This is a genomic window from Collinsella tanakaei YIT 12063 (genome assembly GCF_000225705.1).
In the GTDB taxonomy this organism is placed as follows: domain Bacteria; phylum Actinomycetota; class Coriobacteriia; order Coriobacteriales; family Coriobacteriaceae; genus Collinsella; species Collinsella tanakaei.
Window position 1 is genome coordinate 141,790 of the sequence record NZ_JH126469.1, and the last position, 94,777, is coordinate 236,566.

74 protein-coding genes, 5 tRNA genes and 1 pseudogene are annotated in these 94,777 nt (G+C 60.3%); 61 read left to right on the forward strand and 19 right to left on the reverse strand.

Annotated elements, in window-relative coordinates:
- The 41 genes and pseudogenes from HMPREF9452_RS05735 to mfd all read left to right on the forward strand — a co-directional run.
- Positions 1–464: pseudogene (locus HMPREF9452_RS05735) on the forward strand (hypothetical protein); the annotation flags it as partial.
- 184 nt (positions 465–648) lie between these two features.
- Positions 649–969 carry a YbaB/EbfC family nucleoid-associated protein gene (locus tag HMPREF9452_RS05740; protein ID WP_009141186.1) on the forward strand — a complete coding sequence of 107 codons (321 nt, stop codon included), beginning with the start codon at positions 649–651 and terminating at the stop codon, positions 967–969.
- A gap of 29 nt (positions 970–998) precedes the next feature.
- Positions 999–1,595, forward strand: a complete 597-nt coding sequence (gene recR / locus HMPREF9452_RS05745; protein WP_009141187.1) for a recombination mediator RecR — start codon at positions 999–1,001, stop codon at positions 1,593–1,595.
- Positions 1,596–2,236: 641 nt separating this feature from the next.
- Positions 2,237–5,779: a pyruvate:ferredoxin (flavodoxin) oxidoreductase gene (gene nifJ, locus HMPREF9452_RS05750; protein WP_009141188.1), complete on the forward strand. Its 3,543-nt coding sequence runs from the start codon at positions 2,237–2,239 to the stop codon at positions 5,777–5,779.
- 399 nt (positions 5,780–6,178) lie between these two features.
- Positions 6,179–7,045 carry a BglG family transcription antiterminator gene (locus HMPREF9452_RS05755; RefSeq protein ID WP_187116502.1) on the forward strand — a complete coding sequence of 289 codons (867 nt, stop codon included), beginning with the start codon at positions 6,179–6,181 and terminating at the stop codon, positions 7,043–7,045.
- An 87-nt stretch (positions 7,046–7,132) separates the two neighbouring features.
- Complete coding sequence (locus HMPREF9452_RS05760) at positions 7,133–8,539, forward strand: PTS transporter subunit EIIC (protein WP_009141190.1); 1,407 nt, start codon at positions 7,133–7,135, stop codon at positions 8,537–8,539.
- A 40-nt stretch (positions 8,540–8,579) separates the two neighbouring features.
- A complete protein-coding gene (locus HMPREF9452_RS05765) occupies positions 8,580–9,509 on the forward strand; it encodes a DUF7916 family protein (RefSeq protein ID WP_009141191.1) in 930 nt (309 codons plus the stop codon).
- 48 nt (positions 9,510–9,557) lie between these two features.
- A complete protein-coding gene (locus HMPREF9452_RS05770) occupies positions 9,558–11,021 on the forward strand; it encodes a M81 family metallopeptidase (RefSeq protein ID WP_009141192.1) in 1,464 nt (487 codons plus the stop codon).
- A gap of 227 nt (positions 11,022–11,248) precedes the next feature.
- Positions 11,249–11,986 carry a glutamine amidotransferase gene (locus HMPREF9452_RS05775; protein WP_009141193.1) on the forward strand — a complete coding sequence of 246 codons (738 nt, stop codon included), beginning with the start codon at positions 11,249–11,251 and terminating at the stop codon, positions 11,984–11,986.
- An 83-nt stretch (positions 11,987–12,069) separates the two neighbouring features.
- A complete protein-coding gene (locus HMPREF9452_RS05780) occupies positions 12,070–13,485 on the forward strand; it encodes a MurT ligase domain-containing protein (RefSeq protein ID WP_009141194.1) in 1,416 nt (471 codons plus the stop codon).
- A gap of 574 nt (positions 13,486–14,059) precedes the next feature.
- The gene (gene arcC / locus HMPREF9452_RS05785) at positions 14,060–15,022 is read left to right on the forward strand and encodes a carbamate kinase (protein WP_009141195.1); all 963 of its coding nucleotides are present in this window, start codon (positions 14,060–14,062) and stop codon (positions 15,020–15,022) included.
- Between the two features lie 274 nt (positions 15,023–15,296).
- Positions 15,297–17,294, forward strand: coding sequence for a cation:proton antiporter domain-containing protein (locus HMPREF9452_RS05790; RefSeq protein ID WP_040362473.1), 1,998 nt, complete (start codon positions 15,297–15,299; stop codon positions 17,292–17,294).
- 128 nt (positions 17,295–17,422) lie between these two features.
- The gene (locus tag HMPREF9452_RS05795) at positions 17,423–18,616 is read left to right on the forward strand and encodes an ATP-binding protein (RefSeq protein ID WP_009141197.1); all 1,194 of its coding nucleotides are present in this window, start codon (positions 17,423–17,425) and stop codon (positions 18,614–18,616) included.
- A gap of 440 nt (positions 18,617–19,056) precedes the next feature.
- The gene (locus HMPREF9452_RS05800) at positions 19,057–20,511 is read left to right on the forward strand and encodes an APC family permease (protein WP_009141198.1); all 1,455 of its coding nucleotides are present in this window, start codon (positions 19,057–19,059) and stop codon (positions 20,509–20,511) included.
- A gap of 177 nt (positions 20,512–20,688) precedes the next feature.
- Positions 20,689–21,966 carry a metal-dependent hydrolase family protein gene (locus HMPREF9452_RS05805; protein WP_009141199.1) on the forward strand — a complete coding sequence of 426 codons (1,278 nt, stop codon included), beginning with the start codon at positions 20,689–20,691 and terminating at the stop codon, positions 21,964–21,966.
- Between the two features lie 275 nt (positions 21,967–22,241).
- Positions 22,242–23,156, forward strand: a complete 915-nt coding sequence (locus HMPREF9452_RS05810; RefSeq protein WP_009141200.1) for a zinc dependent phospholipase C family protein — start codon at positions 22,242–22,244, stop codon at positions 23,154–23,156.
- Between the two features lie 249 nt (positions 23,157–23,405).
- The gene (locus tag HMPREF9452_RS05815; RefSeq protein ID WP_009141201.1) at positions 23,406–24,815 is read left to right on the forward strand and encodes a histidine kinase; all 1,410 of its coding nucleotides are present in this window, start codon (positions 23,406–23,408) and stop codon (positions 24,813–24,815) included.
- 44 nt (positions 24,816–24,859) lie between these two features.
- Positions 24,860–25,594: a LytR/AlgR family response regulator transcription factor gene (locus HMPREF9452_RS05820; protein ID WP_009141202.1), complete on the forward strand. Its 735-nt coding sequence runs from the start codon at positions 24,860–24,862 to the stop codon at positions 25,592–25,594.
- Positions 25,595–25,705: 111 nt separating this feature from the next.
- On the forward strand, positions 25,706–26,962 hold the full coding sequence (locus HMPREF9452_RS05825) for an MFS transporter (protein ID WP_009141203.1): 1,257 nt from the start codon (positions 25,706–25,708) through the stop codon (positions 26,960–26,962).
- Positions 26,963–27,055: 93 nt separating this feature from the next.
- Positions 27,056–27,637, forward strand: coding sequence for a QueT transporter family protein (locus HMPREF9452_RS05830; RefSeq protein WP_009141204.1), 582 nt, complete (start codon positions 27,056–27,058; stop codon positions 27,635–27,637).
- Positions 27,638–27,752: 115 nt separating this feature from the next.
- Positions 27,753–28,937, forward strand: a complete 1,185-nt coding sequence (locus tag HMPREF9452_RS05835; RefSeq protein ID WP_009141205.1) for a glycosyltransferase family 2 protein — start codon at positions 27,753–27,755, stop codon at positions 28,935–28,937.
- A complete protein-coding gene (locus HMPREF9452_RS05840; RefSeq protein WP_009141206.1) occupies positions 28,934–30,292 on the forward strand; it encodes a histidine kinase in 1,359 nt (452 codons plus the stop codon). The genes HMPREF9452_RS05835 and HMPREF9452_RS05840 overlap by 4 nt, the downstream gene beginning before the upstream one ends.
- A 101-nt stretch (positions 30,293–30,393) precedes the next feature.
- Entirely contained in the window at positions 30,394–31,113 is a 720-nt protein-coding gene (locus HMPREF9452_RS05845) for a LytR/AlgR family response regulator transcription factor (RefSeq protein WP_009141207.1), read from the forward strand.
- A gap of 34 nt (positions 31,114–31,147) precedes the next feature.
- Positions 31,148–31,621, forward strand: a complete 474-nt coding sequence (locus tag HMPREF9452_RS05850; RefSeq protein WP_009141208.1) for a metallophosphoesterase family protein — start codon at positions 31,148–31,150, stop codon at positions 31,619–31,621.
- Between the two features lie 145 nt (positions 31,622–31,766).
- Positions 31,767–31,843, forward strand: a tRNA-Asp gene (locus HMPREF9452_RS05855).
- A gap of 203 nt (positions 31,844–32,046) precedes the next feature.
- Positions 32,047–32,123: transfer RNA gene (locus HMPREF9452_RS05860), tRNA-Asp, on the forward strand.
- A 383-nt stretch (positions 32,124–32,506) separates the two neighbouring features.
- On the forward strand, positions 32,507–32,995 hold the full coding sequence (locus tag HMPREF9452_RS05865) for an RrF2 family transcriptional regulator (protein ID WP_009141209.1): 489 nt from the start codon (positions 32,507–32,509) through the stop codon (positions 32,993–32,995).
- Positions 32,996–33,044: 49 nt separating this feature from the next.
- Positions 33,045–33,953, forward strand: a complete 909-nt coding sequence (locus tag HMPREF9452_RS05870) for an HhH-GPD family protein (protein ID WP_040362538.1) — start codon at positions 33,045–33,047, stop codon at positions 33,951–33,953.
- A gap of 188 nt (positions 33,954–34,141) precedes the next feature.
- Positions 34,142–34,681, forward strand: coding sequence for a rubrerythrin (gene rbr / locus HMPREF9452_RS05875; RefSeq protein ID WP_009141211.1), 540 nt, complete (start codon positions 34,142–34,144; stop codon positions 34,679–34,681).
- Positions 34,682–34,971: 290 nt separating this feature from the next.
- Positions 34,972–35,832, forward strand: a complete 861-nt coding sequence (locus HMPREF9452_RS05880; RefSeq protein WP_009141212.1) for a glycosyltransferase family 8 protein — start codon at positions 34,972–34,974, stop codon at positions 35,830–35,832.
- On the forward strand, positions 35,822–36,964 hold the full coding sequence (locus HMPREF9452_RS05885) for an AI-2E family transporter (protein ID WP_009141213.1): 1,143 nt from the start codon (positions 35,822–35,824) through the stop codon (positions 36,962–36,964). The genes HMPREF9452_RS05880 and HMPREF9452_RS05885 overlap by 11 nt, the downstream gene beginning before the upstream one ends.
- Before the next feature lie 124 nt (positions 36,965–37,088).
- On the forward strand, positions 37,089–41,204 hold the full coding sequence (locus tag HMPREF9452_RS05890; RefSeq protein ID WP_009141214.1) for a hypothetical protein: 4,116 nt from the start codon (positions 37,089–37,091) through the stop codon (positions 41,202–41,204).
- Positions 41,205–41,642: 438 nt separating this feature from the next.
- Complete coding sequence (locus tag HMPREF9452_RS05895; protein WP_009141215.1) at positions 41,643–43,016, forward strand: hydrogenase small subunit; 1,374 nt, start codon at positions 41,643–41,645, stop codon at positions 43,014–43,016.
- Complete coding sequence (locus tag HMPREF9452_RS05900) at positions 43,016–44,680, forward strand: nickel-dependent hydrogenase large subunit (protein WP_009141216.1); 1,665 nt, start codon at positions 43,016–43,018, stop codon at positions 44,678–44,680. The genes HMPREF9452_RS05895 and HMPREF9452_RS05900 overlap by 1 nt, the downstream gene beginning before the upstream one ends.
- Positions 44,681–45,484 (forward strand): cytochrome b/b6 domain-containing protein, encoded by an 804-nt coding sequence (locus tag HMPREF9452_RS05905; protein ID WP_009141217.1) that lies wholly within the window; start codon positions 44,681–44,683, stop codon positions 45,482–45,484.
- A 121-nt stretch (positions 45,485–45,605) separates the two neighbouring features.
- A complete protein-coding gene (locus tag HMPREF9452_RS11320) occupies positions 45,606–46,382 on the forward strand; it encodes a hydrogenase maturation protease (RefSeq protein WP_232205035.1) in 777 nt (258 codons plus the stop codon).
- A 75-nt stretch (positions 46,383–46,457) separates the two neighbouring features.
- Positions 46,458–46,934 (forward strand): hypothetical protein, encoded by a 477-nt coding sequence (locus HMPREF9452_RS05915; RefSeq protein ID WP_009141219.1) that lies wholly within the window; start codon positions 46,458–46,460, stop codon positions 46,932–46,934.
- 68 nt (positions 46,935–47,002) lie between these two features.
- A complete protein-coding gene (locus tag HMPREF9452_RS05920) occupies positions 47,003–47,611 on the forward strand; it encodes a hypothetical protein (protein ID WP_040362475.1) in 609 nt (202 codons plus the stop codon).
- 24 nt (positions 47,612–47,635) lie between these two features.
- Positions 47,636–48,985 (forward strand): DNA recombination protein RmuC, encoded by a 1,350-nt coding sequence (locus HMPREF9452_RS05925; protein ID WP_147568243.1) that lies wholly within the window; start codon positions 47,636–47,638, stop codon positions 48,983–48,985.
- 47 nt (positions 48,986–49,032) lie between these two features.
- On the forward strand, positions 49,033–49,701 hold the full coding sequence (gene nth / locus HMPREF9452_RS05930; protein WP_009141222.1) for an endonuclease III: 669 nt from the start codon (positions 49,033–49,035) through the stop codon (positions 49,699–49,701).
- Positions 49,702–50,000: 299 nt separating this feature from the next.
- Positions 50,001–53,594 carry a transcription-repair coupling factor gene (gene mfd / locus HMPREF9452_RS05935; protein WP_040362476.1) on the forward strand — a complete coding sequence of 1,198 codons (3,594 nt, stop codon included), beginning with the start codon at positions 50,001–50,003 and terminating at the stop codon, positions 53,592–53,594.
- A gap of 201 nt (positions 53,595–53,795) precedes the next feature.
- Here mfd and HMPREF9452_RS11960 read toward each other — a convergent pair whose 3' ends face one another.
- Positions 53,796–53,966 (reverse strand): DUF6724 family protein, encoded by a 171-nt coding sequence (locus HMPREF9452_RS11960; protein WP_009141224.1) that lies wholly within the window; start codon positions 53,964–53,966, stop codon positions 53,796–53,798.
- A 118-nt stretch (positions 53,967–54,084) separates the two neighbouring features.
- On the opposite strand from HMPREF9452_RS11960, the gene serS reads away from it, so the two are divergent.
- From serS to HMPREF9452_RS05960, 5 genes are all read left to right on the forward strand, one after another.
- Positions 54,085–55,377, forward strand: a complete 1,293-nt coding sequence (gene serS, locus HMPREF9452_RS05940; RefSeq protein ID WP_009141225.1) for a serine--tRNA ligase — start codon at positions 54,085–54,087, stop codon at positions 55,375–55,377.
- Positions 55,378–55,612: 235 nt separating this feature from the next.
- A complete protein-coding gene (locus tag HMPREF9452_RS05945) occupies positions 55,613–56,470 on the forward strand; it encodes a MurR/RpiR family transcriptional regulator (protein WP_009141226.1) in 858 nt (285 codons plus the stop codon).
- Positions 56,471–56,514: 44 nt separating this feature from the next.
- Complete coding sequence (gene murQ / locus HMPREF9452_RS05950) at positions 56,515–57,408, forward strand: N-acetylmuramic acid 6-phosphate etherase (protein WP_009141227.1); 894 nt, start codon at positions 56,515–56,517, stop codon at positions 57,406–57,408.
- Between the two features lie 75 nt (positions 57,409–57,483).
- Positions 57,484–58,914 carry a PTS transporter subunit EIIC gene (locus tag HMPREF9452_RS05955; protein WP_009141228.1) on the forward strand — a complete coding sequence of 477 codons (1,431 nt, stop codon included), beginning with the start codon at positions 57,484–57,486 and terminating at the stop codon, positions 58,912–58,914.
- A gap of 92 nt (positions 58,915–59,006) precedes the next feature.
- A complete protein-coding gene (locus tag HMPREF9452_RS05960; protein ID WP_009141229.1) occupies positions 59,007–60,062 on the forward strand; it encodes a MupG family TIM beta-alpha barrel fold protein in 1,056 nt (351 codons plus the stop codon).
- Here the strand turns inward: HMPREF9452_RS05960 and HMPREF9452_RS05965 are convergent.
- From HMPREF9452_RS05965 to HMPREF9452_RS05975, 3 genes are all read right to left on the reverse strand, one after another.
- Complete coding sequence (locus HMPREF9452_RS05965) at positions 60,052–61,059, reverse strand: dipeptidase (RefSeq protein ID WP_009141230.1); 1,008 nt, start codon at positions 61,057–61,059, stop codon at positions 60,052–60,054. The two genes, HMPREF9452_RS05960 and HMPREF9452_RS05965, sit on opposite strands and share 11 nt — an antisense overlap.
- Before the next feature lie 15 nt (positions 61,060–61,074).
- Complete coding sequence (locus tag HMPREF9452_RS05970; RefSeq protein WP_198003584.1) at positions 61,075–61,728, reverse strand: TetR/AcrR family transcriptional regulator; 654 nt, start codon at positions 61,726–61,728, stop codon at positions 61,075–61,077.
- Positions 61,729–61,873: 145 nt separating this feature from the next.
- Positions 61,874–62,836, reverse strand: a complete 963-nt coding sequence (locus tag HMPREF9452_RS05975) for a DUF5692 family protein (RefSeq protein ID WP_009141232.1) — start codon at positions 62,834–62,836, stop codon at positions 61,874–61,876.
- Positions 62,837–63,182: 346 nt separating this feature from the next.
- Here HMPREF9452_RS05975 and HMPREF9452_RS05980 point away from each other — a divergent pair, with 346 nt between their 5' ends.
- The 3 genes from HMPREF9452_RS05980 to HMPREF9452_RS05990 all read left to right on the forward strand — a co-directional run bounded on the left by HMPREF9452_RS05980 (position 63,183) and on the right by HMPREF9452_RS05990 (position 65,287).
- Positions 63,183–63,437, forward strand: a complete 255-nt coding sequence (locus tag HMPREF9452_RS05980) for a hypothetical protein (RefSeq protein ID WP_232205030.1) — start codon at positions 63,183–63,185, stop codon at positions 63,435–63,437.
- A 54-nt stretch (positions 63,438–63,491) separates the two neighbouring features.
- The gene (locus HMPREF9452_RS05985; protein ID WP_009141234.1) at positions 63,492–64,649 is read left to right on the forward strand and encodes an FAD-dependent monooxygenase; all 1,158 of its coding nucleotides are present in this window, start codon (positions 63,492–63,494) and stop codon (positions 64,647–64,649) included.
- Between the two features lie 155 nt (positions 64,650–64,804).
- Entirely contained in the window at positions 64,805–65,287 is a 483-nt protein-coding gene (locus HMPREF9452_RS05990) for a universal stress protein (RefSeq protein WP_009141235.1), read from the forward strand.
- Between the two features lie 66 nt (positions 65,288–65,353).
- Here the strand turns inward: HMPREF9452_RS05990 and HMPREF9452_RS05995 are convergent.
- Positions 65,354–65,444, reverse strand: a tRNA-Ser gene (locus tag HMPREF9452_RS05995).
- A 104-nt stretch (positions 65,445–65,548) separates the two neighbouring features.
- Positions 65,549–67,519 (reverse strand): tetratricopeptide repeat protein, encoded by a 1,971-nt coding sequence (locus HMPREF9452_RS06000; RefSeq protein WP_009141236.1) that lies wholly within the window; start codon positions 67,517–67,519, stop codon positions 65,549–65,551.
- 222 nt (positions 67,520–67,741) lie between these two features.
- On the opposite strand from HMPREF9452_RS06000, the gene HMPREF9452_RS06005 reads away from it, so the two are divergent.
- Positions 67,742–67,818 (forward strand) — tRNA-Arg (locus HMPREF9452_RS06005).
- A 234-nt stretch (positions 67,819–68,052) separates the two neighbouring features.
- Positions 68,053–68,129 (forward strand) — tRNA-Arg (locus tag HMPREF9452_RS06010).
- A gap of 125 nt (positions 68,130–68,254) precedes the next feature.
- Here HMPREF9452_RS06010 and gluQRS read toward each other — a convergent pair.
- Positions 68,255–69,238 (reverse strand): tRNA glutamyl-Q(34) synthetase GluQRS, encoded by a 984-nt coding sequence (gene gluQRS / locus HMPREF9452_RS06015; RefSeq protein ID WP_009141237.1) that lies wholly within the window; start codon positions 69,236–69,238, stop codon positions 68,255–68,257.
- A gap of 119 nt (positions 69,239–69,357) precedes the next feature.
- Positions 69,358–69,876 carry a ferritin gene (locus tag HMPREF9452_RS06020; protein ID WP_009141238.1) on the reverse strand — a complete coding sequence of 173 codons (519 nt, stop codon included), beginning with the start codon at positions 69,874–69,876 and terminating at the stop codon, positions 69,358–69,360.
- A 198-nt stretch (positions 69,877–70,074) separates the two neighbouring features.
- Here HMPREF9452_RS06020 and HMPREF9452_RS06025 point away from each other — a divergent pair, with 198 nt between their 5' ends.
- Positions 70,075–72,033, forward strand: coding sequence for a DUF2207 domain-containing protein (locus HMPREF9452_RS06025; RefSeq protein WP_009141239.1), 1,959 nt, complete (start codon positions 70,075–70,077; stop codon positions 72,031–72,033).
- A gap of 194 nt (positions 72,034–72,227) precedes the next feature.
- On the opposite strand, the gene HMPREF9452_RS06030 is transcribed toward HMPREF9452_RS06025, so the two are convergent.
- The gene (locus tag HMPREF9452_RS06030) at positions 72,228–72,863 is read right to left on the reverse strand and encodes a GNAT family N-acetyltransferase (RefSeq protein ID WP_009141240.1); all 636 of its coding nucleotides are present in this window, start codon (positions 72,861–72,863) and stop codon (positions 72,228–72,230) included.
- A gap of 243 nt (positions 72,864–73,106) precedes the next feature.
- Here HMPREF9452_RS06030 and purH point away from each other — a divergent pair, with 243 nt between their 5' ends.
- From purH to HMPREF9452_RS06055, 5 genes are all read left to right on the forward strand, one after another.
- A complete protein-coding gene (gene purH / locus HMPREF9452_RS06035; RefSeq protein ID WP_009141241.1) occupies positions 73,107–74,747 on the forward strand; it encodes a bifunctional phosphoribosylaminoimidazolecarboxamide formyltransferase/IMP cyclohydrolase in 1,641 nt (546 codons plus the stop codon).
- 102 nt (positions 74,748–74,849) lie between these two features.
- Complete coding sequence (locus HMPREF9452_RS06040; RefSeq protein ID WP_009141242.1) at positions 74,850–75,572, forward strand: hypothetical protein; 723 nt, start codon at positions 74,850–74,852, stop codon at positions 75,570–75,572.
- 84 nt (positions 75,573–75,656) lie between these two features.
- Positions 75,657–76,322, forward strand: coding sequence for a response regulator transcription factor (locus tag HMPREF9452_RS06045; protein WP_009141243.1), 666 nt, complete (start codon positions 75,657–75,659; stop codon positions 76,320–76,322).
- An 8-nt stretch (positions 76,323–76,330) separates the two neighbouring features.
- Entirely contained in the window at positions 76,331–77,407 is a 1,077-nt protein-coding gene (locus HMPREF9452_RS06050; protein WP_009141244.1) for a sensor histidine kinase, read from the forward strand.
- Positions 77,408–77,533: 126 nt separating this feature from the next.
- Positions 77,534–78,640 carry an ATP-binding protein gene (locus tag HMPREF9452_RS06055; protein WP_009141245.1) on the forward strand — a complete coding sequence of 369 codons (1,107 nt, stop codon included), beginning with the start codon at positions 77,534–77,536 and terminating at the stop codon, positions 78,638–78,640.
- A gap of 128 nt (positions 78,641–78,768) precedes the next feature.
- Here the strand turns inward: HMPREF9452_RS06055 and HMPREF9452_RS06060 are convergent, their stop codons facing one another.
- Positions 78,769–79,206 (reverse strand): universal stress protein, encoded by a 438-nt coding sequence (locus tag HMPREF9452_RS06060; RefSeq protein ID WP_009141246.1) that lies wholly within the window; start codon positions 79,204–79,206, stop codon positions 78,769–78,771.
- A 181-nt stretch (positions 79,207–79,387) separates the two neighbouring features.
- Between HMPREF9452_RS06060 and HMPREF9452_RS06065 the strand changes: the two genes are divergently transcribed.
- The 3 genes from HMPREF9452_RS06065 (at position 79,388) to HMPREF9452_RS06075 (ending at position 82,527) form a co-directional block, all read left to right on the forward strand.
- Positions 79,388–80,371, forward strand: a complete 984-nt coding sequence (locus HMPREF9452_RS06065; protein ID WP_009141247.1) for an undecaprenyl-diphosphate phosphatase — start codon at positions 79,388–79,390, stop codon at positions 80,369–80,371.
- A gap of 338 nt (positions 80,372–80,709) precedes the next feature.
- On the forward strand, positions 80,710–82,026 hold the full coding sequence (locus tag HMPREF9452_RS06070) for an NCS2 family permease (RefSeq protein ID WP_009141248.1): 1,317 nt from the start codon (positions 80,710–80,712) through the stop codon (positions 82,024–82,026).
- A 159-nt stretch (positions 82,027–82,185) separates the two neighbouring features.
- Positions 82,186–82,527 (forward strand): arsenate reductase family protein, encoded by a 342-nt coding sequence (locus HMPREF9452_RS06075; protein ID WP_009141249.1) that lies wholly within the window; start codon positions 82,186–82,188, stop codon positions 82,525–82,527.
- Positions 82,528–82,849: 322 nt separating this feature from the next.
- Here HMPREF9452_RS06075 and HMPREF9452_RS06080 read toward each other — a convergent pair whose 3' ends face one another.
- From HMPREF9452_RS06080 to deoD, 9 genes are all read right to left on the reverse strand, one after another.
- Complete coding sequence (locus HMPREF9452_RS06080) at positions 82,850–84,094, reverse strand: phosphopentomutase (protein WP_009141250.1); 1,245 nt, start codon at positions 84,092–84,094, stop codon at positions 82,850–82,852.
- 3 nt (positions 84,095–84,097) lie between these two features.
- Positions 84,098–84,769, reverse strand: a complete 672-nt coding sequence (deoC, locus tag HMPREF9452_RS06085; protein ID WP_009141251.1) for a deoxyribose-phosphate aldolase — start codon at positions 84,767–84,769, stop codon at positions 84,098–84,100.
- Between the two features lie 67 nt (positions 84,770–84,836).
- Positions 84,837–86,186, reverse strand: a complete 1,350-nt coding sequence (locus tag HMPREF9452_RS06090) for a thymidine phosphorylase (RefSeq protein ID WP_009141252.1) — start codon at positions 86,184–86,186, stop codon at positions 84,837–84,839.
- Between the two features lie 6 nt (positions 86,187–86,192).
- Positions 86,193–86,609, reverse strand: coding sequence for a cytidine deaminase (locus HMPREF9452_RS06095; RefSeq protein WP_009141253.1), 417 nt, complete (start codon positions 86,607–86,609; stop codon positions 86,193–86,195).
- Between the two features lie 199 nt (positions 86,610–86,808).
- Positions 86,809–87,732: an ABC transporter permease gene (locus tag HMPREF9452_RS06100; protein ID WP_009141254.1), complete on the reverse strand. Its 924-nt coding sequence runs from the start codon at positions 87,730–87,732 to the stop codon at positions 86,809–86,811.
- Positions 87,725–88,849, reverse strand: coding sequence for an ABC transporter permease (locus HMPREF9452_RS06105; protein WP_009141255.1), 1,125 nt, complete (start codon positions 88,847–88,849; stop codon positions 87,725–87,727). Before HMPREF9452_RS06105 ends, HMPREF9452_RS06100 begins: the two co-directional genes overlap by 8 nt.
- Positions 88,849–90,375 carry an ABC transporter ATP-binding protein gene (locus HMPREF9452_RS06110; RefSeq protein WP_009141256.1) on the reverse strand — a complete coding sequence of 509 codons (1,527 nt, stop codon included), beginning with the start codon at positions 90,373–90,375 and terminating at the stop codon, positions 88,849–88,851. Before HMPREF9452_RS06110 ends, HMPREF9452_RS06105 begins: the two co-directional genes overlap by 1 nt.
- A 205-nt stretch (positions 90,376–90,580) precedes the next feature.
- Complete coding sequence (locus HMPREF9452_RS06115; RefSeq protein ID WP_009141257.1) at positions 90,581–91,648, reverse strand: BMP family ABC transporter substrate-binding protein; 1,068 nt, start codon at positions 91,646–91,648, stop codon at positions 90,581–90,583.
- Positions 91,649–91,741: 93 nt separating this feature from the next.
- Positions 91,742–92,461, reverse strand: coding sequence for a purine-nucleoside phosphorylase (gene deoD / locus HMPREF9452_RS06120; RefSeq protein WP_009141258.1), 720 nt, complete (start codon positions 92,459–92,461; stop codon positions 91,742–91,744).
- A gap of 656 nt (positions 92,462–93,117) precedes the next feature.
- On the opposite strand from deoD, the gene HMPREF9452_RS06125 reads away from it, so the two are divergent.
- A partial coding sequence (locus tag HMPREF9452_RS06125; RefSeq protein ID WP_147568247.1) for an ATP-dependent helicase occupies positions 93,118–94,777 on the forward strand: 1,660 nt, incomplete at its 3' end.

Sequence of the window (94,777 nt, forward strand, 5' to 3'; positions counted from 1 at the left end):
CCCCCGCGAGCTCCCCGGCTCCCGTTCCGCAACAGCCAGCTCCGGCACCGGCCCCCGTGCCCGCGGCAGCTCCCCAGGCTGACCATACAAGCGGTCCCACCGTTGTTGCCGAGCGCGATATCGAGGTGGATCGCAAGGCATGGGAGGATGAGCAGGTTCCCTATGACGACGCCGCGATTGCCGCCTATGAGGGCGACGCGGACGTTCCGCCCGTGGACCTGCCCGCAGACGCGCCCGCGACGCCGTCCGTGCCCGCGCCGACGGCGGCCCCGTCCGTGGCTCCAAATTCCGCGCTGCCCGCATCTGCCCCCGTCGCCCCGTCTGCCCCCGCGGCTGCGCCCGGAGCCCTGCCGTGGGCGACTCATCCCGGTGCCGAGGACCAGATTCCAAAGAACGAGGAAGAGGCCAAGTCCATGCTGGGCGACATCTTTGGCCCCGGCATCGTGTTCAAGCCTGGCGAGTAGCCCCGCCTTGTCCCCTGCTGCCGCCTTCCATCGCAAGCCGCTTGCCGCGGTCCGGCGGTTTCCGTCGCGGACGCGCCTACGGGGGGCGTGGCGCTACGGCGCCCTCGCGCGCGTGGTACCATGCCAAACGTAAAAGAAGCGAAAGCCGGGGCCACCCGCGCCCCTCGACCAGACAGGAGTCCCCATGGCCGGAATGAACATGCAGGAAATGATGAAGCAGGCCCGCAAGATGCAGGAGCAGCTTGCCCAGGCGCAGGAGAGCATGAAGGACGTCACCATCGATGCTTCCGCTGGCGGCGGCATGGTCAAGGCGACCGTCAACGGCGATCTCGAGCTGGTCTCCATCCAGATCGACCCGGATGCGCTCGATCCCGAGGACGTCGACCTGCTGCAGGACATGATCGTCGCCGCCGTCAACGAGGCTATCCGTGGCGTCAGTGAGGTCGCCAGCAAGCAGATGAGCTCCATCACCGGTGGACTCAATATCCCCGGCATGCCCTTCTAGTTTCCGCGCGATTGGACGAGTAGACGGAGATGTCAGCAGACCGCAGCTTGCAAATACTCCTCGATGAGCTGGGGCGGCTTCCGGGCATTGGCCCTAAGTCCGCCCAGCGCATCGCGTATCACCTTCTGGAGGCGGACGCCGAGGAGGCGCGCCGGCTGGCCCATGCGATTTTGCAGGTGAAGGAGCAGGTTCATTTTTGCAGTCGATGCTTTAACTACGCTACGGCGGACGAGTGCGATATCTGCACAGATTCCACGCGCGACACCACCCGAATCTGCGTGGTGGGCGAGCCGCGCGACGTGTCCGCCATCGAGCGCACGGGCAGCTATCACGGTCTGTACCACGTGCTGGGCGGCGTCATCAGCCCCATGGACAAGATCGGACCGGACCAGCTGCGCATCCGCGAACTCATAGGACGTTTGGGCGCAGAGGACATCCAAGAGGTCATCATCGCGACCAACCCCAATATCGAGGGGGAGACCACCGCGAGCTATCTCGCCCGCACCATTAAACCCTTGGGCGTGGCGGTGAGCCGTCTGGCGAGTGGGCTGCCCGTGGGCGGCGATCTTGAGTATGCGGACGAGTTGACCCTGGGGCGTGCCATCGAGGCGCGTCGCACGTTGTAGCGACAGCCGGAAAGGGGCGGTGCCTTCGGGGCGGTCGCATTGGTGTTTCAAGGCGCGTCTTACATGCGATTACGTTTTGGTCAGAAGTGATACTTGTATTACTTCTGACCACTTTTAGCTACAGAAATAGTAAATGGTAATACGCAGATGATCCTGGGTATTACCATTTACCATTTTTCTTCGAAATAATGGTCATCCTTAATGCCTATTCCAAAATTGGTATTAAGGATGACCATTTTGAGGCGTCAAAGTGGTTTATTGCAATACCGGTATTACAGCGGGCCATTTCTGGAAAAGGCCGGCATCCTTCCAGGTATTACAAAGAACAATTTTAAAGCGAAAAAAAGTTACTTGTAATACCTGATGATATTTGGACTCGCAAGGTCTCAATATACGGGGTTACCTCGTCTAATCGTGAATCTCAACATCTGAGGTGAGTACGTTCGCAATTAGATAAGGCTAACCGAAATATGGGGGTACAATGAGCCTGCATGCAGATTTTGATCTGAGGGCGTTTCCCGACATCGCCTGGGCACGTCTACATGCGAACGGCAACACCGGAGTTCCGCGCTCGCCGAGGGAGTCCGAACGGGGGTGACGCGCCCCCACACATGTACACCCACACGAGAGGAGAGGGGTATATGGCGCGTAAGTTCAAGTCTATGGACGGCAACGAGGCCGCCGCATACGTTTCGTATGCGTTCACCGAGGTGGCGGGTATCTATCCCATCACGCCGTCCAGCCCTATGGCCGATCACGTCGACCAGTGGGCAGCCCAGGGCAAGAAGAACATCTTCGGAACGCCCGTTAACGTCGTCGAGATGGAGTCCGAGGCAGGCGCTGCTGGTACCGTTCACGGTTCCCTTGGCGCTGGCGCTCTGACCACCACCTACACGGCGTCTCAGGGCCTGCTGCTCATGATTCCGAACATGTACAAGATCGCTGGCGAGGGCCTGCCGGGCGTGTTCCACGTCTCCGCGCGCTGCGTCGCTTCCCACGCGCTCAACATCTTCGGCGACCACTCCGACGTCATGGCCTGCCGCCAGACCGGCTTCGCCATGCTCGCCGAGGGCAACGTCCAGGAAGTCATGGATCTTTCTCCGGTCGCCCACCTCGCGGCCATCGAGGGCAAGGTTCCGTTCCTCAACTTCTTCGACGGTTTCCGCACCTCCCATGAGATCCAGAAGGTCGCCGTTTGGGATTACGACGATCTGGCCGAGATGTGCGACATGGACGCTGTCCAGGCGTTCCGCGATCACGCTCTCAACCCCGAGCATCCGCACACCCGCGGCAGCCATGAGAACGGCGACATCTTCTTCCAGCACCGCGAGGCCTGCAACTCCGCCTACGACGCGCTTCCCGCCGTCGTCGAGGAGTACATGGGCAAGATCAACGCCAAGCTGGGCACCGATTACGGCCTGTTCAACTACTATGGCGCTCCCGACGCCGACCGCGTCGTCGTCTGCATGGGTTCCTTCTGCGACGTCCTCGAGGAAGTCATCGACTACCTCAACGCCAAGGGCGAGAAGGTCGGTCTGGTGAAGGTTCGCCTGTTCCGTCCGTTCTCCATCAAGCACTTCGTTGACGTTCTCCCCGAGACCGTCAAGAAGATCGCCGTCATGGACCGCACCAAGGAGCCGGGTTCCATCGGCGAGCCTCTGTATCAGGACGTCGTCTCCGCTCTCTACGAGGCCGGCAAGAGCGACATCACCGTCATCGGCGGCCGCTACGGTCTGGGTTCCAAGGACACCACCCCTGCCTCCGCATTCGCGATCTACGAGGAGCTCAAGGCTGACGCTCCCAAGTGCGAGTTCACCGTGGGCATCGTGGACGATGTCACCAACCTGTCCCTGGCTGAGGATCCGGACGCTCCCAACACCGCTGCCCCCGGCACCATCGAGTGCAAGTTCTGGGGCCTCGGTGGCGACGGCACCGTTGGCGCCAACAAGAACTCCATCAAGATCATCGGCGACCACACGGACAAGTACGTCCAGGCCTACTTCCAGTACGACTCCAAGAAGACCGGCGGCGTGACCGTGTCCCACCTGCGCTTTGGCGATTCGCCCATCCGTAGCCCCTACTACGTCACCAAGGCCGACTTCGTTGCGTGCCACAACCCCAGCTACATCGTCAAGGGCTTCAAGATGGTCCGCGACGTCAAGCCCGGCGGCACCTTCCTGGTCAACTGCCAGTGGACGCCCGAGGAGTTCGCCTCCCACATGCCGGCGACCGCTAAGCGCTACATCGCCAAGAACGACATCCAGGTTTACCTGATCGACGCTATCGACCTGGCCGAGCAGGTCGGCATGGGCAAGCGCACCAACACCGTTCTGCAGTCCGCGTTCTTCGCGCTGGCAAAGGTTCTGCCCGCCGAGGAGGCGCTGCAGTACATGAAGGACGCCGCTACCAAGTCCTACATGAAGAAGGGCCAGGCCATCGTCGACGCCAACCACAAGGCCATCGACGCCGGCGCTACCGCCTTCAAGAAGTTCGACGTCCCCGCTGACTGGGCTGACGCCACGGACGAGGCTCCCGCTGAGATCCTCACCGACGATCAGAAGAGCGCCATCGCCAAACAGGTCAAGGAGCTCATGGAGCCCATCGCCCGCATGGACGGCGACTCCCTGCCCGTTTCCGCCTTTAAGGATTGCGCCGACGGCCAGTTCGAGCTGGGCGCCTCTGCCTATGAGAAGCGCGGCGTCGCCGTTATGGTTCCGCATTGGGACGAGACCAAGTGCATCCAGTGCAACCAGTGCGCGTATGTCTGCCCGCATGCCACCATCCGTCCGTTCGGCCTGACCGAGGACGAGGTCGCCGCCGGCCCCGATACCATGCGCACCCTCGACGTCAAGATTCCCAAGGACACCGGCCTCAAGTTCGCTATCGCGATCAGCCCGCTCGACTGCATGGGCTGCACCAACTGCGCCAAGGTCTGCCCCAAGGAAGCTCTCACCATGGTTCCCGCCGAGGGCGAGCTCGTCGAGCAGAAGACCTTCGACTACTGCGTCGCCAACGTCTCCGAGAAGCCCGTTCTCATCAACAAGAACCTCAAGGGCAGCCAGTTCAAGCAGCCGCTGCTTGAGTTCTCCGGCTCCTGCGCAGGCTGCGCCGAGACCGCTTACGCTCGCCTGGTCACCCAGATCTGCGGCGACCGCATGTTCATCTCCAACGCCACCGGCTGCTCCTCCATTTGGGGCAACCCCGCTGCCACCGCTCCTTATTGCACCAACAAGGACGGTCACGGCCCGGCATGGAACAACTCCCTGTTCGAGGACAACGCCGAGCACGGCCTGGGTATGGAGCTTGGCTACAAGGCCGTCCAGGGCAAGCTCGTCGCCGAGACCGAGGAGCTCATGGCCAGCGATTGCGCTACCGACGAGCTGAAGGCCGCTGCTCAGGCATGGCTGGACGCCCGCAACGACGCCGAGGCCTCCAAGACCGCCGCTGCCGCCTACATCGAGCAGCTCGAGGCCTGCGGTTGCGACAAGGCCAAGGCTATCCTGGCCGATAAGGCATACCTCACCAAGAAGTCCTTCTGGATCTTCGGCGGCGACGGTTGGGCTTACGACATCGGCTTCGGCGGCCTGGACCACGTCCTGGCTTCCGGCAACGACGTCAACGTCTTCGTCTTCGATACCGAGGTCTACTCCAACACCGGCGGCCAGGCCTCCAAGGCTTCCAACCTGGGTCAGGTTGCCCAGTTCGCAGCTTCCGGTAAGGCCATCAAGAAGAAGAGCCTCGCCGAGATCGCTATGAGCTACGGCTATGTCTATGTCGCCCAGATCGCTATGGGCGCCAACCCGGCTCAGACCCTCAAGGCCATCCAGGAGGCCGAGGCTTACGACGGCCCGTCCCTCATCATCGGCTACAGCCCCTGCGAGATGCACTCCATCAAGAAGGGCGGCATGCAGAACTGCCAGGCCGAGATGAAGAAGGCTGTCGAGTGCGGTTACTGGAACCTCTTCCGCTTCAACCCGGCTGCCGACGAGGGCAAGAAGTTCTCGCTCGACTCCAAGGAGCCCGCAGGCGGCTATCAGGACTTCCTGATGAACGAGGCCCGTTACGCCTCCCTCACCCGTTCCTTCCCGGAGCGTGCCGAGGAGCTCTTCGCTGCTAATGAGAAGGCGGCTATGGAGCGCTACCAGCACCTGCTGAAGCTCAAGACCCTCTATAACGAGGCCTAAAGCTTTTTCGGACTGCTTTTTTAGGGCATGCGTTTAACGCTTGACCGGTAGAACAAGGGACCAACTCGTCTTCGCGGGCGAGCTGGTCCCTTTTGTTTGAGAACTATTCTCGTAGGCTGGGCGGTGGATGGGCGTATCGATGTCTATCTGTCGTTCTTTTGAGTTGGCTTCGTATTTGAATCGCTTGTTTCACCCCAACTTGATTCGCTTGCGGAATCCGCTTGCGGAAAGAGGCTTGCCGTTCACCGGAGGACATATAGGGCGGTTTAATGCCGGTGTATAAATTTAATTGGAACGTTATTTGGGACTCCCGAAGCGCTATCCAATGTGAGATTCGCATGGATACTGCTCCGGGAGTTTTTTTGTTAGAGATGCACAGGGAGGGAGGACGAGATGCGCGTGACCGCAAAGATTAATAACAGCGCTGTGCTATGTATAGACGACAACGGTGAGGAACTTGTTGCCTTTGGCAAAGGAATAGGTTTTTGCGAGTTGGGTTCCGAGGTGGATTTGCGGCGCGTACAGAGGACGTTCTACGACCTTGACCCCCAGAGTTCCCTGTTGTTGGAAGAAATTGATCCGCGGGTCCTATCCCTTGCTAGCCAGACTGTAGACTTGGTTCGAGATCGTTTTGCCTATCGATTGAGCTCGAACTTTACCTTCGTATTGGCAGACCATTTGAGTTTTGCCCTCAAGCGCATTAGGGAAGGAATTGCCGTTCACATGCCGCTTGTCTTCGATGTGGAGCAGCAATATCCAGCTGAGTACGAGGTTGGCTTGCATCTCTGTAAGCGGATGAGTCGCGAGTTTGGCTTGTCCATTCCGCAGCGAGAAGCGGCGGGTATTGCATTGTGCTTCGTTAACAATATGGATCGTGGTGCGGAGGGTGACGGGGACTCAGCTGACGATTCCCAGTTGTCATTCGATGAGCTTCTCGAACGTTCCGTTTGCGTAATAGAGAAGGGCTTTGGAATCGATCTCGACCGATCGAGTTTCAATTTCAGCCGTTTCGCAACACATTTGCAGTATCTCTATATGCGTGCTTCTGGGGGCAAGTCGCTTACAAGTGGGAATGCTTCTATGTATCCCATGCTTGCCCGAGAGTATCCCGATGCATCCGATATCGCCGATTCTATTGCCGCGATCTTTCTTGATGGTATGTCGCGCGAGCTATCGGACGAGGAGCTGTTGTATCTCATCATGCATATAAACCGATTGTGCGAGAAGGCTCAGATTGAGCGCTGTGATGTTGATTGTGAGGCCTAGGGTCTCATGAGATACCAGCTTTTCAAGGCTCATAGCGCGCGGGGCCGAGAAGAGCTGATTGGTACGGCAACGTAACAAGGAGGAACGATGTCGAAGTATTCGGATATCGGAGAGAAAGTCCTAGCGTGCGTGGGAGGTAAGGACAACGTAAGTTCCTTTACCCATTGTGTCACGCGTCTGCGTTTTATCTTGAAGGATAAGAGCGCGTACGACGAGGCCGCTATGAAGGGGATCGCGGGCGTTCTGGGAACGCAGTGGGCTGGCGAGCAACTGCAGGTCGTTGTTGGGCAGACGGTCGAAGAGGTCTATGATGCTATGTGTGAGCTAGGAGGCTTCAAGCGCATGGCGGGAATAGATGAGAATCTGGATGCCGATCTTGAGAAGAAGCCGTTTTCCATCAAGGATATTCCCGGCAATATGCTTCATGCACTATCCGGATGCATTTTCCCTCTCATTCCCATCCTTATCCCTGCTGGTCTTATGCTTCTTCTTGGGTCCGTGTTGGGTCCAAACCTTCTTAATCTCCTACCTGCCGATCATGATCTAATTGTTCTGTTCAATTTCGTAGGCAATGCCGGAATGTACTTTATGCCCGTGTTTGCCGCCTGGTCAGCAGCGAAGTACTTCAATACAAGCGCTCCGGTCGCTATGTTTTTGGGCGCGGTGCTGATTCATCCAACGCTGATGCAGATTGTGGCCGACCAGACTCCGTTTACGGTGTATGGCATTCCGATGACGCCCGTTACATACTCAAGCCAGTTCCTGCCCAGCATCGTATCCGTGTGGATTATGTCCTACGTGTACGGTTTCCTGCGTAAGCATATGCCGGAGTCATTGCGTTACGCGTTTCTTCCCCTGTTCACGATTATGATCATGCTCCCCATCAGCCTGTGCGTGATCGGACCTCTGGGTAGCTGGATGGGCAATCTGATCGGCGCCTTCGCTGCATGGCTCGCCGAGGTTGCAGGTCCTATTGCTATTGGTCTCATCGGTGGACTGTGGTATTTCCTCGTTGCTCTCGGTATGGACAAGGCTATTGTTCCTATTGTTCTGCAGCAGTTTGCACAGCATGGATTTGATAATCTGTTTTGGTGCAGCGCCGTGTTTGGCACTTATGCGCTTCTTGGTGTTGCCGTGGCAAGCGTGTTTACCCAGCGCGGCGAGAAGCGCTCGATGGCGGTTTCAAATGCCGTGACGCTTGGTGTTGGTGGTGTAAGCGAGCCGACGATTTATACAAGCTTACTTCCCAACAAGCTCAATTGGGCTGCGTTGTTCTCTGGTGGTTTTGTTGGAGGAGTAATCGGTGGTCTCTTTAGCTGCAAGGCATGGGTGCTGGGAACGGGTAACGCTTTGTTTGCAACCGTGTTCGCTGGAGGCGATGGAACATCGTTGATGCCCGGAATAATCGCCTCCGCCGTGGCGTTTGGTCTATCGTTTGCGATTTCGCTCATCGGCTCTCGTATTTCTCAGAAGAAAGTCATTCAGAAAGATTGATCGCGCCTTTTGAAAAAGTTGAACGAGAGGAGTGGACGATATGAAGCGACTGCTTGATTGTGTTGCGAGCGATTTTGCTGCAATGGGTAAGGATGAGTTACTAAAGGCGATTGCGGCAAGTGAAGGCCGGACGCTTGTTTCCGAGAGTATTGTCAATTTGCCATGCCCTATCACCGGTGCGTGCAACTCTGAGGTTTGCGCGGCAATGGGAGCTGATATCCTTTTGCTCAACTTCTTTGACGTGGCAAATCCTTCGATCGTTGGGCTGCCCCCGTGTCCTCCGGCAGAAACGATACGAATGCTCAAGAAGATGACGGGACGTCCTGTTGGAATCAACTTGGAGCCCGGTAACCTTGGTAGCAGCGTCGACGAGGGCGGGCCTGGTGCTTGGAACGAGATGTTGCCCGGCTTGGCAGCAACTGCGGATAATGCGAGGCGCGCTGCCGATTTGGGGATAGACATCATTCTCGTCACGGGCAATCCCGGCCACGGCGTGAGCAACGAGCGCGTGCATGCGGCCGTGAAAGAGCTGAGCGATGCTGTTGGCGATCGAGTGATTATTGCTGCTGGGCGCATGCATTGTTCCGGTGTTGCCTCAGAATCTTCAGAGCGCCTGATCACCGTGGAAGATGTTGCTTCGTTTGCTCGCGATGGTGCTGATATCATTCTTATGCCTGCTCCGGGGACGGTCCCTGGAATCACACTCGAATTGGTTCGCTCTCTTGTGGGTGCTGTTCATCGTGAGGGCAAGTTGGCTATGACATCGATTGGAACCTCTCAAGAGGGGGCGGACACTTCGACAATTCGTGCCATTGCTCTTATGGCGAAGCAAGCGGGGACGGATATCCATCATATTGGTGACACCGGTTTTATCGGTATCGCCTTGCCGGAGAACATAATGGCTTATAGCATCGCGATTCGAGGCATTCAACACACCTATCGGCGCATGGCGCTATCGGTGTGCAGGTAGAAGGGAGGGACGTCGCGTCGCGGCGCCCCTCTAGATGGGAGAACAAGCATGAAGGTATTTGTTGCTCATATGACGTCGGAGTGCAACGAGCATGTTCGCAAAGATGCGACGCTCGATGACTTTTTGCTGCTCTATGGCGATGAATGCATAGATGCGATGCATGTGCGCGATATATTCGAGGGGCATGGCATCCAGATTGTGCCTTCGATCTTCGCTTCGTTGCACCCAAGTGGCATGATTGAGAAGGCTGCGTTCGATTACATTTGCGATACCATTCTCGATACTCTCAAAAGTAATATAGACGAGATAGATGCGATCTATTTGCAGTTTCACGGGGCAAGCGGCATTCGCGATCTTGAAGAGGTATCTGCAGAGCACGTTTTGCTTAAACGAATACGCGAAATAGCAGGCAGGTATATTCCTGTCGCGCTGGTCATGGATCCTCATGGCAACGTGACGCAAGATCTTGTTTCACGCGTCAATATTGTTCGGTGCTATCGTCAGTCACCACATTCCGATTCTGTCGATACCGAGCGGGTCGTTGCAGAAAAGCTCGTCGATCTTATGGAGCATCGGCGTCCCATGAGGCCCGTTATGCGGAAGATTCCCATTATGGTCGGCGGCGAGCGAAGCGTTTCTGCTATGGAACCGATGTGTTCTATAAACCGTCTGCTTGATGAGGCGGAAGAGGATCAACGCGTGTTCTCATGTTCATACCACATTGGATATATTCGTCACGATGACGACAAGTTGGGCGCTGCTGTGGTTGTCGTTCCTAATGATCCAGGCGATACGGAGTATTGCGCTCAGGTGGCTGAACGTATCTCGCGATATGCGTGGGACCATCGTTTCGAGTTTAAGTTCACGGGTAATTACGGTGAACTTGATGAAGCGGTGCGTGCGGCTATTGAATTTGACGGGAAGACCGCTGTCATCACAGACTCGGGCGACAACTGTGGTGCGGGTGGTGCCGGTGAAAGCACACTTGTTTTGCGCGAGCTGCTTACTCAGAGCGTTGGCAAGAAGCGTGTTCTTGTCGCAGGCATTAACGATGCGGGAGCATGCGAAGAACTGTCTTCTGTTACAGTGGGAAGCCATGTGAGCTTTGAACTCGGTACGGGGTTTGACGATCTGAGCGCTCCCGTTGCCATTGAAGGAACGCTAGCGCATATTGGCGAAGCGGCGATGGGTCTCGGTAAGATTCACGTGGTGGGTCCATGCTACGTGGTATCAATTGACAGGGCTCCCATCGATGTTCTTGTCGTCAACCGCAACGTGCAATATGGAACGATGGAGCAGTTTGCGTACGCAGGGGTCGACTTCCATGACTACGATATCGTGGTGGTGAAAATGGGCTATCTGGATACCTATCTCATCCCGGAGACCGCATTCCATGTCATGGCGTTGACTGACGGACCAACCATTCAGCGCTCCGAGAACATTCCGTTCAAGCGCGTCTATCGTCCGATGTGGCCAATTGATGATGTGGACGAATTAACGTTTATCAAATAGGGAATCTGAATTTACTTTTAGGGGTCTGTGGCTGGTCGTTGCAGGCCCCTATTTGCGTGCAGCGCCAGCGCGTGCGGATTTGCCTTTGCATCACGTTGGGTTTCTACCGGGTTTTGCTGCTTCTCGCGTCGCCTTCCTGCACGCTCTGCTCTTTATATGGTTGCGCCGTCCTCATGCGCACGCATGTTGGATAATTGCATGCGGATGGATTGAACGGGAGGAATTGAATGGCGCAAACAACAGTTGAGATACTCTATCCCGAATTTGGCAACCAGGCGGGGGACAACGGCAACGCGATGTACCTTCGCGCCTGCCTGCCTCATGCCACCTTTATAGAAACCGCGTTTGGCGAGGTCCCCGCGTTTGCCACGCGCGATGACCTGTCGTTGGTCCTGCTATGCGGCATGACCGAGCGCCAGCAGGAGCGTGTGCTCGAGGCGCTCATGCCGTATCGCGACCGCCTGGCGGAACTCGCAGACGCCGGCGTCCCCATGCTCTTTACCGGTAACGCGGTCGAGCTTCTGGGCAACATGATCATTACGCCGGAGGGCCGCGGCATCACCGGCCTGGGACTGTTTGATATCGTGACGCACCAACTGACGCCCCAGCGATTCACCGGCGTTGGCCTGGGCACCTTTGAGCCCGCGCCGGGGGCGGACCCCATCGATATCGTCGGTTTCAAAATGCAATTCACGCAGGCCGAGGGCAAAAATGAAAAATGTCCCTTCTGCGTGCTCAAACAGGGTTTTGGCATCAACAAGAAAAGTGCTTACGAGGGCGTGCGTCGCAAGAACCTCATCGGCACTTGGTTTTTGGGCCCGCTTCTCACCATCAATCCGCCTTTCACCCGCTGGTTGCTCGATACCATGGGCGAGGCGGATGCGCCCCTGGCGTTCGAAGGCGTTTCGATGAGGTCCTATAGCCAGCGCGTCAAGGATTTCGCGACCCCGGGTATGGATGTCTAGGCGCTAGGCTGGGTTTAGGCCCGCGACCTGTCCTCGTCCACAAACATGCACTACACGCCCTCCTAGCCAAGGAGTTCATAATAGTGAGTACTTCCACCAGCAAAACGCCTCGCTTCTACCTCGCGCTCGCCGCGGGTAAGGCAACGGCCACCGCGCTTAAGCTTGCCCGCAGAAACGGCGGCCAGCTTCCCGGTTCCGTTGCCGAGGCCATCTGCCCCGATTTTCTCGCCCGCTGCCCCAAGCCGCGCCGCGTTGTATTTGTAACGGGTACCAACGGCAAAACAACCACGTCCAATTTGCTGGACGATATTCTGCTTGCGTGCGGGTTCGATCTGGTGACCAACCGCGCCGGCGGCAACATCATCACGGGTATCGAGAGCTCTCTCATAAAGAACGCGCGTATGAGCGGCTCCCCGCGTTGCCAGGTAGCATGCATGGAGCTGGACGAGTTGTCCTCGCGCCGCGTGCTGCCCCATATGGTTCCCGAGGTGATGCTGGTCGCTAACCTGTATCGCGACAACTTTACCCGTAACGCTAACCCTGACTATATCTTTAGCGTGATCGATGCGAACATCCCGGCCTCGACGCATTTGGTACTCAACGCGGATGACTTGATCTCCTGCCGCCTTGCGCCGCAGGCGACCAATCGCACCTACTTTTCCATCGACCATCTTGAGGACGATCTTGAGGGGCCGGAGGGTATTGTCTGCGATCTTACCGCGTGCCCGGAGTGCGGCGGCGCGCTTGAGTATGACTGGTGCCACCTGCGCCATCTGGGTCGCGCACACTGCACGTCGTGCGGTTTCAAGAATCCCGAGCCCGACTATCTGGTGACCCGCGTTGATAAAGAGGCGCATGAGTTTACGGTGCGCGAGCTGTGCCATGCGAAAGACGGCGTGGCGCCGGAGTATACCTATCACATCGGCACGTACTCAATCACCAATCTGTATAACTTGGTTTCCGCGTTGGTGACGGCTCGCGAACTTGGTGTCTCGGCCAAGGACCTGCAGCGCACATTGGCGGACGGCAAAGTCAACGTCACCGCGGCGCGCTTTAGCGAGGAGACGGTGAAGGGCATGCGCCTGGTCAACACCGCTTCCAAGGGCGAGAACAGCACCGCCACCTCGACCGCCCTGGCGACTATTTGCCGCGAGGCGGGCGACAAGGCCGTGGTGCTGATGCTGGCGGATTACTACCTCGCAACCAATCCCAAGAAGACCGAGTACACCGGTTGGTATTATCAGGCTGATTTTGAATACCTGGCAGACCCAGCCATCAAGCAGGTTATTGTCCAGGGTGCGAATTCGGACGATTTGCTGCTGCGTTTGCTGATGGCGGGTATCGATAAGGACAACATTTATCTGGCTGAGACCGAGCAGGAGGCTGCGGATATGGTCGAGCTGGACGGTATCGATGGCGTGTTCTGCGCGTATGACATCTTTAACGGCGAGCAGGCCGATGCGTTTCGCACGCGCGTGGCGGAGCGCCTGCGCGGGTAGGAATCGCGCGCCGGCGGCATCTGCGTGCATGATGCGCGGCGAGCCGTCTGTATAACGATGATGGGGGGGGAGGTGCCTGAGGGCGCCTCTCTTTTTGTGTGCATCTATGTTGTTTAGGCCCGCTATGCCATTGTGTGGGCTCGCGGTTGCATGGGGGCAGTGTGGGCGTCGGGCGGCGCGTTGCGGGGACCGTCCGGCAAACCGATGAATAAAACCAAGAACAACCTGTATCGTATGCTGAGCGCCGTTTACTCATTTCGTAAGCGCTCAGAGGGCTGAATATGCATAAGATGTATAAAGTGCAGCAAGCGCTATAGTCATATAGAGTGCCCAACAGGGAAGATATGCATGAGCGACTATGATGAAATATGTAGGATTAGCAGGTATCTTTCAAAATAAGCGTCCAAGATTACGCTGAGGGGCAAAAGAGTACCGTTCACCCGTCCTTATTGCTAGAAATGAATAAAAACAAGCATATTGAGAATATACTCCTAGACAAGCGCACAGGCGTCGCTTAGGCGTTTGTGGTAAGAGGCACAAGAAGCAATGTTCCTCTGTGAGAAAGGAAACCACCATGTCCAAGCCGCTCGGCAAGCCCGATCGCATCGTCGTCGCCCTCGGCGGCAACGCGCTCGGCAACACCCCTGAGGAGCAGATCGAGAAGGTCGGCCACGCCGCCCACGCCCTCCTGGGCCTCATCGAGCAGGGCAACGAGATCATCATCACCCACGGCAACGGCCCGCAGGTCGGCATGATCCAGAACGCCTTCGCCGCCGCCCACGACGCCATCGGCACCCCCGCCATGGACCTGCCCGAGTGCGGCGCCATGAGCCAGGGCTACATCGGCTACCACCTGCAGCAGGGCATCGGCCGCGAGATGCACCGCCGCTACAAGCGCTGGCACGCCGCCACCGTCGTCACCCAGATCGAGTGCGACCCGGACGACCCCGCGTTCGCCAACCCCACCAAGCCCATCGGCCCGTTCTACACCGAGGAGCAGGCCAAGGAGATTATGGCCGAGAATCCCGAGATGGTCTTCGTCGAGGACTCCGGCCGCGGCTGGCGCCGCGTCGTCGCCTCCCCCGAGCCCAAGAAGATCGTCGAGGCCGACTCCATCCTGAACCTGCTCGACAACGAGTTCATCGTCATCGCCTGCGGCGGCGGCGGAATCCCCGTGGTCCGCGACTACGGCAACAAGGGCTGCTACAAGGGCGTGGCCGCCGTCATCGACAAGGATATGGGCGGCGAGCTGCTCGCAGAGGACTGCGGCGCGGACGTCCTGTTCCTGCTGACCGCCGTCGAGCACGTCGCCATCAACTTCGGCAAGCCCGACCAGCAGGAGCTCGAGGAGCTCACCGCCGACGAGGCCGAGCGCCTCGCCGACGAGGGCCAGTTCGGCAAGGGCTCCATGGAGCCCAAGGTCCGCGCCGCCATCAAGTTCGCCCGCTCCCGCAAGGGCCGCACCTGCATCATCGGAGCCCTCGACAAGGCCGCCGAGACCATGGCCGGCCTCTCCGGCACCCGCATCTGCGGCTAACCCCGTCTCCCTTCAGCAGGGCAACCTGCAAGCTAACCTCTCTCCTCGACGCCCCCGCTCCCCCTGCGGGGGCGTCCTCGTTTAAATGACATCTTCATCTATGCTTCGGGTCCGTCATCGCGGCTCGTTACATTTTATGAACCGAGATATTGCCTGTCGCAAAGCGGGAAATTTGCCCGCTAGCTGGGTAGGATAAAAAGACGTGTGCGCGGGGTGCATGGATGCGCCTCGTGCCCGTTCGCTGCCCATCTATATATCTCGAAAGGTGCCGCCCATGCATGGAGACACCATTTTGCTCATGACGTTCGTCCTTGCCCTGGTCGCCGCGTTTGCCGGCGGTTTGGTCGCTCGTGCCCTGCGCTTGCCCCCGTTGGTGGGTTATCTGTTGGGCGGCTTGGCGGTGGGCCCGTTTACGCCCGGCTTCATTGGTGATTCGCAGGCCATGAACCAGCTCTCAGAAGTGGGCGTTATGTTCATGATGTTTGGCACGGGCTTGCATTTCTCACTTAAAGACCTGGCCCAGGTCAAAGGTATCGCCGTGCCGGGCGCCATCATCCAGATTGCGCTGGGCACGTTGGCGGGCTATGGCTTGGCCCAAGCTTTTGGGTGGTCTGCCCAGGCGGGTATCATGCTGGGCCTCTCCGTGTCCATTGCATCGACCGTGGTCCTTATCAAGAACCTTACGGATGAGGGCTTGTATCAAACGCGCGGCGGACGCATCGCCACGGGATGGCTGATTGTAGAGGACCTTGCCACCGTCTTGATCTTGGTGGTGCTGCCGGTGGTGTTTGGTCCGGGCGAGGTGGAGCCCGCGCAGCTTGCGGGGCAGATTGGAGTCGCCCTGGCTAAGACCGCGGCGTTTGTGCTGCTTATGCTGGTTGTTGGATCTAAGGCGCTGCCGTGGCTCCTCGACCATATAGAGCGCTCCTGTCCGCGCGAGCTATTTCAGCTTGCCGTGGTGGTAGTGGCGCTGGGAACGGCCATGCTGGCGTCGGCGGCGTTTGACCTGTCGGTTGCGCTGGGCGCGTTTTTAGCGGGCGTGGTGGTGTCCGGCGATAAGTTGTCGCACCGCATCGCCGCAGAGGCAATTCCGTTCCAGGACCTGTTCTCGATCATCTTTTTCGCATCGGTGGGCATGATGGTCAATCCGGCAATTTTGGCGGCGCACCTGCCGGAGCTTCTCGCCCTGGTCGCCTTGATCATGGTGGGCAAGTGGCTCATCAACATGATGCTGGGCATGGCGTTTTCCGCGGGCGTCGAGACATCGCTTACCATCGCGTCCGGCCTGTCGCAGATTGGCGAGTTCTCGTTCATCATCGGGCAGACCGGTATGGCGCTGGGGATTTTGTCTGCGGATCAATACAGCCTTATTTTGGGCGGCGCCGTGGTTTCGATTGCACTGAACACCTTTGTGTTCAAGATTGCGGGGCCGGCGGCGCACGCGATCCACAGCCGTCCGGGTCTGGCGAGGTTCTACGAGCGCCATGCCAAAGCACCCGAGCCGGTAGCGTGCGATATGTGCGGCCACGTGGTAGTTGTTGGTTACGGTAGCGCCGGTGAAAGCGTGGTCGATGCGTTGACGCGCCTGGACGTGTCCTGCCTGGTGGTCGAGCGCGATTTGGAGACGGCGGAGGCGGCGCAGGCGGCGGGCGCGCACATTCTTGTGGGCGATGCGGCGAACTCCGAAGTGCTGCGCCATGCGCACCTGGACCAGGCCCGCGTACTTGCAATCGCCATGAGTCACGAGCATTCCGCCGAGAAGATCGCAAGCGAGGCGCGCGCGGCGAACCCCGACATCAAGATCGTGACGCGCGCCGATACCGCCGCCGGCGTCGCCGCGCTGGTGGAAGCCGGCGCGGACGAGGTTGTTCGTCCCGAGCTTGAAGGCGGCATAGAGCTGCTTCGCCATACGCTGATCGACCTGGGGTATCGCCCCAAGCAGATCTCCGGTTGCGTGGAGCGCCTGCGCGAGAGCGGCTACGAGGCGCTGGGCGAGACGTCGCGCACCAAGCGTATCCAGGCGTTTGAGCGCATGGTATCTACTATGTCGGACATCGACATCCAATGGGCGAGCGTGGGCGAGGGCGCTGCCGGCAAGTCGCTGGCGCAGCTCGATGTGCGCGGTCGCACCGGCGCCCAGGCGGTCGCGCTGCGTCGTGCGGGGTCTGTGCAGCCGTATGTCGACCCCGCTGCCCCCTTGCAGGCGGGCGATGTCTTGGGACTTATGGGCACCGTTGAGCAGACCGAGGCGGCCGAGCATCTGTTGGCGTAGGGCGCATGCGGGCGAGGTAGAGGTGGGCGTAAACCCATGAACCTGCCAATTCTCGTCCAAAAATACTAGTTATAACTAGTAAAAATACGAGTTGTAATTAGTAAAGCTATGTATGCAGAGGTGAGAGCATGTATCAAAGGAATCAGGTTTCCACCCTTGTTCAGCGCCTTGTCGAAGATACTGTCTGGACGATGCAGATCATCGTTGTTCCCAGGCAAACAGGAAAAAGCACGATGATCGCTCAGGCGCTTAGCGCTGCCGACGTCATTTCGCATTATGTTAGTGCTGATGACGCTGCCAACCCAAACGAGTCGTGGATTGAGCGCGAGTGGCAAGTTGCGAGGGGAATGACGCGCAACGGTTCGAGGAAGGTGGTTCTGTGCATTGACGAGGTCCAGAAGGTCTCGGGTTGGGCTCGACAGGTGAAATCTCTTTTCGATCGCGACAGGATGAACGGAACGCCTGTCCGCGCCGTTCTAAGCGGCTCATCGTCCCTGCTTCTTCATAAGGGCTTGGAAGATTCCCTTATGGGTAGATTCGAGCTTATCCATTCTCCGCATTGGAGCTATGCGGAATGCAGGGATGCCTTTGGATTTTCGCTTGATCAGTTTCTGTACTTTGGTGGCTATCTGGGTGCGGCGGCGCTTGTCGCGGACAAGCAGCGTTGGAAGGCGTACGTTCGCGATGCGATAGCGGAGCCTACAATTTCCAAGGATGTTCTGGAGATGGAGGACGTGCGCAAGCCCGCCCTTATGCGCGCGTTGTTTAGGCTTGGCTGTGCGTATTCGGGCCAAGAGCTTTCGTACACAAAAATACTGGGTCAGCTTCAGGATCGGGGCAACACCATAACAGTGGCGCATTGCCTGGACTTGCTGGGAAAAGCGGGTATGCTCTCCGCCCTTCCTAAGTTTTCGGATAAGGAAGTGGCAAAACGCCGTAGCTCCCCTCGACTTATGGTGCATAACACGTTCCTCATGACGGCGATGTCCGATAGGGGTCCTGAGGAATTCCTTGCACGAGGGGACCTTCGCGGTCATTTGGTTGAGTCTGCTGTCGGTGCTTATCTCATTGCGCGCTCTGAATGCGAGGGCTTTGAGGTTATGTGGTGGCGCGAGGGCAATAAAGAAGTCGACTTTGTTATTCGCAGCGAATCCGCTCTTACCGCTATTGAGGTCAAGGGCGGTGCGGAGTCTGGGCAGAGTGGCATGGCGTCGTTTCTCGATGAGCATCCAGAAGCAAAAAGACTGGTTGTGGGAGGTGCGGACGCTGGCGCGTGTACGGTCGAAGAATCTCTCGCGGGCGATGTGGAGCTGTTCTACTAGAGTCGTTTCATTTGTTTGGCATCCTTGTGTTTTGCTAGACAGATCCACCCGTATGCGAATAGGCATACGGGTGGATCTGTTTTTGAGTCGCCTGCGCGCACGGTAGAGGTTCCTCGTCCAAAAACTGCACGGGGGACGCGTGCGACAGTGGGAACAAATCTGCAGGTAAAAATGGCACCCAAGCAGGAGCTTTATTCAAATGCAGCGCCGTTGGTCGGTGAATTGCATCCGTTCATTTTAGCGGCGTTTCCTCCAATCGGTTTGCCCCGCGCCGCCCGTCCGGCTCCCCGTATTGTTCAACTCAACGAGCGCGCACGGTCGCGCGAGAGGGGAGGGGCAAGCCGGTACGGGCTCGCTCCCCGCGAAGGGGGAGGCCATACGGCGGCCCCAAAGGCTAGGGACGAAGGTACACGTCCCAAAACTACGAAAGGAGGAGTGATATGGCGGATACGACTGCAGACCAGGGCGGAATGAAGAAAACACTGTCGCTCTGGAACTTCTTCACCATCGGCTTCGGCGCGATCATCGGCACCGGTTGGGTGCTTCAGGTCGGCGACTGGATGGTCGTCGGTGGCGGCCCCGTTCCCGCAATGATCGCGTTCCTCATCGGAGCCATCTTCCTGGTTCCCATCGGAGCAGTGTTCGGCGAGCTCACGGCTGCCATTCCCATCTCGGGCGGCATCGTTGAGTACGTTGACCGCACCTTTGGCCGCGTTCCTTCCTATATCACCGGTTGGTTCCTGGCTCTGGGTAACGGCATCCTGTGCCCGTGGGAGGCTATCGCCATCTCCACCCTGCTGTCCGATATGTTCGGCACCATCCCCGGCCTCGAGTGGCTTCGCGCTTTCGAGCTCTATGAGATCCTGGGTGCCAAGGTCTACCTGTTCCCCACGATCATCTCTCTGGGATTTGCTGCCTACGTTATCTTCTTGAACTTCCGCGGCGCATCCTCTGCTGCTAAGCTCCAGGCCTTCCTTACCAAGGCGCTGCTGTGCGGCATGCTGCTGGCTATGGGCATCTCCATCTTTACCGGCTCCCCGGCGAACGCCCTTTCCGATGGCCAGGTCTTCTCCCAGGTCACCGGCGCCGGCGGCGGCGTAGCGGCGACGGGTGCCGACAACATCTTTGGCGGTATCCTCTCCGTCCTGCTGCTGACCCCCTTCTTCTACGCTGGCTTCGATACCATTCCCCAGCAGGCAGAAGAGGCGGCCGAGGGCCTCAACTGGAACAAGTTTGGCAAGATCATCTCCCTCGCCCTGCTTGCTTCCGGCGGCTTCTACATGGTCTGCATCTACTCTTTCGGCACCATCCTGCCCTGGCACACCTTCGTCGAGTCTCCTGTGCCCGCGCTGGCCTGCCTCAAGGACATCAACTTCATCTTCTACATCATCATGCTCTGCATCGCGACGCTTGGCCCCATGGGCCCCATGAACTCCTTCTACGGAGCCACGAGCCGCATCATGCTCGCCATGGGTCGCAAGGGCCAGCTGCCCGAGAAGTTCGCTGAGGTTGATCCCAAGTCCGGCGCTCCCAAGCTTGCTTGCATCGTCCTCGCTGCCATCACCCTGGTTGGTCCTTTCATGGGCAAGAACATGCTCATCCCGCTGACCAAGGTCTCCGCTCTGGCGTTCATCTTCTCCTGCACCATGGTTGCCCTTGCGTGCCTCAAGATGCGCTTCACCGAGCCCGACCTGCCCCGTCCCTACAAGGTCCCCGGTGGCAAGTTCGGTATCGGCCTGGCTATCGCCGCTGGTCTGATCATCATCGCCCTGATCGTCCTTCCCATCACCGCCGAGTCCCTCGACCTCACCGGTTGGATCATCGTTCTCGGTTGGCTCGCCCTTGGCATGGTGCTCATGTTCATCACCAACGCCCGTGCCAAGGCGAAGGCATAGCAACTGTCTAGCTGGTAGCTATGCTGCGCGGTCGCCGGCTTATCGCCGCAGCGCCGCACCCTGCCCGCGTCCATACGCATGCGCTCGGACGCATCTGTAGGCTATCTTGCGAAGGGCCGCTCTTACCCAACATATGCGGCCCCTCGCTTCCGTGATTTGGATCCATAAGGAGGAACCATGTCCACTAAGTTTGCAATCGTTGGCGGTAAGCTCATCGACGGCACCGGTGCCGATCCGGTCGAGAACTCCCTCGTCCTCGTTGACGAGAACGGTAAGATCGAGTACGCCGGCGCTATGCAGGACGTGCCCGAGGGCGCCCAGGTTATCGACGCCGCCGGCAAGACCGTTATGCCCGGCCTGATCGACACCCATCTGCACTTCTCCGGCAACCTCACCGACGATGACACCGACTGGGTCATGCAGCCGCTGCTCGAGAAGCAGGCCGTCGCCGTCAAGCAGGCTTACGACTGCCTCACCCACGGCCTCACCACCGTCTGCGAGATCGGCCGCTTCGGCATCCAGGTTCGCGACTGCATCGAGAAGGGCGTCTTCAAGGGCCCGCGCGTTCTTGCTACCGGCCTGGGCTTCTGCCGCGTCGCCGGCCATGGTGACTCCCATCACTGCAGCCAGCTCGAGAACAAGAACTCCCACCCCTGGGGCGACCAGGTCGACGGTCCGTGGGATCTGCGCAAGGCCGTTCGCCGTCGCCTGCGCGAGAACCCCGACGCCATCAAGATCTGGGCTACCGGCGGCGGCATCTGGCGCTGGGACTCCGGTCGCGACCAGCACTACTGCGCTGAGGAGATCAAGGCCGTCATCGACGAGGCCAAGATGGTGGGCATCCCGGTGTGGAGCCACTGCTACAACAACCACGCCGCCGCTTACGATTCCGTCCGCTTTGGCTGCGAGCAGCTGATCCACGGCTTCGATATCGACGAGCGCACCATGGACCTCATGGCAGAGCAGGGCACCTTCTTCACCCCGACGATCGCCTTCCTGCCCACCTGGTACTCCACCTATCCGCCCGTCTACGTCCCCGAGCTGCATGACAAGTACGAGGGCACCCTGGTCGAGAAGGAGCTGCAGCGCAACTACGACTGCCTGCGCGAGGCCAAGAAGCGCGGCGTCGTGATGACCATCGGTTCCGACTCCTTCTCCTTCGTCACCCCGTACGGCACCTGCTCCATCGAGGAGATGTACGAGTTCGTCGACAAGATCGGCTTCACCCCTGTTGAGACCATCACCTGCGCCACCCTCAACGGCGCCAAGATGTGCCACATCGAGGACGAGACCGGCTCCCTCGAGGTTGGCAAGTGCGCCGACCTGCTGGTTGTCAACGGCGACGTCGCTGCCGACATCCACACCCTCAACGTTGACAACATGGACGTCATCATGAAGGACGGCTGGATCGTCGATCCCGGCACCTTCGGCGAGGGCAACAAGTACTCCGAGTAGCACCTCCTCCAAGCTACGCTAACCTTACCAACTCCCTCATCGGGACCCCGGCGGAACTCCAGCCCGCCGGGGTCCTTTTTGATGGAGCTCAAGGGGGTTCGCGGTTGGCCCCCGGGGGTTGCATGGCCGCACGGTTCACCGATGGGTAGGCGCGCGGTCCGGCAACCTTTTCAGGTGGAGCCGCCGAGCGGCGGAAGCCGTCTCATTTCACGCGTTAGCCTCCAGCGGGGAGGGGCATAATCAAAGACAGCTGTCACCTTCTAGAAAGGTTCTCTATGCCCGCTTTGATTACCCACCATCTCTTCGGCGAAGAGAGCATCGATCGTCTGCCCGCCGGCATTATCAACACGGACGAGGAGCGCTGTGCGTTCCTGCTGGCCAACCAAGGACCGGATCCGTTCTTCTTCCGCGTCCGCACCCTTAAGATGCGCGACTGCATGGGCCTGGCCCAGCGCATGCACCGTTGCCGCATGTCCCGTCAGTTCACGGCGCTTCGCGACGGTGTAAGCCGCCTCAACAAGCATGACGCCGCCCTGGGCCGCGCCTTCGTGCTGGGCCTGCTGTCCCACTACGCGCTCGACCGCAACGCGCATCCCTTTGTCTACGATCAGCAGTGGGGCATCATGGAGGCGGACCCCACCCTGGCGGATCAGGGAAACCACGTCCACGCCGTCATAGAGAGCGACCTGGACATCCTCATGCTGCAGCTCAAGCGCGACCACGCCACGGTCCTCGATTACCCGCCGGAGAGCGAGATCGTCACCACTGAGCGCATCAACAAGGTCGCCGGCGTGCTGATGAGCCACATGGCACGCACCGTCTACGATCTGGAGATAGGGGCGAACGAGTACGGCGGCGCCGTCGCGGACATGAAGCTTGCCTACCGTGCTATCGAGCCCGCTGGCTCGCCCATCTCGCAGGTGCACGCTATGTTTACCAGTCTGGCGCACCCCGTCACGGTGGAGCTTCCGCGCCGCGCCGGCAACCTGGACCACCTCATGTGGACCAATCCCTTCAGCCAGGCGCAGTCTGACGAGTCCTTCCCGGATATCTTCAACCGCGCGCTGGACGACTACTCCATCGCCGCCGCCCGCTTTATCGAGGGCGTCGCCATGGACGATGTCACCGGTCACGTCAACTACTCCGGCCGTCCCTTGGACGTGGACGAGGAGTTCGACCGCGAGGAATAAGCTTTTTGGACTTCTGACTGAATGCTTCTGTCATTGGTTTGCGCAAGCGGCTCGGGCTTATTCTCGGGCCGCTTCATTTATGCTGAACCCACGGGCTATACCGTTCATTTTATGCATGCAAAATCGGTAAACCTCGTCCCGCCCATCGAAGATGTGGCATCGCCTGTCGGATGGGTGCCCGGTGATCAAGCGCCCTTTTGTACAATGGGGGAGCAAGCATAAAGGAGAAGAGAGAGAAAGCAGGGCCGAGTGGATAACCAGCCTCGCGTGTTCCATAAATCGGCGTCGCGCAACATGACCAGGACATTGCGAAATGCCCAGCGCGTCGCAACAATTCTCTTGGGACTGTGCGTCCCCTTTTTATTGATTCTCCTGGTTTGGGACCTTATGGCAAACCCCAGCCCGGTACCCGCGGTTGTCACCATCGCTGGCCTGGTTATGCTGTGCTTCTTCTTTAGCTACGTGTTCGTGGTTCCCGATGACCTTACCTCTAGCGCAACGGACCGCACGCTTAGCATCGCGTCCAAGATCTTTGTGCACACGCGCAAGGGCATGACGCCGGACGCCGCCATGGGCGCCTGCCAGATCATCTTGCCGGAGACGCTGGCGTCCGCCATGTGCATCACCGACGGCAAGCAGGTGCTGGCAAGCTGGGGCGAGGGGTGCGAGCGCTATCCCACCGGCCAGCCCGTGGTGCTGGATACCACGCTCAACGTGGTCTCGTCCAAGGTGATGAGCGTGTTCTCACGCGACGCCAACGACACGCGGGAGCGCGAGTTCTTCCCCCGTCTACGCGCGGGCATCGTGGCGCCGCTTACGGTGCGCGACCGCTGCGTGGGCACGCTGGAGCTTTACTACCCGCGCTTCAGCAACATCGACATGCGCCAGACCGCGCTGGCAACGGGCTTTGCGGACCTTATCTCTACGCAGCTGGCAAGTTTTGAGCTCGAGCGCCAGTCCGAGGTCTCGGCCCGCGTGGAGCTGCGAGCGCTGCAGTCGCAGGTGGATCCGCATTTCCTCTTCAACACCATCGGCACCATCGTGTCGCTGGTGCGCACCGAGCCCGAGAAAGCGCGCTCGCTGCTTATCGACTTTTCCAACTACTACCGCCAAACGCTGTCTGATTCCGAGAGCCTCACCACGCTTGAGCGCGAGGTGGAGCAGGGCATTCGCTACATCAACCTCATGCAGGCGCGCTATGGCGAGGGGCGCCTTAAGGTGGAGACGCGCATCGATCCGGATACGGTGGAGTGCAAGGTGCCGCCCTTCATCTTGCAGCCGCTGCTAGAGAACTGCGTCAAGCACGCCATGCGCGAGGTCGAGCCGCTGTCGATCTTTGTTTTGTCGCGCACAACCGCCCGGGGCCTGGAGATAGTGGTCGCAGACGACGGCATAGGTATGAGCGAGAAGGTTCAGCAGCACCTGTTTGACCCACCGGAGGCTCCTCGTCCAGATGAGCCGGAGACCGTGACGGCAGATGGCTCCATCAAGCGCGGGTGCGGCCTTGCGCTCTGCAACGTCTTGATGCGCATCCACTTCTTCTTTGGTGAGGAATCGGGCATTAAGGTCGAGTCGAAAGAGGGCGAGGGCACCGCGATCACGGTTGCGCTTATTGGCGAGCCGCACGAGCCCGCGCCCGCGCAAAGCCTGCTGCCCTAGGCAATCAACACGTTCGAGCCCAGCACGTTCGAGAGGGGATAGACATGAGTGATCAGTGGAGCGTTCTGGTGGTCGATGATGAACCGCCCATACGCGCAGAGCTTCGCTATTTGCTTGAGCAAGACGAGCGCATTGGCAGAGTGGATGAGGCGGGCGGCGCCACGCAGGCGGTCGAGAAGATCCTGGGCAGCCGTCCGGACGTGCTGTTTCTAGACATACAGATGCCGGGTACCAGCGGTATCAAGCTGGCAGAGACGCTATCGAACCTCAAGACGCCCCCGGTGGTGGTGTTTGTAACCGCGTTTGCCGAGTACGCCGCTACGGCCTTTGAGCTCGATGCCGTCGACTACGTGCTCAAGCCGGTGGAGACCAAGCGCCTGGAGAAGGCGTTGGACAAGGTGGCTACCGCTATGTCGGCCCGCACGCCCGCGCCCGTGGCGGAGCGCGTTATGCGCCTGTCGGTCGAGCGCGGCGGCAAGCGCGCGTTCATCCCCGTGAGCGACATTGTCTATATAGAGGCCAAGGCGGACTACTCCAGCGTGATCACCGCCGCTGGCAGCTATTTGGTGAACGAGTCTATCTCGTCTCTCGAACGTCGCCTGGCGCCGCAGGGCTTTATGCGCGTGCACCGCAGCTTTTTGGTGAATCTGGACGATGTACATGATGTCGAGGTGTCGCGTTCCGGCCTGATGGACCTCAAGGTCGAGCGGGTGGATGCTTCGGTGCCCGTGTCGCGCCGCCGCGCGTCTGAGGTCAAGGTTCGCCTTGGTCTGGCGTAGACGTTGCACCGCCTTTACAGGACGCTGAGCGAAAGCTGATAGTCAGGGACGCGGATGTGCCCTACCATGTCTCGTTATGAATGCGCAGCGTCGCCAAGAGGGGAGCCATAGATGAAATTCACCAAGATGGAGCGCAACTGGGTCATGTATGACGTGGGCAACTCCGCCCTTGTCCTGCTCAACACCTCGATTGTGCCTATCTATTTCAACGCTATCAACACCGGTGCGTCTTCTGCCGAGCTGGTGACCGCGTGGGCCAACGCCCAGACCGTGGCCTCCCTGATCGTCGCTTTGCTCATGCCTATCCTGGGTTCGCTGGCAGACTATGCGGGCAACAAGATCAAGTTCTTCACCGGGTTCTTCCTAACAGGCGTGGTGCTGTGCCTGGCGCAGGCCATCCCCATGTCCGCTATGGCGTTTCTGGTGGTCTACGTGCTGTGCACCATCAGCCTTAACTCGTCCATGACGTTTTACGACGCCATGTTGCCAGATGTCACCACGGACGAACGCATGGACCGGGTGAGCTCTTCCGGTTTTGCCTGGGGGTACGTGGGCTCCACCATTCCCTTCATCCTGTGCATCGCCCTCATCTTCGGCGGCCCCAGCATCCTGGGCCTGGATACCCTTACCTGCACGCGTCTGACGTTTATCATCACCGGCGCATGGTGGCTGGCGTTCACCGTTCCGCTGCTTCGTACCTACCAGCAGCGCTACGGCAAGGAGCGCGAGCACGGGGCGCAGGGCGTCTTGCACAACATCGCCAAGACCTTCACCGGGCTTTTGGACACGTGCTGCCGCATCGCGCACGATCGCGTGCTGCTGGTCTTCATGATCGCGTTTTTCTTCTACATCGACGGCGTCCACACCGTCATCTCCATGGCTACCAGCTACGGTGCCGCATTAGGTATCGATTCCACGCAGCTGGTGTTGGCGCTTCTGGTCACGCAGTTTGTCGCCTTCCCGTCCGCCATCATCTACGGCAAGGCAGCCGGCAAGTTTGGCACCCTGCGCATGATCATCGTGGCGGTTGCCGCTTACGTGGGCATCGTCTTGTTTGCGGCGTTCTTCTTGAAGTCCGCTACGGAGTTTTGGATCCTCGCCATTCTAGTGGGCATGTTCCAAGGCGGCGTGCAGGCGCTTTCGCGCAGCTACTTTGGCAAGATCATCCCCAAGGAGCATTCAAACGAGTACTACGGCTTCTTTGATATTTTTGGACGATACGCTTCGGTCATGGGCACTCTGCTAGTATCTGTTGTGACATCGCTCACGCACGATCCTTCTTTAGGAGTGCTTTCCATCGGGATCTTGCTGGTTGTGGGCTTTGTCATGCTAGTAAAGCTCTCCAGCATGCAGAAGGCGGCAGCCTAAAGCTCGCATGCCGCAACGAGTGCGCTTCTCTATGGACGGAGGGCTTGCTGGCAACAGTAAAGCCCTCCGTTTTTTAGTAGAAGGTGACCTTATTTGAAATCTCAATACATCGCCCGCGTTGGTGTTATCGCGGCCGCGTACGCTGCGTGCACCCTGGTGACCATGCTCTTTTTGGGCAGCCTTGCATGGGGCCCCATCCAGTTCCGCGTCTCAGAGGCGCTATGCGTGCTGGCGCTCTTCACCCCCGCGGCCGTCCCCGGCCTTACGCTGGGCTGCGTGATCGCCAACGTTGCCAACATCGTGCTTTCCGGCACCGGTATGCTGGGCATGCTCGACGTGGTCTTTGGTTCGCTGGCAACCTTTTTGGGCGCGCTGTTCACGTGGAAGATGCGCTCCTGTCCGCTAATCGCGCTGGCTGGACCCGTGCTTGCCAACGCGCTCATCGTTCCGGCGTACCTGCCCCTGCTGCTGCAGGGCATTGGTTTTTACACCATTCCCTTCACGTCGATTTCCCTGGATGGCTCCTGGGGCCTTATGTACCTCTTTGGTCTTGTGACCACGGGCGCGGGCGAAGCGGTTATCATGTATGTGCTGGGCTACCCGCTGCAGCGCTCGCTGGCAAATACGCCGTTTATGAAGCGCGAGCTCGCTCAGATGGGTACAACAGCTAAGTAGTTGGCTCTCGGGCACATTTAGCCCCGCGCCAACGCGTACGCACTCCAACACGTTGGCGCGGCGGCTTTTGCTTGCCGCCCCTTTCGATAGCTGCAATGGAAAGGGATGAGTGGCTATGAAACCTGCGATCGTGATTCCCACCTACTGGGCGGGCAATCATGAGGACACGCTGGCCCCCGGTGCCTACGACCACTCCACAAGCCTTACCGCGGAACGGCCCGAGCTCGAGCGCTGTCTTGCGTCTCTCGAGCAGGTTCGCGGGCTACCACGCATCATCTTGCTTGTCATATGCCCCTTGTCTGCCACGCGGGACGTCACGCTGCGTATCGAGCACATTCTCTACCATCATCCCAACCTCAACGTCACGCTTCTCACCAACATCGAGGCCTCGCGCATCATGGACCGCGTGAACGAGCTTGCGCCCAAGATCAAGGGCGAGGCCGTATCGCTGCGCGGGTACGGCGCCATTCGCAACATGGGTCTGGCAGCCGCCGCCATCTTGGGCCATGACGCGGTGGTGTTTTTGGACGATGACGAGGTGGTCCTCGCCCCGGATTTCATGGAGAAGGCCCTCTATGCGCTTGGTGCGGAGACGCGCCAGCGCCTGCCCATCCTTGCCAAGAGCGGTTACTTTTACGATCGCGAGGGGTCTCCGCTGGCGGATACCTCGCGTGCCGGCATCACCCAGCGCTGGTGGACCAAGCGCATCGAGTTCAACCGTTGGATGAAAAAGGCCCTCTCTGCCACGAGGATCTCGCGGTCCAACTACGTGTGCGGTGGCTGCATGGCCCTGCATGCCCGGGCGTTTACGCGCGTGGCGTTCGACCCCTTTATCACCCGTGGCGAGGATCTTGATTATCTGTTCAACATGCGTCTGTTTGGCTATGACGTGTGGTTTGATAACGCATGGGTGGTCAAGCACCTGCCGCCGGAGAGCCATGAGAGCGCGCCGCGCTTTATGCAAAACGTCTACCGCTGGTATTATGAACGGGCAAAACTGACGTATGCCAGCAGGCAGAAGGAATACAACCAGGTAACGCCGGCGTCGCTCATGCCGTATCCGGGTCCGTGGATCTCGCCGGGATTGGATGAGCGCGTTCGCAAGACGTCCCTCGCCCGCGCCGTGTTCACTCGCGAGCGCCGCGCGTATTGGAACATCTGGCGCCACGGTCGCGAAGATGCGGAACGCTATGCCGCGGACAACGCTGACCAATACCTGAAATTCCAAAGCTTCTGGCCGAGTATCATGGACGGCTTGTGGGGAGATATCTCGCTTGCCGCCATGCTGGAGCGCCGATGAACGATAAAAACAAGTCTATTCGGGGGGCTGCGCGTTCAGCGCTGCTGGCGAGCATTCCGTTGCTGCGCGTCGCCGCCGCGGTGTGCGCGCTTGCGCTCGCCGTCTATCTTGTCTACTCCATTATCGAGGGGACGGAATCCATTCTCACGCTGGTGGCGTGCGCGCTTATGTGCGTCTTCCTGCTCATCTTCGCCCACCTGTGCCTCAACCCGGATACCCTGCGCTCCCAGTACGCCGAGCAAACGCTTTCCATCGCGTCGGAGATGCTTGAGGATATTCGCGATGGCCTTACGCCCGAGAGCGCCGAGGCCATTTGCCGGCGCCTGCTGCCCGAGACCCGCGCGATGACCATCGCCGTGACCGACCGCGAGCGCGTGCTCGCCTGCGTGGGCACGCTTGCAGAGCAGTTTCCACCTGGGTCTCCCATCCATACGCCCGCGACGCGTTATGCCTTGGACCACGGCTTGGTGCAGTCGTTTACCAACGCCACGCCCACGTTTAACGACTCCCTTACGGCGCCGCCGATCCCGGCGGGCATCATCGCCCCGCTCAAGGTTCGCGGCAAATCCGTGGGAACGCTCAAGTTCTATTTCAGCAGCCCGCACGCGGTCAATCGCACGCAGTACGCTTTGGTGTCTGGTTTTGCGGAGCTGATCTCTACCCAGCTGGCCACGCATGAGCTGGAGCGCCAGGACGAGTTGACGGCGCGCGCCGAGCTTCGCGCCCTGCAAGCGCAGATCAACCCGCATTTTCTGTTCAACACGCTCAACACCATCGCCGCGCTTACGCGCACGGAGCCCGCTCGCGCTCGCGAGCTGCTTCGAGACTTCGCGGCGTTTTACCGCTCTACGCTCGATAACTCCGGTTCGCTGATCCCCGTGTCGCGTGAGCTCACGCAGACCAGTCGCTACCTTACGTTTGAACGCGCTCGCTTTGGCGATGACCGCGTCATCGCGACCATGGATGTCGAAGAGGGGGTCGAGGACGCCCCGGTGCCCGCTTTCATCATCCAGCCATTGGTGGAGAACGCCGTGCGCCACGCTATGAAGGACGAGGGCGCGCTGCATATCACGGTGAGGGTGCGCTCAGAGGGCGGCGAGGGGATTTGCATCGAGGTGAGCGACGACGGCGCCGGCATGGATCGCGACACCGCTGCGCGCCTGTTCAACGCGTCGCTTCCCATGCCCGATTCCCAGTCGCCCCAGGGCGGCGGCGCGGGCGTGGCGACGCGCAACATCTCAGAGCGCATCAAGCGCTTCTACGGCCCCCGCTCCAGCGCGGAGGTTTCGTCCACCCCCGGTGAGGGCACCACCATTACGCTGCACCTTGATTTGCAAGAAAGTATGTTCGCGTAAGGGTTCTTACTTCGGGGTAGAATGGTATAACGCCGTCTCATCGCTCGTGCTTGGATGAGAGGCGTGACGCACGGGATATTGTTGTTGGAAGGAATGTACGTATGCTGCGTGCAATGATCGTTGATGATGAGGCGCCAGCCCGTTCCGAGCTTCGGTTCCTGCTTGAGCAGACGGGGAAGATCGGTTCGATCAACGAGGCGTCGAGCGTTCGCTCGGCAATAGAAATGCTGATGGAGAATCGGGTGGACGTTGTGTTCCTGGATATCTCCATGCCGGGCGCATCGGGCATTCAGCTCGCTGAGGCGCTGCACAAGCTCAAGAACCCGCCCGCCGTGGTCTTTGTGACCGCCTATAGCGACCATGCCGTTGAGGCGTTTGATGTCGATGCCACCGATTACCTGATGAAGCCGGTTGAGGAAGCCCGTTTGGATCAGGCGATCAACAAGGTGCTCGCGCGCGTCAAGCCCACATCGGACAGTAGCAAGAGCTCTATCGAGCGCATCCCCGTCGAGAAGGGTGGCCGCAAGGTCCTTATTCCCGTCGACCAGATTCGCTACATCATGGCCAAGGACGATTATTCCTGCATCTTCACGGAGGACGATCGATACCTGTCCACCACCTCGTTGGCACAGTTTGAATCGAAGCTGGGCGACTTTGGGTTCTTTCGCGTGCACCGTCGCTACATTGTTAACCTCGCCAACGTCGAGGACGTCGAGACGGTGCCCTCTGGCGCTATTCAGCTGGGCGTGTCGGGTCTAGATGACCGTATCCCGGTTTCTCGTCGCAGGGTGGTTCCCCTCAAGAAGGCGCTCAATCTGTAGCGAGGAATTGAAAGAGCATAGAAAAGAGGCTTCCATGCAGATTCAGGAAGGGCATGCCAAGCGCATCGATATTGTTTCTGATACGCACGGACACCTCTCAGCGGAGCTCCTTGAGCAGATCGCCGGTGCGGACCTTATTGTCCATGCCGGCGATCTTACGTCTGAGATGGATTACGAGCACCTGTGCTGCATCGCCCCGGTGCGCGCGGTGCTGGGCAACAACGACTACTATCGCGACTACGGTCCGGATGTAGCGCGCCTGTGCGAGTTCGACTACGAGGGGCTGCGTTTCGCCGTCGCTCACTATCAAGAGGATTTGCCCGTTACCGGCGTGGACGTTGCCGTGTGCGGCCACACGCATCGTTCCAAGATCGAGAGATCTTGCGGACGCCTGCTGATCAATCCAGGTTCCGCCACGCTGCCGCGAGGGACAAGGACGCCGAGTATCGCGCGTCTCTATGTAGGTGATGGCGCTGTTATGTCGGCAGAGATCATTCCGTTGAAGTAGGGGTGGGCGCGCCGGCTTTTACGGCGAAACCGTTGCGTTACGGCTGGTTGTGGACGTCTTGTGCATGGCCGCAAACTTTTTCTAAAAAAGTTCTTGCGTGCAAAACGCACCTCTGTATATAATAGTTCCCGCAGCAATTCGCTGAGGGGAGTTAGCTCAGTTGGTTAGAGCGCCGGCCTGTCACGTCGGAGGTCGCGGGTTCGAGTCCCGTACTTCCCGCCATTTGAAATGGTAAGCCTCACTTCGGTGGGGCTTTTTTCATATTAAGTCTCGCTCGCCTGCTTCTCGTCCAAATTAATCTTCATCTAAGGGAATGCGTTGGGACCATGGGGGAGCTCCAAGCGGGCATCGTCCAAAGATTTAAAAAAAGTTGTTGCATCCAATCCAAGGTTCTGTGTATACTAATCCACGCAGCAATTCGCTGAGGGGAGTTAGCTCAGTTGGTTAGAGCGCCGGCCTGTCACGTCGGAGGTCGCGGGTTCGAGTCCCGTACTTCCCGCCATTTGAAATGGTAAGCCTCACTTCGGTGGGGCTTTTTCTTTTTTTAGTGCATCTTAAGTCAATGCTTTTCTGGCGGCGCGACATCGTGATATAGATTTGCTGGTGTTATTTGATGAATATACGAGCATCGTTTTGCATGTTGCCGACGCTTGGGTATATCAGCTGCATCATTACGGTATCCTCTAGCGCGTGAATTATTCTTTTGGAAGGTTAATCCTGCGTGTTATGTGGGGCGATTGAGTATTGAATACTTAATCTCCGTTATGGTAAGGTCAAATCCATTGGTTTTCAGGTACCTGTTTGCATAGTCCGACCCGATCTGTGCGCGTGGTCTCTCCGCGCGCGCAAACTAAGGGTTGGTCGAGCAAGAAGGATAGGGGAGAGATGGACATTTCAAGGAAGACGGACTACGCCCTGCGCATGTTGGCGATGCTGGCAGAGGACAGGGAGAGTCTCCTTTCTGTGAGAACGGCGGCCGAGAAGGTTGACGTTCCGTATTCTTTTGCGCGCTCGATCCAGCATGGGCTGGTGCTTGCAGGCATTGTCGAGAGCCTTCGCGGCGTGCATGGCGGCATGCGCCTTAAGGTCGATCCCGCCCAGATCACCATTCGCCAGGTTGTCGAGGCAATTCAGGGCCCGTTGGTTATGAACGAGTGCACCGCTCCCACCGCTGACTGCGCCCGTATGGGCGGTTGCTGCTATCATCCCCTGTGGGTTGGTACGCAGGCCCTGGTTCACGACTATCTTGATTCCGTCACATTGGATGACGTGGTGAACCGTCGCCTGAGCCCCGCGGTCGATCCCAAGTTTGCCGATCGCGACCGTTTTTACGAGTATGTAAGCTGTGGCGAGGGCTGCCGCGCTGCCGAATAGGCCGCATGTGCGATCCTTGCCGCAAGGGACAAGGAGCTTCGCCATCATGATGAATCGTGACCCCTTCCGCACCCTGGTTCGCGCGGAGGGGGTTCGTTTGTATAGGGACCTTCCGTGGAGAAACACGCGCGACCCCTATGGCATTTGGATTTCAGAGGTCATGCTGCAGCAGACGCAGGTTCCGCGCGTGCTGACGCGCTGGGGAGCATGGTTGGATAGATTTCCCAGCGTGCAAGCCCTTGCCCAGGCGCCCGTGGCAGACGTGCTCGAGGAGTGGCAGGGAATGGGGTATAACCGCCGCGCGTTGGCGCTTAAGGGCGCGGCGGAGGCAATTGTTGCCGAATACGATGGCGAGATCCCGCAAGATGCCCGCCGGCTTTGCGCACTTCCCGGTATAGGTCCGGCGACGGCGCAGGGCATTCGGTCGTTTGCATTCGATCTTCCCGGAGTGTACCTAGAGACCAACGTGAGAACCGTCTTCCTGCATCATTTCTTTCCCGACGTGCCCGGCGTGCCCGATCGCGAGCTTGTTCCACTTGTTCAGGCGGCATGCCCCGCATGCGAGGATGCGGCGGGCGATTTGTTTGCCATCGCTCAAGATGAGAACGATACGCCGCGATCTTGGTATTACGCGCTTCTGGACTACGGTGCGCATCTTAAAAAGACCGTCCCCAATCCTTCACGGCGCTCCAGCTCCTATACGCGCCAGTCTGCGTTTGAGGGTTCGCGCAGGCAAAAGCGCGCTCATATTGTGCGCATGCTGCTTGACGCCTCCAAGTGCGGGGAGCTGTTGGGCATTGATGAGATCGCGGCGGGGGTTAATGATATGGAGCTCAAGGCTGGCCGTCCGCACGTCGAGCGCGAGCTGGTTGCATCCATTCTTGACGACCTCGAGCGCGAAGGCTTTTGCGTGCGCGGGGAGAGCGGGGGCTTGGACGTGTGGGCCATCTGCTCGTGAGTAACGCGGCTATGATATTTGATAGGAATGAATCCTAATTATTTGGACAATGGCGTGCTTGGAGCGACTCTGCTGGGGGTATAACTCAAAGACGGGCACGGCAAAAGCGTGTCCGCACGGTGCCGGATACTATTCGCCATATCCGGCAAGCGTAGTGCGCGGTGGTCCGCGCAGAGAGGAAGTACACCATGGATTTTGAGAACTCCCAGACAAAGAAGAATCTTGAGACCGCTTTCGCGGGCGAGTCCCAGGCCCATACCAAGTATCGTTACTACTCCTCCAAGGCTAAGAAGGAGGGCTACGTTCAGATCTCCAACATCTTTATGGAGACCGCGTTGAATGAGTCCGAGCATGCCAAGCTGTGGTTCAAGTACCTGCATGAGGGCGAGGTGCCCGATACCCTGACCAACCTCAAGGATGCCGCCGCCGGCGAGAACTACGAGTGGACCACCATGTATGATGAGTTCGCCAAGACCGCTGACGAGGAGGGCTTCAAGGAGATCGCGGCCAAGTTCCGCGGCGTCGGCGCCGTCGAGAAGGCTCACGAAGAGCGTTATCTCAAGCTTGCCGAGCGCGTTGAGAAGGGCGAGGTCTTTACCCGCGAGGGCGTTAAGGTGTGGAAGTGCCTCAACTGCGGCCACCTGCATGTTGGTCCCGTGGCGCCCGAGCTCTGCCCCGTCTGCGCCCATCCCAAGGCCTACTTTGAGGAGCAGGTTGTTAACTACTAGGGATTCTCGTCCCCACGCTCTATAGCGCGTTATGGAGGACAGCCTTCCTCGTCCATGTTATCTGCATGCATCGCATAACTTTATGGGGGCCGCCCCGCCTGAGACGTCGTGTCAGGTGGGGCGGCCTTATTGTGCGGGTTGGCCAAGCGTGTGCGGCGAATGCCGTCTTGGCATCCAGCGATGGCGCGGCAGCGTGAGGTATATGTTGGACGCCCCGGGGTATGAGTGTGGAGCAGGGCGCGAGCGCGGCCGTGCAGTAGCCGCAGGCGTCCACAGGGGGGGTATTGTTGATGCACAAACCTATCGAGCTCATTGCAACATGCGATGGGGCGTACCTGGCGCCGCTGCGAAGCGCCATGGCTTCTTGCGTGATCAATAACCCGGGCGAGAGCTTCTGCCTGCACCTGCTGCACAGCACGGTGGACGAGAAGAGCCTGCTGCATATGGATGCCTATTGTCGCTACCTTGGCGTCGACTTTTGCGCCCACGGCATAGACCGCTCTTTGTTTGATGGCGCCTACGCAAGCAAGCGCTATCCGCAAGAGGTGTATTACCGTCTTCTTGCGCCCCATGTGCTTGCGGGGGTTGAGGGGAGGGCCTTGTACCTTGACCCGGACGTGCTGGTAATCAATCCCTTGCGGCCTCTTGTGGAGGCCGATCTTAAGGGGCGCGCGTTCGCCGCGGCGTCGCATTTGGATGCGGCGCACCCCGTTACGGGCATCAACAAGATTCGCCTGGATACCACGGGGGCATATTTCAACACGGGCGTAATCTTGATGGACATGTCCGTCGCTCGCCGCGCGATCGACCCTGCGGGCATGATGGCATATGCTCGCGACCATGAGGCGGAGATGCTCTTTCCCGATCAAGACCTGTTTTGCGCGCTCTACGGCGCATCCACCCTTGAGGTTCCGGACAAGCTGTGGAACTACGATGCCCGCAAATACACGGACTACCTGGTGAGAACGGGTGGAGAGAGCACCATGGCGTGGGTGATGGAGAACACCTCGATCCTGCACTTCTGCGGCAGGGATAAGCCATGGAACGTTGGCTATCATGGTCGATTCGACGCGCTGTATAAGAACTATATGATGATTGCCGCCCGCGCTGCAGAGCGCGCTTGGGCAGAGGGAGAAGAACGTGGACGATAAAAAGTTGAAGGATGCGCTGTTTCTTATTGCATTTGGCGTGGTGCTCTACGTTGGCATGACGCATCTTTCAACGGTGCTCGCCGCGGTCTCCTCCGTGGTCGACCTGCTGCTGCCCGTGCTGATAGGTGCAATCTTCGCATTTGTCCTCAACGTGCCCATGTCTGGTCTTGAGCGCATGTTCCACCAGGCTGGAAAGTCCCTTGGCAGGGAGCTTCCGGTCATTCCGGTGCGTGTGGCGAGCCTGCTGATTACGCTTGCGGGCATTGTGCTTGCGTTTGTGGGTGCGGTTGCCCTGGTGATTCCCGAGTTGATCGAGTCTGCGCGCAGCATCATTCCTCTAGCGCAAGAGAAGATTCCCGAGTGGATCGCTTTTGCAGAGGCGAATGGCATCGACCTGTCTGGATTGGTTCAGCAGATGAGCGAGCTGAGTCAGAAGGTGTCCGCCGATGGCGCCTCTTCGCTTGTGGGGTCTGCTGCCGTTATCGCTAGGTCGACTATCTTGACCGCCGGAAACACCATGCTTGGCATGGTGATTGCGATCTACTTGCTGCTTGGCAAGCACAACTTCTCACGTCAGGCCCTTATGATCGCGCGGGCAAACCTGCCGGCGGGCGTAGTCCAGAAGATTCGCTTTGTGGGCAATCTCGCGTGCGAGACCTATGCAAAGTTCTTGTCCGGCCAGTTTGTTGAGGCGATCATTTTGGGCTGCCTCATGTACACCACGTTTAAGATCTTCGGTCTGCCCTATGCGGGCATCACCGCCTACCTCACCGGCTTGTGCGCGTTCGTTCCGTATGTGGGCGCATTTTTGTCCGGTGCTTCCGGCGTGGTGCTCACCTTGCTGGCGGATCCCGTGAAGGCGCCCATTTGCCTGGTGGTCTACCTGGCGACCCAGTTTATCGAGAACCAATTTATCTATCCACGCGTAGTTGGCGGGTCCGTTGGCCTGGCTCCCATGTGGGCGCTGCTGGCGGCGATTGTGGGCGGCAAGCTCTTTGGCGTGGTGGGCATCGTCTTCTTCATCCCGCTTGCTAGCGTTATCTACACCTTGGTGCGCGATGACACGCTGGCGAAGCTGGCACGCAAACGGGGGCAGGACGCTTTGGGCCAGGGCACGGCCATCGAGGAATAGAGTCTTCGGCGCTACCCGGCGGTACCGTTTGAAATGGACGAGTAAAGAACAAATTGAACAGATGTAACTTTATGTATAATCGATCGCCGTACTTTAAACGCGCTACAACATAAAGGAACGCATTATGACCACCCCCGACTTGCACGAGGGCAAAGGCCTTGTTCTGCCTTCTTCCGAACCCGGTTTCCGTACATCGGTGGGCGTTGTTAAGGCAACGCTTATAGCTGCAAGCATAGCGACGGCGGCTGTTGCAGTGCCCGTGTTGCTCATGCCTTCTCATGCGCATGCCGCCGCTTCCAATGCCATCCAGTCGCTCGATAGCCTCGATGCTGCAATCAGGGCGCTTGGGGATGCATCCCAGCTTTCCGCTGCGGCGTCCGCGGGTGCGCTTTCTCCTGAAGCCGAGCGTTTGGTTTTGCAGCGAGAGCTTGTCCGCCGCGCCGGCTTCGATGGTCTTACCGAGTACAGCGATCGTTCCGATGCGCACAAAGAGTTTCTCACGTGGTTTATGGGAGACCTGCCGGCGCTGCGCTACTACATAACCGGCGGCACGGTGTGGACCAATAGCAGCAAGGGCCCCGTCTCTTCTGACTACATTACGTCGCTGGACATATTGCGAAGGCTTCGCGAGGAGAATCATGACGATCTTGAGCGCGCGGACGCCGACGTGCATCTGCGCATGATGGTTGCGGCCTCGCTTGATGTTTCGGGTCGCTCCCGCCTCTGGACCGGCGACCCGGGCTTTGTGTCCGATCCTTTGGTGCGTTATCGCACGCTGAGAATCTTCCGCGATGACTCCAGGTACCGCTTCAAGCGCGATCTTTTCGACAACCTTCCGGTCGAGACCATGCGCTACGTGTTTGAAAACCAGATCACCGACGCCGAACTGCCCTGGCTTGCCAGCTATTCTCTGCATCGATTCTCGGCGGACGATGCAAAGTCAGAGGATAGTCGCTTGAACGCGTATTCCTATATCTGGTATACGGGCGATTACTCCGCCAATAACGGTTACAGCAACGCGGCGTTCTACGACGACGCGCTGTTCTCGGGCCCCGTGACCGAGATGAAGCCAACGGACGGTGCGGGAAAGCCGCCTCGCACGTGGGCGGGCGGGTGGAAAGAGAAGTACCGTTTGGAGTATGACGACGCGAACTTCCCAAACGCTTTGGGTCAACAATTCCATATTGGATGCGGAGATACCTCATTGGTTCCCGGCGCTACGCAAGATAAAACGAAGTACCACCGTTTATGGATGGTGTTTGAGAAGGGCGGCGTGTGCGGCGCCCTTGCCAAGACCTTCGCGAATCTCAACGGTATGGTTGGCGTTCCGTCTTTTGTGGTGGGCCAGCCCGGTCACGCCGCAACGCTCACCTATGAGCTTCGCGCCAATTCCTCTGGAAAGATGGTCCCCACCTATCGCATCCAAAACGATGTGTCGGGATGGGGAAGGAGCAAAGCGCCGTCCGCAGCGCATTGGCAGTGCGGGTGGGGCGCCTCGTCCACATCTTCCGATTCCGGTAACTACATCCTTTATTCGCAGGACGCCCTCTCTGACTGGGACGGCTATGTGCGCAGTCTTGAAACGCGTTTGCTGGCCGGTACCTTTGAGGGTGCGGCGGAACGCGCTGCTATCGCACGTGCGTCTCGCGGGGCTCAGGAGATCAACTTCGATGCCATTCGCATGCAGATTGACGTTATGGCAAAAAACGGCACCAGCGCTACCGACTGGGAGGTGTTTGCCCAGGGAGTCGCTGAAGACCTGGCGTATTACCCGCTTGCCATGCACGACTTGATAAAGGAGATGGAGAAGCGCGCCGGAGAGGAATCGAAGGTTTGCCTTGAGGCGGTACGACTCGCCGGTCTGCAGCGCTCCTCGACCGTGACTTCGTCCCAAACGGTGAATTCTGATGCGTGCGTTCGCGTTGCCAAGCAGCTTATGGGCGAGAAAGATGGATCCGTCGCGACGTTTTCCTTCGATGGCGAGGACGCGCTGAAGATCAAGCTTGGCGAACACTTGCGCGGCGGCGGGGTTCCTTGGAAGTTCAGCCTTGACGGCGGCAAGACGTGGACGGAGCTTACCGATGGGTCGTATGAGTATCAGCTTACGGAGGAGCAGGCCGAGCTTATCACGGCGGAAAACAACATCATGATTCAGTTGATCGGAGTGAATACGGTCAACTGCATCGATATCCTTGAGGGCGCTAAGGCAACCTTGAAGTGCGAGGCGAACGATCGCGCCAACCGCATCTACTTCTTTGATGGACAGGTTCCCAAGAGCGGCTACCAGATGAAGGTGGACGACGGCAAGTGGGAGCCCCTGGATGTCACCCGTACGTTTGAGGGCGATCGAGTGGTGAAGATTCGCACTGCCCCGTCCGGCGCGACTATGGGCCGGGTGCAGTGCGAGCTCAGCTTTACCGCCAACGAGGGAGAGGCGAGCCTTGTCCCTTACGAGGAGATGCGCGTGAACTCGTACTCCTCGTCCCGCGACGGGGCAGCCATGGCGAATCGCGTCATCGATGGTTATTACGGTCCCGGAAACGAATTTTGGATCACAGCCAAAGAGCCAACGGCCAATGCGTGGATTGTTATCGATCTTGGGCGCGAGCGCTCCATCAGCTCGATCGACTACTGGCGCCCTAAAAACTTGAACACCAACGGCATCCCCCGTTGGGGAAGGATGACCGTGACGGTCTCCGCGGCGCCCGATACGGGCCTTCCCGCCGGGAGCGCCATTGACTCCAGCTCATTTGTGGAAGTTGGTCGCTATGGCAGCAACGGCACCTCGATGGCTGGATGGAACGATGCGGACTTAAGCCGTGCGTTGCAATTCCCAAATGGCCCTATAAAGGCGCGCTACTTCAAGATCCATCTCACGGATATCTATTTCAGCGCCACGCTGTTTGATTTCTGGGAGGCTCACGAGCCCGGCTTGGAGGCGCCTTCTATAACGTTCGGCCGCGTCGAGGCTGGCTATGGGTCCATTGCCGCGCAGACGGTCGAGCTTTCAAACACCGGCAAGGCGAAGGCGACTATCGAGTCTGTTTGCCTGGACTCCGACGATGCGTTCGAGATCGTTGAGCAGGGCGCTCAGAGCATCGAGGCGGGGGCTGTTGACCGTTCGTGGAAGGTGGCACCCAAGGCGGGGCTTTCTGCGGGCTCGTACAGGACCACGCTTCGCGTCGCCTATCGTGGCTCTCATGATTCGTCGCGCCGCGAGCTCGAGATCCCTGTGGAGATCGAGGTTGCTGCAAAGCCGGTAAAGGTGAAAGTTGAGTTTGAAAAGGTTGATGCGACATCGGTGAGGCTGCATGCCGCGGTGAGCGGTGCGGAAGGCGTTGATTATCGCATCCAGTACGCTTTGTGTGAGAAGAACGAGAGGCCGTCTTCCGTTCTTGCTCTTGCAGTAGAGGACGAGCAGGTTCAGGGCAACCCGTTGAACGCGTGGACCGATGACCCCCTCTTCAGCGGTCTTACTCCGGGAGCCACGTACTACGCGTTCGCGCGGGTGCTGGGTATTTCCGGTGTGGACGAGGAAGAGTCGACGGGTAGCTCCCAGCTTGTTGTCGAGGACGCCGATGGGGGAGATGCCGATAGCGAACAGGGCAACGGCTCTGGTGGTTCGGGTTCTGGAGGCGGCTCCGACAACGGGTCTGATAACGGATCTGACAATGGCTCAGGTAACGGGTCCGACAACGGGCCTGATAACGGCTCTGGCGATTTGGACAACGGGTCGGGAAACGGCAACGAATCGGGAGATGACAACGACGGGGGTTCGAGCGACGGGTCTAATAGCGGCTCTGATAACGGGTTCGGAGACGGCTCTAACGGCGGTACCGACGGCGGGGCCGAAGACGGCTCCGGCGAAGACTCGGGCGATGACGAAGACGCTCCCGGCATTGACGGGCCGGATGCTCCAGAAGATGAGGGCAGCGGGCAGGAATCCCCCGATACCGGAGCGGGAGACAGCCAGGAGGAAGATCAAGAGGGTCCGGATGACGACGATCGTCCGGGCGGCGGCCAAGCGGGAGAAGCAGCCGAAGATGAGGACGCGGGCAGCACGTCCGAAGAGTTGGAGTCGGCTACGCATCCTGACCTGGGCTCTGCGCACTCCGCGCTCCCCACAACGGGAGATGTCGCGCCTGTCTCCTTGGTCGCCCTTCTAACGGTGGGCGTTGCCAGCATCATTGCGGGGGCGGCTTTGCGTCTTCGTCAGCACGGCGGGGCCTCCAAGCGCTAGGCATCGTCCAAATCTCATACATTCGATTGATCCCGCATCAATATACGAATGAGTCTTATGTCTTAAACGCCTGCGTGGGCTTGCCGTTTGCGGTGCCTGTGCAGGCGTTTGGCGTATATGGGCGCTTACGGAGCCGTGTGCTGGGGATGTTATCGAATGTAGCGATGCCGAGATGGGGGTGACGCTAGGATTGGAGACGGCTTCCCAAATTCGGCAAGGCTATTGGGATGCTACGAACCGAGTAAAAGTTCACACCGGCGAGGGCGGGCAGATGTATAGCACAACCAATTTAAAACCGTCATAATGGGTTGGTCTATGCCCTCGCCATGCGAGGATTTGCGTCCGGGCGGTATCGCCGCCTCCGCGGCGCATGAGGTACAGACAAGGGAGTTATGTGCGCGAAAGTATGCGCACCGCACAGAACAGGGAGGTGTATGGATGGTTACTGATCATCAGATGCAGGACATGACGCTTGCCGAACGTCTGGAGGCGCACGGGTTCACCCGCCGCGATTTCCTCAAGTATTGCGGCAGCCTCGCGGTCCTTCTTGGCATGTCCGCTACGGCGGCGCCCAAGATTGCCCAGGCGCTGGAAACGGGAAAGAAATCCGGAAAGCTTCTGCCCGTGATCTGGATGGAGGGCGGATCGTGCTCGGGGTGCACCGAGGCGCTCGCCCAGACAAACACGCCGGACATTCCGCAGTTGGTGCTGGAGTCTATCTCGCTGAACTATAGCGAGACGCTGTCCGCGGCGGCAGGCCATTCAATGGAGCAGGCTCGTCGCGATACCATCGAGGCGGGTGGATATGTTCTCATCTATGAGGGCGCTGTCCCCACTGCTTTTGATGGCAACGTTTTGATGGTCGGTGGCGAAAAGGGTATCGACTCCCTTATGGAGACCGCCGAGCATGCCGATGCCGTGATCGCGCTTGGCTCGTGCGCTTGCGACGGCGGTTGGATGGCCGCTCGCCCCAACGACGCGCATGCCATGGGCGTTCAGAAATTCCTTTCCGAGCAGGGAATCTCCACCCCGGTGGTCAACATTCCGTGCTGCCCGGCTAACCCCGAGTGGCTGGTCGCCGTCATTGTGGAGTACACGCTGATGGGCCGCCTGCCCAAGCTCAATAGCAAGAACCAGCCCGCCGCGCTGTTCAACCAGACCGTTCATGACAACTGCCCGCGCCGCGGACACTTTGAGAACGGCGAGTTTGTCTATCAGTTTGGCAGCGCGGAGGAGGCTAAGGGCTACTGCCTGTATCCGCTGGGTTGCCGTGGTCCGCAGACCTTTACCGTTTGCCCGGTGACGCGCTGGAACCAGTCGGTTTCCTGGTGCGTGGAGTCCGGCGCCCCGTGCATTGGCTGCGGCGTCATCAATCCCATGCATCCGCAGCGCAACTGGGTGGACGAGAACACGCCGTTCCTCAAGCGCCATCGCAACATTTCGCTGGGAGATTTTCACTTCCAGCCCCCGCTGGCGGCAGCCGCGTGCACGGGTCTTATTGTTGCCGTGCTGGTTGTCCACGGCGTCGGCATGAAGCTGACCGGCCGCGTCGACGGCGGTGCGGACTTCGAGGCGGAGCGCCGCTGGGACGTCAAGCACGGCACCGAGCAGGCGCACCAGGCTGGCGAGCGCGCGGCCAAGCTCTATGACGAGCTGGACGAGCGCGGCCTGGAGCCCAAGAACATCGACCGTTTGAAGAAGAAGCGCGCCGCTAAGAAGGCCGCCCACGAGGCTGCCGAGGCCGCTGAGATCGAAAAGCGCCGCGGATCCTCGTCCGCAGGCGAATCCACCGAGAAGGGAGGCGATGAGTAATGGCTCGCTCTGTTGTCGATCCCATTACCCGTATCGAAGGACACCTCTCTATCGAGATGGAGGTCGAGGACGGCAAGGTCACCGAGGCATGGAGCTGCGGCAACCTGTACCGCGGCCTTGAGAACGCGCTTGTGGGCCGCACACCCTATGATGCCGCGCTTATTTCCGAGCGCATCTGCGGCGTCTGCCCCGTGTCGCATGTGCACGCGTCGTGCTTCGCTGCCGAGGACGCCTACGGCATCAAGATCCCCAGCGCCGCGCGACTGATCCGCAACCTTTCCGAGGGCGGTCAGATCCTGCACTCCACCATCTTGTGGTTCTACAACCTGGCGGGTCTGGATTACATCAATCCGCTGGATGCCGTGAACGCCAACCCTGCCGACGCCTACGAGGTCTGCCGCAAGTACGGTACCGCCGGTGCCGACTTCGAGGGCTTGTCCGCCCGTCTCAAGGCGTTTGCCGAGAACGGCCAGCTGTCGATCTTCTCCGGCAACTGGTTTGATTGCAAGGATGCCGACGGCTCCTCTGCGTTCCACCTTACGCCCGCCGAGAACCTGGTTGGCACCGCCCACTACTTCGAGGGCATCGACTACCAGGCCAAGGCGTCGCAGATCTGCGCCATCATCGGCGGCAAGATGCCCCACGTTATGACATCCATCCCCGGCGGCACCTCCTTTGTGCCCACGCCGGAGAAGCTGGACGAGATCATCTTCCGTATCCGCGAGCTTAAGACGTGGATTCAGGGGACTATGATCCCGGACATGTTCATGATCGTTGAGAAGTATCCCAACCTGGTGGGCATGGGCAAGGGCGAGGGCCGCTTTGTTTCCTTTGGCGTTTTGGACGATGAAAGCCGCGAGCTCAACTGTCGCTACCTGCCCGCCGGCATGGTGACGCTCAACGAGGACGGCACCATGACCATTGCCAACGTGGATGCGAGCCTGATCACCGAGGACGTGACCCATGCGTTCTACGAGAACCATGCGCCCCTCAACCCGGTCGACGGCGTGACGCGCCCCATGTGGCCCAAGGACGGCAAGAACTTTAGCAACAAGTACACCTGGTGCAAGGCGCCTCGCTACGACGGCGAGGCCTATGAGGCAGGCGGCATCTCCCGTATGCTGGCGGCCTACGTGCGCGGCGTTGAGCCCGTGGTGAAGCTGATGGACGATGCCCTGGCAAAGACCGGTCTTACCATGGCGCAGCTGGACTGCGTCGCCGGCCGCCTGCTGGCCCGCGTGCTTGAGGCAGACTACGTCTGCGACGTCATGGAGCAGAATTTCAACGAGCTGGTCCAGCTGATGGCGGACGACAAGGCGGAGTACTACACGCCCGCTGCCCGCACCACCGGCGAGGGCCTGGGTCTGTGGGAGGCTCCGCGCGGCGCCCTGCTGCATACCGAGAAGGTCGAGAACGACGTGGTGACCCATTACCAGGAGATCATCCCGTCTACTTGGAACCTGTCTCCCACCGATGGCAAGGGCAACCCCGGTCCGCTGGAGCACATGCTGCTGGGCACCACGGTCACCGATATCGACAAGCCGCTTGACGCGGTTCGCATCGTCCACAGCGTGGACCCCTGCACCGCGTGCGCCTGCCATGTGACCGAGCCCGCCACGGGCAAGAGCTTCCATACCGTCACGTCTCCCTGGGGGGTGATGTAAATGGCGCATATGGCCCACTACCGCGAGGCGCATCCGCTGCCCTTTGTGGTGACCCACTGGGTCAACCTGGTCGCTATGATCTTCTTGATCTTCACGGGTTTCTACATCCACTACCCGCTCTTTGGCGGCGTGATGACCATGGCTCGCGGCCTGCACATCTTCTGCGGCATCGTTTTGCTTATCAACTGCGTGGTCCGTATGGTGCTGGCGTTCTTCATCAAGAGCGCTCCGGCGCCGGGTACCCGCGAGCTTGTTCCGGACTACAAGACGTGGCTGCCCCAGCGCGATAACAAGCACCAGCTGTGGGCATGGATCAGCTACTATCTGTTCCTGCGCAAGGAGCACCCCATCGCGGCTAAGCTGGGCGTTCCGCAAAAGATCGTCTACCTGCTTATTCCGCTGCTGATCTTCTTTACGGGCTACACGGGATTCTGCCTGTGGGGCACCACCGCCGGCTGGCCCATCTTCGAGGTTGGACTCAACTTCATGGGCGGCGCTATGAAGGTGCGCATCCTGCATTACTTCATGATGTGGTGCTTCCTGGTGTTCATGTGCATCCACGTGTACCTGTCGCTGATCGAGGGCGTATCCCCCGCGACGTTGATCTTCTTCTGGAAAGAGACGCCGGGCCTGGTCTACGATCCCGAGACCATGAACATCGTCGGTTTCGATGGCATGGGCAAGGAGCCGGATTGCGGCGAGACCTTCAAGAGCGAAGAGCGCGCCGCCGTCGACCGAGCTCGCGTGGTCGAGCACGAGGCCATCAGCACGGGCGATGCCCAGCACAACGGCTTTGAGAAATAGCGTGTCTCACCGCGTTTCATGTGGATGAGGACAAATAAGGGCTTCGGCACGTGCGCCGGGGCCCTTTTTCCTGGCGCGGTACGGTAAGCTGGCAGCGTTTGAGAAGAGGTGCGTGGATAAGATGGAGGCTGAAGTGTATGGGGGCGATGCTCCGGAAGAGCCCATGGCGACGGATGCGGAGGCTGTGATGGCGGTGCCGGCGGCGGCGAGCGCGCCCCGCATCGCGATTATTTGCGTGGGGAATGAATATCAGTTGGATGATGGCTTTGGTCCGGCGGTGGCGCGCTATCTGGATGATCGCTATCGGTTTCCCTTGGGCGTGACGGTGCTCGACCGCGCCGTTATGGGCTATGGTATCGTCTCTGATCTCAAGGAGTGCGACGTTGCGGTGGTGGTCGATGCGCTCGACGGCACGGGCGCGGCGCCGGGAACCATCTTTTCCTTTGACCCTGCGGACATGAGAGTGTCTACCGGCAAAACGTCCCTTCATGAGGTGCGCTTTGCAGATGTGCTGGCGGCGGCGACCTTTATGGGCGTTGCGTGCACGGGCCACTGCTTTGGCGTGCAAGTGGTCGACATGGGTACGGGTGCGTTGGAGCGCGGACTGTCCCTGCAGGTGCAGGCGGCCGTTGGCCCGGTGGCGCGCATGGTTGTGCGGTATCTCGAGCGGGCATATGGGATCGAAGCCGTTGATCGCTGGCGCGAGGCGGGAGACACGCGCGCCAAGCTAGCCAACCCTCACGACTATATGAAGGATGCCTTGGAAGCGGCGGGGATTGATGCGGCGGAACGCCCAGACAAGGCGCAGCAGCTTTTGGATCTGGCGTACCCGGGCATGCCAGATTATGAAGCGGACGATGCCATTGGCCGCTGCCTTGCCTCCTTGCCAAGTGAGTGAATGGCTCGGTGTCCCAGGGGGTATACCTAGAGAACCCTCTTTTACCGCGCATGCCTCGTCATAAGGAGGCATCGCATGAATCTGTTTATCGAAACGCCCCAGCGCGCTGCAGAACGCCTTGAGCGCGAGCGGCGCTACGTGCGCGCCGCCGCTCCGGCTCGCGATATCGCTCGCGTGCAGGATAGCGCGGCGTCGACCATGGCCGCTTCGCTTGATTTGGATGAGCCGGACTCCGTTGCCCGGCATCGTCCCGGCAATCGGTCTTATGCCGCCCAGCCGCGCGCCGTGCAGCCGTATTCGGTTGCCCAGGACAGCTATCAGCGCGAGCTCGCGTTTGACAAGCAGCGAGCCCGCAGGCGCAAGGTGACCGGCATGCTCAAGATGGTGCTCTTTGTGCTGCTGCTCCCTGTAGCGCTTGTGGTGGTGTTTATCGCGGCGTACGCGCTGGCGTGCATTGCTAACGGCGCATCGCCCCAAGAACTTCTCGGGCTGCTGGGGGCGCTGCTAGAGCGCATGGGCGGCTTTGTGGCGGGGGCCCTTGCAGCGTCATGACCCGCACGGCCGCGCGCTGCTACACTGGGTTGCACGTATATGGGTCGCGGTATGGGAAAGCGTGGGTTATGGCTAAGCGCGCAAAGAAAACGGGACACAAGGTAAGCAAGGTGGAGCGGATGGAGCAGGGCGCGCCGGCGCCATCGCTCGAGCGTGCTGCTCGCGACACTCCGCGCGCCCGCCCCGGCATGAGGCTGGTTGGGTATTGCAAGGCTTGCCGCTGCTTTGTTGAGCTGGACAAGAGCCTTGCCGATCCCCACGGGCATCGGCGCCGCGACATGGCGATTATCATGGAGCTGCCCGTAGATAAGCCCATCTATCATATTCCCCAGTTCAATTGGGGGGCCTTTTTGATGCCGCCCATTTGGGGCGCTGGCCACGGGCAGGTGTTCGCGGTGGTGGTCTACCCCATGTGGCTCATGGTCGACAACCTGCTGTGGGCGGCGATTCACGGCCAGGCGAGCGTGTTGCTTGTCGCCTTGGCGCTTGCCGGAACGCTGGCGTTCATGTTCTTCTATGCGCGCATGGCGAACTATGTGGGCTACATGCGCGTGCTCACCACCATGTCGCCAGATGAGTATTGCGCCGTGGAGCGCAAATGGACCATTGCCTGCGCCGGCGTCGCCGTGCTCATGGCGGTGTTCGCCACGTGGTATAACCTGGCTGTTCGCGTGTAGGGGAAGAACGGAGAGGGGACGATGATGGATAACGGGTTGCTCCTCGCGGTCGCCCTGCTGGCGCTGGTCGCCGCCGGTGCGAGCTGCGGATGCGTGGTTTTACTGGTTCGCCTTCGCCGCGAGCAGGGGCAGCAGCATCTTCTAGTGCAACGTATGGCCTCGCTTGAGGCATCGATAGAGAAGGCGTCGACGGGCGTGGGGTCTATCGCGCAATGGGCCGCCGCGGAGGGCGCCGCCGCGCAGCAGCGCTACGAGAGCCTCGCGCGCGAGTCCGCCCAGATGGGCCTGCGTGTGGACGGTCTTCGTCGTGACACGGCGGATCGGCTGGATAAGAACCGCGACGTGGTCGATGCTCGCTTGGGCGAGGTCCGCGCCACGGTGGAGCGCCAGCTCGAGGCGATTCGCCAAGACAACGCCACCCAGCTCGACCGCATGCGCCAGACGGTGGATGAAAAACTCTCGCGCACGTTGAATGACCGCCTGTCCGCCTCGTTTCGAGAAGTGAGTAAGCAGCTCGAAGCGGTCTATACCGGCTTGGGCGATATGCGCAGCATCGCCGCGGGCGTGGGCGACCTCAAGCGAGTGCTCTCCAATGTCAAGACGCGCGGTATTTTGGGCGAGGTTCAGCTGGGGGCCATTTTGGCGGATATCCTCACGCCGGAGCAATACGCTCAGAATGTGGCGACCAAGCCGGGCAGCGCCGACCGCGTGGAGTTCGCCGTCAAGCTGCCGCAGGAGGGGGCGGAACCCATCTGGCTGCCCATCGACTCCAAGTTCCCCGGCGACGCCTACGAGCATCTTCGCGATGCCGTGGAGGCGGGGGATGCCGCCGCCGTGGAGTCCGCGCGCCGCGTGCTCGAGCAGCGCATCAAGCTTGAGGCCAAGGATATCTCGTCCAAATACTTAAGCGTGCCCGCTACCACCAATTTCGCCATCCTGTTCTTGCCGTTCGAGGGCCTGTATGCAGAGGTGGTCGATCGCCCCGGCCTTATCGAGACCCTGCAGCGCGACTACCAGGTAAGCGTTGCGGGCCCTTCCACCATGGCGGTTATCCTCAACAGCCTGCAGATGAGCTACCAGACGTTCGCGTTTCAAAAGCGTGCGGACGAGATCCAGCGCGTGCTCGCCGCGGTCAAGGCGGAGTTCCCCAAGTACCAAGCGGAGCTGCGCCGCGCCCTTAAGCAGATCGAGACGGCGGGCAAGACCGTTGACGGCATCATCAACACGCGCACCAACGTGATAGAGCGCAAGCTGCGATCGGTGACCGCGATAGAGGATCAAGATGAGGCGGCGACCCTGCTGGGAATAGAAGAAGACGCCTTTGGCCCCGTTGCGCTTTTGGACCAGGAATCCGCGCGGGGCGAGGAGCGATGATTGGCGTGGAAGCAGCCGCGATAGAGCGACCGCGATAGGAGGAAGACATGCCGCGTGAAACCAATGCAGCAAAGCGCGAGCGCGCCATCGAGACGTGCCGGCGCCTGAACGAGCGCTACGGTCCCGTCGAGTGCTTTTTGGACCATGCGAGTCCGTTCCGCTTGGTTATCTCCGTTCTGTTGTCCGCCCAGACAACGGATGCCCAGGTGAACAAGGTGACGCCTGCACTCTTTGAGCGCTGGCCCACACCTGAGGCCATGGCCGGTGCTACCGCGGCGGAGGTGGCCGAGGTCATCAAGTCGCTGGGGTTCTACAAAACCAAGGCCAAGCACTGCGTGGAGGCGGCGCAGATGATCGTCGCGGATTACGGCGGCGAGGTGCCGGCGGATATGAAAGAGCTGGTCAAGCTTCCGGGTGTGGGTCGCAAGACCGCCAACATCGTCCTTAACGTCGCCTTTGGCATCGTGGACGGCATCGCGGTGGACACGCATGTGAACCGCATCGCCCACCGGCTCAAGCTCTCGCCCAAGACGCATGAGAAAGAGCCGCTTAAGACCGAGCAGGACTTGCTTAAGATCTTGCCGCGCGAGTATTGGAACGACGTCAACCATCAGTGGATCATGCTGGGGCGCGAAATCTGCGATGCGCGCAAGCCCCTGTGCGGCGAGTGCCCGCTGGCGGACATCTGCCCCAGTGCGGGCGCTTTGGCAAAATAGATTGGGTTGTGCTATTGAACTTGGCTTTACCATAGGCCGAAGAAAATAGCCGCACCCGCAGGATAGCGGATACGGTCACTTCTCACGCTGAAAACGTGTATTTGGAGTTGGTCACCCGTGGCCTCGGGTTGCCGTCCGTTCCCTATGGTGGCACGCCGCCTCAATCCGTTTTCGCTGGGGTAGAATGGACGTAGAAAATTCAAGAGCCCTCACCCGCCCGGCATCGCGTTGGGTGGGTTTTGGTATGGACGCCCGCTGCTGGCATGCGTTTCGGCGGGCATGTTGAACGGGGAGAGACCTTGCTCATCCATCGTATTGCCGCACAGCTGTATACCGCTGAAGGCCCCCAGGTTATCGAGGCGGCGCTCGATCGGGGCGAGGACGCCACGCTTGCCGTTTCGCAATCCGGGCGAACGCTTATGGTGGCGGCTCAGTTTGCGCGCCGTCCTCGTCCCACGGTTTACATCGTTTCTGGCGAGGACGCGGCGGACCGCGCCATGCGCTCGCTTGTCGCCTACGTTGGCCTTGAGCATGTCGCGCGTTTTCCGGAGCGCACGGATTACCCCTGGAAAGACACCGCGCCCGATGACTCCGTGGTCGCCGCTCGCTGCGCCGCGCTGGGTCGCATCGCCCGCGGCGAGCACTGTATCATGGTGACCTCTGCGCGCGCTCTGCTGCGCTGCGTGCCGCCGCGCGAGAGCCGGTATTGGGCCTCGACCACGTTTGCGGTGGGGGAGGAGACGCCGTTTGAGGACGTTTCTCGCCGCCTGGTCGGCATGGGCTACACCCCTGCCGAGGCCGCAGACATGCCGGGCCTTTTCCATGTGCACGGCGACACCGTCGACATCTACCCCGCTCAGGCGACCGCGCCGGTGCGCATCGAGTTCTTTGGCGATGAGATCGACCGCATCCGCCGCATGGTGTCTTCCACCGGCCAGACTATCGGTGACGAGGACGCCGTGGAGATCTACCCCGTGCGCGAGCTCGCGCTTACCGATGAGGCGATCAAGCGCATCTCCGCCGCCCTCTACGTTCCCGCGCAAAACGATACCGAGCTCGCCGCCATGCTCGAGATGGTACAGCAGCGCATTGTCACGCCGGAACTCGACCGCTTTATGCCCTTGCTATACGAGAGCACCGATAGCCCGCTGGCGCATGTGAGCCACGATGCGCTGGTGATCCTGTCCGAGCCCCGCTCGCTGTTCGATGACTGCATGCGCGCCTATGAGGACTTGGAGCGCCGTGCCGGCGAGGCGAAGGTTGCCCAGCTGGATGGCCTGTACGTGCGCCCCCAGCAGCTCGACTTTGGCCGCCAGCAGCGTCTTAACTACGTGTCGCTCATCCGCGCCAGCGGCGCGGTGACCGCGGAGCTCAAGCTGGAGCAGCCCGCGCTGGCGGGTTCGGACAATCGCTTTATCTCGCGCGTCAATGAGGTTGTCAGCAACCGTTATGCGGTGGTATTCGCCATTCCGGACCGCGGTGCCCGCGAGTCCATGGAGCTCAGTTTTACGGACGAGAACATTCCCTTTGAAGAGTCGCTGGTAATGGCGGACGAGAACAAGGGCGATATCGAAGACGCCGTGCACGTGGAGTTGCCGGCCGTTTCGCGCCGCCGTGCGGACGCCCTCAACGCCCGCGGTCTGGATGAGGGCGCCGCCGGTCCCGTGGTTCCCACCATCACCCGCGGACGCGTCACTTTTGTCGACATTCCGCTGCCCGCCGGCACCGTGGTGCCAGAGGCGAACCTCGCGGTCTTTTCGCTGGCAGATCTTAACGCGCGCATGGATGCCAAGCGCGGACGTGGGCGCGCGCGTCGCCGCGTCGATATCACGGAGGTCACCTTCCCGTTCAAGCCGGGCGACTACGTGGTCCACGCCACGCACGGTATCGCCCTGTTCTCCGAGATCGTGCGTCAAGAGGTGGGGGGTCGCGAGCGCGATTACTTCTTGCTGGAATACGCTGACGGCGACAAGCTCTACGTTCCGCTTGAGCAGGTAGACCGCATCACCCGCTACGTGGGGCCGGACGGCGCCAATCCGCGCCTTACCCGCCTTAACACCGCGGATTGGACGCGCGCTACCAACAAGGCTCGCAAGAGCGCTAAAAAGCTGGCGTTCGACCTGGTCGATCTCTATACCAGGCGCTCGTCCATCACCGGCTACTCATTTGGGCCCGATACGCCGGATCAAATCGAGATGGAGGAGAGCTTTCCTTACGAGCCCACGCATGACCAGCTGGACGCCATCGCCGATATCAAGGGCGATATGGAGAGCTCCAAGCCCATGGATCGCCTGCTCTGCGGCGACGTGGGCTTTGGAAAGACGGAGGTGGCCCTGCGCGCCGCGTTCAAATGCGTGGACGGCGGGCGCCAGGTTATGGTGCTGTGCCCCACCACCATTCTCGCCCAGCAGCACTACGAGACGTTCTTCGAGCGTTTCGCTCCGTTTGGAGTCGAGGTCGAGGTGCTCAGCCGTTTCCGCACCGCCGCGCAGCAGCGCCGCGCGCTGGCGGCGTTCGCGGAGGGCAAGGTGGACGTGCTGGTGGGTACGCATCGCTTGCTTTCCGCCGACGTCAACCCCAACAACCTGGGCTTGGTGATCATCGACGAGGAACAGCGCTTTGGCGTGCAGCATAAAGAGCAGCTCAAGAACCTGCGCGAGCAGATCGACGTGCTCACGCTTTCGGCAACGCCTATTCCGCGCACCATGCAGATGGCTATTTCGGGCGTGCGCGATATGAGCCTCATCACCACGCCGCCAACGGGCAGGCGCCCGGTTATCGTCCACGTGGGCGAGTACGATCCGGACGTGGTTTCGGCGGCGATTCGCCTGGAGCTCGACCGCGGCGGCCAGGTCTACTACGTATCGAACCGCGTGAAGACCATCGATGATGCGGTGGAGCGCGTGCACGAGGTGGTGCCCGAGGCGCGCGTGGGCGTGGCACACGGCAAAATGAGCCCGCGCGAGGTGGAGGACGTCATGGTCCAGTTCGCCACGGGCAAGATCGACGTGCTGGTGGCGACCACCATCATCGAGAGCGGCATCGACAACCCGCACTCCAACACGCTGATTATCGAGGACTCGCAGCGCTTGGGCTTAGCGCAGCTCTACCAGCTCAAGGGTCGTGTGGGGCGCTCTGCCACGCAGGCCTACGCGTATTTCATGTTCCCGGGCGAGCTGCCACTTACCGAAGAGGCGACCGAGCGCCTGATGGCGCTTTCCGAGTTCCAAGACCTGGGCAGCGGCATGCGCATCGCCATGCGCGACCTGGAGATCCGCGGCGCGGGCTCGCTTGTGGGCGCCGAACAGCATGGCAACCTATCCAGCGTTGGCTTTGACCTGTTCACGCAGATGCTGGGCCAGGCCGTGGCGGAGGCGCGCGGTGAGAGCGGTGCGGACGTGGAGGAATCCGGCGTCACCATCAACCTGCCGGCGGACTTCTTCTTAAGCGAGGAGTACCTGCCTGCGGTGGACCAGCGCGTGCTGGTGTATCGAAGGCTCGCGGCGGCGGATGACCTTGCCAGCGTGGACGCCGTGCAAGAGGATTGCGAGAATTCCCATGGCGAACTGCCTCGGGCGGCGGCGAACCTCTTTGACCGTGCGCGCATCCGTATCCGCGCGGAGCGCTTGGGGCTGGAGAGCATCTCGCTTACGCAGGGCCGTTTGGTGTTCCAGGGGGTGGACGTGCCCAAGAACGTGGCCTTTGATCTAAAGAGCATGCTGGGCGCCATCAACTATCCCAAGAGCCGCAAGCTCACGGTGCCCTACCGTGCCGGCGCGGGCGCCGGTTCTGGCGTTGGACGAGGAATCGATGCGAGCGATGAGAGCATGAGCCCCGTGCAGGCGGCATTGGGTATCTTGCTGCGTCTGGGAGCTTCGGGCGACGACGACTAGCGTGCGGCGCTGCAGCCCTGTCGCGACCGGAGGCTATCCCCCGCGGTGTGTTCGGCGCGGTGGCGCCTCAGAACACCGCGGGGGATAGCCTCCGGTCGGGGGCAGGGAGTCTCGCCGCACCTGAAGGCACATTGAGAAAGAAAGGGAGACCGTTTTGGCCTCCCTTTCATTTTGTGCGACTTGTTGTTGGTGGTGCCGGTGCTAGTCCCAGAAACCGTCCTCGTCCTCTTTCTTAGGACCGCGGTCGACGTAGAGCTTGTGGGTGCGCTTCTCCATCACGAATGCGATGAGGCCAAACAGCGCTACACCGCCGACGAAAAGCACGGCCAAACCCGCGCGGGTGCCGAACAAAAAGGAAAAAATCGCGTCCATATGATGCCTTCTCGCCTTCTCACTTAAGGAAAAACTCTCACAAGTATATACTGGCGAGAGCAACACCATAATGCCAACCTTAATTGCACATCAGCTACGTGTGCGAACCGGAGGAACCATGCTCGATATCAAGTTTGTTCGCGAGAACCCCGACGCCCTCGATGAGGCCATGGCGAACCGCCAGGGATCCTGGGACCGCGAGAAGTTCTTTGAGCTCGATGGCGAGCGCCGTGCCGTCATCACCGAGGTCGAGGAGCTTCAGGCGCAGCGCAACGCCGAGTCTAAGAAGATCGGCATGCTCATGAAGGAGGGCAAGCGCGAGGAGGCCGAGGCAGCCAAGGAGGCCGTCCGTCTGGTCAACGAGAAGATCGAGGGCCTGGCTGCTCGACGCAGCGAGCTTGAGGACGCCCAGTACGACTTCATGGCGCGTATCCCCAACATGCCCTGCGAGGCTACTCCCGTAGGCGTGGACGAGAACGAGAACCCCGAGGTTCGTCGCTGGGGCACCCCGCGTGACTTTGCAGCTGAGGGCTTTGAGGCCAAGGCTCACTGGGACCTTGGTACCGACCTGGGCATTCTGGACTTTGAGCGCGGTGCCAAGCTCTCCGGTGGCCGTTTCACCGTTCTTTCCGGCGATGGCGCGACGCTCGATCGCGCTCTTGAGAATTTTTTCCTCAACACCCACCTGGCCCGCGGCTTCAAGGAGTTCATCCCGCCCGTGGTTGTGAACCGCGAAATCATGTTCGGTACCGGCCAGCTGCCCAAGTTCGAGGACGATGCCTACCACACCGGCGAGGACCAGTTCCTGATTCCCACCGCCGAGGTCGCGCTCACCAACCTGCATGCCGGCGAGACGCTTGATGCCTCGCAGCTGCCGCTTCGCTATACCGCCGGCACCCCGTGCTTCCGCGAGGAAGCCGGTTCCGCCGGCCGCGATACCCGCGGTATCATTCGCCAGCACCAGTTCACCAAGGTCGAGATGGTCAAGTTTGCCCGTCCCGAGGAGTCCGACGACGAGCTTGAGAGCATGGTGGCAGAGGCCGAGTACATTCTGCAGCAGCTTGGTCTGCCGTATCGTGTGATCAGCCTATGCACCGGCGACTTGGGCTTCTCTGCGCGCCAGACCTATGACATCGAGGTGTGGCTCCCCAGCTACAACGCCTACAAGGAGATCTCGTCCTGCTCCAACTGCGGTGACTTCCAGGCTCGCCGTGCCAACATCAAGTACCGCGATCCGGAGAACTTCAAGGGCGCCCGCTTTGTCCACACGCTCAACGGCTCCGGCCTGCCCACCGGCCGCACCATGGCAGCCATCATGGAGAACTACCAGAACGCCGATGGCACCATCACCGTTCCCGAGGTGCTCCGTCCCTACATGGGCGGGCGCGAGCACATCGAGATCCAGGAGTAAGCCGTCCGGGCCTCGCATCGTCTTCCTCTCATTCGCAAGGACCTCCGCAAGGGGGTCCTTTTTTCATGCCTCTCGCCCGTTTCATCCCTGCTCCCGAGCGGTCGATGGCGTTCCGCGAACGGCTCCTTGCCAGGCAATTGCTGTCACAAGATGAAACAGTGTTTCATATATTTGCTAGCTTAATGACAGAGTTGAATCAAAAGTGTCTAATGTCGGCAGGATGAAGGGACGGATGATGAGCGCTAAAGGCCTGTTCATACGGATAAAGGACTATCGGTCCCGTGCCAGCGCGGCGGAGAAGAACATCATCTCTTTCGTGTGGGACAACATGGGCGCCGTCACATCGATGAATGTCCGCGATCTCGCGGAAGCGTCGTTCACCTCGTCATCGACCATCATCCGCTTGTGCAAGAAGCTCGGTTTCAAGGGCTATAGGGAGTTTCAGCGAGAGCTGCTTTACGAGCTGGCCGCTAGCGATGCGCGAGACGAGGTGGTGCTCGAGGACATCGCGAAAGAAGACGGGCTCGAGCAGGTTGTGAGGAAGGTGATGCGAAGCGACATCAGCTCGCTGGAGGCGACGGCCAGACTTGTTTCCTTGGATGTTCTCGAGGTCTGTGCGGCGCGCGTGCTTTCTGCCAGGACTATCAACCTGTTTGGGATAGGGCAGTCCCAGCTTGTCTGCCGTGACTTCGAAGCGAAGCTCATGCGCATCAACAAGCAATGCCATGCGTACGGCGATTGGCATAACCAGCTGTTGAGCGCGAAGAATATGAGCGAGCGCGATTTGGCGGTTGCCATCAGCTATTCGGGCATGACCAGGGAGACGGTGGAGTGCGCTCGCGCCGCGCGCGAGACGGGTGCCTGCGTCATCGCGATGACAAGGGCCCAGCTCGATTCGCCGCTGGCTCGGCAGGCTGATTACGTTCTGAACGTTTCAGCGAGCGAGCCGTTGCTCAGAAGCGGCACCATGGCGTCGCGGATGTCCCAGCTCGTCGTGATAGACATGCTGTACGCCGCATGCGTCACCGAGGACTTCGAGCGATGCTCGGCAATCATCAAGCACAACATCATCAGCAAGGAGCCCCAGGTTTAGGGGCTTGGAAAAACGAATGGATCTAGGAGAAGGGAAGGGAAAGCGTGATAGATCTGACGAAGCTGTCGACCGAGGCTCGCAACGAGCGCACCTGGGCACTCGATAGCATGACCTCTTTGCAGATAGCTACGGCTATGAACGAGGAGGACGGTCGCGTAATCGAGGCGGTTCGTTTGGTGCTGCCCAAGATTGCGGAGGCGATCGACTGGGCGACGGACGCTCTGGAGTCCGGCGCGCGGATCATCTATATGGGCGCCGGGACCAGCGGAAGGCTGGGGGTGCTCGACGCCGTCGAGTGCCCGCCCACCTTTGGCGTCGATCCCTCTCGCGTGGTAGGGTTGATCGCCGGCGGCGAAGGGGCGTTTGTCAAAGCGGTCGAGGGCGCTGAGGACAGCATGGAGCTCGGTGAGGGCGATCTCTCGGGGCTCGACGTGTCCAAGGACGACATCGTGATCGGTCTTGCCGCAAGCGGGCGCACCCCATACGTTATCGGAGGGCTCAGATACGCGCGGTCCGTAGGGTGCAAGACGGTCGCTATTGCGTGTAACGCCGATTCGGCGATAGGGCGCGAGGCGGACTTGGCGATCGAGCCCGTGCCGGGACCGGAGGTTTTGACCGGCTCCACGCGCCTTAAAGCGGGAACCGCCCAGAAGCTCGTCTTGAACATGATTTCCACCGGGAGCATGGTCCGCGTCGGGAAGGCCTACCAAAATCTCATGGTCGATGTGCAAGCGACAAACGAGAAGCTGGTCGCCCGTTCCCGCAACATCGTGGCCGAGGCGTGCGGTTGCACGGTGGAGCAGGCGATGGAGGCGCTCGATCGAGCGGGAGGGCACGTAAAGACCGCTATCGTCTCAATCTTGCTGGATTGCGATGTCGATACCGCTCGCGCTCGCCTCGAGGAGTCTCGAGGACACGTTCGGGACGCCATCTCGTAGAGGGGCGTTGCGGAAGCCGGCTCCAAAGCGGGTCGGGACATGATGACTGTTCAATTTGATCGAGGAGGTTCGAAGATGACTGATAAGGAACTCGCCCAACGGTTGCTGGAGCTGCTGGGGGGCACGGAGAACGTGCTATCAAATGCCGCCTGCATGACAAGGCTCCGCGTGGGCGTCAAGGATGTATCGAAGGTGGACGTGGCGGGAATCAAGGCCACCGACGGGGTTATGGGCTTGGTTGAGGACCAGACCATGCAGGTTGTACTGGGCCCCGGCAAGGTCAACAAGGTGCTCGAGGAATTCTCTAAGCTCACCGGCATTGCTAAGGGGGCTGTCGACAATGATTTGCTGGCGGCGGCTGCGGAGAATAAGGCAAATCAGAAAGCTAAATATAGCGATAAGCCGGTTCAGCGTTTCATGAAGAAGATCGCAAACGTCTTCGTCGCCTTGCTGCCCGGCATCATCGCCGCCGGTCTTATTAACGGCATCTGCAACGTCATCAACGTCTCGAGCGGGAACGCCTTTGCCGATGTCTGGTGGTATCAGGGCATTCGCTCCATGGGCTGGGCGCTGTTCGCGTACCTGCCCATCCTGGTTGGTTATAACGCCGCCAGGGAGTTCGGGGGCTCCGCGTCCCTGGGCGGTATCGCAGGCATGATGTGCATCGCAAACAGCGCCATGCCGCTTCTCGCCTCGGGCGCGGCGGACCCGGCGCAGGCGATTCTGCTCCCGTTGACCAACGCCGCATATAATCCCGCTGCGGGCGGAATGATCGCGGCGCTCATAGCCGGCGCTTTCTTCGCGTATCTCGAGAAGAATATCCGCAAGATCATGCCCGGCGTGCTCGATACCTTCATCACGCCGCTGCTCGTCCTTATCATTGGCGCCTTTGCCATGATGCTGATCATCCAGCCCGTCGGAGCGTGGCTGACCACGGGCATCTTCACCGTGCTGAACTTTGTGTATGAGAAGATGGGTCTTGTTGGCGGCTACATCCTGTCCGCCGGCTTCCTGCCCCTGGTTTCCGTCGGTCTGCATCAGGCCCTTACGCCCATCCACGCCCTTCTGAACGACCCCAATGGCGCTACGCAGGGAGTCAACTACCTTCTTCCCATCCTGATGATGGCGGGCGGTGGCCAGGTGGGCGCTGGCTTGGCTCTGTACCTTAAGACTCGCAATAAGAAGCTTAAGAAGTTCATCGCGGAGTCTATCCCCGTCGGCATCCTCGGCGTTGGCGAGCCCCTTATGTACGCCGTGACCCTGCCTTTGATGCGGCCGTTCGTTACCGCATGCCTTGGTGCGGGCTTCGGCGGTATCCTGGCGGCTCTGTTCCATGTTGGAACGGTCTCCCAGGGCGTATCCGGTTTGTTCGGACTTCTGATCGTCGTGCCGGGGCAGCAGCTCTTCTATGTGCTTGCGATGCTCGCGGCATATGCAGGCGGATTCGTCCTCACATGGTTCTTCGGCGTGGACGAGGATCGAATCAACGAGTTCTACGGTCAGTAGGCGTTTTCCGTCTGCGGTCGTTCGATGTGGGCGGTTCGGGCTTTAGGGCTCGGGCCGCCCCTTTGGGTACGAGGGGAAGGATGGAGAGGTCCATGAAGGCGGGCATCTCTTTGTATTTTGGAAGCGGTGCGGAAGAGAACGAGCGCATCATCGAGCGAGCGGCGGAAGCCGGGGCCACGCATGCGTTCACGTCTCTGCATATTCCCGAGGAGCGCGGAGTGGATTACGCCGGGGACGCGAGGAGGCTCTTGCGTCGCCTTCGCGATGCCGGTATCGGCTTGATCGCGGACGTCGGTCCGGATACGTGCGAGAAGCTTGGTTGCGCGCGCATTGAGGAATTGGAAGACCTGGGCTTCACGCACCTGAGGCTTGATTACGGTTTCACAATCGAGCAGACGGTGGAGCTCTCCAGGCGCTTCCGCATCGTCTTCAACGCATCGACCATCACGAGGGATGAGATAGCGGCGTGGCGCGCCGCGGGCGCCGACCTGTCGCGCTTCAGCGCCTGCCATAACTACTATCCAAAGCGATATACCGGGCTGGATATCCAAGCGGTCCGAGAGGTGAACGGGCTTCTTGCCGCCCAGGGATTCGAGACGATAGCGTTTGTTCCGGGCGACGGTCGCCTCCGGGGGCCTCTTTGCGAGGGGCTGCCGACGGTGGAGGACCATCGCGAGAGGGCTGATAGGCTTGCCTTTAACATGCTCGAGCTGGCGCACATGGCGGGAACCGACATAGTTTTGGTGGGCGACCCCGATTTGACGGAGGGGTCTTGGGGTCGGCTTGGACAGATCTGCGCCGGCTATGTTGACGTGCGCTGCAATGTGAGGCCCGAGTACTCGTTCCTTTTGGGTCAGATCCATCATGATAGACCGGATTCAAGCGGCTTTATCTTCCGGTCGCAGGAATCGCGGACGTCTTTGCGGCCGCCCATGGTGCCTGTGGACGAGACGGCTTCAGCGCCTCGTCCCGCTGGATCCATCGCGATATCCAACGAGCGCTACCTTCGCTATGAGGGGGAGCTCGAGATTGCTCGCGTTGATTTGCCGGGCGATGGGCGAATGAACGTCGTTGGCGAGGTCGATCCCCGAGATCTCGATTACCTCGCTGTTGTGCGCAGCGGGTTTGGGCTGCGTTTTATAGGGTAGCGGGGATTCGGCGCGAGAAGAAGCGAAGGGCGTTGAGCCCGCAGAGCTTGGCGGTGATGGTTTCGCCAAAGCGCGCCCGCAGCAGGTTCTGGAAAGCTGACATGTCCGCTGCAGTCGCTATGCAGCGAGGTGTGTCGCAGCCGTCGAAGTCGCTACCCAGTGCGAGAACGTCCTCGCCGCCGCGCTCCAGCCAGCGGTCGATGTGGCGGGAGATGTCGTCGAAGTCCGCTTCGCCCTCTTCGCGTAGAAAGCCGTTGTAGAAGTTAAGACCAACAAGGCCGCCGCGCTCGCGAATGCAATCGAACTGGGCGTCCGTAAGGTTTCGCGGCGCACTGCAGACGGTGCGGCTGTTTGAGTGGCTTGCGACCAGCGGAGCGTCCGTGGCGGCCGCGACTTCACCGAAGCAGCGATCATTTAGGTGCGAGACATCGATTGCGATGCCTGCCGCCTCCATGCGTCGCAACGCGGCGAACCCTGCCGCGGTAACGCCGTCTGCCGTGTCATGACCGCTGGCAAGGGGGCCGGCGGCGTTCCAGCTGAGCGACGCCATGAGGACGCCGCGCCGCGACGCCTCGTCCACGTATGCGGGGTCGAGCGCGAAGAAGCGGGCGTTCTCGATGGTCCGCACGGCGGCGACGCGTTTGGATTCTAGGATGGTGGCGATGTCTCGCCCACCCGCCGCGATGCCGATGCGGTCGCTGTTGATGGCGACTTGGTTATCCAGATACGACTCCACATGCTCAAAGAACGCCAGCGACTGCGAGGCGGAGAGTTCGTCCGGAATGAAGCAGGCGAAGCACTGAGCCCAGGGCGTGTCGCCGATGCCTTCCAACGAAATGTGGCAGCGGTTGCGCTTCAAGTCGCGACAAAGCTCGGGTGCATTCTCGTCACCCGGGCCGTAGAAGTCCATACCGCTGGCGGTTTTGAGATCGCTGGGCAAGCTTTGCCAGGCAAGGCGGTCTGCGGTGTCGCAGTGCAGGTCGAATACGGTGTACATAATGGGGAGCATCTCCTAGCGGGGTGGTTTGGTGTCTTCCATATCAAGGTGGAGCGTTTGCTCGACCACCTTCATGAGTTCCTCGTCCGTGATAGCCGGATTGAGCTTGACCAAGCCGACCATGCCAAAGATGACCACGCAGAACATCTCGTAGACCATCTCGATTTCAACCTTGTGGAACTGCGCGTATTCACTCGCAACGCACGCGTCCAGGGCGTTGACGGTCTCTCTGACCGCGCGCACGTCAAAGGCGTCGCGAACGCCAAGCTCTTCTATAACGCGAATCATGGGGCGCTCGTTGCCGGCGGCGTCGTAGAGCGAGCGGCGAAACGCCTGCACGCAGGCGCGCAGGGACTGGCGGGTCTTGCCGAATTCCCGGTTCTCATTCCATACCATGGCGCTTTCGACCAGATCCTCGATGTAGTCATCGAGCACGGCGCGAGTGATCTCCTTTTTGCCATGAAAGTAGTAGTAGACCAGCTCGCGCGTTACGCCGGCTTCGGCGGCGATGTCTTTGACGGTGGTTTTTGCCACGCCCTTTTTTTCGTAGAGCGCGCGAGCGGCCTGGGCGATCTGCCCTGCCTGTCCGGTGAGCCGCCGGCTTTCGAGGGAAAGCCTGCTGGTGTGGCCATCGACCCGATGGGTCTTCATGTTCTCGGGCGTATGCATGGCTCTCTTTCGGGACGAGAAAACAACAATGGGCACCCCGCATTCAAACGGGGTGCCCATATTATAAGGACGCTTTCAGCCGATGCGGCTCACGTCTTTTGTACTTGTCGCTGGACGAGCAAGTTGAACAAGCAAGGGGTATACGCTAGCGGTTCTCGTCCACCACGGCCTTGTAGGGGCGAGTATGGGTGTAGATTTCATCGTGCAGGGGGTTAAGGCTCCTGCGCTTGATTTGGAGGAGCTGGTAGACCGCGACGCCCGCGTTGAATGCCAGGGCGACGGCGCTGACGATGAAGAACGCGGTGGGGTTGTGCGTGGTTGGGATGGGGGCGATGCGGTCGGCGAACTGCGGGACCGTCATGATGAACATGATCCACAGGCCAAGGGTTTGGGCGCGGTGCTGCAGCCAGGCACCGCGCTTGATGAAGAACGTGGGAATGGTGCAAGAGAGCAGAAGGGCCAGGCCGCAGTAAGCGGAATGATCGGAGATGCAGTTGTAGGTGTAGGCGAAGTTCCACAGGTCGTAGGCGATGATCCAAGGCCAGATCATATCGGGCCAGATCATGTCACGGGTTTTGTCGCGAGAGACAAAGATGCCAAGCCAGCCGCAGATGGTGATGATGTTGAGGATGCCCGCGATGCCGTTCATGATGTTCCAGGGGCCGGAGATGGTCCACAGGTTCTCGACGGTGCCGCCCTCCCACAGGCCAAAGCTGAAGACCTGGAAATCGCGTAGCACCGCCTCGGCGATGTTGATGGCGAGGATGAGCGGCGGAAAGCATAAGGCCCACTTCTTTTCATAGAGGTGATGGGTCTGGCCGTCCTTACCGGTCCAGCTGACAAAGCGCAGTGCCATGAAGCCCAGGCAGCCCGCGAGCGCGGAGTAGGTCTTGACCCAGTTGAACCAGGTGCCGGTGCCGTATTCGTTGCCGGGGGCGGCGGTGGTGGGCCATACAAAGATGGTCAGCACTAGCGGAACGATGCCAAACAGGGTGATGCCGGCCCAGGGTTTGGAGCGACCGAGCTCATTGAACGCCATGAGGGCAAACAGGATGAAGAGCCAAATGGCCCAATAGGACATATCGCCTGCCGTGTAGAGCAGTCCCATAAATCCTCCTCTGGTAGGGGTGTGGAACATAAGCGAGCCCAGTATACTGAGCCGCTTCTCCACATCCTTTACATATTTAATCCGCCTGTGAAATGGACGACCTGCGGAAAGGGAGCGCTTGCTCAAAAAAGCACTGGATGTAAAAAGATACGAACATACGTTCTGTTTTTTATGTTACTATAACAGCATAGTGAAAGCGGAAGAGAAGGGAGTGGAGATGGGCGATTGCGGGTTTGAATTGATCGAAGGTTGTAAGGATGTGCGGAGCAGGGCGGCGGTTCTTTTTCAAAGTGAGCGGGACGAGGAGGACTTGAGGGTCGAGTGCGCTATTACAGCGGACGGATGCATGGACATCATGCAAGAGAGCGCCGGTCCCCTGACCGAGTGGTGCTTTGAAGAAAGTCCGCATAGGGTGGAGACGTATGCTGGCGCCGGCGCGGTCGACGCGCTGATGCGGTACTTCCACCTGGATATTCCCGAGCAGCTGCCCGAGCTTCTGCGCATCGAGTACATGGGGTATGACTGCGGCATGAGGATCCGGGCGCTCATGCGCAGCCTAGATGTTCCCTATGAGGTGATTGAAAGCGATATCGTGCGATAGGGGTCCAACGGTATACTGTCACGCGGACAAGTTGGTATGAGTGGAGGCGCTTTCATGGCTCGCAGATGGACGAATCGGTACCGTGCGGTTGAGATGGACGGAATTGCTGCATCGTATGACGTTGTGGTGGTTGGGGCGGGTCCTGCGGGGATCATGGCCGCCGTCGAAAGCGCCCGCACTGCGCGAAGCGTCTTGCTTGTGGAGGCGTCCTCCCTTCCGCGCGAGAAAAGCTGCGGAGGCATGCTGAACCTCTACTCCAGGCGAGCGCTTGAACCCTACGGGACGGTTCCCGAGGAGATGATTCTCGATCCCAAGTGGATTGATTTTCGCTACTACCACATTGATCGCGAGGTAAAAAAACCTACGCAGGTACGCTTTCTGAATGTTGACAGAGGAATGTTCGACGAGTGGCTTCTCAGTTTCCTGCCCGCCAACGTGCACGTTGCCTGCGGGGTGCGCTTGGCGGACCTTTGGCAAAGCCCTGTGAAGGCGAGGGTGCTTTTGAAGGGCCTCCGCGCAGACGGATCTCGCGCGGAAGCGAGTGTGGACTGCTCGTATCTCATCGCGGCGGATGGACCGCGCGCCACGGTAAGGGAGAGGCTTGGGCTGCGTCCCTTTGACCGCTACATCACGGTGCAGGAGTACGCGAGCATCGAGCGCGGGGCTATCGAGCCGTATTTCGATTGCATCTACTCAAAGGAATTTGATCGCGACTACGGTATCGGCTACATCATGCCGAAGGGCGATGTGGCGATTATTGGCTCGATTTTCTACCCTGGATCGAGAGACGTTGAGCGCAAACATGAGGATGTGCTTGATAGGCTGCGCGACATCTACCCGTTTGGCGAGTCGGTGAAGCGCGAGACGTGGATCGCCGCGCACCTTCGCCGTCCCGCAGACCTGGTCGCGGGAAAGGGGAGGGTTCTTCTAGCCGGAGAGGGCGGCGGCTTTTTGTCGTGCACGTCCGGCGAGGGGATATCCTTTGCGCTAAATTCGGGCATTATGGCGGGGAAGGCCGTGGCGGCTGCATTCGAAGACGATTCCCTGGTGGCTTCATCGGCGCTTGAATGCTATGAAAGGGCCTTGAAGCCCATGAAGAAGAATCTGGCGTTTCGCATGGGGATGTTTCCCATTATGAACAACTATGCCTGCAAGAACCTTGCTTGTCTGGTGCCAACGCCTCTTGTGAGCAAGATGACGGAGCGCTTGTAGCCGATTACGTAATCTGGCGGATTGCGTGGATGCCGCTGGGCGGAAATATGTGCACGGTGAGGGCATTTTGGTATTCGCCCAACAAGCAAAGGGTACGTTAGCAACAGCGGCCGGCTGGATGGCCGTGTCTGTAGCTGGCGAGGATAGGAGCCCTTATGTTGTTCAAGAACGTGTTGGTTCCCTACGATGAGTCGGAACATGCCGCGGCTGCTCTGCATCTGACGATTGACTTGGTTGGCGATGACCCCGAAGCGACGATTCGGGTGGTCACGGTTGTCTCAAATGACATCATGCCCCCTTCCGCGCTTTCAGCGGCGGTTGCCTTCGATACGTCCCCGGTGAGTTATGAGAATTACGAGGCCCTCTTGTCGCATATCGCCGAGCGGTCCGATCGTGAACTTCATGATGATGTGGCCGGGCTTTTGGGGAAGGATATGCAGGTCATACACGCGAAGCTGGTCATTGAGACCAGGCTTGCAGGTTCTCCCGTCGAGGGGATTACCAACTATGCGATGGATCATCGCTGCGACCTCATCGTGATGGGTCGTCGCGGGCTGGGGGCTTTGCGAGGCATGCTCGGAAGCGTGAGCTACGGCGTTCTGCGCTCGGCGGACATTCCGGTTTTAACGGTAAAGTGAGGGCGCGTATCTAAAAGCATCGATAAAGAAAAAGGGTCCCGATTGGGACCCTTAATCAAATCATACTGGCGGAGAGCTGGGGATTCGAACCCCAGATTCCCTTTTGGGGAATACTCGCTTAGCAGGCGAGCACCTTCGGCCTCTCGGTCAGCTCTCCGTAACAGCTAGTGAATAATAACCTATTAGCGGTACTTTGCACAAGACATGCTCAGCAAGTCTTCAAAACTTCAGCCCAATTCAATCCTGTTGCATCGGTTTTTGCTAGTACGTTCCGTATTCAAGGTGCGCGATGCCGGGCTGCAAAGAGCGGTTGATGGCTCCAAGTTCGTCGCGCCCCATCGTCCTCCACATGCAATAGACGCAGCGAATGGCGAGGAAGAAGAAGCCGTTGTCGACAAGAAGCACGGCGAGGTCGGCGATGCGGTTTGAGAACTCCTCGGTTGGAGGAACGGGAATCCCCTCTGCGCGGGCAACTTCGACGGCCTCCGAAAAGTCGAGCCTACCGGAAAGCCCTTCTTTTTGACAAAGGGCGCGAAGCTCTTCATCTGCAACCTCGCTGACCTGTTCGCCGCGCGGGACCAGGCTATAGCATGCGAGCGCTACATCGATGCGGCCGAGTTGCCAGTAGGCGAACGCGACGCGGTAGAAATAGTAGCTTATGGTCTCGCGGTCATAAGCGCATCGCAGGCCGTGTTTGACGACCTCGGTTATCTCATCGAATCTCTCAAGGCGACTGAGCGCGCTGATAAGAAGAAGGTGCGCTTGGGTCGATGTGACGGAAACGTCGAGAAGCCTATGCAGCTCGGCTAAGGCCCGAGTGTAGTTGCCGGACTTGAGATACATGGTCGCCAGGTCGCTCTCCGCGAAGAACAGCGCATCGGGCGCTCGCAAGATGCGGGTTGTTGGGTCATCTTCGAAAAGGGGGAGCAAAAGCCTACCCAAGTGATTCTCGCAAAATTGGGTCTGCACGGCTCCGCTTGACTGAAGTTCCGCGACCACACATGCGGCGGATATTTCCTCGGTGATTTTGATAAGGCCTTCCGCGGACTCGGAGGGATCGCTTTCGAAATGCTCTCTCAGTTCCTTGATGCGGATGTTGTACGGGCTATCCTCATCCTCCATTACTTCGAGTTCGGAAGCCTTGTCCGCCATGAGCAGACGGCGCAGGCATTCGGGGAGGTCGCGCGGGTCATCCTTTGGTTGGGCGTCGCGAACGGTGGAACCCAATTGGGGCATGGGCTGATCGATGCGCAGCGGAGCGAGTTCGGTGGTGCACCGGCCATCGCGCAAGGACGTTCCTGCGAGTGTGCGCGCAAGGGGGACAAGGCGGGCGAGATAGTCTTCTCGCTCGTATTTCATAAACCTGGAATGGTTGGGTTTTGCCTGGTTGTCCATTTGAACGTAGCACGTATGGATGCCCAGGCCGGATGCGAAGCAGGCTCCGGCAAGGACGAGCGCCATGCGAAAGCCGTGTTCAAGGGAGAGGGCCTCGCGGTCCGTGTCCAAAATCTCCTTCCATACCACCGTTGATTTGGGCGTGCCGCTAAACGCTTCTTCAGCGGGGAGGTCTTCGGGCTGAGGGGCGAGGAAATTGACGGCCATCACGCCGTTTTTCGCATCGACGCGGTATGTGTAGTCAAGACGGGTGACCAGCGAGAGATGCTCGACAAGGGACGCGAAGCGGCTACGGATGTCCCACTCTCCGCCGGGCGTGCAGGCAATGGTGCCGGGCGATGCCCAGGGGTTGGGTTCGATGGATTTCTCCATGAGGCGATCAACGTAGCCGGTGATGATGCGGAATTGCTCGATATCAAGGTTGGCGCAGATTCGCTCGACGCCGTCGGCGCGTGGGGGGAGGTCTTCGCCCGTGATGGTGTCGGCAATCTTCGACAGGCGATTCAGGATGGATTCAAGCGCATAAAGCAGCCTGGCGTCATGGGGCGAGACGGCTTCACGATCATAGTTGATATAGAACGCATCCATGAGTTCTATACGGGCGAGGGAGACCGAGCCCACGGTCGAGATCTCGCGAAGCTTTTCGAGGTCGATATGGCTTATAAGCCGCTTTGCATACAGCTCAAAGCCGCTGGGGTCCTCTTTCTCGGAGATGGAGCGCATTGATACCGTAAGGGCGTCGACTAGTTGCATGGAAGCAAGCGAAAGAAAGAACTCGGTGGCACCAAGGTCGCTGAGGATGGGATTGCCTTCATTTTGGTCGGTATGATGCGACACGTTAAATCACTCCTCAAAGATCGCGCTATTCGGTTCTGTATGTTCCCATTTTCCTACGTTGGGAACAATGATTGTGGCCGCTTGGGTTTTCATGAGCGATTCGTAATTGTGTAAATATGGACGATGACCTCGCGAAACTGTATCTCGAGAAATCGAAGTTCAAAAAAGTTGATATTTATGCTTGACGTAATCTAGGGTGAGTGACATTATATTCCTTGCGTTGCGGCGTTACCTCAGCTGGATAGAGGGTCTGACTACGAATCAGAACGTCACAGGTTCGAATCCTGTACGCCGCACCAGTTGATTGTTGAAGGAGAGTCAGAGATGGCTCTCTTTTTTTTCATTTAGGGCATGTTCTTACGCGGAGCGCGTCCTCTCTTGAGGACGACCTGGACGGGCGATCTTTGGTTGAGAATGCCTCTGGTCGTTCGGGCAGCGCGCGGATGACCGCGCGGCGTCTGTAAGAAATATGGCCAAAGCGAAAAAAAGTTCTTGACTTAAAGCTGACATCATGTGATTATATTCCTTGCGTTGCGGCGTTACCTCAGCTGGATAGAGGGTCTGACTACGAATCAGAACGTCACAGGTTCGAATCCTGTACGCCGCACCAGTTGATCTTCGAGCCTCCTTCGGGAGGCTTTTTTAATATGCATTCATGTTTAACATTGAAATAGGTGCTGGGGCATGGTGGCGGCTGAATGCGGGCCGCATTGCTTATAGGGGCCGCCTACAGGGCTATTTGCCAATAACAATGTCGGCGCTATGGATGCTGATGGCGCGCCAGCTGAATAAATCGACAAGCTGGTCGACGGATCTGGGCGAGGAATCGGGCGCGATGCCGGCGATATGGGACAGGTAGCCAAGGAGCTTCTCGGGCGTACCGAAGCACGCCATAAGTTCTCCCATGTCGCAGTCTCTATCACGTTTGGAGAGACGGCGGCCATCGGGAGCTGCGAGCAGGGGAACGTGCGCATAGCTGGGATGGTTGTAGCCCAAAAGGTTCTGAAGGTATATCTGGCGCGCGGACGACCCCAGAAGGTCGCGCCCCCGCACGATCTCGGTTACGCCCATATGCTCGTCGTCGACGGTGACAACAAGTTGGTAGGCGAACACCCCGTCGCTTCGCTGGATTAAGAAGTCGCCGCAGTCGGTGGCGAGGCATTCGGACACCGTTCCATACGAGCGATCGTTAAATGTGATGATTCCTGCGGGGTCCGCCTCATCGGGCACCTTCAGGCGGAGGGCCGGGGCCTTGAGCGCGCGCCGCCTGGCGACCTCGTCTGCATCTAGGTTGCGGCAGGTGCCGGGGTACAGAGGGGTGCCGTCGCTGGCATGGGGGGCGCTGGCGGCGTGCAGCTCTGCGCGCGTGCAGAAGCATGGGTATACCAAGTCCTGACTTGCAAGGGCGCGAACGGCGTCGCGGTATAGGTCCAGCCGGTCGCTTTGATAGTAGGGACCCTCGTCCCAATCAAGACCAAGCCACCTCAGATCGGCGATAAGCTGTTCATCGAATTTGCCCCTGCGGCAGCGCTCGTCCAAATCTTCAATACGCAGCACCATGCGTCCGTTTTGGCTGCGTACGGATAGCCAGGCAACCAGTGCGGAATACACGTTTCCAAGGTGCATCCTGCCAGATGGAGAGGGGGCAAAGCGCCCCACCACCGGGTGGGCGGCGGCTTGTGCCGTACCTGCGTTGGTATGTTGGGCGTTACTGTTCATGGGCAAGAGTATAGCGCGGCGCCGGACGAGTATGAAAAAAGCGCACCCGGGAGGATGCGCTTTGAAAGGGCTGCGGGCAAAAGCTGCATAAAAGCCGCGGCTGGTCTATATGGGCTGGTCTACATGGGCAAAGCGGTCTGGGCGGTGTAGACGCGTGCCTGGTACTCGCGGTCAAGGTCAAACAGGCCCTTGGGATCGGAGCCAAAGAGCTTCATGTTGGTGACCATGTCGCGCGCGTTTGCTTCCTCCTCGCCCTGCTCCTTAACAAACCAATCGAGCATCTGCATGGCACGGATGTCGTGCACCTCATGGGCGACCTCGTAGCAGTGGTGAATGAGGCTGGTGACGTACTCCTCATGGGCAAGGCCCGCCTCAAGCGGCTCAAGGTCGTTCTCAAACACCTTATCGGGCTTGGCAATGGCCTCCATGGTGGGCTTGTAGTCGTTGTCCAGCAGGTAGCGGCGGATGGCCAGCGCGTGGTCGGCCTCCTCCTTAACCTGGATCATGTACCAGTTGGCAAAACCCTTAAGACCGCGGTCCTCATAGTAATCGGCAAACGTGAGGTACAGATAGGACGAGTAGAGCTCGGCGTTGATCTGCTCCTCCAGGGCCTGGGCGACGGCGGAATTGATGGCCATAGTGCATTCCCTCTTTCTGCTTGGCGTACCTGTGCAAAATAGGTGGCGCGCCCCCTCGCGCGCTGCATGTAAGTATAGCGCTCCGTGCGGACGGTCGGTTATCTTCCGCGGGTGCAATTCGCGCGGAGCGTGAACGCATTATGGCGAGGGTGTGGGTACAATTGGTGCCAAATTACCCGCGGAGTGGAAGGGGCGTCCATGCGCATCCGTATCTCCAACGCGCTCGCCGTCGTCGCCGCGACCGCTGCGCTCGCGTTGTCCTGTCTGTTCTCAGCCCCCGTTGTCGCGCGGGCAGACGGCTTCGACATGCATTCTGTCAACATCTTCGCCACCGTACTGGAAGACGGGCGCATGCTTGTCTCGGAGTCGCGTACGTTCGACTTCGACGATGATGTGAACGGCGTGTTTTGGACCATCCCGTTAGGCGAGAACCAGCAGGGCCATCCAACCTCTCTTGAGCAGGTCAGCGTTAGGGCGACTGAGAACGATCAGCAGGTGAACTACCAGCTTGTGGACTCGGCAAACAATGGCGACACGGGTGTCTACACCGTGGAGAACGATGGAGACCGGGTTACCATCAAGGTCTTCTCGCCCCATGAATCCGGCGAGCAGGGAAGCTTCATGGTGTCCTACATCATCAACGGCGCCGTCATGGCGTGGTCCGATACCGCGGAGCTGTATTGGAAGTTTGTGGGTGACGGCTGGACCGAGCCCTCCCATGACGTGACGCTCACCCTTGGTTTCTCGGGCGAGGCCCATGATATCTACGGGAGCGATGGCAGCGTAGAGAGCAAGGACTGGTCTTCTGACGAGCTTTCTGATCTTGGCGTGCGCGCGTGGGGTCACGGGCCCTTGGACGCAACGGTTCAGGTGGGCGATATGGGTGACCCGGTCGCCCGCTTTACCGTGCCGCGCGTCGATTCGGGCGAGTACGCCGAGGCGCGTCTGGTGTTTCCCGTGTCCTGGGTGCCGGATCTTCAGGTGTCCTCGTCCGCGCGTCTTGAGACCATCTTGGACGAGGAAGCCGCGTGGGCGGAAGAGGCCAACGCGCGTCGCGAGGAGGCTCGCCGCATGGTTGCGGCGGCGACGGTGCTGAGCGTGGGCTCGGCTGCGGTTTTGCTTGTTGCCGCCGTGGGCCTACGCCTTACTGTATTCAAGAGCCCCAAGCCGATGTTTCAGGATACGTACTATCGCGATGTTCCCAGTGATGATCATCCTGCGGTGATTTCTGCTTTCATGTGCGACGGCGATGTGGGCGACGCTGCATTTGTGGCGACTCTTATGAAGCTTACGGACGAGCGCGTGATCGAGTTGGTGTGCCAAACGCGGCAGAAGCGCGGGCTGTTTGGCTCCAAGGACGAGGATTCCTACAGTATCCGCCTTGTCGACCGCGCCCGTGCAACCGGCCCCATCGACATCGATGCACTCGATTTGTACTTTGGCCCGGGCGCCCAGAATGGCGAAGAGGTGCGTTTCGATGGGGTTCGCGCGAACGCGGACGAGGATTCCGACGCCTATGGCGAGCGTTTGGACGGCTTCAAGGCTTCCGTTGGCGCGGCTATCGAGATGCGCGGCCTCTTGCGTGACAGCTCGCATGCGTTTGGGTTGACGGTCGTTGTCCTTGCGGTCGTGATCGGCGTGGCGTCTCTATTCGCAACCATCGAGCTCGAGACGAGCGTCCTGGCGCTGCTCGCTGCGTGCGCCATGGCTATTGCCGCCGCGGCGGTGGCCGCCACGGCTCGGCGCTACACCCGCGAGGACGTGGAGCTGCGCGCCCGGTGCCTGGCGCTCAAGCGCTGGCTGGAAGATTTCACCCGTCTGGGCGAGGCAGTGCCGCAAGACCTTATCTTGTGGAACAAGCTGCTGGTCATGGCAGTTGCCCTGGGCGTATCTGATAAGGTGCTTCGCGACCTTGCGGACGCGGTCCCGCGGGATATGCGCCAAGACGAGCTGGGCGGCTTCTACTATCCCGTGTACTGGTGGTGCTATCCCCACGGTAGCCTTGGCTCGCCCACGCGCGACCTGTCTTCTACCTACGGAGCCATCTCCGCCGCGGCGCTGACGGCGAGCGCAAATAGCTCGTCGGGCGGCTTTGGCGGAGGTTTCTCCGGTGGCGGCGGAGGAGGCGTTGGCGGAGGCGGCGGCGGAACGTTTTAGGGCGCTGCCGGCTTTGTGTTCAGGCTTGCGATGCGGCGCGAGGTGACGGACGGCTGCGGTTTCATGAAAAAAGAAGGGCTCCTGATAAGGGAGCCCTTTCTTGTGCGGATGCGTTCCGCGTATGCTTGTCCTCGCCGTATCGATCGCGTGCGAGACTAGGCGCCAAGCTGCCCTCAAGGCGCCGGTTAGCGATCTTAGGCGGAGAGATCCATTCCGTACAGGTACATCTCGCGGGGGAGCACATGGCGCTCTTCGCGATTTGCCCGGTACATTGCGGCGCGCTTAAGGCCGCGGCGCTCGTAAAACTTCCACGAGCAATCGGTGTCGGTGTAAAGGTACAGGCCCTTCGCACCGCGAGAGGTGACATAGGAGGTCGCCGCATCTAGCAGGACGCTGCCAATTCCAAGCCCGCGGGCGGTGCCGCTCACGGCAAGCAGGGTGATCTGGCTTGCGCGGGCAAGGCCGCTTTGCTCAAGTAGGCGACCGTTGACGCGCCGCTCGGCTTCCAAGAAGGAAAGGTACTCGTCCGTAGCCTTGGGCTCCAGCTTGTGCATGCGCTCCAGGAACGCGTCCATAGCGGCATGACATTCTTTGGCATGGGGGAGTCGGTCGCCTTCGGCGCGTGCCAGCACGATGCCGCAGGGAATATCGTCCACTAATACAACCTGCGAAAAGCTGGAAATCTCAAGGGAATGGACCAGGTCGCACGCGGCTTCCAGGGCGTTGTATTCCTGGTTGGGCACGTAGGTATGCCAGGTGTCCTTCAGGATTGAGGCAAGGGCGCTAAAATCGTCCTTCTCAAACGGCCTATAGATGACGCGTGAAACCATTCGTGCCTCCTTCTTCACTAAGGTTTCTACCACGCGGGAGGGATTCAAATATGGTCTCCCTATGTCACCACAGGTCCCCCGCGAATTCTTCGCGGAACCGTCACGTTGTCTTGGCATTTTCTTCAAAATCACCCCGTGCCATGCACAACGCGGGCGGCGGGTTGCGCTACATTAGTAGGACGAAGAGAGAGGCCGTCCCCCTTGCATGGCGGGACGCTCGCATCCACGAAGGAGGAGTGCTGCATGGGCACAGACAAGAAGATCTCGCGCGCGCTGATCTCGGTGACCGACAAGACGGGTGTCGTCGAGTTCGCTCAGTCGCTGGTAAGCGACTACGGTGTTGAGATCATCTCGACGGGCGGTACCGCGCGCGTGCTGGAAGAGGCCGGCGTTCCGGTGATCCCCATCGAGGAGTTCACGGGCTTCCCCGAGATGATGGACGGGCGCGTCAAGACGTTGCACCCCAAGGTGCATGGCGGCTTGCTGTGCCGTCGCGACTCCGAGCAGCACATGGCGGAGGCCGCTGAGCACGGTATCCAGATGATCGACCTGGTCTGCGTCAACCTCTACGAGTTCGAGAAGACCGTCGCCTCCCCGGACGTCACCTTTGTGGACGCCATCGAGCACATCGATATCGGCGGTCCCTCCATGCTGCGTTCCGCTGCCAAGAACAACGATTCCGTCACCGTGGTCTGCGACCCTGATGACTATGCTCGTATTTTGGACGAAATGTCCGTGCATGCCGGTTGCACCACGCTTGGCACCCGTCGCCATTTGGCTGCCAAGGTCTACACCCGCACCGCTTCTTACGATACGGCTATCTCTACCTGGCTCAATACCTACCTGGCGAACGAGGACGCGGGCGCTGCCGGCACCACCGCCCCCGCGTTTGTGCCTCCGGCGGCCTTTGACTTGCACCTTGAGAAGGCCCAGGACCTGCGCTATGGCGAGAATCCGCATCAGACCGCCGCGGTCTATCGCTTCGCCGATAGCTTTGGCAATTTCGCCTCGTTCGCAAGCCCTCTGGTTGGTGCCGAGCAGATCCAGGGCAAGCCGCTGTCCTACAACAACTTCCTGGATGCCGACGCCGCCTGGAACGCCGTTCGCGAGTTCGAGGAGCCCGCGGTCATCATCCTGAAGCATCAGAATCCCTGCGGCTCCGCAACGGGCGAGGACGTGACCGAGGCGTATGACCGCGCCTTCGCTTGCGATCCTAAGAGCGCCTTTGGCGGCATCATCGCCGTCAACCGCGAGGTGCCCCTGAGCCTGGTGGAGCATTTCGCAGACGTCAACAAGCAGTTTGTCGAGGTTCTCATCGCCCCGTCCTTCAGCCCCGAGGCGCTCGAGCGCCTGTCCAAGCGCACCAACCTACGCGTGCTTGCCACCGGCGGCGCTGACGGGCACGCCCAGCTTGAAGCCCGTACCGTCGATGGCGGCATGCTGGTTCAGTGCGTGGATACGGTGGACGAGGATCCTTCGACTTTCACGTTCCCCACTACCCGCAAGCCCACGGATGCAGAGATGGAAGACCTCATCTTTGCCTGGAAGGTTTGCAAGACCGTCAAGAGCAACGCCATCCTCATCGCTAAGGATCGCGCCGGCATTGGCATGGGTCCCGGCCAGCCCAACCGCGTTGACTCCGCACTGCTGGCCTGCCAGCGCGCCGAGGAGGCCTGTGAGCGCATGGGCGTCGAGGCGGGCGGCTTTGCCTGCGCCAGCGATGCGTTCTTCCCGTTCCGCGACAACGTCGACGTGCTTGCCGCGCATGGCGTGACCGCCATCATCCAGCCCGGCGGATCGGTGCGTGACGACGAGTCCATCCAGGCGTGCGATGACCACGGTATCGCCATGGTCTTTACCGGCACCCGTCACTTCCGTCACTAAAAGCATGCGGGTAGCGGGTATAACCCATGCGGGTTAACCTGACGATCCATAAGGACAATACGGGCTCCCGAGATTTCGGGGGCCCTTTTTGAAAGGAGAGCCGTGAGCGACCAGGCGTTGACGGAGCTGTTCGATAACCCGGATGAGCAGCGCGCGTATGAGGAGTTCTGTGCCAACCAAGAGCGCGGCAACCAGCCGTTCAATCTGGACGCGCCCGCCCTGGTATGCCGTTGGCGCATGTCGAAGAAGCGCGTCCCGCTGCTCAATAGGCACATCCGCGCCCTGTCTCAACGCGTTGTCATGGGCGAACCGCTTACCCATAACATGCTCTCGTGGGCCAAGCAGCATGTGGAATGGTCGCTGACCGAGGGTTCCTACGTGGAGCACAACGGCGTGCTCATGTTGGTGATCGATGTCAACGGCAACGCCGCCATGACGGTGGGGGCCTATGAGCCCCTGGTTGATACTGCGTCAGCCGCTCTTGCCGCTCGCGCAGAGGCAGCCCGCCTGGAAGAGGCGGAGGCGGGCGTCGCGCCAGAGGTGCTCTGCTGCATGCGCGACGGGCGCCTGCTGGTCGCCGTGGGCGAGCATGTGTGCGGCAGCTTGTCGCTGGTGGAGCAGCTGGCCGCCACACGCGGTATCGCGGTTGAGCATGTAGGTTCCGGCGACGCGTTCTTGAAAGACGTCCATTCCTCGTCCACCCCTATATTCTTGGTCTCCGACGAGCATGGAGTGGTCCCCGCGCGCGAGGTGGATGAAGATCAGTCTGATGACGCGAATCTTGTCCGCTTCCTGCGCGATGGCGTGGCAAAGCTGTTCTCCTAAGGGCGCCGCGCCGGCGGGTGCGTGCCTCGGGTTGATGTTGTCGATAACGGCCGCTTTCTTGGGCGGCGGGGAGAGGGGGGCGTTGTGGCGCTTATCTACGTGGTTGAGGACGATGCTTCCATCCGTGGCGAGCTTTTGCAGGTGCTTGAGCGCAACGGGTATGAGACGCGCTGGTGCGAGCGGTTCGATACCGTGGTCGACGAGGTGCTCGCCGCTTCGCCGGACCTGGTGTTGCTCGATCTCACCCTGCCCGGCACGGACGGCCAGTTCATCTGCCGCGAGCTGCGCGCGGTTTCAAGCGTTCCCATCATGGTCCTCACTTCGCGCGTGACGGAGATAGACGAGGTCATGAGCATGAACATGGGCGCGGACGACTTTGTACCCAAGCCCTATAGCGCTCGCGTTCTGGTGGCGCGCATCGAGGCGCTGCTGCGTCGCGTCGCGGGTTCGTCCGAGACGCAGCTGCTGCGCCATAACGGTGTCGAGATCGATCCTGCGCGTTCGCTGGCATACGCCAACGGCCGCCAGGTGGAGCTCACCAAAAATGAGATGCGCATCTTAACGCTGCTGGTCTCCAAGGCGGGCACCATCGTGTCGCGCGAGGCCCTCATGCGCGATCTATGGGATTCAGATGCGTTTGTGGACGATAACACGCTTACCGTCAACATCAACCGTCTGCGCGGCACGCTCGAGAAGATCGGCGTCAAGGGCTATCTCACCACGCATCGCGGCCGCGGCTATTCGGTTTAGGGGGAGCTATGACGTTTGGGTCATATCTGCGTTCCGCTTGGCCCACGGCGGCCATTCTCTGCGTGGCGAGCTTGCTGACGTGCATGGTGCTCGAGGTTTCCGGCACCGGCGCGCCCCTGCTTTCGCTGGTCGCCTGCGTGCTCATAGGTTCTTCGGTGTTGCTGCTGGTCGTCGACTACCTTCGCAAGCGCGCATTTGCCTGCGAGCTCGACAGCCTTGCGGACCAGCAGGGTCATGCCCTGTGGGCAAGCGAGCTCATCGACCGTCCGGATTTCATTGAGGGCCAGCTTGCCTATGACGCCCTTTGCGCCGTTTCCAAAGCGGCGAACGACGAGGTGGCGGGGTATCGCCGCCAGACCAACGATTACCGCGAATATGTTGAAACTTGGGTCCATGAGGCGAAATCGCCCCTCGCCGCGGCGCACCTTATGATCGAGAACATAGAGGACGAGCTTTCCGCGGTGGGCGAGGACCCTATCGATGAAGAAGTGCTCTTCTCGCGTGTCCGGGCGCTGGACGAGGAACTCGACCGCATGGAGGGCTATGTGGAGCAGGCCTTGTTCTACGCGCGTTCCGAGGCGGTCGAGCGCGACTACCTTATCCGCGAGTACAACCTCAAGGAGCTGGTGTCCGCCGCCTTGCGCGCCAACTCGCGCATGCTCATCTCCGCCCGGGTCGCGCCGTTTCGCCGCAATCTCGACTACCAGGTGTTTACCGATGAGAAGTGGATGCTCTTCATCTTTGGGCAGATCATCCAGAACTCGGTTAAGTACGCCCGCGATGAGGGCGCCTCTATCGAGTTCAGCGCATGTTTGCGCGACGAGGGGCTGGCAACGGAGCGCGTCGAGCTTTCTATTCGCGATAACGGCTGCGGGGTCAGCGCTGCGGACTTGCCGAGGGTGTTCGAGAAGGGCTTCACCGGCGCGGCGGGCCGTTCTGGCAAGCGCTCGACCGGTATAGGGCTGTACCTGGTCAAACGTCTGTGCGACAAAATGGGCGTGGGGATTGACGCCGATTCGGTTGCGGGCGAGGGCTTTACGGTGATCTTGTCGTTCTCTACCAATCGCTTCCATTACTTTGAATAGCGCTCGCGTTGAATGGGCGGCGCTCCTCCTTCAATGCTTCTGCTTCGAAATGAAAACTTGTTAAAGAAAGCAAAAGAAGTGAAAGCTTGCAAAACTTGTTAAAGCATACCAAGGAGGCGGACTATCATGGCAGCGTTTAATAACCCGTTTACACCAACGTTTGGAATTGTGCCGCCCTATATGGCTGGGCGTACATACGTTATCGAAGACATCGTCCGTGCTCTTGACCGCGGCCCGGGCGACCCCAATTTGGCCACCATATTCATAGGAGCAAGAGGTACGGGAAAAACGGCGCTTCTTTCGTATCTCGCCGATGAAGCGCTTGAGCATGGCTGGATCTCGGTAAGTGTTGTCGCGGCACCGGGTATGCTGGAGGACATTTACGAGCGTACCAAGGAGGCTGCCGCCGCCTATATCGATACGACGGACAGCCCAAAACTTAAAGGATTGACCGTCGGGCAGCTCTTTGGCCTCGAGTGGGAGTCCGCCCCTCGCGAGCAGCTCAATTGGCGTTCTCGCATGAACGCTTTGTTTAAAGGGCTCGATCAATATGGCATAGGGCTTTTGATTACCGTGGACGAGGTGTCCGCGTCTCTTGATGAGATGATTTCCTTTGCCGCGACATACCAGCTTTTTGTTCGCGAGGGCAAGCGCGTCGGATTGCTCATGGCGGGGCTTCCCCATCAGGTTTCCGCACTTTTAAGAAACCAAACGGTTTCCTTTCTTCGCCGTTCGGTCCAGCACCGCCTAAGCGGTGTCGCCGATCAGGAGGTAGCGCAAGCGCTTGTCCAAACCATTGCAAGCGAAGGGAAGACGGCGACTGGAGAAGCGATCGACCTCATGGTCGACGCCATCGGCGGCTTCCCCTTTATGATGCAGCTTGTGGGGTATAGATCGTGGGATGTATCCTTTGGTTCATGCGAAATTACCGTCAAAGACGTGCAACGAGGCGTGGCGTTGGCGCAAGGCGACCTTGATCAGCGCGTGCTAGAGCCAACGTTTTATGAACTATCGGACGGCGACCTTGCGTTCCTTAGGGCGATGCTTGAGGACCAAGATGTGAGCTTGGTAGCAGATATAGCGCAGCGCATGGGGGTTGCCAGCAATTACGCTTCCCAGTACCGTGCAAGGCTGGTGGAACAGGGAATCATAGGCACGCGCGGGCGCGGAAAGATTGCGTTCGATATGCTGCACTTCAAAGAGTTCCTGCTTTCCAAGTTTGCAGAAGCGTAGCGTCGGGCGCAAGATCGAGACAAGAGGGGCGCCCCGCTCTCCCGTGAAAACAATCCGCAGCCCCAACGGGGCGAGGACGTTTGCACGGGAGAGCGGGGCGCCCGCTCATAGCCGTTCTTATCCAAGTGCTACTTCACAACAAGGATGTCGCAATCGGTGTTGCGCAGCAGGAACGTGGAGATGGAGCCCAGCAGCGCGTACTTGATGGAAGATAGACCGCGTGCGCCGCAGAGTACCAGGTCGGGCTGGATGACGTCGAGCATCTCGTCCTTCAGGGTCTCGCGAATGCGGCCAGCGCGGATAACGATCTCGACCTCGGGGATGTCCGGATTGGCCTTCGCCTCTCCCACCTGCGCGGCGATGGAGTTCCTAAAGGCGGTCTCAAGGCCGTTGACCAGGTCGACGGGGTACGCGCCAGCGCTCTCGAGCGCGGTGGAGTCGATAACGTGACCGATAATCAATTTGGCATTGTTGTTCGCAGCTACCTTGATGGCGCGCGCGAGGACAAAATCCTGCTGTTCGGTGCCGTCGAGCGAAACGAAAATCTTGGAATAGCCTTCGTTCATGAGGACCTCCTATCCGGGGACGGGCTCGTGCCACCCGTCATGCCGTCCGCTTTACTTCGCTAAACATATACCCTAAGTGAGAGCAATCCGACCTTATTATTCTGTGAATGAAAGCGCTTTTTTCTTGCGGTGTCCGTTGCAGCGCGATAATAGTGCGACGACGTCGTAAGGGAGGTCTTTCTTGGACATCATCGAACTTCTCAAGGCCGCGTTCCTGGGCCTGGTTGAGGGCATCACCGAATGGCTGCCCATTTCTTCCACCGGTCACATGATCTTGGTGGACGAGTTTATCAAGCTCAACGTGACCGAAGAATTCTGGAACATGTTTTTGGTGGTCATCCAGCTTGGTGCGATTCTTGCCGTCTGCCTGCTGTTCTTCCATGAGCTCAACCCATTCTCGTCCAAAAAGGGAAAAGACGGAAGGCGCGCCACTTGGAGTCTGTGGGGCAAGATCGTGTTGGGCTGCATCCCCGCCGCGGTTATCGGAATCCCGCTGGATGACTTTATGGAGGAGCACCTCTACAGCTCCGTGGTGGTTGCCGCCGCGTTGATTGTCTACGGTATCGCCTTCATTGTGATCGAGAGCTGGCGCGCTCGGCGCCGCAGCGAGCTTTCCGCCGCCGGTGCGCTTCCCGGATCGCGTCCCGCCGGCGCCCACTTCGCTGCGTCTCCCGTCGCGTCTTCCGCTGCCGGTGGTGCTGCCGGCTCGGCATATGACGGCGATTCCGACTTTGGTGCCATCGCGTCGTTGGACGAGCTTTCCTGGAAGATAGCCCTGGGCATTGGCTGCTTCCAGGTGCTGTCGCTCATTCCCGGCACCTCGCGCTCTGGTTCCACCATCATCGGCGGCCTGCTTTTGGGCTGCACCCGTTCGGTGGCATCTAAGTTCACGTTCTTCCTGGCGATCCCCGTCATGTTCGGCGCCAGCGCCCTCAAACTGGTGAAGTTCTTTATCAAGGGCGGCACGTTCGGCGCGCCCGAGCTCGCGATTCTGGGCGTTGGCTGCGCGGTCGCCTTTGTGGTCTCGCTGCTTGCCATCAAGTGGCTCATGGGCTTTGTCCGACGTCATGATTTCAAGGCGTTCGGCGTCTACCGCATCGTCCTGGGCGTGCTGGTTCTGGCGTATTTCTTCGCCATCGCTCCCGCCCTGGGTCTTGCCGCCTAATCTCTGGCCCTGTCCGCCGAGAGCGTAGATACTCGGCAGCGGCTATTCTCGATCCTGTACTTTGCACGCAAAAGGCGCGGCGCCGGCCCACGCGGCAGGTGCCGCGCCTTTTTGCATGCGTCCTGCCGCGCGCGATAAGGGGCGGAGGGTTTTAAGGGCGGAACGGTAAGAAGAATAATCTCGTCCATATGCTCACAAATGAGACGGTTGGAGGGCAATTCATGCGCTGGATTGCAAAATGTTGCCAACTCGAAGGAGCGTGAAACGGGAAAAACCTGCAGGTACCTGAATAGTGTGGTATGGTTGTGAAGTTTTTGTTCATCAAGGAAGGGTAGAGAATGAACAACTTCTTCAAGATCGGCGAGCGTGGCTCGACCGTCGGCACCGAGGTGCGCGCCGGCATCACCACGTTCCTGGCGATGGCCTACATCATCGCGGTCAACCCGGCGCTTCTGTCTGCCGCCGGCATTCCGGTGGGCGCCGCCGTCACCTCCACCTGCTTCGCTGCCGGCATCATGACCATCCTCATGGGCCTGTTCGCGAACCGTCCGCTTGCCTGCGCATCCGGCATGGGCATCAACGCGGTCGTCGCGTTCTCGCTCACCGCTGCTGCCGGCGGTGACTGGATGGTCGCCATGGCGGTCATCTTCCTCGAGGGTCTTATCATCCTGGCGTTGGTTCTGTGCGGTTTGCGCGAGGCCATTATGGAGGCCGTGCCCGTCTCCCTGCGCCACGCCATCGCGGTCGGCCTGGGCATCTTCATCGCGCTGCTTGGCCTTATCAATGGCGGCATCGTGGTCAATGACGATTCCACCCTCATCACCTTCGGATCCGTGTACAACCCCGTGTTCCTGGTGGGCATCATCTCCGTTGTGGTGACTTTTGCCCTGTACGTCTTCAAGATCAAGGGCTACATCCTGTGGGGCATCATCATCGCCGCCGTCGCCGGCGTACCCCTGGGCGTGACCCCTATGCCTACCGGCATTGTCCAGCTGCCCGATTTCACGACCTTCATGGCTCCGTTCCAGACCGCTGCCGACGGCTCCGGCATGGCCATCGTCAAGGTCTTCGTCAACCCCACGCTGCTGGTCTTTGTCTTCTCCATCATGCTGTCCGACTTCTTCGACACCATGGGCACCGCCGTTGCCGTTGGTAAGCAGGGCGACTTCCTGGATGAGGACGGCAACGTCGAGGACATCCGCAAGATCCTGATCGTCGACTCCCTTGCCGCTTCTGTGGGCGGCCTGTTTGGCGCTTCCTCCTGCACCACCTTTGTCGAGTCCGCCTCTGGCGCTGCCGACGGCGGCCGTACCGGTCTCACCTCTGTTGTCACCGGCGTCATCTTCCTGCTCGCCGCGTTCTTCTCCCCGTTGGTCTCCATGATCGCCGCTCCCGCAACTTGCGGCGCCCTGGTTATGGTCGGCTTCCTCATGATGAACGTTGTGAGCGACATCGACTTCAGCAACCCGCTGGACGGCATCCCCGCCTTCATGACCATCATCGGCATTCCGCTGACCTACTCCATCGCTACCGGTATTGGCCTGGGCTTCATCACCTACACCCTTATGGCTGTCTGCACCGGCAACGCCTCCAAGGTCAAGCCGCTTACCTGGCTGGTTGACATCGCGTTCCTGATTTCCTTCTTGATCGCGTAAAGGCCGTCTTCTTACGGTCTTGATTTAGGACGATTTCCTCGTCCCTATGACTCCGGAGCTCCACAAGCGTCCATTGCCGCGCATCGCGAGGATGGTCCTTTGGGGTTCCGGAGTCTTTTTTGTTGGTACACTTTGACGTAACCCGCTAGGAGGATGCATATGAATATCCAGATCTTCGGCACCAAGAAGAGCTTCGATACCAAGAAGGCCCAACGCTACTTTAAAGAGCGCCGTATCAAGTTCCAGTTTATCGACCTTAAAGAGAAGGGGATGAGCAAGGGCGAGCTTGAGAGCGTCATGCGTTGCGTGGGCGGTATCGATGGCGTGCTGGACCGTGATGCAAAGGACCAGGATACGGTCGCGCTTATCACCTATCTGGCTGAGAGCCAGAAGTTTGAGAAGCTGCTTGAGAATCAACAGGTGCTGCGTGAACCCATCGTCCGTAACGGCCGCCAGGCGACCGTGGGCTACCAGCCGGATGTATGGAAGGGCTGGGAGTAGGCATTCTTGGCGTACTGCCGTGGATCCATTTTGGCTATTTTCATTTTGGTTATCTGTAATACATGTATTGAAGCGTGCCACTTTTAACGCTTGGAATGGCACATTTCAATACGCAGATCAATCTGTGTATTACCGTTTACCGTTTTTTCTGGAAAAAGTGGTAATCGGTAATACCGATTTCATAATTGGTATTAAAGCGAGCCATAATAGCGCTTCAAAGTGGCACATGGTAATACACGGCACATCCGCCCGCCGACGATGGCGGACGGCTGCGCCATCGCTCGTGGGTGGGTGTCATTGGCGGCGCCCACCCACGAGTGCGTTAGGGGAGCTGCTCCAAGAAGCTGACACCCTCGCCGTTTCCGGCGACGTTGAAGTTGTCCAAGATGGTGGCGCCCAGGTCAGAGCAGGTGGAGCGTAGGCCAAGATCAGCGCCCGGGGCGGCCATCGAGGGCGACCATGCCAGAAGCGGGACAAGCTCGCGCGTGTGGTCGGTGCCCTTGTAGGTTGGGTCGTTGCCATGATCGGCGGTCACCAGAACCAGGTCGTCCCCGTGCATCGCCTCCATCACGCGGCCAAGGCGGCGGTCGAAGTCCTCAAGGGCCAGGCCGTCGCCCAAAGGATCGCGGCGATGGCCGTAGACGGAGTCGAAGTCGACCAGGTTGGTGAAGCATAGGCCGCACCAATCCTGGGACATGACCTCGTCCACATGATCCATGCCATCGGAGTTGCTCTGGTTGTGGTAGGAGCGGTCGAAGCCGTGGCCGCAGAGAAGGTCGTAGGTTTTGCCCACGGCGATGGTGTCGAAGCCCGCCTGCTGCAGGAAGTCCACGGCGGTGGGGCCGGTGGGGACCAGACCGTAGTCATGGCGGTTGGCGGTGCGAACAAAGGTGTCGGCGGAGTCGCCCACGTACGGGCGGGCGATGACGCGGCCCATGGTGATCTCCGGGCCATCGATGAGCTTGCGCACGTATTCGCAGATGCAGTAGAGCTCGTCTAGGGGGATGACGTCTTCATGCGCGGCGATCTGCAGCACGGAGTCGCCCGAGGTGTAGATGATGAGGTCGCCGGTGGCAAGCTGCTGCTCGCCGTAGTCGCGCAGGACCTCGGTGCCGGAATAGGGCTTGTTGCACAGGATGCCGCGACCGCTGAACTCGCGGATCTTATCTAGCAGGCTATCGGGGAAGCCCTGGGGGAAGTAATCCACATGGAAGCGCGCCGGCAGGCACATCATCTCCCAGTGACCGTCCAGGGAATCGTTGCCAAAGCTGGTGACCTGCATGCGCCCGTAGGCGCCGGCGGGGTTGGCGACCGTATTGATGCCGGTGAAGGGCTTGCCGGGTCGCACCAGGCCAAGGCCCAGGCGTTCCATGTTTGGTAGCGCCAGCGGGCGGCCCTGTTCGCGGATAAACCAGTTCGCCATGTGGCCAAGGGTGTCCGCACCCGCGCTGTTGTACTTGTCGGCATCGGGCGCGCCGCCGACGCCGATGGAGTCGATAACGATGGCGAGGACGCGCTTGTAGCGCTTGTAGGGTGCGCGGCCCGCGTCGCGATTGGTGCTATCCATGGGCTACTCGTCCAATTCTGCCAGGATGGATGCAGCGGCAGATACGCCCAGGCGGGAGGCGCCCGCCTCGATCATGGCGTAGGCGTCCGCAAGCGTGCGGATTCCGCCGGCTGCCTTGACGCCGAAGTCCGGGCCCACGCACTCGCGCATAAGGGTGACGTCGGCGACGGTGGCGCCGCCGGTGGAGAAGCCGGTAGAGGTTTTGACAAAGTCGGCGCCGGCCTCCGCGCACAGCAGGCAGGCGAGGCGCTTCTCGTCATCGGTGAGCAGGCAGCATTCGATGATGACCTTGAGTAGCTTGCCGCCGGCATGCGTGGCCTCGGCGACGGCGCGGATGTCCTCGCGGACCAGCTCGGCATGGCCGGCCTTGAGCTCGCCGATGTTGATGACCATGTCGATCTCGTCGGCGCCGTTGGCGATGGCGTCGGTGGTTTCAAAAACCTTGGACGCGGTGGAGCTGGCGCCCAGCGGGAAGCCGACCACGGTGCAGGTCGCGACGCCGGAGCCGTCGAGCAGGCGGGCGACGTAGGGCACCCAGAAGGGGTTGACGCAGACGCTGGCGCAGCCAAACTGCTTGGCCTCGGCGACCACGCGGTCGATGCCGTCTAGGGTGGCGTCCGCCTTGAGCAGGGTGTGGTCCATGTACTTGGCAAGCTGGGATTGGGTGAGGTTCATGGTTGTTCCTTTCTGGTCGAGGGCAAAGGTTGAATGGGACGACGGTGCGGGTCGTGCGGCCAAGGGGTCACTCGGCATCGCGCCGACTTGGATAGGTCGCGCCGCTCTCGTCCACCGAGGCAAAGAGTAGCGGTTCTGCTGGCGGCTCGTCTGTACCAAAGGTGAGTGCCGCGTTAAAGGTGGCAAGGGCCTGGACGAGGAGATCTTCGCGTGACGTGTGTAGGATCGCCACCGGTTGGCCGCACCTGACGGGGTCGCCGTAGTTTGCGAGCAGCTCGATGCCGGCCGAGTAATCGATCGCGTCGCCCTTGGCAAGGCGCCCCGCGCCCAGTTGCGCGCTGGCGATGCCCACTTGTTCGGTATCGATGCGGCAAATGTATCCGTCGCACGGAGCTAGGACGCGGTGCTGGATGGGCGCGGCCTCGAACAGCGCGGTGTCGCGCAGGTATGCCGGGTCGCCGCCCTGGGCCCGGACGATCTCGCAGAGCTTGTCGAAGGCCCCGCCGTTTTCGATAAGCTCGCGGGCGCGATCCCTCGCCGCGGCGGCGCCCATGCGACCGGTCATCTCCATCAGCTCGCCGGCGAGCATGAGGCACTCGTGTTCAAGGTCGGCGGGGCCGCGTCCCTGCAGCATGCGGGCGACCTCGATCACCTCGAGCGAGTTGCCTATGGCGCGGCCCAGCGGCCGGTCCATATTGGTGACGAGCGCGCGGACGCGCCGTCCGGCTCCCCGGCCTATGGTGACCATGGTTTGGGCGAGCTCGACGGCTTGCGGCACGGTCTTCATAAAGGCGCCGGATCCCACCTTGACGTCGAGTAGGATGCAGTCGGAGCCGGATGCGAGCTTCTTGCTCATGATGCTCGATGCGATGAGAGGAATGGAGCCAACCGTGGCGGTGACGTCGCGCAGCGCGTAGATGAGCTTGTCTGCTGGCACCAGGTTTCCGGTCTGGCTGATGATGGCGCCGCCGTGCTCGCGCACGATGCGTAGGAAATCGTCGCGTTCAACTTGGGTGGAAAGGCCGGGGATGCTCTCGAGTTTGTCGAGCGTGCCGCCTGTGTGGCCCAGCCCTCGTCCGCTCATCTTGGCGACGAAGACATGGCCGGGGTCCATGGCGGCCAGAAGCGGCACCACGGCGAGCGAGGTCTTGTCGCCCACGCCGCCGGTGGAATGCTTGTCCACGGTGACGCCGCCTAGGCTGGAAAGGTCCACCACGTCGCCGGAGTGGAGCATGCGCATGGTGAGCGATAGGGTCTCGTCCTGGTCCATACCGCGCAGGTAGATAGCCATCAGCAAGGCGGACGCCTGGTAGTCAGGGATGTCGCCGGCGACGTAGCCGTTGACAAAGAAGGCGATCTCCTTGTCCGTGAGGGCGCCCCCGTCGCGCTTCTTCTCTATGATGTCGTACATTCTCATGGGCGGTTACTTCCCTAAGTTGGCAGGGCCAAAGCCAAAGGGCAGCATCTGCTGGAGCGTGCGCTCCTCAAAGGTGTCGCCTCCTGTGCCCATGAGGATGCGAAACGTCGCGGGGTCGCAGAACTCCATCATGACCTGGCGGCAGACGCCGCACGGCGCGCAGAGCTCGCTTACGGGCTGACCTGCGGGGCCGCCCACGATGGCGATGGAGGTGAAGTCGCGCTGCCCGTCAAAGACCGCGCGGAAGATGGCGGTGCGCTCGGCGCAGTTGCCGGGCGAGTACGCGGCGTTCTCGATGTTGCAGCCGCCGTAGACGGTGCCGTCCGCGCAGAGCAAGGCGGCACCCACCGCAAAGTTTGAGTAGGGGCAGTATGCCTTTTCGCGCGCCCGGATGGCCGCTTGGACGAGTTCGATATCCGTCATGGAAGCGCTCCTTTCTGTGTTGAAGCCTGTTCGCGCAGACGTCGAGCCGGGCGGGGCGGCTTGGTGCCCGGTGGGACGCGGCGGCTGCGCGAGCGTGCTCGCAGCGAGACGGGGTGGAAGGTAGCCTAAAAGGACGGGCCCCCGCTCCTGTTTGCGGGAGCCCGTGCGTGTTTGGACGATGCGGGGCGGGCGTGTATGCCTAGCCGCGCGAGCCCTTCTCATACGGCACGCCGTCTGCCTTGGGCGCGACGGCCTTGCCCACAAAGAGGACCAGGACAACCAAGGTGAGCGCGTAGGGGAGGATGGCCAGGATCTGGCTGGGTACCGCGATGGCGCCGCCGCCCAGGATGACCACCAGCGCCTGCGCCATGCCGAACAGCAGGCATGCGCCGTACGCTCCGTGAGGGGTCCATTTGCCAAAGATCACCGCGGCGAGGGCGATGAAGCCCTGGCCCGCGACGGCGGTCTGAGTGAACTGCGAGATGATGGCCAGCGTGATGGACGCGCCGCCAAAGCCCGCCAAGATGCCGGAGAGCACCACGCAGATGAAGCGGATGCGGCTGACGTTGATACCCAGGGTGTCGGCCGCCGCCGGGTGCTCGCCCACGGCGCGCACGCGCAGGCCCCACTTGGTCTTATAGAGCACAAACCAAACGATCAGCGTGGCGGCAAGGCCCAGGACCACCGTGATATCCACGTTGAGGTTTGCCCACGGGGTGCCTTGGAAGGCGCCGGAGCCAAAGAGCTTGGGCAGGGTGGTGATGGTGGGCGATTGGGTACCGCCGTCCCACATGAGGCGGGCGAGAAACAGCGCGATACCGGGGCCAAGCAGGTTGAGGGCGATGCCGGAGACGTTTTGATCGGCTTTGAAGGTGACGGCGGCCAGCGCGTGCAGCACGGCGAACAGACCGCCCGCGGCGCCCGCGGCGATAAAGCCTACCCAGGGGTTGCCGGTAAAGTAGCTGCCGGCGACGGCGGCCAGCGCGCCGATAGTCATCATGCCCTCGATGCCGATGTTGACAACGCCGGAGCGCTCGGAGATGACGCCGCCCAGCGCGCCGAAGACCAGCGGCGTGGAGTACATGAGCGTGATGCCCAGCAGAAGCAGGATGTTGTTAAGCATGGTTTGCCCCTCGCTTTCCGAGCTTGTCGGCCAGAAGCGTGACCACGCGGGCCAGCGCGACGAAGAAGACGATGGTGCCGATCATGATGTTGATGATGTCGGTGGGGGCGCCCACGGCGAGCTGCACGCTTTGGCCGCCGTAGATGAGGCCGCCGAACAGCAGGCCGGCGAAGATGCAGCCGATGGGGCTGGAGCCGGCGATGAGGGCGACGGAGAAGCCGTTGAAGCCGTTGTTCTCAAACGCGGCGAGCATGGTGAGGCAGTGAGGCTCGATACCCGTGATGGTGAGGGCGCCGGCCAAACCGGAGATGGCGCCGGCGATGGTCATGGCGAGCAGGGTGTTGCGGTTGACGTTGATGCCCGAGAACTCGGCGGCGTCGCGGTTGAAGCCCACGGCGCGCAGCTCGAAGCCCAGCTTGGAGCGGAACAGCAGGAACCATACGAGCACGGCGACCACGATGGCGACGATAAAGGCGATGTTGACGTCGGTTTTGACCAACACGTCGAAGAGCCACGGCGTGCCGCTGAGCGTCTCGAGTCCCTGATCCGACATCTTCCAGTTATGCAGGATGGTGGTGAAGCTGGACTCGTTCACCGGAAAGCTGGAGGTGGTGTTGGGCTGGTGGTAGGCCGCGGTGGAGACCACGAAGTTATTGAGGTAGAGCATGGTCCAGTTGAGCATGATGGCCGTGATGACCTCATGGATGCCGAAGCGCGACTTGAGGAAGCCCGTTATGGCGCCGATCAGCGCGCCGCCCGCGACGCCCGCCAAGACGACCACGGGAATCTGAATGGGGGCGGGCAGGTTGAGCTTGGCGCCTACCAGCACCGCGCACATGGTGCCGGCGATGTACTGGCCCTCTGCACCGATGTTGAACAGGCCGGTCTTGAACGCGAAGGCGACCGAGATGCCCGTGAGGATGATGGGCGCGGCCTTGATGATGGTGTTGGAGATGTACTTGGGTTTAGAGAAGATGCCCTGGAATAGCGCGGTAAAGGCGGCGACGGGGTCGTAGCCCGCGACGGCAAGCGCGCCCGCTGCGACCAGAAATCCCAGGATGATGGCGATAAAGGTCGCGGTGATGGGCTTCTTCAAGATCTTCTGGATGGTTTCCATTACTCGTGACCTCCCGCCATGAGCAGGCCGATGCGGTTCTCGTCCACGTCACCTTGCTTGAAGGTGTCGACGATCGCACCGGCGTAGATGACAGCGATGGTGTCCGCGACGCTCATGACCTCGTCCAGCTCAAGCGAGATGAGCAGGATCGCGGTGCCGCGGTCGCGCTCGGCCACCAGCGTCTTATGAACGTATTCGATGGCGCCCACGTCCAGGCCGCGGGTGGGCTGGACGGCGATGAGAACGTCGGGGTTGTTGGAGATCTCGCGGCCGATGATGACCTTTTGCTGGTTGCCGCCGGAGAGGCCCGCGGCGGTGTGATCCGCGCAATCGGCGGGGCGAACGTCGTAGTCGTGGATGAGCTGCTCGGTGAACTCGTGCATCTTGGCGCGGTCGAGAACCCCGTGCTCGCCGAACTCGGGCGTGCGGTACTTCTCCAGCACGGCGTTCTCCGCGACGGTGAAGGGGAGTACCAGGCCGCGGCGCTGGCGGTCTTCATGGATGGTCGAGACCTTGTGGTCTATGACGTTGCGCGGCGTGGTGTTTTGGATCTCCTCGCCGTTGACGGTGATGGTGCCGCTTTGGGCACGGGTGAGGCAGGTTATAGCCTCGACCAGCTCCTTTTGGCCGTTGCCGTCGATGCCCGCGATGCCTACGATCTCGCCTGCGCACACGGAGAGGTTGAGGTGGCGCACGGCCTCGATACCGCGCTCGTCCTTAACCACCAGGTCGTCGATGCGGAAGACCTCCTTGCCGGGATTGGCGGGCGCCTTCTCTACAACCAAGTTGACGTGGTGGCCCACCATTTTCTCCGCAAGCTCCTCCTCGTCCACCCCTGCGACGTCGACCGCGCCGACGTACTTGCCGCGGCGGATGATGGTGCAGGTGTCGGAGGAGGCTTTGATCTCCTTGAGCTTGTGCGTGATGATGATGATCGTCTTGCCCTTGGCGGCGAGGCCGCGCATGATCTGGACCAGGCGGTCGATCTCTTGCGGGGTGAGGACGGCGGTGGGCTCGTCTAGGATGAGGATGTCGGCTCCACGGTAGAGCGCCTTGAGGATCTCGACGCGCTGCTGCATGCCCACGGAGATGTCCTCGATCTTGGCGTCCGGGTCTACCTCGAGGCCGTACTCGGCGATGATGTCGCGAACGCGCTGGCCGGCCGCCTTCATGTCGAGCAAGCCCGCCCCGCGGCAGGGCTCCTGTCCCAGGATGATGTTCTGGGTGACGGTGAAGTTGTCGACCAGCATGAAGTGCTGGTGCACCATGCCGATGCCGTGGGCGATGGCATCATTGGGGTTGCTGATCGAGACTTTTTCGCCACCGAGGAAGATCTCTCCCTCTTCTGCCTGGTATAGGCCGTAGAGCACGTTCATGAGCGTGCTCTTGCCGGCGCCGTTCTCGCCCAGGATGGCGTGGATGCTGCCGCGTTCTACGTCCAGGTCCACGTGGTCCAAGGCGCAAAACGAGCCGAACATCTTGACTATGCCGTGCATCTGCACCGCATAGCTGGGGTTAACCTCCATAACGGCTCTCCTCCCTTTTCTATCGGTCAAACCGCGGCCGGGTCGCGCGTGGTTCAGGGCGGGCGTGCCCTTGGGCCGGCGCGGCGCGATCGCGGGGTGAACGATGGCGGATGCTTGGGGGATGATTGGATGAATTGCGGGTGGGGGAGAAAAAGAAAAGCGGGCGGCACGCCGAAGCGCGCTGCCCGCATATATGCTCGATGGTTTAGAGGGTAGCGACGAATGCGTTGAAGTCGTCCTCATTGGCGGGCGGCGTGATCTTGCCGTCCTTGATCTCACCCTCCAGATCGATGGCCTGGTTGTAGACCTCGTCGGCCATGAGCGAATGCTCCTCGGGGATGCCCACGGCGTCGTCGGTCATGCCGAACTCGACGGTCTGGCCGCCGATCTCCTCGCCGTTGATGGCCTTCTTGGAAAGCTCGAGAACGGCGACGTCGACCTTCTTCATAGCGGAGGTCAGAACGTTCTCGGGCGCGAGGCTGGACTGGTCCTTGTCGACGCCGATGACCAGCTTGCCGGCTTCCTTAGCGGCCTCGATGACGCCGTTGCCAGCGCCGCCGGCGGCGTGGAAGACGATGTCGCAGCCGTCGGAGTACATCTTGGTAGCGGTGGCCTTGCCCTTGGCGGCGTCGCCGAAGCTCTCGAGGTACTGGACGTCGACGGTGACGTTCTTGCCCTGGGTCTTGTTGGCGTACTCGACGCCGGCCTTATAGCCCCACTCGAACTGGTCGATAACGACGGACTGCATACCGCCGACGAAGCCGACCTTGCCGGTCTGGGTGGTCATAGCGGCGATGTAGCCGACCAGGAAGGAAGGCTCCTGGGCGCGGAAGACGACGCCGGTGACGTTGTCGGGGGTGTTCTCGTAGGCGTTGTCGATGATAGCGAAGTTGACGTCGGGGTTCTGCTTGGCCGCGGTCTCGATAGCGTTGGCCATGGCGAAGCCGATGCCCCAGACCAGGTTGTTCTCGCCGTCGACGGCCTTGTCCAGGTTGGGGCCGTAGTCGGACTCCTGCTTGGACTCGGTGTAGGAGACCTTGGTGCCGGTCTCGTCCTCGAGTTCCTGCAGGCCCTTCCAGGCAAGCTCGTTGAAGGACTGGTCGTTGACGCCGCCCATGTCGGTGACCATGGTCACCTTGTAGGAGCTCTCGGCGCCCTTGTCGGTGCCGGCGGAGCCGGAGTCGGCAGCACCGCCGCCACCGCAGCCGGCGAGAGCCAGCGCGAGGACGCCTGCGGCCGCCATGGAGGCGATGCCCTTGAAACGCTTGTTCATGTTTCTCTTCCCTTTCACTAAGCGTTGCAGGTACACATGCATGTATCTCGAACCGGGGCGGCGAACCCCGGCGCTGATACCAAAGGTGGTTTGCTACTCCTGGATGGCGACGGCGAGAGCGATCTCCATCATCTGGGTAAAGCTGGTCTGGCGCTCTTCTGCAGAGAGGCTCTCGCCCTTGAGCGGCAGGTCGGAGATGGTGAGCAGACACAGGGCCTTCTTGTTGGCGCGCGCGGCGTTCATGTAGAGCGCGGCCGCCTCCATCTCGACTGCGAGCACGCCCATCTTCTGCCAGGAGATGGTTGCCTGGTCGTTGTCGTCGTAGAACGTGTCGCTGGAGAGGACGTTGCCAACTTTAAGCTCCACGCCCTGATCGCGACCGGCTGCGACGGCGCGCTCGAGCAGGTCGAAGCTGGCGATGGGGGCGTAGGTGCCGGGCAGCTGGTACTGGTGGGCGTAGTTGGAATTGGTGCAGGCGCCCATGCCGGCCACTACGTCGCGGACCTTGACCTCGTCCGCGATACCGCCGGCGGAGCCCACGCGGATGATGGACTCGACGCCGTAGAAGTTGAACAGCTCGTAGGAGTAGATGCCGATGGAGGGCATGCCCATGCCGCCGCCCATGACGGAGACGGGGACGCCCTGGTAGGTACCGGTGTAGCCCAGCATGTTGCGAACGGTGTTGAAGCAGCGGACGTCTTCTAGGTAGGTGTCGGCGATGAACTTCGCGCGCAGCGGGTCGCCGGGCATGAGGACGGTCTTGGCGATGTCGCCTTCGATGGCGCCGTTGTGCGGCGTGGGCGTAGTTGCCATATAGATGCTCCTTAATTATCGGTCGTTGCTTAGATAGCGGATTTCAACAGTCTACTGTGCGATACCCGCTTTATGGGAATAAAACTCAAGTGAAATATTCTTTTCGGCAGGTGGTAGGTCGCCGCTTTATCAGGGAAAAGAGTATGCAGCCGATTTGCTCATAGGGACTCGCCTGCGATGCGTCTGCCGCTCGGCGGGACGCGTCTTGCAGATTCAAGTGTTTGTGCGCAGGGGCGTGGGGTGCGCCCGGGTGTCTGCGCGGGTGGCTATACTGGATGGGTTGAAGATTTCGCGTTGCCCGCAGGCGGCGCATGAGATTGCTTTTGGAGTTGCCCATGCCCCAGAGAACCCCGTATCCGTGGGAGAAGAACATGATGGCGGCGAGCAAGGAGACCGCGGCGCCGGGTGGCGCTGCGCCCGTTTCCGGCGCACGACCCGCAGCCAAGCCGGCGCAGCAGGTGACGCTCGACCTGTTCTCGTCCGGCGCGTCCCCTTCCTCGTCCGCGCCCGAACCAGATTTGGTTCCGCTAGACGCCTACGGCGCGTCTGCGGGCGAGTACATCTCTGCCGATGAGGGCGCGCCCGCGCAAGCCTATGTGCCTACGGACTACGTTCCGGCAGAGACTTACGCGCCCGCGGATTACGCGCCCGCGCGCATGGCTGCGCCGGCGTTGCCCAAGGTCGATATCGATTCGTTGAACCCCGCCCAGCGCGAGGCCGTGGTGACCACGGAAGGGCCTCTGCTGGTGCTGGCGGGCGCAGGGTCGGGTAAGACGCGCGTGCTGACCTATCGCATCGCCCATATGATCGCGGATCTGGGCATCCGCCCCTGGCAGATCCTGGCCATCACCTTTACCAACAAAGCCGCCGCGGAGATGCGCGAGCGCTTGGGCGCGCTTTTGCCCAATAGCACCCGCGGCATGTGGGTGTGCACGTTCCACGCCATGTGCGTGCGCATGCTGCGCGAGGACGCCGACCTGCTGGGCTACACCGGCCAGTTCACCATCTACGATGACGACGATTCGCGCCGCATGGTGCGCGAGATCATGCAGGGCCTGGACATAGACCAAAAGAACTTCCCCATCAACATGATCCGCGGCAAGATCTCTGCGGCCAAGAACGCCATGGTGGGCCCGGACGAGATGCTGGAGAAGGCGTCGGACCCCAAGGAGCGCAAGGCCGCGCAGGTCTACGCCGAACTGGAGCGCCGCCTGCGCGCCGCCAACGCCATGGACTTCGACGACCTGCTGGTTCGCACGCTCGAGCTGCTGCGCACCCGCCCGGAGGTGCTGGATAAGTACCAGGAGCGTTTTCGCTACATCTCCGTGGACGAGTACCAGGACACCAACCACGTGCAGTACGAGATCGCCAACCTGCTTGCCGCCAAGTACCAAAACCTTATGGTGGTGGGCGATGACGACCAGTCGATTTACTCTTGGCGCGGTGCCGATATCTCCAACATCCTTGACTTTGAGAAGGACTTCAAGCAGGCCAAGGTGGTCAAGCTCGAGCAGAACTACCGCAGTACCGGCCACATTCTGAACGCGGCCAACGCGGTGGTGCGCCATAACTCGCAACGCAAGGAGAAGCGTCTGTTCACCGCGCTGGGCGAGGGCGAGAAGATCCAGGCGTACCAGGCGGGCGACGAGCGCGACGAGGGCCGCTGGATCGCCGGCGAGATCGACAAGCAGCGATCGGCAGGCGTGAGCTACGACGACATGGCGGTCTTCTACCGCACCAACGCGCAGTCGCGTATCTTGGAAGATATGTTTTTGCGCGCCGGCGTGCCGTACAAGATCGTGGGCGGCACGCGATTCTTCGACCGCGCGGAGATCCGCGACGTGATGGCCTACCTCAAGATGATCGTGAACCCGGCGGACGAGATGAGCGTCAAGCGCGTCATCAACACCCCGCGCCGCGGCATCGGCTCCACTTCCATTGAGAAGATCGAGCAGCTTGCCCGCGAGAACGGATGCTCGTTCTTCCAGGCGTGCGAGCTAGCGTGCGCTGAGACGGGTCGCTTTACGGCCAAGGTGCGCACCGCGCTGGGCAGCTTTGTCAATATCGTCCGCGAGGGGCGCCGCATGGACGGCGAGCTCAAAGACGTGGTCGATGCGATTGTGGACAGGACCGGCCTGGTGCAGGCGTTCCGCGCCGAGGGCACCATGGAGGCCGAGGGCCGCATGGAGAACATCCAGGAATTCATGGGCGTCGCCGCGGAATTTGAGGAGACGCACGACGACATAGAGGGGACGCTGGAGAGCTTGGAAGAGCTGCGCGCCGCCGGCATGGAGGGCGTGCCCGAGGATGCCGCCC

Bases quoted from the DNA above. Each gene is read 5' to 3' on its own strand.
- HMPREF9452_RS05810 (WP_009141200.1), top strand. From the start codon at position 22,242: ATGCCCGCTTTGATTACCCACCATCTCTTCGGCGAAGAGAGCATCGAT.
- HMPREF9452_RS05775 (WP_009141193.1), top strand. From the start codon at position 11,249: ATGGCGCAAACAACAGTTGAGATACTCTATCCCGAATTTGGCAACCAG.
- HMPREF9452_RS05790 (WP_040362473.1), top strand. From the start codon at position 15,297: ATGCATGGAGACACCATTTTGCTCATGACGTTCGTCCTTGCCCTGGTC.
- HMPREF9452_RS06105 (WP_009141255.1), bottom strand. From the start codon at position 88,849: ATGGAAACCATCCAGAAGATCTTGAAGAAGCCCATCACCGCGACCTTT.
- HMPREF9452_RS05905 (WP_009141217.1), top strand. From the start codon at position 44,681: ATGGCGCATATGGCCCACTACCGCGAGGCGCATCCGCTGCCCTTTGTG.
- nth (WP_009141222.1), top strand. From the start codon at position 49,033: ATGCCGCGTGAAACCAATGCAGCAAAGCGCGAGCGCGCCATCGAGACG.
- HMPREF9452_RS06090 (WP_009141252.1), bottom strand. From the start codon at position 86,186: ATGAGAATGTACGACATCATAGAGAAGAAGCGCGACGGGGGCGCCCTC.
- HMPREF9452_RS05960 (WP_009141229.1), top strand. From the start codon at position 59,007: ATGAAGGCGGGCATCTCTTTGTATTTTGGAAGCGGTGCGGAAGAGAAC.
- HMPREF9452_RS05845 (WP_009141207.1), top strand. From the start codon at position 30,394: ATGCTGCGTGCAATGATCGTTGATGATGAGGCGCCAGCCCGTTCCGAG.
- HMPREF9452_RS05880 (WP_009141212.1), top strand. From the start codon at position 34,972: ATGCACAAACCTATCGAGCTCATTGCAACATGCGATGGGGCGTACCTG.
- HMPREF9452_RS05890 (WP_009141214.1), top strand. From the start codon at position 37,089: ATGACCACCCCCGACTTGCACGAGGGCAAAGGCCTTGTTCTGCCTTCT.
- HMPREF9452_RS05840 (WP_009141206.1), top strand. From the start codon at position 28,934: ATGAACGATAAAAACAAGTCTATTCGGGGGGCTGCGCGTTCAGCGCTG.
- arcC (WP_009141195.1), top strand. From the start codon at position 14,060: ATGTCCAAGCCGCTCGGCAAGCCCGATCGCATCGTCGTCGCCCTCGGC.
- HMPREF9452_RS06020 (WP_009141238.1), bottom strand. From the start codon at position 69,876: ATGGCCATCAATTCCGCCGTCGCCCAGGCCCTGGAGGAGCAGATCAAC.
- HMPREF9452_RS05970 (WP_198003584.1), bottom strand. From the start codon at position 61,728: ATGCATACGCCCGAGAACATGAAGACCCATCGGGTCGATGGCCACACC.
- HMPREF9452_RS05870 (WP_040362538.1), top strand. From the start codon at position 33,045: ATGAATCGTGACCCCTTCCGCACCCTGGTTCGCGCGGAGGGGGTTCGT.
- rbr (WP_009141211.1), top strand. From the start codon at position 34,142: ATGGATTTTGAGAACTCCCAGACAAAGAAGAATCTTGAGACCGCTTTC.
- HMPREF9452_RS11960 (WP_009141224.1), bottom strand. From the start codon at position 53,966: ATGGACGCGATTTTTTCCTTTTTGTTCGGCACCCGCGCGGGTTTGGCC.
- HMPREF9452_RS05740 (WP_009141186.1), top strand. From the start codon at position 649: ATGGCCGGAATGAACATGCAGGAAATGATGAAGCAGGCCCGCAAGATG.
- HMPREF9452_RS05985 (WP_009141234.1), top strand. From the start codon at position 63,492: ATGGCTCGCAGATGGACGAATCGGTACCGTGCGGTTGAGATGGACGGA.
- HMPREF9452_RS06080 (WP_009141250.1), bottom strand. From the start codon at position 84,094: ATGGATAGCACCAATCGCGACGCGGGCCGCGCACCCTACAAGCGCTAC.
- HMPREF9452_RS05900 (WP_009141216.1), top strand. From the start codon at position 43,016: ATGGCTCGCTCTGTTGTCGATCCCATTACCCGTATCGAAGGACACCTC.
- HMPREF9452_RS06100 (WP_009141254.1), bottom strand. From the start codon at position 87,732: ATGCTTAACAACATCCTGCTTCTGCTGGGCATCACGCTCATGTACTCC.
- HMPREF9452_RS05990 (WP_009141235.1), top strand. From the start codon at position 64,805: ATGTTGTTCAAGAACGTGTTGGTTCCCTACGATGAGTCGGAACATGCC.
- HMPREF9452_RS06055 (WP_009141245.1), top strand. From the start codon at position 77,534: ATGGCAGCGTTTAATAACCCGTTTACACCAACGTTTGGAATTGTGCCG.
- deoD (WP_009141258.1), bottom strand. From the start codon at position 92,461: ATGGCAACTACGCCCACGCCGCACAACGGCGCCATCGAAGGCGACATC.
- HMPREF9452_RS06050 (WP_009141244.1), top strand. From the start codon at position 76,331: ATGACGTTTGGGTCATATCTGCGTTCCGCTTGGCCCACGGCGGCCATT.
- HMPREF9452_RS05980 (WP_232205030.1), top strand. From the start codon at position 63,183: ATGGACATCATGCAAGAGAGCGCCGGTCCCCTGACCGAGTGGTGCTTT.
- HMPREF9452_RS06060 (WP_009141246.1), bottom strand. From the start codon at position 79,206: ATGAACGAAGGCTATTCCAAGATTTTCGTTTCGCTCGACGGCACCGAA.
- HMPREF9452_RS05820 (WP_009141202.1), top strand. From the start codon at position 24,860: ATGAGTGATCAGTGGAGCGTTCTGGTGGTCGATGATGAACCGCCCATA.
- nifJ (WP_009141188.1), top strand. From the start codon at position 2,237: ATGGCGCGTAAGTTCAAGTCTATGGACGGCAACGAGGCCGCCGCATAC.
- HMPREF9452_RS05975 (WP_009141232.1), bottom strand. From the start codon at position 62,836: ATGGGACTGCTCTACACGGCAGGCGATATGTCCTATTGGGCCATTTGG.
- HMPREF9452_RS05765 (WP_009141191.1), top strand. From the start codon at position 8,580: ATGAAGCGACTGCTTGATTGTGTTGCGAGCGATTTTGCTGCAATGGGT.
- HMPREF9452_RS06075 (WP_009141249.1), top strand. From the start codon at position 82,186: ATGAATATCCAGATCTTCGGCACCAAGAAGAGCTTCGATACCAAGAAG.
- HMPREF9452_RS06025 (WP_009141239.1), top strand. From the start codon at position 70,075: ATGCGCATCCGTATCTCCAACGCGCTCGCCGTCGTCGCCGCGACCGCT.
- HMPREF9452_RS11320 (WP_232205035.1), top strand. From the start codon at position 45,606: ATGGAGGCTGAAGTGTATGGGGGCGATGCTCCGGAAGAGCCCATGGCG.
- serS (WP_009141225.1), top strand. From the start codon at position 54,085: ATGCTCGATATCAAGTTTGTTCGCGAGAACCCCGACGCCCTCGATGAG.
- deoC (WP_009141251.1), bottom strand. From the start codon at position 84,769: ATGAACCTCACCCAATCCCAGCTTGCCAAGTACATGGACCACACCCTG.
- HMPREF9452_RS06030 (WP_009141240.1), bottom strand. From the start codon at position 72,863: ATGGTTTCACGCGTCATCTATAGGCCGTTTGAGAAGGACGATTTTAGC.
- HMPREF9452_RS05865 (WP_009141209.1), top strand. From the start codon at position 32,507: ATGGACATTTCAAGGAAGACGGACTACGCCCTGCGCATGTTGGCGATG.
- recR (WP_009141187.1), top strand. From the start codon at position 999: ATGTCAGCAGACCGCAGCTTGCAAATACTCCTCGATGAGCTGGGGCGG.
- HMPREF9452_RS05915 (WP_009141219.1), top strand. From the start codon at position 46,458: ATGAATCTGTTTATCGAAACGCCCCAGCGCGCTGCAGAACGCCTTGAG.
- HMPREF9452_RS06110 (WP_009141256.1), bottom strand. From the start codon at position 90,375: ATGGAGGTTAACCCCAGCTATGCGGTGCAGATGCACGGCATAGTCAAG.
- HMPREF9452_RS05945 (WP_009141226.1), top strand. From the start codon at position 55,613: ATGAGCGCTAAAGGCCTGTTCATACGGATAAAGGACTATCGGTCCCGT.
- HMPREF9452_RS06070 (WP_009141248.1), top strand. From the start codon at position 80,710: ATGAACAACTTCTTCAAGATCGGCGAGCGTGGCTCGACCGTCGGCACC.
- HMPREF9452_RS06115 (WP_009141257.1), bottom strand. From the start codon at position 91,648: ATGAACAAGCGTTTCAAGGGCATCGCCTCCATGGCGGCCGCAGGCGTC.
- HMPREF9452_RS05800 (WP_009141198.1), top strand. From the start codon at position 19,057: ATGGCGGATACGACTGCAGACCAGGGCGGAATGAAGAAAACACTGTCG.
- HMPREF9452_RS05825 (WP_009141203.1), top strand. From the start codon at position 25,706: ATGAAATTCACCAAGATGGAGCGCAACTGGGTCATGTATGACGTGGGC.
- purH (WP_009141241.1), top strand. From the start codon at position 73,107: ATGGGCACAGACAAGAAGATCTCGCGCGCGCTGATCTCGGTGACCGAC.
- HMPREF9452_RS05925 (WP_147568243.1), top strand. From the start codon at position 47,636: ATGGATAACGGGTTGCTCCTCGCGGTCGCCCTGCTGGCGCTGGTCGCC.
- HMPREF9452_RS05760 (WP_009141190.1), top strand. From the start codon at position 7,133: ATGTCGAAGTATTCGGATATCGGAGAGAAAGTCCTAGCGTGCGTGGGA.
- HMPREF9452_RS05805 (WP_009141199.1), top strand. From the start codon at position 20,689: ATGTCCACTAAGTTTGCAATCGTTGGCGGTAAGCTCATCGACGGCACC.
- HMPREF9452_RS05850 (WP_009141208.1), top strand. From the start codon at position 31,148: ATGCAGATTCAGGAAGGGCATGCCAAGCGCATCGATATTGTTTCTGAT.
- HMPREF9452_RS05795 (WP_009141197.1), top strand. From the start codon at position 17,423: ATGTATCAAAGGAATCAGGTTTCCACCCTTGTTCAGCGCCTTGTCGAA.
- HMPREF9452_RS05955 (WP_009141228.1), top strand. From the start codon at position 57,484: ATGACTGATAAGGAACTCGCCCAACGGTTGCTGGAGCTGCTGGGGGGC.
- HMPREF9452_RS06095 (WP_009141253.1), bottom strand. From the start codon at position 86,609: ATGACGGATATCGAACTCGTCCAAGCGGCCATCCGGGCGCGCGAAAAG.
- HMPREF9452_RS05770 (WP_009141192.1), top strand. From the start codon at position 9,558: ATGAAGGTATTTGTTGCTCATATGACGTCGGAGTGCAACGAGCATGTT.
- gluQRS (WP_009141237.1), bottom strand. From the start codon at position 69,238: ATGAACAGTAACGCCCAACATACCAACGCAGGTACGGCACAAGCCGCC.
- HMPREF9452_RS05920 (WP_040362475.1), top strand. From the start codon at position 47,003: ATGGCTAAGCGCGCAAAGAAAACGGGACACAAGGTAAGCAAGGTGGAG.
- HMPREF9452_RS05965 (WP_009141230.1), bottom strand. From the start codon at position 61,059: ATGTACACCGTATTCGACCTGCACTGCGACACCGCAGACCGCCTTGCC.
- HMPREF9452_RS05835 (WP_009141205.1), top strand. From the start codon at position 27,753: ATGAAACCTGCGATCGTGATTCCCACCTACTGGGCGGGCAATCATGAG.
- HMPREF9452_RS05895 (WP_009141215.1), top strand. From the start codon at position 41,643: ATGGTTACTGATCATCAGATGCAGGACATGACGCTTGCCGAACGTCTG.